Below are 101527 nucleotides of genomic sequence, written 5' to 3'. Positions count from 1 at the left end.
CCGGCGCGCGCCCGCCCCCCCCCCCCCCCCCGCCGCGCCCGGCCCCCCGCCCCCCCGGGTGCTCGGCGGGGCCGAGCGCCGGCCCGCCGGCGCCCCCCGCGCGGGGGCGGCGACGCCCGCGCGACCTGCTGCCGCGCCGTCCCCGGACGCGGCGCCGCCGCCGCACGCCGGCGCTCCCGCCCACACCGCCCCACCTGCCCACACCGCCCCGCCGAGCGCCGGCGCGCCGCATGCCGCCCCGCCGAGCGCCGCGCCCGCCCACACCCCCGAGCCGCACGCCCGTCCCGCGAGTGCCGCGCCCACGGGTTCGTCACACGCCGCGCCGCCGCACGCCGGTTCGCCGAGTGCCGCGTGGCCCGCGTCCGCGCCGCAGCCCCCGGCGGCCGACGCGCCGACGCACCGGGAACCCGCCGCCCCGGCGGCGGCGCCCTCCGGCGGCATCGACGCGGTCGAGGTGCGTCGTCGCTGGTCGGAGCTGTTGAGCGTGGTGCGCGGCGCGAGCCGCAGCACCGAGGCGATGCTGACCAACGCCACCGTCGCCGACGTCGACGGCACGACGGTCACCCTCGCCCACACCTCCGCCCCGCTGGCCCGCAGGCTCGCCGAACCGCGCAACGCCGACGCCATCGCCGCCGCGTTCGCGCAGGTCCTGGGCGGCACGTGGCAGGTCCGGTGCGTGCACGGCGAGGCGAGTGCCGTCGCGCCGGCCCGGCCCGCGCCGCAGAAGCCGCAGCGCCCCGCGCCGACCCGGCCGAGCCAGGCGCAGGCCCGCCGCCCGGAGCCGAACCGCTCCGCGCCGGCCGGCCGCCCGCCGGCGGACGACATCCCGCCGCCCCCCGAGCCCCCGGAGCCCGATGAGCCCCTCCCGCCGGAGCCGGTGGACGAGGAGGAGATGCTGGCCGAGGCGGCCCTGCCGGGCGACGCGGACGACCAGCGGCTCGACCCGGAGGCCGTGGTGCTCAAGCTCCTCGCCGACGAGCTGGGCGCTCGCCCGTTGAAGGGCTGATCGACGCGACTACGCTGGCGAACGGCGGCAGACCCCGAAGAGAGGAACCCGCGGTGCAACCCGGTGGGCCCAACATGCAGCAAATCCTCCAGCAGGCGCAGAAGATGCAGCAGCAGTTGGCCGCTGCGCAGCAGGAGCTGGCCGAGGCCGAGGTCACCGGCACCGCCGGCGGCGGTCTGGTGACCGCCGTCGTGTCCGGCGGCGGTGAGCTGAAGAGCCTGAGCATCGACCCGAAGGTGGTCGACCCGGACGACGTCGAGACGCTGTCCGACCTGGTGGTCGCGGCCGTGCGCGACGCCAACCGCGCCGCGCAGGAGCTGGCGGCCCAGAAGATGGGCCCGCTGGCCAGCGGCATGGGCGGGATGGACGACCTGGGCGGCCTCGGGAAGCTGTTCGGCTGATGTACGAGGGGCCCGTCCAGGACTTGATCGACGAGCTCGGCCGGTTGCCGGGCGTCGGTCCGAAGAGCGCGCAGCGCATCGCCTTCCACCTGCTCGCCGCGGACCCGGCCGACATCGGCCGGCTCCAGGACGCGTTGCAGAAGGTGAAGGACGGCGTGGTGTTCTGCGACGTGTGCGGCAACGTCTCGGCCGAGGCGACCTGCCGCATCTGTCGCGACCCGCGCCGCGACCTGAGCCTGATCTGCGTGGTGGAGGAGCCGAAGGACGTGCTGGCGGTCGAGCGGACCCGCGAGTTCAAGGGCCGCTACCACGTCCTGGGCGGCGCGCTCGACCCGCTCTCGGGCGTCGGTCCGGACCAGCTGCGGATCAGGCAGCTGCTCACCCGGATCGGCACCGAGGTGTCGGAGATCATCATCGCCACGGACCCGAACACCGAGGGCGAGGCGACCGCGACCTACCTGGTGCGGATGCTGCGCGACTTCCCGGGCCTCACCGTCACCCGGCTCGCGTCGGGCCTGCCGATGGGCGGCGACCTGGAGTTCGCCGACGAGCTGACCCTCGGCCGGGCCCTGTCCGGCCGGCGCAGCATGTGAGGATCGTCGCGGTCGACGGGCCGTCCGGCTCGGGCAAGTCGACCTACGCGGCGCGCCTGGCCCTGCGGCCGGGCGCGGTCGTGGTGCCCACGGACCACTTCGCCACCTGGACCGACCCGGTGTCGTGGTGGCCGCGCCTGGTCGCCGACGTCCTCGACCCGCTCCGGCACGGCCGCGAGGCCCGCTACCGGCGCATGGACTGGACGGGCGGCTCGCCGAAGCCCGGCGACCTGGTGCGCGTGCCGGTGCCGGAGGTGCTGGTCATCGAGGGCGTCTCGGCGGCCCGCCGCTCGATCGCGCCGCTGCTGGACGAGGCGATCTGGGTCGAGGTGCCCGACCCGGAGGAACGGCTGCGCCGGGCCGTGGCCCGGGACGGCGAGGCGAGCCGCGAGCACCTGCGGCGCTGGCAGGCGTTCGAACGGGGCTGGTTCGCCGTGGACGGCACGAAGGCCCGCGCCGACCGGATCATCACGCCCGACTGACCACGACCCGACCCCGGGCACCGGCGGTCGAGTCGCCGACGTCCGACCACTCGACGCCGAGCACCCGGCGGTCGAGTCGCCGACGCCCCGGCAGCCGACGCCCGAGCACCGACGCCCGAACGCCCGGGTCCCCGGCGCGGCTGGGCGGAAGCCTGCCTCACCGGTCCAGCGATGCCCGGACGACGTCCGCCTCCGGCGACCCGATCGCGGTGAACCACTCCAGCGCGCCCTGCCAGTGCCGCCGCGCGCCCGCGAGGTCCCCGCGGGCGGCCAGCGCGTCACCGGCCAGGTGCGCGGCCCTGGCCTGCACGAACCGCTGCCCCGTGGTCGCGCTCGCCGCCGCGCACCGCAGCGCCAGGTCGAGCGCCTGCGCCACGTCGCCCTGGTCGAGCCGGATCCGCCCCAGCACGGCCAGCACGTCGACTTCGGCGATCCGCAGCCGGTAGCGGACCGCGCTGTCCAGCGCCTGGCTCGCCGAGTACCGCGCCTCGTCCCACCGGCCCGCCGCCCGGTGGGTCAGCGCGAGGCCACGCCGGGCCGCGCAGATGCCCAGCGGGTAGCCGGTCTCCTCGGCGATCCGCAGCGCCTCGGTCGTGTGCTCCACCGCCTCGTCCAGCCTGCCCAGCCCGCACAACGCCTCGCCGAGGGCGTTCTTCGCGTCGCACAGCCCCTTCAGGTTGCCCAGCTCCTGCGCGATCGCCACCGCCCGCCCGGCCTCGTGCTCCGCCTCGGTCCAGCGTCCCCGCATCACGTAGGTCAACGCCAAGCCCTCGTGCGCGATGTGCGCCAACCGCCGCGCGCCGGCCCGCTCGTACAGCTCCCCGCACCTCTCGTAGAGCTGCGCGGCCCGCTGCGGCTGCCCGAGGAACAGGTGCACCTCGGCCAGCGCCCGGTGGCTGTCGGCCTGCGTCATCCACGCGCCCAGCCGGTTGCCGACGTCCAGCGCGCCCTCGAACGACGACACCGCCCGGTCGAGCTGCCCGAGCTGCATGTAGACGCCGCCGAGGTTGAGCTGGGCGATGCCCTCCTGCTGGAGCGCGCCGATGGTCCGGGTGATCACCAGCGCGCGTTCCAGGTGCCCGGCGGCCTGCTCCAGGTCGCCCACGTCGATGCAGACCGCGCCGAGGTTCGCCAGCACGGCGGCCTCCACGGCGGGCGCGGCGCCGGTGCGCTGCTGGATCGGGATCGCCCGGCGGAAGTAGTCGGCGGCCACGCGGTGCTGCCCGATCGCCCAGTACAGGGTGCCCAGCGACGACAGCATCGCCACCTCGCCGAGCGCGTCCTGCGACTCCTGCGCCACCGCCAGCCCGGCCTTCGCGGTCGCCAGCCACTCCACCGGCAGGCCGATCGTGTAGAAGTAGCGCCGCAACGCGTCGGCGAGCTGCCACACGTCCCGGTCCGGCCGGCGGTCGGCGGCGTGCACCACGAGCCCGACCAGGTTGCCGCGCTCGGCGTCCAGCCAGGCCAGCGCCTCCGCCGAGGTGGAGAACAGGCGCGGCGTGACGCCCGCCACGACGTCGGTCCGCGGCAGCCGCAGCAGCGTGCTCTTGAACGCGTCCGTGGCGTTGTCCACCGACCGGATCGACCAGTCCAGCAGCCGCTTCGAGGCCTGCGCGGTCTCCGCCGGGTCGTCCTCGACCTCGCGCCGCTCGGCCGCGTAGTCCCGCAGCAGGTCGTGGAACTGGTAGCGGCCGGGCGCGTGGTTGTCCACGAGGTTCGCCGTGGCCAGCCGGTCGAGCCGGCGGCGCGCGTCCTGCGTGGTCAGCCCGCCCAGCGCGGCCGCGACGTCCGGGGTGATGTCGCCCGGCGCGAGGCTGAGCAGCCGGAACAGCGAGGCCAGCTCCGGCTTCAACGCCGTGTACGACAGGTCGAACGCGGCGTGCACGGCCGCCCGCTCGTCGCCCTCCACGGCCAGCGCCGCGAGCCGGTTGCCGGCCCGCAGCTCCTCCACGTACGACGCGATGGTGATCTCCGGCCGGGACAGGAGGTTCGCCGCCGCGATCCGCAGCGCCAGCGGCAGGTGCGCGCACAGCTCGGCCAGCTCGTCGGCCGCCTCGGACTGCGACGCCACCACGTCCTCGCCGAGCATCCCGGCCAGCAGCGCCCGCGTCTCGGACCGGTCGAGCACGTCCAGCCGCACGTTGGACGCGGCGTGGCTGACCGCCAGGCCGCGGAGGGTGTCGCGGCTGGTCACGAGCACCGCGCACCCCGGCGAGCCGGGCAGCAGCGGCCGGATCTGCTCGGCGTTGGCGGCGTTGTCGAGGACCAGCAGCACCTGCTGCCCGGTGAGCCGCGACCGGAACATCGCCTCCTGTTCGTCCTGGTCCAGCGGCACGGACTCGGGCGGCACGCCCTGCGCCCGCAGGAACCGCGGCAGCACGTCCACCGCGCTCAGCGGCGGCCCCTGGGCGTACCCGCGCAGGTTCACGTAGAGCTGCCCGTCGGGGAAGAACCGCCGCATCTGGTGCGCCGCGTGCACCGCCAACGCGGTCTTGCCCACGCCGGGCGGCCCGGCCAGCGTCACCACCGGCACGCCCTGCGCCGTGCGCAACAACGCCTCGATGAGCTGCACGGCCTGCTCACGGCCCACGAAGTCGCCGATGTCGGCGGGCAGCTGGGAGGGCACCACCCGGTCCCGCCGGCCCGCCGTCGCCGCGCCCTGCCCCGGGTCGAGCGTGGGCGACCCGCCCAGCACCTGCTGGTGCACCCGCCGCAGCTCGTCGCCCGGGTCGATGCCGAGCTGCTCGGCCAGCAGCCCGCTGACCCGCCGGTACGCGCCCAGCGCGTCGGCCTGCCGCCCGGACCGGTACAGCGCGACCATGAGCTGCGCCCACAGCCGCTCCCGCAGCGGGTGCTCGCTGGTCAGCCGGGACAGCTCGGGGATCAGCTCGGCGTGGCGGCCCAGCTCCAGGTCCACCTCGACCCGGCGCTCCTCCACGTGCAGCCGCCGCTCGCCCAGGCGGGGCACCTCGTCGCGGTGCAGCACCTCCGACGGCACGTCCACCATCGCCGGGCCCCGCCACAGGCCGAGCGCGGCGGTGAAGATCGCCGACGCGGACTCCAGCCGGCCCGCGGCCCGCTCCTGCTCGCCCTCCTCGACGAGCTGCTCGAACCGCGTCACGTCGATGGTGCGCTCGTCGACGTCGATCAGGTAGCCGTCGGGCACGGTCCGGATCGGCACCGCCGGGCCCAGCACCTGCCGCAGCCGCATCACGTAGGTCTGCAACGTGCCGCGGGCCCGCGCCGGGGGCTCCGCGCCCCAGATGTGCTCGGCCAGCTCGTCCACCGAGACCCCGGCGCCGGCGCGCATGAGCAGCGACACCAGCAGCGAGCGCTGCCGTCCCGCCCGCACCGGGACCTGCTCGCCGTCGACCAGCACCTGCAACGGGCCGAGGACGCGGAACTCGACCACAGGGCTCACCGGCGACCTCCCTCCGCACGTGTGCAGGTTTCCGTTGTCCGTTGTACAGCGTCGGAGCGCGTTCGCCCGATCTTCCGTGGTCACGTTGGGTCAGCGGCGGTGCGCCGGACGCAGGCGAATGCCGATCCACGTGGCCGGATCGTGACCTCTGTTACGTCGGAAGGGTCGTGGGGACCGGTTATCGTCCGTGACCACACCGTGAGATCCCGGATTTCCACTAGGGGTGTTTGATGGCTCTTTCCCGAACGGCGCGACGCCGATGGACGGCCGCGATCGGCCTGACCGGCGTCGCCGTGCTCGCACTGTCCGCCTGCGCTGAATCACAGCGGGGTGGGGACGACGCGGCCGGCAAGACCGGGGGCACGCTGATCTTCGGCGCGGCGGGCAAGCCGAAGAACTTCGACCCGATCTTCAACGACGACGGTGAGAGCCTCCGCCCGGCCCGGCAGATCTACGACACGCTCATCACCTACAAGCGCGGCACCGCCGACCTGGCGCCCGGCCTCGCGGAGAAGTGGGAGCTGTCCCCGGACGGCAAGACGGTCACGTTCAGCCTCCGCAAGGGCGTGAAGTTCCACGACGGCACGCCGTTCAACGCCGAAGCCGTCTGCTTCAACTTCGACCGCTGGTTCAACATGAAGGGCGCCGCCGCCCAGAGCCAGATGATCTACTACGCGGACATCTTCAAGGGCTTCGCGAAGAACGAGGGCGACGCGTCCGGCGACCCGCTGTACAAGTCGTGCGAGGCCAAGGACGAGAGCACCGCCGTCCTGAACCTGAACGCCTACAGCAGCGCGCTGCCCGCCGCGTTCGGCCTCACCTCGTTCTCGATCTCCAGCCCCGAGGCGCTGAAGAAGTACGACGCGGACGCGGTCACGCAGTCCGGCGAGTCGTTCAGCTACCCGGCGTACGCGACCGACCACCCGACCGGCACCGGCGCGTTCAAGTTCGAGAGCTACGACAAGGCCAACAACACCATCACCCTGGTCCGCAACGAGGACTACTACGGGGAGAAGGCCAAGCTCGACAAGGTGATCTTCAAGATCATCGAGGACGAGAACGCCCGCAAGCAGGAGCTGAAGGCGGGCACGATCGACGCCTACGACTACCCGAGCCCGGCGGACTTCAAGTCCCTGGAGGGCGACGGCTTCGACGTGCTGATCCGCCCCGCGTTCAACATCATGTACCTGGGCATCAACCAGGCGAACACGCCGGCCCTTAAGGACCTGCGGGTGCGCCAGGCCATCGCCTACGCGGTCAACCGCGAGCAGCTCGTCAAGACCAAGCTGCCCGAGGGCGCCGAGGTCGCCACGCAGTACCAGCCCAAGACGGTCGCGGGCTACGCCGACGACGTGACGAAGTACGCCTACGACCCGGCCAAGGCGAAGGACCTGCTCAAGCAGGCCGGCGCGGAGAACCTGACGCTGAAGTTCTACGTGCCGACCGAGGTCAGCCGGCCGTACATGCCGAACCCGGTGGACTACGCCGCGGCGATGGCCGAGGACCTCAAGGCCGTCGGCATCAACGTCGAGACGGTGCCCCGCCCGTGGAACGGCGGCTACAAGGACGACGTGCAGAAGTTCGGCAAGCACGACCTGCACCTGCTCGGCTGGACCGGTGACTACAACGACGCCGGCAACTTCGCGGGCACGTTCTTCGGCCGGTCGAAGCCCGAGTTCGGCTTCGACGACCCGGCCCTGTTCGGCGAGATCGCCGCGGCCGACGCCGTGGTCGACCCGGACCAGCACGCCGACGCGTGGAAGCAGGTCAACCGCAACCTGCTGAGCAAGTACCTGCCCGCCGTGCCGATCTCGCACTCGCCGCCCGGCATCGTGGTGAACAAGAAGATCAAGGGCCTGATCCCGAGCCCGCTGACCGACGAGCGCTTCGACACGGTGACCAAGGACTGACCCGTCCAAGCCCATGAGTGGTGGCGCTCGAACCCCGGGCGCCACCACTCGTGCTGTTCCGAGGATTCCCCCATGCTGCGATTCACCATTCGCCGCCTGTTGCAAGCGATACCCACGCTTTTCGTCCTGTCGGTGCTGGTGTTCGCCTGGTTGCGGTCACTGCCCGGTGGCCCGGCCACGGCGTTGCTCGGCGACAAGGCCACCCCCGAGAAAGTCGCCGCGCTGGAGCAGGTCATGGGGCTCGACCAGCCCGTGTACCTCCAGTACTTCAAGTTCCTCGGTCGGATGCTGACCGGCGACATGGGCAACTCGATCATCTCGGCCGACCCGGTGCTGGAGGAGATCGGCCGCGCGCTGCCCGCCACCATCGAGCTGTCCGTGGTGGCCCTGCTGTTCGCGATCGCGCTCGGCATCCCCCTCGGCTACCTGGCGGCGAGCCACCGGGGCAAGTTCTTCGACAACCTGACCATCGTCGGCACCCTGACCGGCATCGCCGTCCCGGTGTTCTTCCTGGGCATCGTGCTCAAGTACGTGTTCGCGCAGGAGCTGGGGCTGCTGCCGCCGTCCAGTCGCCAGGACGCGGACATCGACGCCACCCGGGTCACCGGGTTCGCCACCCTCGACGGGATGCTCACCGGCGAGTGGGACGCCACCGCGAACGCGCTGTGGCACCTCGTGCTCCCGGCGATCGCGCTGAGCAGCATCCCGCTGGCGGTGATCGTCCGGATCACCCGCGCGTCCGTGCTGGACGTGCTGAACGAGGACTTCATCCGCACCGCCAACGCCAAGGGCCTGCAGGCGACCGTGGTGCGCACCCGGCACGTGCTGCGCAACGCGCTGCTGCCGGTGTCGACCACGATCGGCCTGCAGACCGGGTTGCTGCTCGGCGGCGCGGTGCTGACCGAGAAGGTGTTCGCGTGGGGCGGGCTCGGCTCGCTGCTCAGCGAGGGCATCCAGCGCCGCGACTACCCCCGGCTGCAGGCGCTGATCCTGCTGGCCGCGGCGGTGTACGTGCTGGTGAACCTCCTGGTCGACATCTCCTACGCCATCATCGACCCGAGGGTGCGGACGTCATGACCTCCTTGCTGGACCGCAAGAAGAAGAAGGTCGACGCCCTGGCCGAGTCGGCGGGCACCAGCCTGGCGGCGGACGCCTTCAAGCGGATGGCGCGCAACCCGGTCGCCATCACCGGCGCGGTCATCGTGCTGGCGTTCGTGCTGCTGTCGATCTTCGCGCCGTTCCTGGCGCCCAAGGACCCGTTCGTCCGGTACCCGGAGCTGCTGGAGAACCTGCGGGCCGACTCGATCCCCGGCCCCCAGCCGGGCTTCCTGCTCGGCAGCGACGAGTTCGGCCGCGACTTCTTCAGCCGGCTGCTGGTCGCCTCGCAGCAGTCGCTCATCGTCGGCGTGGTGGCGACGCTGGTCGGCGCCGCGATCGGCATGCTGATCGGCGGCCTCGCGGGCGCGCTCGGCGGCTGGGTGGACACCCTGCTGATGCGGGTGACCGACATCCTGCTGTCCGTGCCGAGCCTGCTGCTGGCGATCTCCATCGCCGCGCTGGCCAGCCGCGGCAGCCAGACCACGGTGATCATCGCGGTGGCCGTGGTCAGCGTGCCGATCTTCGCCCGCCTGCTGCGCGGGTCGATGCTCAGCCAGCGGCACAGCGACCACGTGCTGGCCGCGACGTCCCTGGGCGTGAAGCGGCGGACCATCGTGTTCCGGCACATGCTGCCGAACTCGCTGGGGCCGGTGATCGTGCAGGCCACGCTGACCCTCGCGACCTCGATCATCGAGGCCGCGTCGCTGTCGTTCCTGGGCCTGGGCGACCCCGACCCGAACCGGGCCGAGTGGGGCCTGATGCTGAGCAAGTCGCAGGCGTACATCGACGTGAAGTTCGAGCTGGCCCTGTACCCGGCGCTGGCCATCATCGTCGTCGCGCTGGGCTTCACGCTGCTCGGCGAGTCGCTGCGCGAGGCCCTCGACCCGAAGAACCGGAGGTAGCGGCGGTGGCGCTACTGGAAGTGCGTGACCTCACCGTGGTGTTCGAGCGCAAGGGGGAGAAGCCCTTCACCGCCGTGGACCACGTGAGCTTCGACGTGGAGCCGGGCCAGACCGTCGGCCTGGTCGGCGAGTCGGGGTGCGGCAAGTCCGTGACGTCGCTCGCGATCATGGGGTTGCTGCCCAAGCGCGGCGCGCGGGTGACCGGTTCGGTGCGGTACGAGGGCGCGGACCTGCTGTCGCTGTCGGACCGGGAGATGCGCGACCGGCGCGGCCGCGACCTGGCCATGGTGTTCCAGGACCCGCTGTCCTCGCTGAACCCGGTGATCCCGATCGGCATCCAGGTGACCGAGGTGCTGGAGCGGCACCGGGACATGCCGCGCAAGAAGGCGATGGTGGAGGCGGCGGAGCTGCTGGACAAGGTCGGCATCCCCGACCCGACCCGGCGGTTGTCGGAGTACCCGCACCAGCTCTCCGGCGGCATGCGGCAGCGCGCGCTGATCGCGATCGCGCTGGCCTGCCGGCCGCGGCTGCTGATCGCGGACGAGCCGACCACGGCGCTGGACGTGACCATCCAGGCGCAGATCCTGGCGCTGCTCAAGGAGCTGGTGCGGGACCTGGGCACCGCGCTGGTGATGATCACGCACGACCTGGGCGTGGTCGCGGGCCTGTGCGACGAGGTGAACGTGCTCTACGCCGGGCGCGTGGTGGAGAAGGCGCACCGGCACGAGCTGTTCGCCGCGCCGCGCCACCCGTACACGCACGGCCTGCTGTCGTCGATCCCGCGGCTGGACGCGCCGCGCGGCGAGAAGCTGAACCCCATCCGGGGCTCGGTGTCGGACAACATCCCGTGGTCGCAGGGGTGCGCGTTCGCGCCCCGGTGCCCCAACAAGCTGGACGTGTGCGTCCAGGTGACGCCGGAGCAGGAGGACATCGGCGGCGGCCGGCTGCTGCGCTGCCACAACCCGGTGCGGCCCCCGGTGGTCGAGGAGGTGTCGGTGTGAGCACTGCCGTGACCCCCCAGCCGGGAACGGCGACGGACACGCTCGTCTCGGTCGAGGGCATCAAGGTGCACTTCCCGATCAAGCGCGGCGTGGTCCTCGACCGCACGGTCGGCCACGTCTACGCGGTGGACGGCGTGGACCTGTCGGTGCGCCGCGGCGAGACCTACGGCCTGGTCGGCGAGTCCGGCTGCGGCAAGTCCACCCTCGGGCGGGCGGTGCTGCGGCTGACCGAGCCGACGGCGGGCCGCGTGGTGTTCGACGGCACGGACCTGTCGACGCTGAAGGGCGAGGGCCTGCGCCGGATGCGGCGCCGGATGCAGATGGTGTTCCAGGACCCCATGTCGTCCCTGGACCCGCGGCAGTCGGTGGAGTCGATCCTGGTCGAGGGCCTGCGGGCGCACGGCCTGGACAAGGGCCGCGAGGCGACCGGCAAGCGGCTGCGCGAGCTGCTGGCCGCGGTCGGGCTGCCGTCCACGTCGCTGCGCAAGTACCCGCACGAGTTCTCCGGCGGCCAGCGGCAGCGCATCGGCATCGCGCGGGCGCTGGCGGTCGAGCCGGACCTGATCATCGCCGACGAGCCGGTGTCCGCGCTGGACGTGTCGGTGCAGGCGCAGGTCGTGAACCTGCTGGAGGAGCTGCAGGACGAGTTCGGGCTGACCTACCTGGTGATCGCGCACGACCTCGCCGTGGTGCGGCACATCTCCGACCGGGTCGGCGTCATGTACCTGGGCGGCCTGGTGGAGGAGGCGACCTCGGACGACCTCTACACCGAGCCGCTGCACCCGTACACCCGGGCGCTGCTGTCGGCGATCCCCGTGCCGGACCCGCTGGTCGAGGACCGGCGGGAGCGGATCCTGCTGACCGGCGACCTGCCGTCGCCCGCGAACCCGCCGAAGGGCTGCCGGTTCCACACCCGCTGCCCGTGGCGGCAGGCGACCCGGTGCGACACCGAGCGGCCCGAGCTGCGCGAGGTGCTGCCGGGGCACAAGGTGGCGTGCCACTGGGCGGAGGACATCCGCTCCGGCGCGCTGCGGCCGCACGAGGTGGAGACCGTGCTGGTGGAGGAGGACGGCATCTCGCCGGACGTCCCGCTGGGCGGCCCGGCCTCGGTGACGGAGGCGCTGAACCCGTGAGCCCGGTGTCCGGGGGCGCGCGCCGGCGCCCCCGGACCCGCGGTCAGACGACCTGCGGGTAGAGCACGCGCGGGTCGGCGGACAGCGCGGCCTTCAGCTCCACGACGCCCTGGTCGGCCAGCACCTCGACCCGATCGGCCTCGATGCCGTCCAGGGCGGCGCGGACGACGTCGGCCGGGTCGTTCTTCGGCACGTCGAGGCCCGCCGTCATGTCCGTGTCGGTCGGCCCGAGGTGCAGGCCGGTGACCAGCGTGCCCTGCGCCGCCAGCTCCACCCGGACGCCGTTGGTGAGGCTCCACTGCGCCGCCTTGGCCGCGCTGTAGGCGGTGGCGCGGTCGTAGGACACCCACGACATCGAGGACAGCACGTTCAGGATCGCGCCGCCGCCGTTGGCCGCGAGGACCGGCGCGAACGCGCGGATCACCTCCAGGGTGCCGTAGAAGTGCGTGTCCATCTCCCGCCTGATCTCGGCCGGGTCGCCGGTGACCAGGTTCGCCCCGGTGATGATGCCCGCGTTGTTGACCAGCAGGGTCACGTCGCGCGCGAGGGCCGCGGCGGCGGCCACGGCCGCCGGGTCGGTGATGTCCAGCGGCAGCGCCTCGACGCCCGGCAGGTCCACCGCGCCGGCGTCGCGCGCGGTCGCGTAGACCTTCGCCGCGCCCCGCTCCACCAGCTGGCGGGCGAAGTGCCGGCCCAGGCCGCGGTTGGACCCGGTGACCAGCGCGACCGAGTTGGCGATCTTCATGGGTCTGTCTCCCAGGTGAGTTGGTATTTCCAACTTAGCCGGGACCGGCTCCGGGCGCGTGACCGGGCCATACTGGGGAACGTGACGGAACCCGACGGGTCGACCTGCTCGCTGGCCAGGGCGGTGGACGTGGTCGGCGAGCGCTGGACCCTCCTCGTGCTGCGCGAGGCGTTCGTGGGTGCGACCCGCTTCTCGGAGTTCCGCGCGCGGCTCGGCATCGCGTCCGACGTGCTCGCGGCCAGGCTCGCGAAGCTGGTCGACGCCGGTCTGCTGGCCCGGCAGGGCTACCGGGAGCCGGGCCAGCGCCCGCGCGACGGCTACCGCCTCACCGAGGCGGGCCGGCGGTTGAACCTGGTGCTGTGCGCCCTCCAGCAGTGGGGCGACGAGCACCTGCCGCGCACCGCGACGGGGGTCGCGTACCGGTCGGTCGACGGACGCCCGGTGCGGGTGCGGTTCGTGGACGACGAAGGCGCGGTCGTGCCGGACGACGACGTGCGGTCCGAGCCGGCCTAGCGGTTCCGCGGCCGGTAGAGGGCGCGCAGCGCGGCGAGGCAGAGCACCTGGCCGCCGAGCGCGATCAGGGCGTGCACGAGCCACGCCCCGGCGAGGGTGGGACCGCCCCACGCGCCGCCGAGGCCGGGGTCGGCGGTGAACGGGTGGCCGAGGGCGCCGGCGGTGTCCGGCCAGAGCGGGTAGAGCCGGCCGCGGGCGGCCAGGTACAGGGCGAGCAGCGCGGGCACGGCCGCGACGACGGCCCGGGCGACACCGGGCCGCGGGTGGATCCCGAGACGGGCGAATGGCGTGCTCACGCACCGAACGCTAGGCGCGATCGGGTCGCGGGTCGTCGGTCCGCGGTGCCGACCCCGACGTCATACCGGGGTGGTACGGGCCGGGGGCGCCTCCCCCTGCGGTCGCGCCCCCGGCCCGGGGTCGTCACGCCGGCCAGCGCGGCGAACGGCCCAGCAGCCCGACCAGGCGGTCGGTGATCGGCGCGTCGTCCGGCACGGGGACCGGCAGCGCGAACGCCGCGCCGGGCCCGCGCACGTCCGGCGTGGTCGGGTAGCGGCGGGCCATCCGGAAGGCGGCGGTGGCCAGCTCCGGGTCGAGCGCGCTGTCCACGCCGATCGCGCGGCGCAGGTCCCAGGAGTGCACCAGGCCGTCCACGAAGTGCGCGGCCACCAGGTCGCGGCCCGGCCGGCGGCCGTAGCCGGGGAACTCGGCGTCGCGCTCCAGCACCCCGTCCGCGCGGAACGCCTCGGTGGCCGCGTCGGCCGCCGCCCGGTAGGCGGTGGGCATGTCGTCGCTCGCCGGCTCGGCCACGGCGGTGCGGGTGATCGCCGCGGCGAACGACAGCGTCGTCTCGACCTGGTGGCGCAGCAGCTCGTACACCGTCCACCCGGCGCACGGCGTGGCCAGGTCCAGGTGCGACTCGTCCAGGCCGGCCATCAGCTCCAGGTTCAGGTCGAGCGACTGCCGGTTCAGGTCCAGGAGATCCACGGTTCCTCCGCCCCTCAGGTTGTACGAACGATCGTACAATTAGTTCGGGTCGGGTCAAGGGGGCTAGCGTGGGGGCCGTGAAGGTCGACGGACGGGTGGAGCGCGGCGAGCAGACGCGGCGGCAGATCCTGCGGCGCGCGGCGGAGATCGCCTCGGTCGAGGGCCTGGAGGGCCTGTCGATCGGGCGGCTGGCCACCGAGCTGCGGGTCAGCAAGAGCGGGGTGTTCGCGCACTTCGGCTCGAAGGAGGAGCTGCAACTCGCGACCGTGCGCGCGGCGGCGGCGATCTTCGCGGCCGAGGTCGTCGAGCCCGCGCTGGTCGCGCCGCCGGGGCTGGACCGGCTGGAGCGGCTGCTGGACGGCTGGCTCGCGTACTCGGAGCGGCGCACGTTCCCGGGCGGGTGCTTCTTCTACGCCGTGCAGGCCGAGTTCGACGCCCGGCCCGGTCGGGTGCGCGACTCGATCGCCCGGTACGGCGCCGAGTGGCACGCCTACGTCCGCGACACGATCGCCGCGACCGGGTCGGTCGCCGACCCCGACCAGCTGGCGTTCGAGCTGATCGCGTTCCTGGAGCTGGCCAACGCCCGGTCGGTCCTGCACGACGACCCGCACGCGTACGAGCGGGCCAGGGCGGCGGTCCGGGCCCGGCTGGACCAGGTGGCCGCGGCGCCCCCCGCCCGGCGCTGAGCCGCCCGCGCGGCCCTCCCGACCGTCTCCGGCCCGTCGGCGCCCTCGGCGTTCCGCCGGTGACCACGCGCCGTCCACCACCCGCCACCCGGCCGGGTGCGAATCCGGTCCCGTTCCGGTGGCGGTGGTGATTCCGCCGAATTCCGTGGTAAGTGTTTTCGTCCTTCACGCTTTTGTGCGACTGGTTCCCGTTCCTCGCCCGGGGGTACGGTCGCGGGGCATTCCACATTTCGTGGGAAATGCTTTTCGCGATCATCGGGAGGGTGATCTCCATGCGTGTTCCCCGATCGGCCGCGCACGCGGCGAAACTGCTCTGCGCGATCGGCCTGTGCGCCGCGTCGGCCTCCACGCCCGCGGCCGCGGCGGCCCCGGCGCCCGCCGCGTGGGACTGCAGCGACCACTACATCTGCTTCTACCGGGACAGCGACGGCCGGGGCGACCGGTGCCAGTACTCGCAGAGCAACGCCCGGGCGAACGAGATCTGCTCGTGGGGCCTGGTGAACCCGAAATCGGTGCGGAACCGGTCCAACGACCGGGTGCACTATTACCGGGAGCACAACTACGAGGGCCGGATCGGCAGCACCGTGGCGGGCGACCAGGGAAACCTGGCCGGGAATTACACGATCAGGTCGCTCTGGTTCGACTGATCGCGCGCCGGCAGCGGTCGGCGTGCTCGCGCAGCGCGTCGACCAGGGCCGGCGGACCGTCGAGGAGGGTGAAGTCCACGTCCACGGAGGTGATCATCCACACGAGGTCGCGGGCGTTCTCCGCGCCGACGTGCAGCAGGCAGCTCCGGTCGTCCACGGCCTCGACCACGCCCGTGCCGGGCCAGACCCGGTCGGCCACGGCGGCGGCCGGCTCGTGCAGCGCGACGGTCGCCCGCACCGGCCAGGCCCGTGACGACAGCCGGTGCTCCAGGTAGGCGGCCACGTCGCCGTCGGGCGGCTCGCGCGGCGCGAAGCGCGGGCCGTTCGGCGTGCGCAGCGCGAGCCGGTCGACGCGGAAGCTGCGCCAGTCGTCGCGGTCGGTGTCCCAGGCGACGAGGTACCAGTGCCGGCCGAGGCTGACCAGGCGGTGCGGCTGGGCGGACCGGGTGGTGCGGACGCCGCCGGCGCCGGTGTAGTCGAACCGCAGCGACTCGCACCGCCGGCACGCGTCGGCGATGGCCACGAGCACGTCCGGGTCCACCCGGGGGCCTCCCGCGCCGACCCGGACGGTCGCCGAGTGCAGCGCGCCGACCCGGTGCCGCAGCCGCGCGGGCAGCACCTGCTCCAGCTTGGCCAGCGCCCGCAGCGACGTCTCCTCGATCCCGGCGACCGAGCCGCCCGCCGCCGTGCGCAGCCCGACCGCCACGGCGACCGCCTCGTCGTCCTCCAGCGGCAGCGGCGGCAGCGCGGCCCCGCCGCCGAGCCGGTACCCGGCCGTGCCGCGGGTGGCGTGCACCGGGTAGCCGAGGTCGCGCAGCCGTTCGACGTCCCGGCGGACGGTGCGCGGGGTGACGCCCAGCCGGTCGGCCAGCTCGGCGCCGGACCGGTCGCACCGGGTCTGCAACAGCGACAGCAGCCGGAGCAGCCGCGAGGACGTGTCCACCATGGCGTCGAGCCTGCCCGATCGTTAGGACCGGCACCGTCCCAACGGGTCCCCAGCGTCGCGGCCATGACAGAGCACGACATCCGCCCGTTCCGCGTCGACGTCCCCGAGGAGCTGCTCGACGACCTGAAGGCGCGCCTGGCGAACACCCGCTGGCCGGACGAGCTGCCCGGCGTGGGCTGGAGCCGGGGCGTGCCGGTGGGCTACCTGAAGGACCTCGCCGAGCACTGGCGCACCCGCTACGACTGGCGCGCGCACGAGGCGGAGATCAACCGGCACCCGCAGTTCCTGGCCGACGTCGCCGGCCAGACCGTGCACTTCCTGCACGTGCGCTCGCCCGAGCCGGACGCCCTGCCGCTGGTCCTGCTGCACGGCTGGCCGGGCGGCGTGACGGACTTCCTCGACGTGATCGGCCCCCTGTCCGACCCGCACGCGCACGGCGGCGACCCGTCCCGCGCGTTCCACCTGGTCGTCCCGTCGCTGCCCGGGTTCGGCTTCTCCACCCCGCTGGCCGGACCCGGCATGGGCGCGGCGCGGATGGCGGGCGTGCTGGTGGAGCTGATGGCGGCGCTCGGGTACGAGCGGTACGGCGTGCAGGGCTACGACACCGGGTCGTGGGTCGCCCCCGAGATGGGCCGGCGCGCGCCGGACCGCGTGGTCGGCATCCACCTCAACGCCCTGCTGGCGTTCCCCGTCGGCGAGGAGGGCGAGCTCGACGGCCTCACGGAGGTCGAGCAGCGGCGCTGGGCGGCCATGCGGGACTTCAACGACGGCTACCTCCGGTGCAACGCCAAGCGCCCGCAGACCGTGGCCTACGCGTTGCACGACTCGCCGGTGGGGCAGCTCGCCTGGATCGTGGAGAAGTTCAAGGAGCTGACCGACCCGGAGGACGGCCTGCCCGAGGACAGCGTGAGCCGCGACCGGGTGCTGACCGACGTGTCGCTGTACTGGCTGACCGGCACGGCCGCGTCCGCGGCGCAGGTCTACTACGAGGAGATCTCCGCCAAGGGCTGGGACGAGCGGCCGCCGGCGACCGTGCCGACCGGGGTGCTGGTCTCGGCGCGCGACGTGACGGTCCGGCGGTGGGCCGAGCGCGACCACCGCGTCGTGCGCTGGACCGAGCTGGACCGGGGCGGCCACTTCCTGGCCCTGGAGCGGCCGGACCTGCTGGTCGCGGACGTGCGCGGGTTCTTCGCCGGGCGGTGACCGGGGCCGCCTCGCCGACCGTCCGGCGGCGAGGCGGCCCGTCGGGCACTAGCGGTTGGCGCGGTTGATCGCGGAGACCAGGGCGCGCAGCGAGGCCACCACGGTCGAGCTGTCGATGCCCACGCCCCACAGCACGCGGTCCGACACGGCGCACTCCAGGTACGCCGCCGCACGGGCGTCGTCGCCCGACGACAGCGCGTGCTCGACGTAGTCCAGCACCCGCACGTCGTAGCCGACGGTGGCCAGCGCGTCGACGAACGCGGCGATCGGGCCGTTGCCGCTGCCGGTGATCTCCTGCGTCTCGCCGTCCACCACGACGACGGCCGTGATCCGCTCGTGGCCGCTGCCGTCGCCGGACACCTCCTGCCGCAGCAGCTTCAGCGGCACCGTCCCGTTCAGGTACTCCTCGGCGAAGGCGTCCCACATGTCCTTGGGGCCGATCTCGCCGCCCCGGGTGTCGGTGACCTCCTGGATGACCTTGGAGAACTCGACCTGGAGCCGGCGCGGCAGGTCCAGGTGGTGCTCGGTCTTCATCAGGTACGCCACGCCGCCCTTGCCGGACTGCGAGTTGACCCGGATCACGGCCTCGTAGTTGCGGCCGACGTCCTTGGGGTCGATCGGCAGGTACGGCACGTCCCACTGGTACTCGTCCACGTGCTGCCCGGCGGCCTTGGCGGCGTCCTCCAGGGCCTCGAAGCCCTTCTTGATCGCGTCCTGGTGCGAGCCGGAGAACGCGGTGAACACCAGGTCGCCGCCGTAGGGGTGCCGCTCGGGCACGGGCAGCTGGTTGCAGTACTCGACCGTGCGCCGGATCTCGTCGATGTCGGAGAAGTCGATCTGCGGGTCGACGCCCTGGCTGAACAGGTTCATGCCCAGCGTCACCAGGCACACGTTGCCGGTGCGCTCGCCGTTGCCGAACAGGCAGCCCTCGATCCGGTCCGCGCCCGCCAGGTAGCCCAGCTCGGCCGCGGCCACGCCGGTGCCGCGGTCGTTGTGCGGGTGCAGCGACAGGATGATCGAGTCGCGGCGCGCCAGGTTGCGCGACATCCACTCGATCGAGTCGGCGTACACGTTCGGGGTGGCCATCTCGACGGTCGCCGGCAGGTTGATGATCAGCGGCTTCTCCGGCGTCGGCCGGATGACCGCCGACACGGCGTCGCAGACCTCCAGCGCGTAGGACAGCTCGGTGCCGGTGTAGGACTCGGGGGAGTACTCGTAGCGGAACTCGGTCTCCGGGTAGAGCTTCTCCTGCTCCAGCGCGAACGCGGCGGCGTCGGTGGCGATCTTCTTGATGCCCTCGCGGTCGGACTTGAACACGACCCGCCGCTGCAGGACGGACGTCGAGTTGTAGAAGTGCACGATCGCCTTGGCCGCGCCGCGCAGCGCCTCGAACGTGCGGGTGATCAGCTCGGGGCGGCACTGGGTCAGCACCTGGATGGTCACGTCGGGCGGGATCGCGCCGTCCTCGATGATCTCGCGGACGAAGTCGAAGTCGGTCTGCGAGGCGGCCGGGAAGCCGACCTCGATCTCCTTGTAGCCCATCCGGACCAGCAGGTCGAACATCTTGCGCTTGCGCGCGGGCGACATGGGGTCGATCAGCGCCTGGTTGCCGTCGCGCAGGTCGACGGCGCACCACAGGGGCGCCTGGGTGATCCGCTTGCCGGGCCAGGTGCGGTCCGGCAGGTCGATGGTCTCCACCTGCTCGTGGAAGGGCCGGTAGCGGTGCACGGGCATGGACGTGCCGCGCTGGGGGTTCCACGCGGGTTGGCCGGGCACGGGGCGGGCCGGGGGCCGGATGCGGCTCGTGCCGGAGGTGTACGCGTCGTGACTGGTGCTCATGATCGGGAGTGCTCCTGCTGCTGCCGGGGATCGGACGACCGGCGGCAACGCTCGATCCCGCGACGGGGGGCCGGTCTGATCAGACCCCGTCACGGCGGCGAAGCAGGAGGGCACGTGCCACGTCGGACAGGTTAACCACATTCCGCGCCGAGGTGGAACCGACCGCCCAGATGGTGGAACTTCACCCGCTCGAGTTTCACTCGATCGTGGGGCGGGCACCTTCTTGACATGTCCAGATGGCGAACCTCAACGCGCAGCGGGAACTACACCGCTGCCCGGGTGATCCGCGGTGTCGGTGCCGCTTTCGCGGCCATCGAGGTGCTGTACATCCTCATGATCCTGATCGGGGTGAACGCCGGCAACGCGTTCTTCCGCTTCATCCAGCAGCTCGCCGAGCCGCTGGCGCTGTTCTTCCCGGGGCTGTTCAAGACGGGCAACTACAACGTCGACGTGCTCCTGAACTACGGCCTCGCGGCGGTGTTCTGGCTCGTCGTCGCCGGTCTGCTGGCCCGTGTCGTGGCCCGCTGACCCCCCTTCGGTTCCCCGTCGCGACCTCCTCCTCCCGCGGCGGGGAACCGGCGCGCTCAGCCCTCGCCGGGGTCGTCCGCGAAGGCGGGCCGCCCCCACCGGCCGGTGAACACCGTCTCGCTCAGCGGTTTGCGCGTCCGCGGCCGCCGTTCCCGAGCCCGCAGCTCCTCGGGCAGGTCCGCGTCGTCGCCGAGCACGCCGACCGCGATCACCACGACCGGCCGCACGTGGTCGGGCAGCCCGAACGCGACGCGCACGGCGTCCGGGTCGAAGCCGCCCATCTGGTGCGTGACCAGCCCCAGGTCCACGGCCTGCAGCACCAGGTTCTGCACCGCGAGGCCCAGCCCGAACTCGGTGTTCGGCACCGGGCCGCGCTCGTCGGCCTCGGCGACCGCGCCCACCAGCAGCACGGACGCCCGCCCGGCCCAGGACCGGTTGCCGGGCCGCAGCGCGGCGAAGATCCGCTCGAACGTGTCGTCGCCGCGGTGGCCGACCAGGAAGCGGGCGGGTTGGGTGTTGCCGTGCGAGGCCGCCCAGCGGGCCGCCTCCAGCAGCACGCGCACGGTGTCCGGGGAGACCTCGGCCGTGCCGTCGAACGCACGGGGGCTCCAGCGTCGCATGATCAGGTCGTGGGGTTCCATCAGATCGCATACTGCCAAGCCGTGATGGCGTACGCCCCGAACCACGCGCTGAACACCGAAACCCCGGCCAGCACCGCCACCGCGGTGCCCGTCCGCCGCCGGGCCAGCGCCAGCGCGACGGGCAGGAGCAGCGTGAACGCGGGCAGCAGCAGCCGCGCCTTGGAGTTCATCAGCCCGTTCGAGCCGAGGTCCATGGCGAGCACGCCCACGCCGTACACGACCAGCGGCCACTCCGGCCCCCGCCGCAGGCTCAGCACCACCAGCGCGAGCGCCACGACCAGCAGCCACACCGTGGCCAGCTCCAGCACCGACCGGGGCTCGCCCAGGATGAGCAGCGCGAACTTCCAGGTCGCGGCACCGCCGTCGAACCGGGAGTCCCACCCGATCCGCTGCACGGCGAACCAGCCGTCCCACCGCCCGGTGCGCAGCGCCACGTACGCCAGGTAGCCGAGCAGCCCGAGCGGCGCGACGAGCCCGCCGACCCACGCCCGCCAGTCGTCCCGCCGCCGCCACACCGCCGCGGCCGCCGCCGCGCACACCGCCAGGACCAGCGCCGCGGCCGTCGGCCGCACGAGGCCCGCCGCCGCGCAGCACACCCCGGCGAGCAGCCACCGCCGCTCCACCACGCCGACCAGCGACCACGCGGCCAGCGCGCAGAATGTCGCCTCGGAGTACGTCATCGACAGCACCACGGCCATCGGCGACGCCGCGAACAGCACGACCAGCGCCAACCCGGCCCGGCGCGACCCGCCGGACACCCGCTCCCCGAGCCGGGCCAGCCCGTAGGCGCACACGACGCCGCTGACCAGGCTCACCGCGAACGCCGCCCCGACCGTCGGCACGCCGGGCAGCCCGTCGACCCACCGCACCAGGGCCGGGTAGCCGGGGAAGAACGCGAGCGGCGTCTCGTCCGTCCGCCGCCCGAACGCGTCCACCAGCCACGTCGGCACGTCGTCGTAGCCGCCCTCGGCGATGCCCAGGAACCACTGCCCGTCCCACGAGGTGAGCGCCCGGGTGACGTCCTTGTCCCACCGCGCCGCCATCAGCCGGAGCGCGATCAGGCCCAGCTCGCGCACGGCCAGGTAGAGCAGGGCGGGCGCGAGCACCGCGGTCGCCCGGTGTCTGGCCGCGCGTGCCAGCCGCCCGCGCGCGCCGGGCGCGTCGTACGGGTCCACGCGAACCGCCTCCAGGGTCGACACGGGTCGAGGGTAGTGGGCGTCACGGCGACCGCTGTCCACTCCTTGGGCCAGGTAGTCTCCCCGGTGAGCTGGGCTTGAAGCACCTGGGAGGAGTGGGTCTGTGGCGCTCGTCGTCCAGAAGTACGGCGGTTCCTCGGTCGGGAGCGCCGAGCGGATCAAACGGGTGGCCGAGCGCATCGTCGCGACCCGCAAAGCGGGCAACGACGTCGTCGTGGCCGTCTCGGCCATGGGCGACACGACCGACGAGCTGCTCGACCTCGCGCGCCAGGTGTCCCCGGTGCCGCCCGCCCGCGAGATGGACATGCTGCTCACCTCCGGCGAGCGGATCTCCATGTCGCTGCTGGCGATGGCGATCAGCTCGCTGGGCGCCGAGGCGCGGTCCTACACCGGCTCGCAGGCCGGGGTGATCACCACGTCCGTGCACGGCAAGGCGCGCATCATCGACGTGACGCCGAGCCGCATCCAGGACGCGCTGGCGGAGGGCGCGATCGCGATCGTCGCGGGCTTCCAGGGCGTGAGCCAGGACAGCAAGGAGATCACCACGCTCGGCCGCGGCGGCACCGACACCACCGCGGTGGCGTTGGCGGCCGCGCTGAAGGCCGACGTCTGCGAGATCTACACCGACGTGGACGGCGTGTTCACCGCCGACCCGCGCATCGTGCCGAACGCCAAGCGGCTGGAGACCATCACCTACGAGGAGATGCTCGAGATGGCGGCGAGCGGGGCCAAGGTGCTCATGCTGCGCTGCGTCGAGTACGCCCGCCGCTACGGCGTCCCCGTGCACGTCCGATCTTCGTTCAGCAACAAGCCCGGGACCATCGTGTCCGGGTCAGTGGAGGACCTTCCCGTGGAACAGGCGATGATCACCGGCGTCGCGCACGACCGGTCCGAGGCCAAGGTGACCGTGACCGCGGTGCCCGACCTGCCCGGCATGGCGGCGCGGATCTTCCGCGTCGTGGCGGAGGCGGAGCTGGACATCGACATGGTCGTGCAGAACGTCTCGCAGGCCGTGTCCGGCCGCACCGACGTGACGTTCACCCTGCCGAAGGACGACGGGCCGCGCGCGGTCGCCGCGTTGGAGAAGGCGCGCGAGGAGATCGGCTTCGACCAGGTGCTCTACGACGAGCACGTGGGCAAGGTGTCGTTGGTCGGCGCGGGCATGCGCTCGCACCCCGGCGTGACCGCCCAGTTCTGCGAGGCGCTGGCCGCGGCCGGCGTCAACATCGAGATCATCTCCACCTCGGAGATCCGGATCTCGGTCATCTGCCGCGACACGCAGCTCGACGACGCCGTGCGGGCCCTGCACGACGCGTTCGAGCTGGGCGGCGACGAGGAGGCAGTGGTGTACGCGGGGAGTGGACGATGAGCGCGACCTCGGGTGCGGGTGTGCCGCGCAAGCCCCGCCTCGCGCTGGTGGGCGCGACCGGCGCCGTCGGCACCGTCATGATCGACATCATCAACGGCCGCGAGTCCGTGCCGTGGGGCGAGATCCGGCTGATCGCGTCGCCGCGCTCGGCGGGCAAGAAGATCACCGTGCGCGGTGAGGAGCTGACCGTCGTCGCGCTGTCGCCCGAGGCGTTCGACGGCGTGGACGTCGCCATGTTCGACGTGCCGGACGAGGTGTCGGCCGAGTGGGCCCCGGTGGCCGCCGCCCGCGGCGCGGTCGCGGTGGACAACTCGGGCGCGTTCCGGATGGACCCCGAGGTGCCGCTGGTGGTGCCCGAGGTGAACGCCGACCGGATCGGCGAGCGCCCGAAGGGGATCATCGCGAACCCGAACTGCACGACGTTGTCGATGATGGCCGCGCTGGGCGCCCTGCACCGGGAGTTCGAGCTGCGCGAGCTGGTCGTCGCGTCCTACCAGGCGGCGTCGGGCGGCGGGCAGGCGGCGATCGACCGCCTGTACGCGGAGACCGAGGCGTTGGCGGGCAAGCCGGTCGGGGTGCGCGCGGGCGACGTGCGCGAGGCGCTGGAGGCCGCCGGGCTGCCGGTGTCGGACTCGCCGTTCCCCGCGCCGCTGGCGTTCAACGTGGTGCCGTGGGCCGGGTCGCTCAAGGACGAGGGGTGGACCAGCGAGGAGCTGAAGGTCCGCAACGAGTCCCGCAAGATCCTCGGCATCCCGGACCTGAAGGTCTCGGCGACGTGCGTGCGCGTGCCCGTGGTGACGACGCACTCGCTGGCGGTGCACGCGACGTTCGCCCGCGAGGTGACCGTCGAGCAGGCGCACAAGATCTTCGGCGCGCAGCCGTCGATCGTGCTGGTGGACGACCCGTCGGCGAAGGAGTTCCCGACGCCCGCGGACGTCGTGGGCGGCGACCCGACCTACGTCGGCCGGGTGCGGCAGGCGCTGGACTTCCCGAACACGCTGGACTTCTTCGTGTGCGGGGACAACCTGCGCAAGGGTGCGGCGCTGAACACCTACGAGATCGCCGAGGAGCTGGCCGGCCGCCTGTAGGTTCACCCCCATGGCGGAGGTAGTGCTCGCGATCGACCTGGGGACGACGTCGACCAAGGTCATCGCGGTGGACCGGGACGCGGGCGTGGTGGCATCGGCGGAGCACGGCTACCCGATGCGCACCACGCCCTCCGGCGAGGCGACCCACGACCCGGTGGAGGTGTGGGAGGCGGCGCTGCGGGCGTTGCGGGAGGTCGCGTCCCGGGGGCTCGCGGTGCGGGCGCTGGCGTTGACCGGCGCGATGCACACGCTGGTGGGCCTGGACGCCTCGGGCACGCCGGTCACGCCGTCGGTGTCGTGGGCGGACAACCGCGCGCAGGAGCAGGCGGCCCGGCTGCGCGGCACGGACGCGGGCATCGCGCTGCACCGGGCGACCGGCACCCCGATCCACACCATGTCGCCGCTGGTGAAGCTGGCGTGGTTCCACGACCGGGGGTTCACCGCGGACCGGTGGTGCGGGCTCAAGGACTACGTGGCGCTGCGGCTGACGGGCGTGCTCGCGACCGAGCACTCGTCGGCGTCGGCGACGGGCCTGATGGACCTGCGGTCGCTGGACTGGCACCCCGGGTCGCTGGAGTTCGCGGGCGTGCGGGCCGAGCAGCTGCCCGCGCTGCACGCCCCGACCGACTCCCTGCCGCTCGCGGTGGACGTGCCGGGCCTGCCCGCCGGGCTGCCGGTCGTGCTGGGCGGCGGCGACGGGCCGATGGCGAACCTCGGCGTGGGCGCGGTCGTGCCGGGGGTGGCGGCGGTGTCGCTGGGGACCAGCGGCGCGCTGCGGGTGGTGCGCGACGAGCCCGCCGTGGACGAGCGGGGGCGGGTGTTCTGCTACGCCGTCGCCGAGGGGCTGTGGGTGCTCGGCGGCGCGGTGAGCAACGGCGGCGTGGCCGCGCAGTGGGCCGCCGAGGCGTTCGGCGTGGACGTCCGGGACCTGCTGGACGAGGCCGCCGCGGTGCCGGTGGGCGCGTCGGGCGTGACCGCGTTGCCGTACCTGCTGGGCGAGCGCGCGCCGTGGTGGGACGCGGACGCGACGTCGGCGGTGGTCGGGCTGCGGCGCGAGCACGGGCGCGCGGTGGTCACCCGTGCCCTGGTGGAGGGCGTGGCGCAGCAACTGGCGCTGGTGCTGGACGCGGTGCGCTCGGTGGCGGACGTGCACGCGGTCCGGGTGACCGGCGGCGCGTTCCGCAGCGACCTGTGGGCGACGGTCCTGTCGTCCGCGCTGGGCCTGGAGCTGGAGCTGGCCGACGACAGCGAGGGCTCGGGCGTGGGCGCGGCCCTGGTGGGGTGGCGGGCGCTGGGGGAGATCGGGTCGCTGACCGTCGCCGCCGACCTGATCACCCCGGTGAAGACGATCGCCCCGGACCCGGAGGCGGTCCGCTTCTACGCGCGGGCCCGGCCGGGCGTCGAACGCCTGTACCGGGCCCTGCGCGAGCTGGGGCGGCCCTAGCGGGCGCGCAGCAGGAAGCCGTGCTCCACCAGGTCGGTCAGGCCGAACTTCCCGACCATCCGGTGCTCCGGCCGGGGCTGCGCGGCCAGGTGCTCGACGTCGAACGCGTGCCCGAAGCGCCCGGCGATCTCCGCCGGCCCGACGGAGAACGGCGGCGTCGGCAGCGTCGGGTGGTACTCCAGGGTGTTGATGAAGTACCGGGTCCCGGGCCGGGCCAGGCGGGTGATCGTGTCGGCGTACCGCTGCCGCATGTCGTCCGGGAACGCGATCAGCGACGCGCGGTCGTAGACCAGGTCGACCGGGCCGATCTCGGCCGGTCCCAGCCGGAACAGGTCCTGGCGGCGGATGACGAGGTTGCCGCAGCGGAACACGTCGGGCTCCTCCTCCACCGGGTCCAGGCCGTTCTCGGCGAAGAACTCCTCGACGGCCCGGGGCACCAGCTCGACCCCGACGACCTCCGCCGCCGTCTCGGCGAAGAACCGCAGGTCGGTGGTCTTGCCGCAGAGCGGCACCAGGACCCGCGCGCCGGCCACCAGGCCGAGCCGGGCCAGCATCCGGGCGTGCTCGTGCACGTCGCGCAGGTGGAAGCTCGTCTTCGTGCCGCCCTGCTCCCACGACTCGTACCAGAACTCGGGTTCCATGCTGGAGAAGAGGTGCGCGGAGCGTGCCGGAGACTGGGCCGAACGGGTGGTTTCCGCCCCGATCAGACCGCCGGGGCCGGCGTCCTGCGGTGACCGGGCACCGCGGTGCCCGCGGCGACCACGAGCGCGCCGACGCCCGCGACGGCGAACCCCCACGCCGGTGAGCCGTGGTCGATCACGAACCCGGCGACCGGCTGGCCCAGCGCCACGCCGAGCGTGAACGCCGAGCTCTGCAGGCCCATCGCCACACCGCGCGCGGACGGGGGCGCGTGCTTCGCGATCTCCTCGCCGGTCGCGGTGATCGTCGGCGCGCACAGCAGGTTCGTCGGCACCAGGGCGAGCGCCAGCCACCACGGCGACCAGCCGAACAACCCGATCGGCACGGCCAGCAGCCCCATGCCGCCCATCAGCGCCCACAGCGGCGGCACGCGGGTCAGCCCGCCGTAGACGAACCCGCCGACCAGCGACGCCACGCACATCACCGCGACCATCGCCCCGGTCCACCCGGTCAGGCCCAGTTCGCGCATCGACGCCACCACGGACACCTCGACGCCCGACAGCACGAACGTCGCGCCGCCTGCGCTGATCAGCACCCCGACCAGCCGCCCGTCGAGCCACTCCCGGCGGGGCACGCGCGGTCCCGGGGGGCCCTCGCGGCCGACCGGGGGGTTGACCGCGTACAGGATCGCGCCCACCACGAGCATGGACGCGCCGATGGCCCACATCGCGGTCCGGCTGGACGCCTGCGTGGTGAGCGCGACGCCGAGCGCCGGGCCGGCCATGAACGCGACCTCGACGGCCATCGAGTCCATCGCCAGCGCGGTGCGCCGGCGGTCGTCCGGCACCAGCGCGGTCAGGATCTGCCTGCCCAGCGACATGACCGGCAGCACCGTGATCCCGGTGAGGAAGCACGTGACCAGCAGCACCTCGTAGGGCAGCAGGGGCGCGACGAACCAGAAGACGCCCTCGGTGGCCACCGACAGGGCCACCATGGCGCGCAGCCCGCGCCGGTCCACCAGGTGGCCCATCAGCGGCGAGCCCAGCGCGATGCCGATCGTGCTGACCGCCCCGACCAGGCCCGCCGCGCCGTAACCTCGTTCGAGGCCGAGCAGGACGTGCATGGTGATCGTCATGCCCGCGGCCGTCGCCGGCACGCGCGCGACCAGCATCAGGAGCATCAGGCCGGGCACGCGCGGCGTTCGGAGGACGGCCAGGTAACGGGAGACGTTCACGTGCCCATCCTCACTCGCGAGGGCAAGAGGTTTAACCGTTCGTTTTCTTGACTCGTTCCAGAAAGCGTGATGAAGTGGTGGAGCCATGACCCCAGGACCACGTGAGCTGCTCAAGGACGCCGGGCTGCGCGTCACCGCGCCCCGGATCGCGGTGCTCGAGTGGCTCGTCGAACACCCCCACGCCACGGCCGACGCGGTCGCCGAGGGCGTGCGGGCCCGGTTGGGGTCCGTGTCGACGCAGGCCGTCTACGACGTGCTGCACGCGTGCGCGCGGACCGGGTTGCTGCGCCGGATCGAACCCGCCGGTCACCCGGCGCGGTACGAGACGCGGACCGGCGACAACCACCACCACCTCGTCTGCCGGACCTGCGGCCGGACCGAGGACGTCGACTGCGTCCACGGCGCCGCGCCCTGCCTCGAACCCTCCGAGACGGCCGGCTTCGCGGTGGACGAGGCGGAAGTCCTGTTCTGGGGTCTGTGCCCGGATTGCCGAGGGACCTGACTGCCGCACCCCACAGAAGGAGCCACAGCGTGACCGAAGCGCGTCACACCACCAACAACGCGGGCATCCCGGTCGCGAGCGACGACCACTCCCTGACCCTGGGCGCGAACGGCCCGATCCTGCTGCAGGACCACTACCTGATCGAGAAGAACGCCCAGTTCAACCGGGAACGGGTGCCGGAGCGGGTCGTGCACGCCAAGGGCGGCGGCGCGTTCGGCCACTTCGAGACGACCGAGGACGTCAGCCGCTTCACCAAGGCCGCCCTGTTCCAGCCCGGCGTCCGGACCGAGGTGCTGCTGCGCTTCTCGACCGTCGCGGGCGAGCTGGGCTCGCCCGACACGTGGCGCGACCCGCGCGGCTTCGCGCTGAAGTTCTACACCACGCAGGGCAACTACGACCTGGTCGGCAACAACACCCCGGTGTTCTTCCTGCGCGACCCGATCAAGTTCCCGGACTTCATCCGCTCGCAGAAGCGCCGCGCCGACACCGGCCGCCGCGACCACGACATGCAGTGGGACTTCTGGACGCTGCAGCCGCAGACCGCGCACCAGGTCACGTGGCTGATGGGCGACCGGGGCATCCCGCGCACCTGGCGGCACCAGAACGGCTACGGCTCGCACACCTACCTGTGGGAGAACGCGGCCGGCGAGAAGTTCTGGGTCAAGTACCACTTCAAGACCGACCAGGGCGTCGAGAACCTGACCTCGGAGGAGGCCGCCCGGATCGCGGGCGAGGACGCCGACGCGCACCGCGCCGACCTGTGGCACGCCATCGAGCGCGGCGAGTTCCCGTCGTGGACGCTGCACGTGCAGGTCATGCCGTACGCCGAGGCCGCGACGTACCGCTTCAACCCGTTCGACCTGACCAAGGTGTGGCCGCACGCGGACTACCCGCTGGTCAAGGTCGGCCGGCTGGTGCTCGACCGCAACCCGTCGGACTACTTCGCCCAGATCGAGCAGGCGGCGTTCGAGCCGACCAACCTGGTGCCCGGCATCGGCGCGTCCCCGGACCGGATGCTGGTGGGCCGCATGTTCGCCTACCCCGACGCCCACCGGTACCGCATCGGCGCGAACTACAACGAGCTGCCGGTGAACCGGCCGAAGTCGCCGGTGAACTCGTACTCGCGGGACGGCGCGATGCGCTTCGCCAACCCGGCCGACCCGGTGTACGCGCCCAACTCCTACGGCGGCCCGCACGCCTCCGCCGAGGCGGCCGGCGAGGTCACCACGACCTACGGCGTCGAGGACGAGGTCGTGCGCTCGGCGTACAAGCTGCACGCCGAGGACGACGACTGGGGCCAGGCGGGCACCCTGATCCGCGAGGTCATGGACGAGGCCCAGCGGGAGCGCCTGGTGAAGACCGTGGTCGCGCACGCGTCCAACGGCGTGTCCGAGCCGGTGCTGGAGCGGGTGTTCGAGTACTGGCGCAACATCGACAAGGAGACCGGCGACAAGATCGCCGCCGCGTTCGGCAAGTGACTCCCTGACCGTGCACCCCTGACAGTGCACACCCGACGGGGTCGCCCGCACCGGGCGGCCCCGTCCGGTCTTCCGCCGGGCCGCGGCCCGGCGTCACGCCGTGTCGGGGACATCCTGCCGGGCGTTGGCCAGCGCCAGCCCGGTGCGCAGCGACCCGACCGCCTCGGCCACCGCCTCCCGGAACACGCCGCCGACGCCGAGGATGTTCGCGAACCCGTGGAACAGCCCTTCGTGCCGCCGCAGCACCACCGGCACGCCCTGCCGCGCCAGCTTCTCCGCGAACGCCTCGCCCTCGTCGCGCAGCGGGTCGAACCCGGCCGTCGCCAGGTACGTCGGCGGCAGCCCGCTCAGGTCCTCCGCCAGCAGCACCGACAGCCTCGGGTCGGTGTGCGTGTCCCGGGACGGCGCGTAGTGGTCCAGGAACCAGTCCATCTTCTCGTCGGTGAGGAAGAACCCGCGGCCGAACAGCTCCCGCGACCGCCGCCGCACCGACGCGTCCACCGCCGGGTAGAACAGCAGCAGGAACACCGGCTTGACGTCCCCCGCGTGCAGCGCGGTCACGGCCGCCAGGTTCCCGCCCGCGCTGTCGCCGCCGAGCGCGATCCGCCGCGGGTCGACCCGCAGCTCCTCGGCGTGCGCCACGGCGTACTCGAACGCGGTCCGCGCGTCGTCCGCCGCGGCCGGGAACGGGTGCTCGGGGGCGAGCCGGTAGTCGGCCGACAGCACCCGCACCCCGCCCTCCACGGCGAGGAACCGGCACAGGTTGTCGTGGCTGTCCAGGTCGCCGCTGACCCACCCGCCGCCGTGGTAGAAGACCAGCAGCGGCGACCCGGCGGCCAGCCCGGTCGGCTCGTAGAACCGCGCGCCGACGCCGTCCAGCGACAGCGACCGCACCGCCACGCCGCCGATGACGGGCCCGCAGACCAGGGCGTTCGTCCGGTTGAGCGCGACGCGGTTGGCGGCGGGCGTGGTCGTCCGCCAGTCCTCGCCGCTGAGCCGCTGCAACCTCAGCAGGAGCTGCGCCTCGGGGTGCAGCCGCTGGCCGTCCACCGTGACGGGCGGGCCGGCGACGAACCGGCGCAGCGGCGCGGGCAGGCCGAACACGAAGCGGAGTGCACCGGCCAGGACACCGGGAGGGATCGACTCGGCGAGCTTCGACATGAGACCTACGTTACTCGCGGGTAGGGGCTTCGGGCGAGCGCTGGACCTCCAGTTAGGTGCAGGTGGCAGGATCGGGCACCATGACGGTCACCGTGGTGGGCATCGGCGGGTCCCTGCGCCCCAACTCGCAGTCCGAGCGCGCGATGCGGATCGCCCTGGAGGGCGCCGTGGACGCGGGCGCGAAGGTGGTCGAGGTCTCCGGCCCCGAGCTGGTGCTGCCGTTCTACGACCCGTCCGTGCCGGACCGCACCGACGCCGCCCGGCGGCTGGTCGAGGCGCTGCGCCTGGCCGACGGGGTGGTGCTCGTCTCGCCCGGCTACCACGGCACGGTGTCCGGCCTGGTCAAGAACGCCCTGGACTACGTCGAGGACCTGCGCGGCGACGAACGCCCCTACCTCGACGGCCGCGCGGTCGGCTGCGTGGCCACGGCGCAGGGCTGGCAGGCGTCGGTGACCACGCTCACCGCGTTGCGCTCGATCGTGCACGCGCTGCGCGGCTGGCCCACGCCGCTGGGGGCGGCGGTCAACTCCGGCGAGGTCGAGTTCGAGGTGGACGGCGGCTGCTCGGTGCCGTCCGTGGCCGACCAGTTGCGCACGATCGGGCGACAGGTGGCGGAGTTCGCCGTGTCGAGGGCGGGTTGAGCGGGTAGCCACGGGAGGGCGTGAGCTGCCACACGACCGGGTGTGGTTCGGCTTCGGCCGGGTGTTGGGCAGGGCGAGGGGCCCGACCACCAGCTCGAAGGAGAGCGTCACATGCAGGTTCTCTACACCGCGGAAGCCATCGCAGTCGGAGAAGGCCGCAACGGCGAGGTCCGCACGTCCGACGGCGTGATCGACGAGCAGCTCTCCATGCCCAAGGAGCTGGGCGGCCCGGGCGGCGACAAGACCAACCCCGAGCAGCTGTTCGCGGCCGGCTACGCGGCGTGCTTCCACAGCGCGCTCAAGGCCGCCGCCCGGCAGGCCAAGGTCAAGCTCGGCGAGACGACCGTGACCGTGAAGGTGGACCTCGGCCGCAACGGCGACGGCGGCTTCCAGCTCGCCGTCGAGCTGGTCGCGCACCTGCCCGGCCTGGAGCGGGCCGAGGCGGAGCGGCTGACCGCGGCGGCGGACCTGCTGTGCCCGTACTCCAACGCAACGCGAGGCAACATCGAGGTGGCTCTCACGACCACCGTGTGAGGAGGCGTCAGACCCATGAGCACTCAGAAGTCCCCGATCACCAGCCCGCTGACCGAGTCGGACAAGGCGTCGGTCGGGGCGGTGCTCCAGGCCACCCTGGTGGACTTGATCGACCTGTCCCTGGTGGCCAAGCAGGCGCACTGGAACGTGGTCGGCAAGAACTTCCGCAGCGTCCACCTCCAGCTCGACGAGCTGGTCTCGACCGCCCGCACCTACACCGACGAGGTCGCCGAACGCGCCGCCGCGCTGGGCATCTCGCCGGACGGCAAGGCGAAGACGGTGGCCGAGGGCTCCGGCGTGCCGGAGTTCCCCGGCGGCTGGCTCAAGGAGGACGAGGTCGTCACGGCGGTCGTCACCGCGCTGGGCGAGCTGATCCAGCGGCTGCGCAAGCGCGTGGACGAGACCGACAAGTCCGACCTCGTCACCCAGGACCTGCTGATCGAGATCACGAAGAACCTCGAGCAGGCCCACTGGATGTGGCAGGCGCAGCAGGCCTGACCGCGCCCCGCGGGGCCACCGGCGCGCCCGGTGGCCCCGGTCGGCGGTGCTAGGGCAGCACGCGCCGCACGAACCCGACCTCGGCGGCCGTCTGCCGGATCGTCTCGGCCACGACCAGCGACCCGTGCCCGGCGTCGTACCGGTACACCTCGTAGGCCGCGCCGCGCGCCGCCAGCCGGTCGAGGTAGTTGTCGATCTGCCGGATCGGGCAGCGCGGGTCGTTCTCGCCCGCCAGCACCAGCACCGGCGCGCGCACGGCGTCCACGTACGTCAACGGCGAGCACTCGCGGTACCGGTCCGGCACCTCCTCCGGCGACCCGCCGAACAACGCCCGGTCGAACGCCCGCAGCGGCTCCATCTCGTCCTCGTAGGCGGCCAGGTAGTCGGCCACCGGCACGCCCGCCACCCCGGCCGCCCACCGCTCCGGCTGCGTGCCGAGCGCCAGCAGCGACAGGTACCCGCCCCACGACGCGCCGTTGACCACGCACCGCGCCGGGTCGGCGAACCCGGAGCCGACGGCCCAGTCGTGCACCGCGGCCACGTCCTCCAGCTCGGTCAGCCCCGGCCGGCCCTCGATCGCGTCCCGCCACGTCGAGCCGTACCCGGTGGAACCCCGGTAGTTCACGTGCACCACGGCGAACCCGGCGTCCAGCCACACCGCCCGGTAGGCGGAGAACCGGTCCTCGTCCGCCGAGTGCGGCCCGCCGTGCAGGTGGAACACCGTCGGCAGGGGACCGTCGGGCGCGCCGGCCGGCCGCGCGACCAGGGCGTGCACCTCGCCCACGAACACGTCGGTCAGGTCCACCGACGGCGGGGCCTTGTGGCCGGGCGGCTCCAGCAGGACGCGCTCGTCGCCGTCCGCGTCCAGCACCCGCACCACGCCCGGCCGCGCGGCCGAGGACCACGAGTACTCCACCGCGCCGTCCGGGCGCACGTTCGCGCTGCCCACCGTGCCGTGCGGGGTGTCCAGGGCGTGCAGGACCCCGGTCTCCAGGTCGTACCGGTGCAGCGTGTTGCGCGCCCGGAACGTGTGCACGACCAGCAGCGACCGCGCGTCCGGGTACCAGTCGGCGCTGATCTCGCCGGGCAGGTCGATCACGATCTCGGTCTCGGTGTCCGCCGCGACGTCCCAGATCAGCAGCTCCTCCCGGCCGCGCCGCTCGTGCCCGACCAGCAGCCGGTTGTCGCCGCGCACCGGGCTGAACGCGATCGCGTCCAGGCCCTTGCCCGGCCCGTCCCACTTCTCCGCGACCTTCTCGCCCGACGGCGTGACGACGCGCAGCGCGGAGTGCCGGTTGTCGCCGTGCTCCGAGTGCGACAGCACCACCAGCGTCTCGTCCTTGGACAGCGCCGACACGCCGCCGTCGTTCTCGTGCGCGTAGATCACCTCGGCCGGCCCGCCGTCCCGCGACACGTACACGGTCGTGCCGTCGTCGGTGGACGTGCCGACCGCGACGACGCGGTGCCCGATCTCCAGGCCCGCCGGGTAGCCGGGCGGCACGCCCTCCACGGCGGGTTTCGGCCCGCCGCCCGGCCGGAACGGCTCGCCCACCCACGTGCCGAACTCGTCGCCGTCGGTGTCGTCGAACCACCAGATCGTCTCGCCGTCCGGGCTGAGCGCGCCGTGCGACGTGCCGTTCGGGCGGTCGGTGACCCTGCGGTGGGTGTCGGTGGCCCGGTCCCAGGCGTAGATCTCCCACACGCCGCTCGAGTTCGACAGGTACAGGCTGCGGTCGGGGGCGTCGTCGGCCCAGCCGGGCAGGCTCACGCGCGGCGCCGTGAAGCGGGCACGCCAGCGGGCTTCGGCCTCGGCGTCGGCGAACAGCGGCTCGGGCACTTCGGCGGTCGGGTGCGTCGTCACACCCCGATCCTGCCGGCTTCCCCGCGGTGACCAGGCGGTAGTCCGGCGCCCGGCTCAGCGGCCCAGCTCCTCGTCCAGGATCCGGTCCAGGTCGGCCGACGCGCGGCGCAGGGCGCGGTGGACCAGCGCGACGAGCGCCACCGCCCCGGCGACGGCGACGCCCGCGGTGGTGCTGGTGGCGAACGCGACGATCCCGGCGAGGCCGAGGGCGACCTGGGTCCAGGCGACGACGGGGACCCAGCCGTGGGCGGTGGTGGTGGTCATGGGCACATCTCCCTGCTGGGCGGTGACGGGCGTCGACTCGTCGTCGGACGAAGACCGCCGGTTGTTACGCACCGTGACGTCAATCGGCAACTTCCACCCGATCGGGTTAACGGAACGTGACGAAAGCTCGCCGGAAGGTCGAAGGTGGCAATTAGGAAACAGCGAGGAGTAGTTCGTAACGCCCGCGTTGGTCCGAACGAATCACGGGATACAGCGTTGGTGCGGCAGGGGAGGTCTGACCGATGATCGAGAACACGGTTCGGCAGGGCGGTCGCGTCGGGTGCGTCGACGCCCTGGGTCGTCGGCGGACGCTGGAGGTGTCGCTCACCGAGGAGGGCAACGTCTGCATCCACACCCCGCCCGGCGAGTCCGCGAAGCTCGACTGGAACGAGGTCGGCGAACTCCTCCGGCGCCTCGCGGAGCTGCGACCGCACGTGAAGTGACGCCCGGCCGGCCGGGCCGGGAGGGGCAGCGGACCCTCCCGGCCCCCCGCGCGTGCCGGAAAACCGGTGGCCGGCCCCGCCGCCCGGCCGCTGCACTGGGCGGATGACCGACCACACGGAACTCAACCGCCGCCACTGGGAGGACAGCGCCGCCGCGGCGCACGGCCCCCTGGCCCGCGCCCACTGGGCGCGCACCGAACCCCGCTGGGGCCTGTGGGCCACCCCCGAGTCCGAGGTCCGCGCCCTGCCGGACGTGACCGGCCTGGACGTGATCGAACTCGGCTGCGGCACCGCCTACGTCTCGGCGTGGCTCGCCCGCCTCGGCGCCCGCCCCGTCGGCATCGACATCTCGACCCGCCAACTCGACACCGCCCGCGCCATGCAGGCCGAGTTCGGCCTGGAGTTCCCCCTGATCGAGGGCGACGCCCAACGCGTCCCGCGCGACGACGCCACCTTCGACCTGGCGATCAGCGAGTACGGCGCGTCCCTGTGGTGCGACCCGTACCGCTGGATCCCCGAAGCCGCCCGCCTGCTGCGCCCCGGCGGCCACCTGGTCTTCCTGAGCCGCTCACCGCTGTTCGCCCTGTGCGCCCGCCCCGGCGGCACGGCGTCCACCACCCTGCGCCGCCCGCAGTTCGGCCTGCGCCGCGTCGACCACGGCACGTCCACCGAGTTCACCCTCCCGCACGGCGAGATGCTGCGGCTGCTGCGCGCCGGCGGGTTCACCGTCGAAGACCTGATCGAACTCCAGGCGCCCACCCCCGCCGAGCGCGAGTACGACGAGGTGTCGTCCGAGTGGGCGAGGCAGTGGCCGAGCGAGGAGATCTGGAAGGCCCGCCGGACGTCGTGACGCGGTCGATCAGGCCGTGCCGTGCCCCTCCCGGTGCGCGAGCACGTCGGCCATGTGCGCCTGCGCCCACTCCCGGAGGCCGCGCGTCACGTGGTGCAGCGACAGGCCCAGGTCGGTCAGCTCGTAGGAGACGGTGACGGGCACGGTCGGCGTCACGGTGCGGGTCAGCAGGCCGTCGTGCTCCAACGACCGCAGCGTCTGGGTCAGCATCTTCTGGCTGACCCCGGCCAGCAGGCGGGAGAGCTCCGAGTAGCGCAGGGCCCTCGGCACGCCCGCCGGCCGTCCACCCGACCCGCCGCCGTGGTCGCCGCCCAGCGCGCACAGGACCAGGACGACCCACTTGTCCGAGATCCGGTCGAGCAACCGCCGGCTCGGGCAGGCCGCCAGGAACGCGTTGTACTCCACCTTCGCCCGAGCCCTCCGCTCGGCCGCCTTCGTGGTCGCCACGGCCCACGCCTCTCCCCGACAGGTGTGTTACGCACTTTCAGGTGCCTACTTCCCAACAGGAAGCTGCTCTCCAATGCTGACGGACGGGGGCGGCACGCGCCACCCCCGCGACGCACGACGAAAGGCAGCAGGATGAGCACCCCGACCCCGTCCCTCCCCGGCGGCGACTGGACCCTGGGCGACCTGACCGTCACCCGGTTCGGCTACGGCGCGATGCGCCTGGCCGGTCCCGGCGTCATGGGCCCGCCCGCCGACCGCGACGGCGCGATCGCCGTGCTGCGGGAAGCGGTCGACCTCGGCATCACCCACATCGACACCAGCGACGCCTACGGACCGCGGGTCACCAACGAACTGATCCGCGAGGCGCTGCACCCCTACCCCGAGTCGCTGCGCATCGCCACCAAGGTGGGCGCCACCCGCGACGACCGGGGCGGCTGGCCCGTCGCCCGACGCCCCGAAGACCTGCGCCGCCAGGTCCACGACAACCTCAGGTCCCTCGGCCTCGACGTGCTGGACGTGGTCAACCTCCGGCTCGGCGACGCCGAAGGCCCCCGCCCCGGCCCGCTCGCCGAGGCGTTCGGAACGCTCGCCGAACTCCGCCAAGAGGGCCTGATCCGCCACCTCGGCGTCAGCAACGCCACCGGGGAGCAGGTCGCCGAGGCCCGGGCCATCGCCCCGATCGCGTGCGTGCAGAACCTGTACAACCTCGCCCACCGCCACGACGACGACCTGATCGACCGACTCGCCACCGACGGCATCGCCTACGTCCCGTTCTTCCCCCTGGGCGGCTTCACACCCCTCCAGTCCGAGACCCTGTCGACGGTCGCCGCCCGCCTGCACGCGACACCGGCGTCCGTCGCACTGGCGTGGCTGCTCCACCGATCGCCGAACATCCTGCTGATCCCGGGCACGTCCTCGACCGCGCACCTGCGCGAGAACCTCTCCGGCGCCGGGCTCGCCCTGACCCCCGAGGACCTGGCCGACCTGGACACCATCGGCCGCTGACCGGGCGGAAAGACGAATCAGGCCCACCGGGAACTCCCGGTGGGCCTGACCTGATCTGTCGGGGTGACAGGATTTGAACCTGCGACCTCTTCGTCCCGAACTAGGTACGGCAACTGCACCGACCTGGGTCCGTAACCAAAGCTGCTGGTAGAGGCGTCGGGCGTCGTTGGTCTGTGCGAGCACCCGGAGTGCTCGATTGCCAGTGCTTCTCCCAGGTTTCTCCCAGCGGTTCACCGACCCGGCGCGCTGCTGTAACCAGCCGAGCGGCAGACCACCCCCCGCTCGCGCAGGGAAGACTGGCTGGATGACGGCGGCGGCACCCGTACCCCAGGACCACCCCCGCTCCCGCGGGTGGAAGACGATCTGTGCCGCGCGGCGGCGAGCTGGAGCGTGCCCGGACCACCCCCGCTGCGCGGGGAAGACACGCCGACGGCCTTCGCCACGGGGCCGACGTACGGACCACCCCCGCTCGCGCGGGGAAGACGTCACCTACCAGGCGCAGGTGCGCCGCGTGCAAGGACCACCCCCGCTCGCGCGGGGAAGACCCGCTGCCGGGAGGCGGCATCGTCGTGAACCTGGGACCACTCACGCTCGCGCGGGGAAGACGCTTTCTGAGCTGGCACTTTAGCGCAGCTCGGTGCGTTTCACATTCAGTTTGTGCAGCCGAACGGCGGGGGCGTCCCACCGTCTGCGGCATCGTGAAATGCGTGATCTCTGCACCCGTCGTCGCAACCAGGGCGCGGGCTACTCGCGGGGGACGAACGTTCGCCAGTTTGTCTGCCCCCGGAGCTTGGCGGCGGTGTCCAGGATGAGGTCATGGCAGCCCTTGCCCGCCTCGTTCAGTACCTGGTCCATGAACGCGTTTGCGCCTGTGATGTCGTCGTCGCGTAGGTAGCTCTCGACCTCGTTGACGCAGCTCGCAAGGTAAGCCCACACCTGGGCCACTTGATCCTCGGTCGGCGTGATCTTGAAACCCATGGTGCCCTCCGGCCCGGTGCAAACGATGCATACGAGTCTAGCGAGGCAGACGCAGGCGTTCAGTGACAAGCGCTTCACCTGGGGTGTTTCGAGGCGATTGGTCCGTCAGAGTGACCCTGTGACACCCCGCCCGAAGCTCCTCTCGACCGGCGTCGCAGCTGCTGAACTCGGCATCGACCGCGTGACGTTGGCGCGCTGGTGGCGTGCCGGACTTGTAGAGCCCGAGTTCGTGACGGCGGGCGGTCACGCCCGGTGGGATGTTGAGAAGTTGCGCCAGACCCTGCGTGAACGAGCACAGCGCAGCGAGACTGACTAGCCAGCCCATCCGTACGGTTGACTCTAGGTTGTATGCCTGCGCAGGCAAGCGGCTCGTAGTGATCGCACAGGCGTCGGGCTTGACCTTCCCGACCAATCGATGCGGTGGCTAGACGGCCTTCTAAACCTTGTGCCCTACTAGCGGGTGCCAGACGACGATCGTCTTGTCATCGTGCACTTTCGCCCGTGGAAGTAGTGTCGCTGCGCGGTCTTCCACCTCTTCCCACCGGTGCAATTCTCTGAGAAGGTCTTCCAGTTCCGACGAAGACATTTGTGCGACTTCGTTCCATGGAATTCCTAGATGGTCTATCGTCCGCTGCGCGCCATCCGTGGCGAGGATGAGCCATTCAACTTCATCGGCGGGAAGATCACGCTCCACAGCTTCGTTTGCGGCCTCTGGGTCCGACTCTGCAATCCAGTATCCACTGGGACGGTTACGCCACTTCAGTTCTTCCTCTTGGAGGGCTCGGAGGATTCGCTTGTGCATTTCGTCGTAGCCGGTTCCAGAGCTAAGACGGGCTCGGTATGCCTTGCGATGATTGCTTGCTATGGCTGACAGTCGGTCATCTGTAACCCGGTGAAGGCTGCCATCCGTTGTGCGGACGAGAGCTGTGCTGTCGCCTAGGGCTAGAACCTTCAGGCGGCCGGATTCGCTGCTTGCTATCAAGACCGTGGATGACGGACCGCCTCGGGCGGGCAACTTAAGTTCATCAGCGGTTCGGCGGATACTGTCGGCGACCACCTGGCGGAGGTTCACACGGTCGTGGGGCAAGCGCTGCACAATGCGCGTCATCAGGTGGTCAACGTACTCACCAGCGTCAACGAGCGCAGGTGTGAAGCTGGAGGCTCCATCCAGTACAACGGCGGCGCGTCCAACTGTCCGCCAACGATCCTGGCCCGGCCCGCTACCGCCCGGCAACATCGCGCCATGAAACATGGCTAGGACCACACCCGCGGAGGCACGAGCACGTTGATTTCCTTTGGTGTCAGCCCGTCGAAGGATGTCGTGATCGCCATGCTGAATTGCTTATCGCCGTACTGCGCATACAGGTCAGGCAGTGATCTCATGAGGTAGTGGACAGCGCCCACCGAACCCAAAGCATGAAGTCCTGCGATATGCACGACAACGTGAGACCCCACCTTGTGTCGCGCAATGTAAGCATGGTCTGCTCTTGCTGGATCTTTTTCGTCCATCGGTGACAGGAAACGGTTGCCTGTCGTTTGGTCAACGATGTACCACTGAACGTTATTCCCTAGGGACATCGTAAGGACCGGGTCGATCGACATCAATACATTCCCGATGTGGGCCGACGCCGGGCCGCAGATAACCACTGCGTCAGCCTTGGGTTCCCACTCTTCGCGAGGGTCGATGACCACCCGATCGGCGACGACGAATGCGAGCTTTTCCAGTTCGGCAATCAGGTACGCGCCTGCCGTGTCGTCCTCCGACGCGATGACCACATCACCGCGTTCCCTTATCAGTCGGCCAGGCAGCGCCACCTCTACGGGTCCGACGCCGAAAAATGCGCGCTCGGGCGCAGGTGCGGTATTGCGAATCTGAGTTACGCGACCTTTTGTAATTCCAAGCGCGTTGGCGATCTCAGTGAAACTCATGTCAGTGGATCGACGCGCTTCCTCGATCGCCTCTTTGCGGAGGCGCGCCAGCTCTACGGCCCGCTGCTGGTACACGGTGATCAACTCGCCTGCCCGCCTGCCGCGTCGGATCGGGTCAGGGTCCACCCGCACGGACTCGAACTCGTCTGGCGATGACGTCGTCATACAGCTGAGTTTAGACCCCCTTGACAGCCATCGCACCGCAGTCCTACGGTGTGTTTACACCCCCTCAACCGACCGGGTTGTGGGCCGAGATCAGGGTTTAGACCCCCTGTACGACGGAGGGCACGTGAACACGATGAGCAACTACCCGGACGGTTTGACGCCGTCGGCGTTGGCGCTGTTGGACGCGCAGGTGTCGGTGGAGATCGCGTTGGGGGAGCCGACGTCGGGGTTGTTGGACGGTTCGGCGCGGGAGCGTCGTAACCGGCGGATCCTGGCTCGTGCGTTGGCGGGGATCACGCCGAAGTACGGCAGTGTGGGTGTGGACCAGGCCGCGGCCGAGTTGGCGGACGCGGAGCGGTCGGGTGGGCCGGCTTCGCCGGTCGGGCTCGCGATGCCGGTTCCGGTGTTCGGCCGGAGCAAGGGCAAGGGTCGTAAGGCGCGGCGTAACGCCGCTCGCAACGCCGCGCGGCGTGCCGCGAGGCAGGCCGCGTCGGGTTCGGGCCGGGTGGCGTGATGGCCCAGGTCGCTGAGCACGTGGTGAGGCGGGTGGAGTCGGCGCACGTTGAGGTGGCCGACCAGATGCGGCGGGCGGATGCCAAGGCGGGGACGTTGTTGCCGCTGTTCGGCGGGTTCCTGGCGGGTGTGGTGGCGTTGACCACGCGCGGCCTGCCGTTCGCCGCGGAGTTGCTGTTGTGGATCGCGACCGCTCCGGCGCTGGTCAGTGTGGTGATCCTGCTGACCGTGGTCCGTCCGTGGTTGAGCCGGGAGGACTCCTCCGGGTTCGGGTTCCTGGCCGGGTTCGCCGGGAAGCCGTCGGACCTGCTGGTCGAGTTGGACCGGCAGGTGAGTGTGAGGGTGCAGGCGGTGGACGTGGTGCGGCTGTCGGTGCGGGTGCAGATGAAGTACCGGCGGGTTCGGGCGGCGGTGGATGCGCTGGTGTGCAGCTCGGTGCTGTTGGCGGCGGCGCTGGCCGTGGTGGCGGTGGCGTGATGGGCGACTTGGCGAGGGTGGCCGCGGTGACGGCGGCGGTGTTGGCCGAGTACGGCGACGCGCTGGACGAGGTGTTCGCGGTGGACTTCCGTCGCGGCGCGCGGTTGGACACGGGTGCGGTGGTGTCGTTGCAGATGCGTGCGCGCCCGTCGTGGGAGCAGGACGTGTTGCAGTTGGCGCGGGTGGCGTTGGCGCTGGGCATGGGCCACGTCGAGTTGCGTCCGATCGGCGGCTACGTGCGGATGGTCGCGGTGGACGAGGTGTCCACGTCGGTGGGTACCGCGCGGGTGGAGGTGTGGGACCACCTCACAGGGGAGGCCGTCGGTCGGGCGGCGGCGGTGTTGGGTGTGGCGCTGTGCCCGGACACCGGTGCGGTGGAGCTGCCCGCCGCCGAGGTGGCGGCACGGGTTGCCGACCTGGTCGTGGGGGCGGTGGCGTGATGGGCGACTACCTGACCGGGGACCGCTACCACGCCCACCGGGACCGTGAGGTTCGGCGGGAGTGGACGGCCGAGGAGCACCGTCTCAGGGCGCGGCAGTTGCTGTGGGAGGCGTATTCCACCACCCATCACGACACGGTGATGCGGGAGTTGGCGGCGGCGCAGGTGCACGCCACGTTGGCCGTGTCGTTGGCCGGCGACAACGTCGGTCCGCACACGCACGGGCCGGTGCGCTGAACACGACCGGCCGGTTCGGCGCGGCGGTTCCCATGACCGTGTGGTTCCCGTTCCCACCTGCCCGCACACGACATCGACTTCGCGGTCGAGAGCACCTCGGCAGGCGCGCCGCCGCGGGCGACAACGGCACCCGCGTTCCTCCCCGTCACCCGGTCGCCACGGCACAGGACGACCGACCCGTCTGCGAAAGGCATGTCATGGCGTGGTCCGCCAGTTCGAAGCTCGCGCGTTCCAGCCGCGGGAACCGCGGCACTTTCACCCGCCAGGTCACGCTCACCGGCCGTTGCCCGTGCGGTCGCACGGTCGAAGGCAAGGCCACCGTGACCACGGTGCTCGGTGAGGTCGGTGAGGCCGTGGTCACGACCACGCACTCGTGCGGCGCGTCCGTCCGACTCACCGGCGACTACTGACGCCGCCTGGACCGGCGGCCCACTCCGGCAAAGAGACCGCCGCCGGTCCGGTCCACCCCCCACTACCACCGCACCTTCGGGTGCGGGTCAGGAGAACACCCGTGTTGCGCAGCCTGATCACCCGGACCACGACCCGATGCCCCGCGCCGACCGGCCGCAAGGGCGGCCACTGCGGCAAACCGCTGCGCCGGGGACGCCTGTCCGACGGCGTGACCTGCGGCGGGGAGATGTGCCAGCTCTGGCACCTCGCCCGCCACCTCTGACCTCATCCGTTCACGAAAGGCGACGTCATGAAGAACACCGACACCGACAGCGACAGCGGCTGCGTCCCGGCCTGGGGCGAACACGCCGACTTCACCGACACCGGGGAGCGCGGTTTCGACAAGAAGATCGGCAAGCCCTTCCAGGTCTGGGTCTGCCAGTGCGGCGCGAAGACCCTCAACGTCTTCCCGCACCTCAAGAAGAAGTAGCCACCGTTCCCTGAGGGAGGACACGCACATGGCCTGGATCACCCGGTACGGCTGGCAGTGCGACTGCGGCCGGACTTCGTTCATCACGGTCCCCGACATCGGCGACGCGCGCGCCAACCTGCGCCACCACCTCAAGGCCAACCCCGGCCACCGCGCCGAACTGGTCGAGGTCCACGACGAGGAACCCGACCACGACGACCACGACGACTACGACGACTACGACGACGGCTTCGACTACTGATCTCGCCCGGACCGGCGGCCCACTCCGGCAAAGAGACCGCCGCCGGTCCGGTCCACCCCAACACCGCACCCTCGGGTGCGGGTCAGGAGAGCGCAAGCATGTCACGCACGACCTTTCCCCGCACCGCGGTGTCGCGGGTCGAGCCCGCGGCCCGTGCCCGCTACGAGGCCGCCCACCCCGGCCGGTCCTGGGACGACGCCCCGGCCTACCTGCGCGACCGTGCCCGGCTGGCCGAGCGGCAGTTGTCGGGGGTGGCCGACGATGAGTGAACCGCTGGTCACCACCGGCTTCTCGCCGGAGAACTTCCCGACGCCGCACCTGGCGTTGCGCGGCACCGCCGACGAAGCGCGGGTGCGCTCGTTCGCCGTCGAGCAGGCCCGCGCCGCCCGCACCGTGCACGACCACGTGGCCCCCGGCCTGACCGGCCCGACCCGTGGCGGGCGGATGGCGGCGCTGAACGCGGCCTACGACGCGGCGGTGCGGTGGCGGCGGTCGCTGGCGGCCGTCGCCGACGACCCCCGCTACCACCCGGGCAACCGTCCGGCGGTCGAGCGGTTCGCGGCCACGCTGGACGAGGCGGGTCCGAACTACGACCGGTTGGGGGTGGTCGGGCGGTTCCGGCGCGGTTCGCGCTGGGACGCCGCCACCCGCACGTTCGTCGGAGGGCAGGACACCCCGGCGAGCCGGGTCGTGGCCGCCTACGGTGACGCCGCGCTGCGCCGCTTCGCCGTCGAGGCACCCCACGCCGACTGGCTGCACAACACGGTCGCGCTGCCGGTCACCGGCGGCACCGTGCGCGGCAACGCGCTCGTGCGCGGTGACGCCGCCCGCGAAGTGGCGGCGCGGTTGGGCGCGCGGGTCACGGCCCGGCGGGGCACCGCCGAGGTGGAGACCGGCGGTGAGCCGCTGTACGCGGTCACCGCCGCCGACGACGTGCGGCCGGTGCTGTTCACGGAGGCCATGACCGTGCTGGCCACCGCCGCCGAGGGCGATTGGACGGCGTGGTGGACCGCCGCCTACCTGCTCTACCAGGCCCCGCGGTTCAAGAAGGGCAGCGACGCGTGCAACCGGGTGTTCCTGGTCGCGGTCGGCGCGGCCCTGCTGGGCGGTCCGCCGATCGTGCCGCACGACCTGGACCTGCGCTGCATGGTCCTGGGCCAGCCCACCGTCACCGCCGTCCCGCTGCTGTGCGGGGGTGCCCGGTGACCGCCGTGCCCACCCCGCTGCTGCTCCTGGCCGCCGCGCTGGCCCTGGTCGCGGTGATCGTGCTGTGGAAGCTGCTCATGGTCGCCGGGCTGATCGGCTTGGCGCAGTGGGCGGTGATCACCCAGGCCGACGACCCGACCGTGGTGCTGGTCGCGGTCGGTGCCCCGGCGCTGCTGTCGGCGGTGCTGCTGCGCCGCGCCGCCCGCCGGCCCGTCCGTACCCAGTTGTCCCGTCCCCCGCTGTACCTGCGGCGACAGGAGGTGACCCGATGAGCACGACCGCCCTTCCGATCCCTGGTCCCGACGAGTCCGACCCGTTCACCGCGACCGTTGCCGAGGTGGAACGCTACGTCGCCGCCGCGGCCCCCGCGGTCGTGCACCGCTCCGGCCCGATCGGCTCCCACGAGCACCGCGACGACGTGGCGGTGGGCGACGTGCGGTCGGCCGGTTCGGACACACGGCGAGTGCGCGGTCTGCGTGCCGAGGTGGCCGAAGCGCACGCCCTGCTGGCGTTGCAGGGTGACGCCGCGCCGCTGCTGGTGGACACCAAGCGGGTGCGTCGCGCGCTCAAGCGCAGCCGTGAGGCCGCGCGTCTGCACGCGCTCGGGCAGAACCCGATGGCGCGGGCGTGGCAGGCGGCGCGGGTGCGCCTGGTTCTCACCGTCGTGGACCTGGTGGCGCTGGTCGGCGCGTTGGCCTGGTCCACCACCGGCGTGCACCACACCCTCACCCTCGGCATGATCGAGCGCGGCGCGGCCTGGTGGGGCGCGTGGGCGGTGGAACCGGTCATCTCCGCCGTGCTGCTGGTGGTCGTCGGGGCGAAGGCGTTCCTCACCACCCGCGGCCACACCCTGCACCACCCCCACCTGACCCGGGTCGAGTTCGGCGCGCTGGGCGTGACGTTGACGCTCAACGTCTGGCCCTACCTGCCGGTGGTCGCCGACACGTTCGCGCCGATGACCTTGCTGGCCCACGCGATCGGCCCCCTGGTCGCGGTCGGCGCGGTGACCGTCATGCCGATCATCTGGGACGGCTTCGCCAACCTCGACCACACCGCCGGCACCCGCCCCGACACCCCGCCGGCCCCAACCGGGGGCGCACCCGACGGGGCACCCGGTGGCCCGACACCGGCAGTGCGCGGCGGCACCGCGACCGGGGTGGTGCCGATGATCGCCGCCGAGGCCACCGACACCCCGATCGTTCAGGCACGACTGTCCGCGCGGGCCGCCGAGTTGCTGCCCCGACTGCAGGCCGCGATCGCGGCCGGTGAGCTGCCGCCGACCGCGTCGGCCAGCGCCATCCGCGCGCACCTGCGCTGCGGCAGCGAGTACGCCCGCGAACTGCGTGACGCCGTGACCGACCCCGCCCGACCGACCCGACCGGAAGCGAGGTGACCCGATGAGCACCACCGCCCACGACCACCGACACGACGACGATGACCGCAACCACGGCAACGTGGTGCCGCTGCGCCGCGCCGACACCACCCGCGCCGACACTCGCGCCGCCGCCGGTGCGGAGGTCGTGCGCGACACCGCGATCCCCGGCGAGGTGCTGACCGATGCGGAGTCGGCGGAGCTGGACCGTCGGCTTGCCGCGCAGCGGGTGCGGGACGCGGCCGGCGCGGTGGTGCGGGTGGTGCGCACCGGTGCCACGCACGACCGGACCCGCAACGCCGCGCGGGCGGTGGTGCGCACCGCCGGCTACGCGGTCGCGGGGTCGCGGATCCGGCGTGCCGAGCGCCGTGCGCGTCGCCACCACCTGGACCTCGAACAGGCCATCACCACCCTGCGCGTGAACGCGAAGTCAGCCGACGACTTCCGGGTGTTGCGGGAGCTGGAGGAGGTGTTGGAGCGGCGCCGGTCCGGTCAGGCCCAGCGCGGCCGTGAGCGGCGGGTGGAGGTGCTGCGCTGGTCGGCCGGTGTCGTGGTGGTGCTGGCGTCGGGGCACGTGCTGCTGCTGGGGTTCGCCGCGGCGCAGGCCGTGATCGGCGCGGGCTCGCTGACCGACCGGTGGAACGACGTCGTGGACTTCTGGACCACGGTGGCGGAGCTGTCCCCGGTCGGCCCGTACTGGTGGGCGTGGATGCTGGCCGGTGCGGGCACCTGGGCCGCGCGGTCCATCCCGGCGGGCCGGTCGCGGGGCACGCTGCCGATGTGGGCGGCCAGCGCCGAGGCGCAGCCCGCCGACGGGCGCAGCATCATCCCCGACGAGTCGGCGGTGTTGACCGCGTTGCGGCACCTGACCGGGCTGCCCGCGTTGCGGCAGGCGTTCAAGCAGGGCTGGGGCAGCAGCGTCACCCCGACGTGGGTGCAGCCGCCGGTCGTGGACGGCAAGGGCTGGCGGATGCAGCTCGTGCTGCCGCTGGGCGTGCCGGTGGAGGAGATCGTCAAACGCAAGTCCGTGCTGGCGCACAACCTGGTGCGCACCCCGGCCGAGGTGTGGCCGTCCGAACCCAAGGGGCAGGCCGGTGTCCTGGACCTGTGGGTGGCCAACCCCGGCGCGCTGTCGGGACCGGTCGACCCGTGGCCGCTGCTGGAGACCACCGGACCCACCGACTACTTCACCGGTGTCCCGATCGGGGTCAACATCCGCGGTGAACAGGTCGTGGGCCAGTACTTCCAGCGCAACTACGTCGCCGGCGGCGTGATGGGCTCGGGCAAGTCCAGCCTCTACATCACCCTGGTCGCCGGCGCGGTGCTGGACCCGCTGGTGGAGGTGGACGTGTTCGTGTTCGCCGAGAACGCCGACTACGACCCGCTGCGCCCGCGGCTGCGCACCTTGCGCACCGGCGGCGACGACCAGACGGTCAAGGCATGCCTGGACACCCTCGAAGCGCTCTACGCCGACCTGGAGACGCGCGGCAAGGCCCTGCGCGAACACCGGGAACGCGCGGTCGGCCGCAAGCTGGCCGAACGCGACCCGAGGTTGCGGCCGCGGATCGTGGTGCTGGACGAGTGCCAGATCCTGTTCATGCACGAGGAGTACGGCGAACGGGCCGCCGACGTCGTCATGAAACTGATCTCCACCGCCCGCAAGTACGCCGTCACCATCCTGTTCGCCACCCCGGAGGCCTCCACCCAGTCCCTGCCCCGCAAGGTCACCGCCGTCACCTCCTGCAAAGCCTGCTTCGCCATCGGCGACCAGCAGTCCAACGACGCCGTGCTCGGCACCGGCAGCTACAAGGCCGGCATCTCCGCCGTGGACCTGGAACCGGCCACCGACGAAGGACCCGGCGACGTCGGCACCGCGATGGTGCGCGGCATCATGGCCAAACCCGGCATCCTGCGCGCCTACTACCTCGACCGCGACGACCTCACCGACATCACCGCCCGCGCCATGGAACTGCGCGCCGGTCACGTCCCCGCCCCGACCGGCCACGACACCGACGACCACACGTCCACACCGGACTTCCTCGCCGACCTCGCCCACGCCCTGGGCGACGACAAGAGGATGCGCACCGCCCTGGTGCTGCGCGCCCTGGCCGACCACAACCCCGCCCACTACGGCGACTGGACCTCCAAGACCTTCGCCGCCGCGCTGCGCGACGCCGACATACCCATCCGCAAGAGCGACGGCGACAGCCTCATCCGCGCCGACGACATCACCCAAGCCATCACCCTGCGTGACATCGAACGGGGTCACGGCATCGCCGACGACGACGCCTGACCCATCCCGAACACCACAACGCGCGGCAGGGAAGCACCAGGGAACCACCACCGGGACAGGGATTTTCCCCTAATCCCTTCCCTGACCCTGCTTCCCTGCCGCCACCAGCACCGACACCACCCAGGGAAGATCCACAACACCGGCCCCGCCATCAGCGCAAACCCCGGAAACCGGCCCGATCCGCCCCTGCCCGAACCTTCCCTGAACCACCCCTGACCCCGGCACGCGTGCGGCACCACCACCGACACGCGCCACCCCCGCACGCCCACGCATCGTCACACACGGTAACCAAGGATCGGTCATGAGCGACCCCGTCATGCACATCGCCGGCGACCTCGCCGTCCTCGCCCACACCGTCGGCCTCACCGCCAACCCCAAAGCCCTCTGCAGAGCCACGCCACAACGCGCAACTACAACCACCCTTCCCTTCCTCCGGAGTTGAGAAGAAACCCGCAAACCCGCAACAGACGTGTCGGCAGGTGCCTGGCCTGCATGGACGCGGTGCGGGTTTGGGTGCGGGTTTTGCGGACGCGGCGGGTTTGAAAGCCGAACCAAACCCGCCGGACCGCACCCCACGACACAGCCCTACTACCCCGCGCGAGGCTAGTAGGGCCTGCCGTCCCTTGCCTCAGGGGTCGTCACAAGGCCCCGTCACCTGGTGTTCGTCCGTGGCTTGTCGTCGCGGTCGATCGGAGAGGACTCGTCGTCATGACCACTACCCGAGCCACCGCTGCCGACGTCGCGCTGTGGGTGGCCGACCGGCACGGCTGGCACGTGCTGCCGTTGCACCCCGGCACCAAACGCCCGTTGGCGGGCTGCCCGGACTGCCGGGGCGGCGGAGGCCACGCGGCGGCGCAGTGCCCGTGCCTGGCCCGCCGTGACGGCGCTCTGTGCCACGGGGTGTGGGCCGCCACCACCGACACCAATGTCATCGGCCGGTGGGCCGGACGCTGGCGCACCTCGGTGTGGGCGGTGCACCTCGGGGTGTCCGGGCTGCTGGCGCTCGACCTGGACGCGCACGGCGGCACCCCGCCCGCCCAACCGCTGCACGGTGTGCCCTGGCCGGACGGGAACGCGCTGCCCGTTGACGGGATCGACACCTACGCCACCCTGGCCGGCCTGCGCGGCCGGGCGTTCGACCTGGACACCCTGGCCACTCAGACCCCGTCCGGCGGGCTGCACCTGATCTACACCGCCGAACCGGGCCGGTGGAAGTCCAGCAGCGGCCGTGTCCGCGACGGCGACAACGAGGTGACCAGCGGACTGGGCTGGCAGATCGACGTCAAGGCTTACGGCGGCTACGTCGTGCTGCCCGGCTCCACCACCCCCGCCGGGGGCTACCGGCGCGCCTCCATCAGTCTGACCCCGGTCGCGCTGCCGGACTGGCTCGCCGACGAACTCGTGCGCACCGGCCACGACCGCCACGCCAACCCCACACCGATCCGACCCGCACCCGCACCGGTCGCGGTCGCCGCCCGGAGCGGGGACCGCCAGGTCCGCTACGCGGCCGCGGCGCTCCGGTCGGCGTGCGAGGAGCTGGCCGCGATGCCGCCCGACTCCGGGCGCAACCGCAAGCTGTTCCGCTCCACCACCCGACTGGCCGGGATGGCCCAGGCCGGATGGATCGACCGCCACCGGGTCGAGACCGCGCTTGCCGACGCCGCCCGCGCCGCCGGGCTGCCTGCCGGGGAGATCCGCTACGTGCTCGCCTCCGGGTTCGCCCGACCCCGCCTGCCCGAGGAACACCCCGCCGCATGACCACCGCTGAACGCGCCCACCGTGCCGCAGAAGGAAGGTGCCCAGCGTGAACGTGTTGTCGCTGTTCGCCGGGATCGGCGGGATGGAACTCGGCTTGGAACGCGCCGGGATGACCGTGGTCGGTCAGGTCGAGATCAACCCGTTCTGCCGTTCGATCCTCGCTCGGCACTGGCCGGAGGTTCCCCGCCATGACGACGTCCGCACCGCCGTGGACTGGTGGCAGTCCCGACCCCGTCCCGTCGTGGACCTGGTCGCCGGAGGCTTTCCCTGCCAACCCGCCAGCGAAGCCGGACGACGACTGGGCACCGACGACTCCCGATGGCTCTGGCCCGCCATGGCCGACGTCATCGCCGCCCTCCGACCCCGTTGGGTTCTGTGGGAGAACGTGCCCGGTCTGCTCCGACGAGGACTCGACGTCGTCCACGCCGACCTCGTCCGGCTCGGCTACCGCCACCGAGTGGGGTGGACCTCCGCTTGTGCGATGGGTGCCCCACACCCACGACGCCGGTTGCTCGGAGTGGCCCACACCGACACACCGCGACGGCAAGCGGGGAGCGGGATGGAACCGGCCCGGACGCCCTCTGTCCGAACGCGTCGGTGGCCCGCTGAACCCGACGTGGGTCGAGTGGCTCATGGGCTTCCCGGACGGGTGGACCGAGTCCAAGCCCTCGGCAACTCCGTCGTCCCCGCCGTCGCCGAACACATCGGCCACCTCATCCACGCCGCCCACCAGCACCCCGCCGCATGACCACCGCCGAACGTGCCCACCACGCCGCGGAAGGGAGGACCGTCGCATGACCACCGCCGCCGAACCCGCCGACCTCACCGACGCCGTCGATCCGGGGACCGCCGACGGGGCCGTTCCCGCCGACCGGCCGCCCATCCGCATCGGCGGGGAAGCCGAGACGATCCGCACCCTGACCACCGCCGTGGCCGGTGGCGCGCTGCCCGACGTGTTCGTCTCCGGCGGGCAGCTCGTGCACCTCTCCCGCGTCTCCGGACCCGCCCTCACCGACCACGTCACGGCGCAACCCGCGGCGCTGCCCGTGCAGGCGGACCCGCTCACCGCCTCCGCCCTGGCGTTCCTGCTGGCCCACCACGCCTACGTCCACCGGCTCAAGAAGGACAAGGAGACGGGCGAGACGGTGGAGGTGGAGGCTAGCCCCACCAAGACCGCGCTGTCGGCGGTGCTGTCCTCCCGCTACTGGCCCGGCGTCCGGCCGCTCAACGGCATCGTCGGTTCCCCCGTGCTGCGCCCGGACGGAACCCTCATCCAAACCGCCGGCTACGACCCAACCACCGGCCTGTACTACGCACCCACCGCGCCGATGCCGCCCGTCCCGACCCACCCCACCGCACAGGAGGTCGCCGACGCCAAGAGCTTCCTGCTGGACCGGCTGCTGTGCGACTTCCCCTTCGTCGCACCCGCCGACCGCGCCAACCACCTGGCCCTGCTGCTGGCACCGATCCTGCGCCCCTACCTCGCCTGCCTGACCCCGTTCGGCCTGATCTCCGCCACCACCCAGTCCAGCGGCAAAACACTGCTCGCCGAAATCCCCGGCTACATCTACGGCTGCAAGAACCTCGTCTGGCGCAAAGGCGACGACAGCGAGTTGGAGAAGTCCGTCACCAGCGCCCTGCACAGCTCCTCACCGATCATGCTGTGGGACAACATCGCCGAAGGAACCATCGTCTCCTCCGCCGTCCTCGCCCAACTGCTCACCTCCCCACAATGGTCCGCCCGCATGCTCGGTTCCTCCGGCGCAGGTTTCACCGCCACCAACAACAGGTTGTGGTTGGCGACCGGGAACAACATCCGGTTGGGCGGCGACATGGCCACCCGCACCGTCCTGGTCCGACTCGACCCCAACGACCCGCACCCCGACCAACGCGACCAGGCCGCTTTCGGTATCCCCCACCTGGACAACTGGCTCAAAAGCCCGACCAACCGCGTCACCGTCCTGCGACACCTGCTCATCCTCGTCATGGACTGGATCAACGCGGGAGCGCCCCGCTCCGGCCACACCATGCGCCAATTCACCACCTGGGCCGGAGCCTCCGGCGGACTCCTCGCCCACCACGGCATCGACGGCTTCCTCGACAACCTCACCGAAATGCGCGAAGCCGACGACGAAGACGCCGAATGGGTCGCCTTCCTTGCCCGCTGGCACGAACTCAACCACGACCGCCCCATGACCAGCCGACAACTACGCCAACAAGCCGAAATCGACATCATCGACAACCAACCCGTAGACCGATGGGAAGGCACCTTCATAACCGACGAACAAGGCCGCATCCCCTCCACCAAATCCATCGGTCGAACCCTCACCGGCCACATCGGACGCTGGCACGGCGACTACGTCATCCGCTCCGCCATGGACACCCACGCCAAAGCCCGCGTCTTCTGGACCGAAACCCGCACCCAGGACCACCACCAGACCACCGACGACCAGGCCGACGGCGACCACGACCCGGCCGACCAACCCGACCTCTGGCAGTAGCAGGACAGCCCTGGACCGGCCTCACCGACCCGCCTGCGGGTTTGGCGGGACGGCCCGCGGCTTTGGCGCGGGTTTGGGGTTGCGGGCAAACCCGCAGCACATCGCCGCAGGTCACGGCCTTGGGCAGGGCTGGTTGGCGGGTTTGCGGGTTTGCCATCCCCGTCCCCCGCCCGCACAGCACGTCGCAACGTACCGACCTGGGGAGGCAACCTCAGTGAGCAAGCAACACGGTAACCGTTTCGCAGGTTCATCACGCGAGCCGGCTTACTACCGCCCCCACGAAGTCGCGAAGATGCTCCGCTGCTCGGAGTGGTGGGTGAAGGAACAGGCACGAAACCGTCGTATCCCGTTCAGTTGGATCGGCGGAAGCTACCTCTTCACATCGGAGCACGTCAAAGAGATTGTGGCCCTTTTCGAGCAACGACCGGTACAGAGCACGCCCTCGGTGACCGGCGTGGCCCGTTCGGCAGCACCACGGCCGAAGCCAATCGTCGGAAAATCAGTCTCCAACCTGACCGCACGCACCCCCCGTCGCGCGCGGGCAGCGGGCGACAAGTCGGCGGCATGACCACCTGGTGCCCGCCATTGTGTAATGCGATGGCGGGCACCTCTGCACAAGGACACCACATGGGGTATGCGGAGAAGCGCGGGACTTACTGGCGCGGTCGCTACAAGATCGCGCCCGGCAAGTATGGAACAGTCACTGATGCCAACGGCTCGACCATCCGTTTCGATAAGAAGCGGGATGCGGAGAACGCCGCGAACGAGGCGGAGGCCGCGATCCGAAACGGTACCTGGCGTGACCCGACGGCAGGAAGCGTCACGTTCGGCGAGTACGTCCGCCGCTGGTACGCGGCACAAGACCTTGCTGCGTCCACGATGCAGAACTATCGGCGACACATCGAAGAGCACCTCTTGCCCGCCTTCGAACACATGTCCCTGCGTGACATCCGCTCACCCGAGGTGAACACATGGGAGAAGCGCGAACGGGAACTCGGATACGCTGAGTCGAGCATCAAAACCTGGCGCGGCACACTACACCTGATCCTTGCCGACGCGGTGGAGGAGGGACGACTTGAGGCCAACCCGGCCGCCCGTCGTCGGGGGAGGGGGAAGAGGTCCGGCCGGTCGAGGAACCGCGGACCCGAGAAGGTGGTGACGACCGCATTGGGGATCCTCCTGGCCGCCGAACGGGCGGCCCTGTTGTCCGGCCGCGACGACGAGTTCGTGGCGGTCGTGACCAAAGGGTTCACGGGCATGCGGTGGGGAGAGCTGGTCGGCCTCGAAGCCCAGTACGTCCGGGAGAACGCCATCCGCGTGGAGTGGCAGCTCTACGAACTGGACACCGGCGAACTGCACCGCTGCCCGCCGAAGGACGACTCGCACCGCACCATCGACATCCCGGAGTGGCACTCGGAGTTGTTGACCGCGCACCTGACGCACAACGCCCCGCCGTCATGTTCCTGCCACGGCAGGAACTACGTGTTCAGTGGGCATAGGGCGGGCAACGACGCCGTACGGAAGGTTGGTGCGAAGCTGGTCGATGTCGCCCGACTCGCTGGGGTCTCGACCGGAACGGTGTCGGCGGTTCTCAACCGGCCGGAGTCGGTGAGGGAGGCGACACGGCGGGACGTCGAAGCAGCCATCTCGGAGCTGGGTTACGTGCGTGGCGGCGCATCGGGCGTGCTCGCGTCTCACTGGCGTCGGAACGGGTTCGCGACCTGGCTGTTCAAGCCGGCGGTGACCGGCTGGTATCCGCGCAAAGCGCCGTCACCGGCGCGTCCGGTGCCGATCGTCGGCAATCCGTGGCCGGGGGTACCGGTTCGGGGGCGCAACGCCGCAGGCAGGGCTGACGCGTGCTGGCTGCCGATCGCCGACGGGCTCACGCCGCACGGCCTGCGGCACACGCACAGGACGCTCTTGGTGGAGCTGGGCGCTCCCGCCGTGCTGATCGACGAACGCATCGGCCACGAGGACGGCTCTGTGCAAGGTCGGTACACCCATGTGACGTCGCTCATGAGGAAGCGGCTCATGGAAGACCTCACGAGCCTTTGGGAGGCAGCTCTGACCGCCCGGCGGGGGATGCACCCGTCATCGCCCGTTCAAGCCCTGGACCGGCTTCTCCGGACGCTGTAGGGGCGCAGGGCCGGAGCGGCGGAACATGGTCCTCTCCCAGATTTCTCCCGAGAGGCCCTTCAACAGCAGTCAGGCCCTGTCCGCATCTCCATGCGGACAGGGCCTGAGCTGCACTTACCGGCGTCGGGGTGACAGGATTTGAACCTGCGACCTCTTCGTCCCGAACGAAGCGCGCTACCAAACTGCGCCACACCCCGGTCCTGCTCTCGAACGAGGAGAACTCTACCTGACGTTCCCACCCACTCCGAACCGGGTATCCCTTTCCGCTCCGGACTGGTCCTGACCTGCGTCGACAGGACGCGGCACCAGGGTGAGCAGGCTCGCCTCCGGCGGGCAGGCGAAGCGCACCGGCGCGTACGGCGACGTGCCCAGGCCCGCCGACACGTTCAGCCACATGTGCGCGCCCCACCGGGACACGCCGCGCGCCCGCGAGCGGTCCAGTTCGCAGTTCGTCACGATCGCGCCGTAGCCCGGGATCCGCAGCTGGCCGCCGTGCGTGTGCCCCGCCAGCACCAGGTCGTAGCCCTCGGCGGCGAACGGGTCCAGCACGCGCGGCTCGGGGGAGTGGGTCACGCCCAGCCGCAGCGGCACCTCCGGCAGCGGGCCGCTGATCTCCTCGAACCGGTCCCGCTTGAGGTGCGGGTCGTCCAGGCCCGCGGCGAACACCTCCAGGCCGTTCACCTGGAACCGGCGGCGCGCGTGGGTCAGGTCCAGCCAGCCGTGCTCGATCATCGCCGCGCGCAGGTCCCGCCACGGCAGCGGGATGCCGTGGATGCGCCGCGTCTTCGCCGACGGCAGCAGGTAGCGGGCCGGGTTCTTCGGGCGCGGCGCGTAGTAGTCGTTGCTGCCGAACACGAACACGCCCGGCCGGTTCAGCAGCGGACCGAGGGCGCGCACGACCGCGGGCACCGCCTGCTTGTGCGCCAGGTTGTCCCCGGTGTTCACCACCAGGTCCGGCTCCAGCTCGTCCAGCGCGGCGACCCACCGCTGCTTCGACTTCTGCCCCGGCAGCATGTGCAGGTCCGAGAGGTGCAGGACGCGCAGCGACGGGGAGCCCGGCGCGAGCACCGGCACCGTCGCCTCGCGCAACGTCCACAACCTGCGTTCGATGCCCGCCGCGTACGCGAGCGTGGCGGTGCCCAGGGCGGTCGTGGCGAGCAGCGTTCGGCCGAGCGTGTTCACACGTCGAGGGTAGGGGGTTGACCGATTCGGGGTGAGCCGGGCCGCCCGGTACCGTTTTCGCCCATGGCGGAGTTGAAGGCGCGGTTGCAGGCGGACCTGACGGCGGCGATCAAGAACCGGGAGACCGTCCGGGCGGGCGCGCTGCGGATGGCGCTGGCCGCCCTGACCACGGAAGAGGTCTCCGGCGCGAGCGCCCGCGAGCTGAGCGACGACGAGGTGCTCAAGGTCATCACCCGCGAGGTGAAGAAGCGCAAGGAGGCCGCGGAGGCGTTCGCCGGCGCCGGGCGCGCCGAGAAGGCCGAGCTGGAGCAGGCCGAGTCGAAGGTGCTGGAGTCCTACCTGCCGGCGCAACTCGACGACGACGCCCTGGGGGCACTGGTCGACGCCGCCGTCGCGCAGGTCGCGGAGCAGCTCGGCGAGAAGCCCGGCCCGCGGCAGATGGGCCAGGTCATGAAGGTCGTGAACGCCCAGGTGGCGGGCCGCGCCGAAGGCGGCCGCGTCGCCGCTGCGGTCAAGGCGAAACTGGTCTAGGGTCCGCCCCGGACGACGTCCCGCCCTCCGGGCCGATGGCGACCAAGCCGTACACGATCGGGTGATCATCTCCCGAAAATGTACGGAAACGCCGTTACCGCACCTCGGTTGAAAACCAGCGGAGCGCCGAAACCACCCCCGACCGCCCACCACCCGACCACGACCCCGACCCGACTCCCTCCGCGACACGCCCCCTCCCGACCCGGCACACGGCCGCGAGACCGGAAGCAGGACACGCGAGCGGGCAGCAAGTGGCCGATGCGAGCGGCAGCAAGACGCGTGGCCACGCGCGAACGAACGACAGGACGCGCGGCCCACGCGACGCACCGGCGCGCGTGCCGGGCTCGGCGGTGCGTGGCCCGGCTCGGCGGTGCGGTGGAGCTGCCGGGCCCGGCCCGGAAGCTGATGTCGCGCGTGGGGCTGGCGTTCCGGCGGGCTCGGCCGGGCGGTGGCTCGGCCAAGCCAGGCAGGCGGGACCGGGGATCAGCCGGGCGGCGCGCCCGTGGCCGCCCTCGCGGGCGGCCGGCCCGAGGGGTCAGCGGCGCGGTGGGTCGGTGGGGATGGTGATCTCCGGCGGGTCGAACGGGCGGCCGGGGTTGCCCGGTTCGCCCGGCGGCACCGGACGCCCCGGGGTGGCGGTGTCGGTGGTCGGGGGCGGGTCGCTCGGCTGCGGCGGGGGGACGTAGCCCGTCGAGACCAGCAGGGTGATCACGGTGCCCTTGAGCGCGCTGCCGCGCGGCGTCTGGCTGACCACCTGGCCCTTCGGCCGGTCCGAGTTGCGGTTCTGCGCGGACACCTTGTAGCCCGCCTGCTCCAGGACCCGGGTGGCGTCGTTGACGTTGCGGCCGACCACGTCGGGCACGCGGATCTCCGCGCCGCCCTTGAGGTAGCGCTCCTCGACCGGCGGCAGGCCGCGCACCGGCAGTCCTTCGTGGACCTTCGTCATCGTGTCGAACCACGTGCGCGCGGGCACGGTGCCGCCGTAGATGTCGCCCCGGCCGCACAGGCGCGGCGGGCCGGCGTTGACGCAGATGCCGCGCGGTTCGACGCCGTCGTTGAACGTCTGCACCGCGCCGGCGAAGTCGGGCGTCGCGCCGATGAACGCGGCCGACTTGTAGTCCTCCGTGGTCCCGGTCTTGCCGAGCATCGGCCTGGTCCACTTGAACTGCCGCGCCGCCGCGGCCGCCGTGCCCTGGCCCTGGTCGTCCTTGGCCAGCCCGGTGGCCAGGCCGTTCGCCAGCGGCTCGGCCACGACCTGCTCGCACGGCGCCTCGTTGACCGGCACGGGTTTGCCGCTGCGGTCCAGGATCTGGCCGATCGGGGACGGCGGGCACCACACGCCGCCGCTGATGATCGTCGCCGCCACGTTCGCCAGTTCCAGCGTGCTCACCGGCGCGGGGCTCAGCGTGAACGAGGCGTTGCCGCCGTTGGACTTGTAGAACTCGGTCTGCGAGATCCGCAGCTCCTTGTTCTTCGCCTTCGGGTCCGGCCGCACGCCCGCGATGTTCGTCGCCATGGTCTCGCGCATCCCCAGCCGCGACGCCATGTCCACGACCGGATCCATGCCGAGCTGTTCCTCCAGGATCACGAATCCCGTGTTGGGCGAGGTCTGCAACGCGGTCTGCAACGACATCTGCGCCGGGTAGTTCGACGACGCGTTGCCCAGGCAGTACCACCGCGTGTTCGGCTCACCGGTCGGCGGGCACTTGTCCCCGCCGCCCTTGAACACCCGCGACACGTGCGAATTGGGCGTGGCGATCGTGTTCTCGATCCCCATCCCCTTCTCCAACGCCGCCGCCGCGGTGAACACCTTGTAGACCGAACCCGCGCCGAACTTGTTCTCCACCCCGGACGGCAGGTCGAACTGCGTTTGGAACTGGTCGGCCTTCAACCCGTAGTCCCGGTTCGCGACCAGCGCCACGACCTCGTGCCGTTCCTTGCCCGGCCGCACGATCGCCATGGTGTTCGCGATCCCGTCGGTCGACTTCGCGACCTGCCCCTCGGCCGCGCGCTTGGCGTGCTCGGTGACAGCGCGGTCCAAAGTGGTCCGGATCGTGTAGCCGCCGGTCTTCAGCTGCTCCAGGCTGAACCCGTTGCGCTGCAGGTAGTTCAGCACGTACGAGCAGAAGAACCCGTGCTCCGGCCCGGCCCCGACGCACCCGCTGGGCGGCGTGCGCACCGGCGTCGCCAACCCGAGCGGTTCGGCTTTGGCGGCCTCCGCGGCGTCACGCGACAGCTTGTCGTTCTCGACCATCTTGTCGATCACCTGGTTGCGCCGCTCCAGCGCTTTCTCCGGGAACACCTCCGGGTTCAGCGCGGACGGGCTGTTGACCATGCCCGCGAGCATCGCCGACTGCGCCACGGTCAGCTTGTCCGCCGTGGTGTTGAAGTACGCCTGGGACGCGGCCGCGATGCCGTAGATCGTCGAACCGAACGGCACCACGTTCAGGTAGCGGGCGAGGATTTCCTCCTTGCCGAGTTTCCGCTCCAGTTGCAGCGAGATCCGCCATTCGCGGGCTTTGCGCGCGACCGTCTGCTCCTGCGCCTTCTGCTGCTCCACCAGGTTGTTGCGCGCCACGACGTGCACCAGGTAGTTCTTCACGTATTGCTGCGTGAGCGTGGACGCGCCCTGGGTGACCGAGCCGCTGAACTGGTTGGTCAACCCGGCCCGGATCGTGCCCCGCCAGTCCACGCCCTGGTGCTCGTAGAACCGGCGGTCCTCGATCGAGACCAGCGCCGCCTTCATCGTGGGCGAGATCTTCTCGGGCGGGACGAGCACCCGGTACTGGTCGTACAGGTAGGCGATGGGCGCGCCGTCCTTGTCCGTGATCGTGGAGATCAGCGGCGGGTCGGTGGTCACGAGGTCGGCCGAGATGCTGTCGACCGTGTCGCTGGCCTCGTTCGACACCACGCCGAGCGAGCCCACGACCGGGAACAGCATGCCCGCCAGCAGCACCCCGGCCAGCACGCACAGGCCGAGCAGTTTCAGCACGCCGTTCCGGGCTCGCATGCAGGTCAGCGTACGCGGCACCAGAAGAGCTGATCGAGATCGCGCACAGTTGATTACTCAGGATGAGTACTCGTACTCAAGACAGGTAACAGGTGGGCAACCCAGGGTTGGAGGTGGAACCGGAAGGCTCTACAGTCCGTCACTGTCCAAGACAGCAGCCCACGGCACGCCCACTCGTTGGTGAGCCTACGGCATCCGCGGCAGGGGTGTGGCGGATTTAGGAAGTCTGGACACTGTGTGAACTGAGGTGGGGGAGATATGCAGCAGGGGGATTGGCGGATCAAGGCCGCGTGCCGTGATGAGGAGCCGGACCAGCTCTTCGTCCGGGGCGCGGAGCAGCGCAAGGCCAAGGTGGTGTGCCTGGGGTGCCCGGTGCGCACCGAGTGCCTTGCCGAGGCCCTGGACAACCGGATCGAGTTCGGTGTGTGGGGCGGCATGACGGAGCGCGAACGGCGGGCGCTGCTGCGGCGCCGCCCGGACGTCGCCTCCTGGCACGAACTGCTCGACACCGCACGTCAGGAGCACCACGAGGAGTCCAAGGTCGGGTAGCGGCCCCTTCCCTACTCGCCCGCCAGACGCCGGCCGATCTCGTGCAGGCCCTCCAGGTCGTGCACGTCGGTGGGCAGGGCGGGTACTCCGACCAGCGGAACACCGGGGTGCGCACGGGTGAACCGCGCGAGCAGTCGCTTCTCCCGATCGGCGACGGCCACGCGATCCGCGTGCACCCGCAACACCGCGGCGGCCAGCGGAGCGTCCCCGGTGCGCTCGAGCCGGTCCGCCGCCGCCAACGCGCCGGGTGCGGGCAAGGGGGCCAGCACCGGGTGCGTCCGGTTCGCCACCAGACCGGTCAACGGCATCCGCTCCGCGCTCAACCGCTCCACGAAGTAGCTGGCCTCGCGCAACGCGTCCGGTTCGGCCGCCGCGACCACCAGAAAACCGGTTCCGGGTGATCGCAGCAGCTCGTAGGTGGCCTGGGCGCGTTGCCGGAAGCCGCCGAACATGCTGTCGAACGCCTGCACGAAGGTCGACGCGTCGTGCAGGAGTTGGCCGCCGACGATCGTGGACACGGCCTTGGTGAACAGGCCGAAGCCCGCGCCCACGATCTTGCGGATGCCGCGCCCGCCCGCCCGGGCGGGCGCCGACAGCATCCGGATCAGCTTGCCGTCCAGCACCGTCGACAACCGCTGCGGCGCGTCCAGGAAGTCCAGCGCCGACCGGCTCGGCGGCGTGTCCACGACGATCAGGTCCCACTCGTCGCGTTCCACCAACTGGCCCAGCTTCTCCATCGCCATGTACTCCTGCGTGCCGGAGAACGACGTGGAGATCGTCTGGTAGAAGGGGTTCGCGAGGATCTGCTCGGCCCGTTCCCGACCGGCGTGCTGCCACACCATGTCGTCGAACGTGCGGCGCATGTCCAGCATCATCGCGTGCAGCTCGCCCTTGTCCAGGCCCTCCGCGTGCACGCGCCGCGGGTGGTTGTCCAGCTCGCCGAGGCCCAGCGACTGCGCGAGCCGCCGCGCCGGGTCGATGGTCAGCACGACGGCCCGCCGGCCGCGCCCGGCGGCCCGCACGGCCAGCGCCGCCGCCGTGGTCGTCTTGCCGACGCCGCCCGACCCGCAGCACACCAGCACCCGCGTCCCCGGGTCGTCCAGCAGCGCGTCCACGTCCAGCCGGTTCACCGCACACCCCGCCCGACCAGCACCTCGGCCAGCTCGTAGAGCCCGGCCGGGTCCACCCCGTCGGTCAGCTCCGGCAGCTCCAGCGTCGGCAGGTCCGCCTCGGCGAGCTTGTCCTTCGCGCGTTCCTCCATCCGGATGCGCACCGCGTGCTCCACGGCCTGCTCGACCAGCCCGTCGAGCAGGTCCTCGTCCACGTCCAGGCCGGCGGCCTCCAGCCCGGCGCGGACCCGGCCGGCGTCGATCCGGCCCTCCGCCGCCGCCGGGACCGACCGCGCGGGCAGCCGCGGCGGGCTGACCCGGTTCACGAACACCGCGCCCGGCCGCAGGTCGGCGGCGTCCAGCTCGGCCACCGCGTCCAACGTCTCGCGCACCGGCATCTCCTCCAGCAGCGCCACCAGGTGCACCACCGTGTCGCCGGAGTGCAGCAGGTTCACCACGCCCTCGCTCTGGCCCCTGATCGGCCCCACCTTGGCGAGGTCCGCCATGGCCCGGGTGACGTCCAGGAACCGGACCACCCGCCCGGTCGGCGGCGCGTCGAGCACCACGGCGTCGTACTCGTGCCGGCCCGTCCTGCCCGCCCGGCGCACGCACTCCTTGACCTTGCCGGTGAGCAGCACGTCCCGCAGGCCCGGCGCGAGGGTCGTGGCGAACTCGATCGCGCCCATCTTCTTCAACGTCCGGCCGGCGAACCCGAGGTTGTAGAACATGTCCAGGTACTCCAGCAGCGCCGCCTCGGGGTCCACCGCCAGCGCGCGCACCTCCCCGCCGCCGGGCGCGGACGCGATCCGCTCCTCCGAGTACGGCAGCGGCGGGCGGTCGAACAGCTGCGCGATGCCCTGCCGGTTCTCGACCTCCACCAGCAGCACGCGCCGACCGCCGGTGGCCAGCGCCAGCGCGAGCGCCGCGGCGACCGTGGTCTTGCCGGTCCCGCCCTTGCCCGTCACCACGTGCAGCCGCGCCCGGGTGAGTACGTCGGTCCAGCCGTTCACCAGATCAGCCTATGCGCGCCGCCCTGAGAACCGCTGGCCACGCCGCCCGTCACGCCCCCCGCGCCCACGGTCAGTCCATCATCGTGACGAACACCACCGCGATGGCGGTCGCCCCGACCACGCCCCACGCCACGACCGACGGCAGCACGTACGCGATGAGCACCGCGACGACCGCCACGATCACCGCCCCGACCAGCAGGGCGCGCCTCACGTCGTCCTTCCGCGCGCCCTTGCGGTCGCGCGCCTGCGCCATCCCGACGAGGATCATCACCAGCCCGCCCAGCAGGAACGCGCTGGTGGCGACGATCCGCCACGTTTCCACGTGATCAACGCTAGCGCCGGGTGATCGCGCAGTCACGTCACGCTTTGACCCGTGACCCCGACCGGCCCGCCGGCCCGCCGCGACACGATCGGGGGTACTCGCCGGGGTCGCCGCGACCGACCTCCCGCTAGGCTGCGCCCCATGCAGAAGTGGGAGTACGCGACCGTCCCGCTCTTGATCCACGCCACCAAGGCGATCCTGGACCAGTGGGGCGCGGACGGCTGGGAGCTGGTCACCGTCCTGCCGAACCCGAGCGGTGAGCAGCACGTCGCCTACCTGAAGCGGCCCAAGGCATGAGCTGGACGGCGCGCCTGGCCGAACTGGGCGTCGAGCTGCCCGAGGTCGCGGCGCCCGTCGCGGCGTACGTGCCCGCGGTCCGCACCGGCAACCTGGTCTTCACGTCCGGCCAGCTGCCGTTCGTCCGCGGCGCGCTCGCGGCCACCGGCAAGGTCGGCGGCGACGTCAGCCCCGAGGAGGCCAAGGGGCACGCCCGCACGTGCGCGCTCAACGCCCTGGCCGCCGTGGACGCGCTCGTCGGCCTCGACTCGGTCGCGCGCGTCGTCAAGGTCGTCGGGTTCGTCGCCTCCGCCGACGGCTTCACCGGCCACCCCGCCGTGGTCAACGGCGCGTCCGAGCTGCTCGGCGAGGTGTTCGGCGAAGCCGGCCGGCACGCGCGGGCCGCGGTGGGCGTCGCCGAGCTGCCGCTGGGCGCGCCGGTCGAGGTGGAGCTGATCGTCGAGATCGGGGAGTGAGATGTCCGACACGTGCCACGAGCTGCTGCTGAGGCTCGCCGGGCGGCTCCCGGACGACCTCCTGTGGCGGTTCCGCGACTGGGCGGGCACGGACGCCGTCGCGGTGCTCGCCCGCGCCCTCCCGCGCACGCTGCTGCACGACCGGATCGGGCTGACCGACCACGAACAGCGACTGCTCGCGGACGCCCTCGTGCCGCACGGGGCCGACCGGGCGACCATCAGTTCTGTCAAAGGGCTGGACGAACTCCCCGAATCCGGCTACACCTTCTCCCCGGAATCACCCGATCGGGTGTCGATGGGTGATTCCGCGACCGTGGTGCTCGGAGCGACCCTGCGGGGCCGCCCCGGGGTCGGCGAAGTCCGGTCCTCGTGGCGGCTGGGCGGGGGCGAACCCAGGAGGCTCATCCTGGTCACCGCCACGACCGGCGCCGCCCGGTTGACCGGTGAACTCCAGCGCGTGCTGCGGGCGCTCGGCGAGCACGACCCCTGCGTGGAGGTCCTGCCCGCCGGACTGGACCTGCCGCCCTACCACAGGGCGGCGTTGGCGGCCTCGGAGCTGGTGTGCGCCGGCGCCGACGCCGACGGGCACCTGGTGCCCGTGTAGAGCTCGCCGCTCCCGCGCGGGCCGGAAGGAGAACAGGCGTGACGAACGACGGTGTGGGACTCCCCGTCCGTTTACACGACCTCCTGTTGGCGCTGGCCGGACGCGTCGACGACGACGCGCTGACCCAGGCTCGGGAGCTGCTCGCGGTGGCCGAGCTGGACAGAGCCGTGGAACTGGTCGTCGGCTGCCTGCTCGCCGGCCGCATCCCGGTGTCCTCCGACGAGCGCCACGAGATCGGCTGGCTGCTCGGCGAGGTCCGCTCCGACCGCACCCTCGCCGACCGCCTGTTCGCGGTCGAGCGGGTGCCGTCCGCGCGGCACCGGTTCAGCGTCGACAACGACCCGGCCGACGGCCTCGGCGAAGTGCTCGGCAAGACCCTGTCGGTGCTGCCCGACGTGCGCGGCGTGCGCGCCACCTGGCGGTCCAGCCCGGCGGGCGCCACCCCCGGGCCCCTGCCGCAGCGCGTCGTCCTGGTGGACATCGGCCCGGCCGGCTTCGCGCCCGCCACCGCCTACCGGGTCGACACCGTGCTGCGCAAAGCCGGCATCCGGGCGTCGGTCGAGGTGCTGACCGTCGGCACCCAGCTCGGCGAGTACCACGCGGCCGCCGTGACCACGGCGCGCGAGGTGTTCTTCACCGCCGGCACCACCGACCGCCCGCAGATACCGGACCCGGCCACGTGGTTCGACGGTGAGTCGCGGGGCCAGGCACCGGTGGTCGAGCCGGAACCGGTGCCTGTCGAACCCCAGAACGGCTCCAAGTCACGTCGGTCCCGCGTCGAGTCCTACGAAGGCGCCCAGCCGTTCCCGCCGAAGCCGGTCAAGCGGCTCCCCGTGCTCGAACCGGTGGCGGACGTCGTCGAGGACGAGCCGCGACCGGCCGACGAGGCGCGCGTGGCGGACGACGTGCACGTGACCGAGGACGTGCGGGCGGAGGCGCCCGCCGAGGACACGCGCGCCGACGACGCCCACCAGGAGCCGGTCGCCGAGCCCCCGGCGGCCGACCGGCCGCCGGCCCCGGTGTTCGCGTTCCCGGACGACCACCCGCTGTCGCGGGCCGAGGTCACCACCGAACTCGGCCCCGACGACCTCGCCGCGCTCCAGGCCGCGCTGGCCGACGGGCAGCCGCCCGCGGCCGTCCACCTCCCGCCCACCGTGGACGCGAAGCTCAGCGACCGCGAACGGGCACTGCTGCAACAGCTGCACGAAGAACTGGCGCAGCGCGAGCAGCAGTCCTGGCCCGGCGGCCCGGAATACGTCAACGGGATGCCCAAGCCGAGCAACGGCAAGTACCCCGGCTGAACCGGCAGGCCCGGCCCCACACGAGGGGCCGGGCCACACCGCGCGACCTAAGCCTCCGCCTTCCGCCGCGCCAGGTCGATGACCCGCTGCAGGTGCAGACCACGCCGCACGTCCAGCGGGTGCTCCGTCGTGCCGCTGTCCACCATGGCCACGAAGTCGTCCAACAGGTTCGTGAAGCACTGCCGCGCCGTCGTGCCCCGATCGGCCAACACCCGGTGACCGTGCTCCCCGTACACCACCACCTCGGCGATGCCCGGGTTCAACGGCAACGACATGGTCATCGTCGCCACGCTCGTCGCACCCCCCTCGTGCCGGAACACGACCTGCCACACACCGTGCTCCGACCGGTTCGCGGCGATCACGTCGGTGATCGTGCCCAGCGTCGCGTCCAGCAGGTCGAACGCGTGCGGACCCACGTCGTCCAACGGACCCCGCTCGTGCCGCCACGGCGACCGCGAGTACGGACCACCCAGCAACGCGCCGTTCAACCACCGCGCGCTCCCGCCCACCCAGCCGCCCGCCTCCCGCAACTGCGCCAACTGCTCCTGCGTCTCCGGGGCGAACCTCTTGGTCAGCACCACCAGCGAAGCGACCCCGCCGTCCGCCACCGCACGGGCCAGCCGCTCGGCGTCCGCCAGGCTCCCCGCGATCGGCTTCTCCAGGATCACGTGCTTGCCCGACCGGGCCGCCTCGACCGCGATCCCCGCCTGCACCTCGGGCGGCACGGCGAACGCGACCGCGTCCACCTGCGCCAACAACTCCTCCGGCGTCCGGGCGACGGCCGCGCCGTGAGCCGCGGCCACCTCCGCCGCGGCGTCCTCCCGACGGGCCCACACCGCCGCCAAACGCGTGCCCGGGTGGTCGGCGATACCCGGCGCGTGCACCGAGGTCGCCCACGGGCCGGCACCGACGAGTCCTACGCGCAGCTGTTCGTCCACCCGGCCCATCCTGCCTTTCATCGGCCGCCTACGTAAGTCGAGCGCGGCACGAAGATCCGGCCGCCGTGGTCGAACCGCAGCTCCACGCCGTCCGGACCCCGCACCACCTCCGGCGTGTCGTCCCACCCGTCCGGGATCGGCACGACGTGCCCGTGATCCGGCGACGCGCCCAGCCACACCTCGTGGTCCGTCCCACCGACCAGGCGCGACCGCTCCTTCACGTAGACGTTCGGCGAACCCTCGTCCGTGCTCGTCACGGTGCTGCCGGGGAGGAAGAGGAGGACGGCGGCCGTCGCCGTCAGGCCCGTGCCCACGATCGCGCCCACGACGAACAGCGCGACGTTGACCAGGCAGCCCTTGCGCGTGGTGTCCACAGACGGATGATCCTCGTACGCTCGGGTCGTGCGCGAACTCCCCCACGACCTGGTGCTGCCGGCCGACATGGCGCCCGAGGACTTCACCGGACCGCCGGTCCGACCCCGTGACGCGGCCACCGTCGTCCTGGTCCGCGACGGCGCGGCCGGGATCGAGGCGTTCCTGCTGCGCCGGGTCGCCGGCATGGCCTTCGCGGGCGGGATGACCGTGTTCCCCGGCGGCGGCGTCGACCCGCGTGACGCGGACACGTCCGTCGCGTGGAGCGGGCCGCCGCCCTCCTGGTGGGCCACCCGGTTCGGATGCTCCGTCGAACTGGCCACGGCGTTGGTGTGCGCGGCGGTGCGGGAGACGTTCGAGGAGTCCGGCGTGCTGCTGGCCGGGCCGTCCCCGACGTCCGTCGTGGCCGACACGGCGGCGTTCGCCTCGGCGCGCGCGGCGCTGGTGGCGCGGGAGCTGTCGCTGGCCCAGTTCCTGGCCGCCGAAGGGCTCGTGCTGCGGGCCGACCTGCTGCGCCCGTGGGCGAACTGGCTGACGCCCGAGGAGGAGCCCCGGCGGTACGACACGTACTTCTTCGTGGCCGTGCTGCCGTCCGGGCAGGTCGCCGACGGGGTGACCACGGAAGCCTCGGACGCGGCCTGGCAACGGCCGGGCGATGCGCTGCGCGACTGGAAGGACGGGCGGCGGTCGCTGATGCCGCCCACCTGGGTGACGTTGGCGGAGATGGACGACCTCGGGTCGGTGTCGGCGGTGCTGGCGGCGACCCGGGACGTGTCGAAGGTGATCCCCAAGTTGGTGCGGGAGGGTGACGTGGTGCGGGTGGTCCTGCCGTGAGCGCGGTGGCCTACGGGGTGTTGCGGCCGGTGACGCCCACGGCGTCGGTGCTGCTGGCCGAGAACCCCGGCTTGATGACGTTGGAGGGGACGAACACCTGGGTGCTGCGCGCGCCCGGGTCCGCCTCCTGCGTGGTGGTCGATCCTGGGCCGGCCGACCCGGCGCACCTCGGGCGGATCGCGGAGCAGGCCCCGGTGGAGGTCGTGCTCCTCACCCACGGTCACGCCGACCATTCGGAAGGGGCACGTTCGTTCGGGCGACAGGTGGACGCGCCGGTGCGCTCGGTCGACCCGGCGTTCCGGCTCGGCGGGCAGGGGCTGGCGGAAGGCGACGTGATCGAGGCGGCCGGCCTGTCGATCCGGGTGCTGCCGACGCCCGGGCACACGGCCGACTCGGTGTGCTTCCAGTTGGACGACGCGGTGCTGACCGGGGACACGGTGCTGGGTCGGGGGACGACCGTGGTGGCACATCCGGACGGGCGACTCGGTGACTACCTGCAGTCGTTGCGGCTGCTGACGACGCTGCCGACGGGCACGATCGGGCTGCCCGGCCACGGTCCGGAGCTACCGAACGTCGTGGCGGCTGCCGGCGGGTACCTGGTGCACCGGGAGCAGCGGTTGGCGCAGGTCAGGGCGGCCGTGGCGGACCTGGGCGGCGACCCGACCGCGCGTCAGGTGGTCGAACTGGTGTACGCCGACGTGGACCGTGCGCTGTGGCCGGCCGCGGAGTGGTCCGTGCGGGCGCAGCTGGAGTACCTGCGCGAAACCCCAACCGGGTGACACCCACACGCCCTGCCGTGTGACACCCAACGGCGGGCCGCCCACCGCTCACCGTCCCCCACCCTGTCACGCCCCGCCCACGACCCCGCCCACCACCCGCCCGTCACCCACCGCCTGCCCGTCGCCCACCGCCGCCCCTCGCCCCACCGCTACCGCCCAACCCCACCCGGGTTGTCGATCGCATACCGCCAACCACCGTCCGCACCCCGCCGCGCGACATCGGTCGCCGTGCCGGCCTCGTCCCCGATCCGCCAGTCGACGATCAACAACGCCAAGTCACCCCGCGTGATCACCTTCCGGACCTCGACCGTCATCGGCCGGCCGAGCGCGAGGTGCCCGGCGAGTTCGGCGGGCTGGGCACCGGGCTCGTACAGGGCACTGGGGTCACCCGCGGTGAAGGCTGCGGCGAACAGCGGGGGCAGCTCCTCGGGGGTACGCGCGATCATGTGAGGGACGTTAGGAGGGCGGCGCGTGACCAACCAAACGGTGAGTGCCTGGGCCGGCGACCCACACGGCGAGGTCGACCACCCGGTGCCCGACTGCCCGGTCGAGGTCACGTTGCACGCGCTGCGCGGGCGGTGGACGACGCTGATCGTCCGCGAGCTGCTCGCGGGCGAGCGGAGTTTCGGCGACCTGGCGGCCGCCCTGCCCGCGCTGTCCGACAAGGTGCTGGCCGACCGGCTCACGCAGCTCGCGGCGAGCGGCGTGGTGGTGCGGGCGCGGGAGCCAGGGTGGCCCAGCCGGGTGCGCTACTCCCTGACCCCGCGCGGCGAGGCGCTGCGCGGGGTGCTGGAAGCGATGTGGGTCTGGGGCGGCGGCGACGACGCGGGGTAGACCGGGGCCGGCCGGTCCGTCTGTCGATCCGGTCCGTCCGTCGATCCGGCTTCCGCGGACCGCGCGACCCGCCAAGCCCCGCTCGCCAACCAACCACCCGCCCACTCCGGCTCGTTCCGACTCGGCCCGATCGCCCCGTCCCTGCCGGTTCGACCCGGCCCGAATCCCCTCCCTCCCGTTCCGCCGATCCGTCCCGACCCGGCCGCATCCGCTTCGGCTCGATTCGCGCTCGCCCGGCCGGCTCCCGTTCCGGCCGGGCTCGCCACGTGGCTTGCTCGGACGCCGGGCCGCGTCCTGCTCGGGCCGGCGCAGGGGTCGTGGTTGTCGGGCGCTCGGTCCTCGTTTTAACCGAGGTGCGGTAACGGTGTTTCCGTACACTTTCCGGCCAGGTTCACCCCATCGTGTCCGGCCCGGGAGGCCGAGAGACGCGTGCCCCGGGCCGTCAGGAGACGGTGCGCAGCGGCACGACCAGGTACGTCAGCTCCACGCCGTCGTCCCCGGCCTGCGACGTCAGCACCGTCGAACGCAGACCGTCCTGGATCCGCAGCTCCACCCGCCGCCCGCTGAACGCGCGCAGCGCATCGGCCAGGTACCGGGCCTGGAAGGTCTTCGTCACGCGGTTGCCGTCGATCGTGGCCTTGACCGACTCCTCCGACTCGCCGCTCTGCGGATCACTGCCCCGCACCCGCAGCTCGCCGTCGTCCACCTGCAACGTCACCGAACCGTGCGGCCCGGAGTAGGGGACCGCCCGCCGCACCGCGCCGGCCAGCACATCGGCCTCCACCAACACCGTGCTGTCGATGACCGCCTCCAACAACTTCCGCACTCGATCATCCGGGAACGGGGCGGCCAGCAGCGCGGTGCTCACGCTGCCACCCGCCCACGACAGGGCGATGCGGTCGGCGTCGGCGTGCACCGTCACGTCCGCGTCGCGGTCCGGCTGCCTCGACGCCTCGGCCAGCACCGCCGCCGGCGCGAGCACGTCCAGCCCGCCTGTCGGCCCCCACGGTATCGAAGCGAACGCCATCCGGTACCGGTCCGTGGCGATCAGCTCCAGCCGCCCGCCCGCGCCGTGCATCCGCACCCCGGTGAACATCGGCAGCGCGTCGTCCTTCGACGCGGCGCTCGACACCGGCACCAGCGCCGCCGCCAGCGCCCGCGCGGCGATCACGCCCACGGCGGGCGGCAGCGGGGGGATGCCCGGGTGGGACGCGAGGTCCAGCAGCGGCAGGGCGAAGCGGGCCCTCGACGTGCGCACGGCCAGCCGGGAGCCCTCCACGACGAGGCGCACCTGGTGGTCCTCCAGGCCGCGCAGGGTGTCGGCGAGCGGTTTCGCGGGCACGACGACGGCGCCGTCCGCGTGCACGGTCGCCGCACGGGTCAGCCGCACCGCGTGCTCGCGGTCGCTGCCCGCCAGCTCGACGCCGCCGGCGTCGGCGCGCAGCACCAGGCCCGCCAGCACGGGGTCGTACACGCGGGTGGGCAGGAGGCGGGCGACGTCGGCCGCGGCGGCGGCGAGGTCGGCGGTGGTGGCGGTCAGGTCCATGGCGCGGACGCTAGACCCGACCACCGACAATTCAGCGCGCCGCGGCCAGGGCCGGCGAGGCGGGCACGCCGGCGGCCACGGTGCCGCGGAACGCCCACACCAGCACCGCGATCAGGAAGCCCGACGCCGCCGCCGCGACGAACGCCGCGCCCGTGCCGTGGGACTCGACCAGCTGACCGCTCACCGACTGGCCGATCGCCAACCCGACCGTCACCGCCGTGACCACCCAGCCGAACGCCTCGGTGGCCGTCCCTGCGGGCGCGACCTGCTCGATCGCGGCCGAGTGGGTGGTGGCCTGCGGCGTGATCAGGGTGCCGACCACGAACAGCGCCGCGCCCAGGCCGATCAACCCGGTCGGCACGGCGAGCAGCAGGGACAGCACCGCGAACCCGCCCAGCAGCACGGGCAGCCGCAGGTGCATCGCGCGCGGGAACGGCTTCATCGCGTACAGGACGCCGAACAGCACCGAGCTGACCGACCACAGGCTCAGCAGCAGGCCGCCCACGCCGACGTGGCCGGCGCGCTCCGCCGCGGCGGGCACCGCCACCTCGATGAACCCGATCGTCACGCCGAAGCCCAGCGCCGCCAACGCGACCGTGCGCATGCCGGGCGACGCCAACGCGCCGAGCAGGTTGCGGCCCGTCGCCGCGGGCCGGACGCCGCGCACCGTCGGGTTCACCGCGAACCACACCGCGCCGAGCACCATCGACACCGCGCCGAGCACCACGCCGGTGCCCGCCCACGGCGCCGTGACGAGCAGCCCGGCGAGGCCGGGGCCGAGGATGAAGAAGACCTCCATGCTGATGGCCTCGTACGCGTACCCGGCCAGCCGCGCGGACCCCGGGGGCAGCACGTGCGACCACAGCGCGCGGGACGCGGAGCCCACCATCGGCTCGGTGAGCCCGACCAGGAACGCGAGCGGCGCGAGCACGGCCGGCGCCGCGCCCGCCTCGACCGCGCCGATCGCCAGCGCCACGAAGCCCGCGAACAACGCCACCGCGCCGAGCAGCGGGCGGGTCGGCCCGAGCCGGTCCATCAGCCTGCCCTGCACGATCGACCCGACCGCGACGCCCACCAGCGACGCCGCCGACACCAGGCCCGCCGCGGCGAACGACCCGGTCTCCCGCTGCACGTACAGCAGCAGCGACAGGCCGATCATGGCGATCGGCAGGCGGGCGAGCAGGGACGCGACGACGGGGCCGCGCATGCCGGGGGTGGTCAGGGCGGTGCGGTAGTCGGAGAGGCGGGCAGACTGGGACATGCGTACCAGTATGACCACACTGGTACGCCCGTACCAGTCATTTGCCGGTGCGATCCGTCACCGCCTCCCCGGCCGTGGGCGGTCCATTGGCCGGGAATGGGTTGCAGTTCGATTACAACAATGGGATGACCGGGTGAAACCACCTGGGGAAACCGCTGAACAGAGGGTCCTTGAGGGTGAACGGGCTTGAGTTGCGGGGTGGGGGCCGTGCGATCGTGGAAGCAGCCACCACCACCCGTTTCGACTCACGTCGCCGCGGGTAACCAAGCCTCCTTCCGGCGCTACGAGGGTCGGGGCCTGCGAGCGCCGGAGGTGTGGGAAGAGCGCGGTCTGTCGGGGGATGGGCCGTGCGCCAACAAGACCGGTGCGCCGCGTCGGGGGCGGCGCCCGGTCTTGTTGTCCGTCGACACCGCGCGGCCACGTCGTCCGACGACGACGCCGCGCGTCGACCTCCTCGTCACCGGGCGCGGCGGGCCAGGCGCTCCGGGTCGAGGATCAGCACGCTCTTGCCCTCCAGCCGCAGCCAGCCGCGGTGGGCGAAGTCGGCCAGGGCCTTGTTCACCGTCTCGCGCGAGGCGCCCACGAACTGGGCGATCTCCTCCTGCGTCAGGTCGTGCGTGACCCGCAGCAGACCGGCCTCCTGGCTGCCGAAGCGCTGCGCGAGCTGCAGCAGCGCCTTGGCCACGCGGCCGGGCACGTCGGTGAAGATCAGGTCGGCCAGCATCGAGTTCGTCCGGCGCAGCCTGCGGGCCAGCGCCCGCAGCAGCTGCTCGGCGATCTCCGGCCGGTTGGTGATCCACTGCCGCAGCGCGGGGCGGTCCATGCTGACCGCGCGCACTTCGGTCACCGTGGTGGCGGTGGACGTGCGCGGACCGGGGTCGAAGATCGACAGCTCGCCGAACATGTCCGACGGACCGAAGATCCCCAACAGGTTCTCCCGGCCGTCCGGCGACTTGCGGCCGATCTTCACCTTGCCGGACTGGATGATGTAGAGCCGGTCGCCCGGCTCGCCCTCCGCGAAGATCACGTGGCCACGCGGGAACTCGACTGACTCGAGCGTCTGCGCCAGCGCCTCCGCCGCGGCCTGTTCAACCCCCTGGAAGATGCCCGCGCGGGCCAGGGTCTCGTCCACCTCGTCCCTCCTGTCGAGACGCGGCGGCATGGTTGAGCGCGTTCCGCCTTCTGGCGGATCAGCGCCTGCCGCCGATCACTGAGTGCAGTCTAAGGGCTGTGGTGGGGATCGCCTTTCGGCGCGCCGCTCCACCAGCCCGGACAGCCCGATAAGGCCCGCGGGGGTTGACCCCGTGGGCCTCGCCGGTCCTTTCCCCGCTTAGCGGCGGGTACGCCGCTGGCGCAGGTTCCTGGCACGACCGCCCAGCCGGCGCAGCCGGAACAGTTCCAGCGCGCGGCCGATGCCGTGCCCGTAGAGCGCCCTGACCTCGTCGGGGCGGGCCGACTCCAGGAACTCCTCGACCTCGTCCTCCTGCACGGCGACGTGCCGCAGACGAGCTTCCACGCGCTCCATGAAGAGCGCGAAGAACATGATCACGATCGGAACGGCGATGACGAACCAGGCAGTCATGATGGCTCCGATCCTTGCGCATCCGGTTCGGCGCGCGGTCAAGGGGGGTCACTCCGGCGTGTCGGTTCGAGGTCCGTCGAGAAGACGTGTGCGGTCGGCCCGTGGTTGCTTGCCCCCGATCGTCGCCCTTCAAACCGGTCGCCGCCCGGGAAGCCCGTCACCCGCGGGGTGGGACTTCCGGGTGACGGGGCTCGGCCGACCGAGCCGCCGCCGGCGTGGCGGCGGCCAGTAACCTCGTCGCATGGCGAAGAGCGCGGTGAAGCAGCCGGAGACGCGGTTGGGGCTGGTCCGCCGGGCACGACGCATGGTGCGGATCCTGGGCGAGGGTTACCCGGACGCGCACTGCGAGCTGGACTTCACCACCCCGCTGGAACTCCTCGTCGCCGTGGTGCTCTCCGCGCAGACGACGGACGTGCGGGTGAACCTGGTCACGCCCGCGCTGTTCCGGCGCTACCGCACGGCCGCCGACTACGCCTCCGCCGACCGGGCCGAGCTGGAGGAGCTGATCAAGTCGACCGGCTTCTACCGCAACAAGGCCACGTCGCTGATGGGCCTGGGCGCGGCGCTGGTCGAGCGGTTCGGCGGCGAGGTGCCCGGCCGGCTGGAGGACCTGGTGACGCTGCCCGGCGTCGGCCGCAAGACCGCGAACGTCGTGCTGGGCGACGCGTTCGGTGTGCCGGGGATCACGGTGGACACGCACTTCGGCCGGCTCGTCCGCCGCTGGGGCTGGACGTCCGAAGAGGACCCGGTGAAGGTCGAGCACGCCGTCGGCGCGCTGGTGGAGCGCAAGGAGTGGACCCTGCTCTCGCACCGCACGATCTTCCACGGCCGCCGCGTGTGCCACGCCCGCACGCCCGCCTGCGGCGCCTGCCTGCTCGCGCCGCAGTGCCCGTCCTACGGCATCGGCCAGGTCGACCCGGAGAAGGCGCGGAAGCTCGTGAAGGGCGAGGAGGCGCCGCGGTTGATCGAGCTGGCGGAGCGGGTCCGGGCGGGGGAGAGGCCGGCGTGAGCACCGCCGCGCGCTGGTCCGTCGTCGTCCTGGTGCTGGCGGTGGCGGGCGTGGTCGCGCTGTGGCCCCGCTCGCCCGGGCCGGCCGAGCAGGCCGCGATCCCGACCCGCACGCGGCCGACCGCGGACCTCGACGACGTGCGCGCCCGGGCGGCGCTCCCGCCGTGCCCGCAGGGGTCGCCGGACGCGCCGGGGCCGGAACCGCTGCGCGGCGTCGTGGTCACGTGCCTGGGCGACGGCCGGCCGGTCGACGTGGCGGCCACCGTGCCGGGCCGGGCCGTGGTGAACTTCTGGGCCACCTGGTGCCTGCCGTGCCAGGAGGAGCTGAAGGTGCTGGACGCCTACGCGCGGGAGCCCGGCGCGGTCCCGGTGGTCGCGGTGCTCGTGGAGAGCAAGGAGGCCGACGGGTTGGAGCTGCTGGCGAAGCTCGGCGTGCGGCTGCCGGCGGTGGCGGACCCGCCCGACGCGGTGCGCCAGGCGCTGCGCGTGCCGCGCAGGCTGCCGGTGACCTACGTGGCCGGCGCGGACGGCTCGCTGGACCTGGTGGACGAGCCCGTGGTGTTCACGTCGGTGGAGCAGGTGCGCGAGGTGGTCGGATGACCGCCCTGGTGGACCCGGACGACGTCCCGGAGTGGATGCGCGGCCTGGTGAAGGCCACCGCCGACATCGACGCCCGCGCCTTCACCCGCCTCACGCCCCCGCCGGACGGCTCCGGGCGGCCCGCCGCCGTGCTGATGCTGTTCGGGGAGGGCCCGAACGGCCCGGACGTGCTGCTGCTGCGCCGCGCCGACACGCTCGGCTCGCACCCCGGCCAGGTCGCCTTCCCCGGCGGCGCGGCCGACCCCACCGACGACGGCCCGGTGGACACCGCGCTGCGCGAGGCGTTCGAGGAGACCGGCGTGCTGCGCGAGGGCGTGCGGCCGGTGGCGACGCTGCCCCGGCTGTACGTGCCGGTGTCGCGGTTCGTCGTGACCCCGGTCCTCGCGCACTGGGACGCGCCGTCGCCGGTCGCGCCGGTCGACCCGGCCGAGACCGCCGCCGTGGCCCGGGTGCCGATCGCGCACCTCGCGGACCCGGCGAACCGGTTCCGGGTGAGCCACCCGTCCGGTTTCGTGGGACCCGCGTTCTCCGCACCGGGCATGCTGGTGTGGGGTTTCACCGCCGGCCTGCTCGACGGGCTGCTCGCGTTGGGCGGGTGGGAGCGGCCGTGGGACACCGCGGACGTGCGCGATCTCGACGTGGCCCGGGCGGCGGTGGAGGTGTGAGTGAACTGGGTTGACCTGCTCGTGCTGGCGCTGGCCGCCTTCGCCGCGGTCTCCGGCGCGCGGCAGGGCATGGTCGTGGCGCTGCCCGCGTTCCTCGGCGTGCTGGTCGGCCTGGTGCTCGGCACGCAGCTCGCGCCGCTGGTCGTCGCCCGGTTCGACAACGTGGTGACCAAGGTCGTGTTCGCGGTCGGCATCGTGGTGCTGCTGGTCGCGCTGGGCGAGACGCTCGGCGTGTACGTGGGCCGCGCGATCAAGCCCCGGGTCAACTCCAGCCCGCTGCGCGGCGTGGACAACGCGCTGGGCGCGATCGTGCAGGGCGCGGTGGTGTTCGTGGTGGCGTGGATGATCGCGCTGCCGCTGACCATGGTCGCGGGCCTGCCGTCGCTCGCGAAGACGCTCAACCAGTCGGTGATCCTGTCCACGGTGGACGACGTCATGCCGCCCGCCGCCCGCACCCTCGCCGACGACCTGCGGAAGCTGTTCGACGTGTCGGGCTTCCCGGCCGCGATGGACCCGTTCGACCGGACGCCGATGCGGGAGGTGGGCCCGCCGGACCCGGCGTTGAGCGCCGACCCGATCGTGCGGCGGTTGGAGCCCAGCGTGCTCAAGGTGCGCGGACGCGCGCCGTCGTGCTCGCGGGCGTTGGAGGGCACGGGTTTCGTCATCGCGCCGGAGCGGGTCATGACGAACGCGCACGTGGTCGCGGGCACCACCGACGTGAGCGTCGAGGTGGGCATCGGCGAGTTCGACGCCACGGTGGTGCACTACGACGCGCAGACCGACGTCGCGATCCTGGCCGTGCCGGACCTGGAGGCGACGCCGCTCGAGTTCCGCACCGACGACATCCAGCCCGGCGAGGACGGGATCGTGCTCGGCTACCCGCTGGACGGCCCGTACACCGCGTCCGAGGCGCGGGTGCGGGAGCGGATCAGGATGCTGCGCGGGCCGGACATCTACGACGCGCAGACCGTGACGCGGGACGTGTACACGGTGCGGGCGAAGGTGCGCAGCGGCAACTCCGGCGGCCCGCTGGTCGACCCGCAGGGCCGGGTGATGGGCGTGGTGTTCGGCGCGGCCGTGGACGACCAGGAGACCGGTTTCGTGCTGACCGCCGAGGAGGTCGCGGAGGAAGTGGCGAAGGCGCCCACGATGGTCCGCCGGGTCTCGACCCAGACCTGCGCCTCCTGAAACCCCGTCGCCGGTCAGACCGTCGCGAGGAAGTCGGTGACCATCCGGCTCGTGGTGTTCGGCGCTTCCTGGTGCGGGAAGTGGCCGACCTCGGGCAGCACCCGGTACGACGACCGCGCGCCCGTCCACGGGACCGAGTCGGCCGCGGTGGACGGCAGCATCACCGGGTCGAGCGCGCCGTGCAGCTGGAGCACCGGCACGTCCAGCCGGCGGTCCACCGCCTCGGCGAACCGGCGGCCGTCGCCGCGCAGCTGCGACCGCACGGCCCACCGGTGGTACTCCATGGAGCTGTGCGCGACGCCGGGCACCAGGAACGCCTCCCGGTTGCGGCGCGCCACCTCGTCGAACTCGGGCGACACCCTCCACTTCGGACCGCCCCACGCGTGCAGCATCCCGGCCACCGCCGCGCCCCGGTCCCGGGTCAGCCACCGCTCCGGGTACAGCGGGAGCTGCGAGCGGAACAGGTGCGCGCTCGCCCGGCCCTGGCCGCGCGGGCGCCGGCGGATCGCGCGGCGCAACGCCAAGGGGTGCGGCGCGGCCACGGCCGTGACCGAGTAGACCAGCCGCGAGTGCATGGCGGCGACCGTCCACGCCAGCATGCCGCCCCACGCGTGCCCGACGAGGTGCGCGCGGGGTTCGCCGAGCGCCTTCACCAGGCCGGCGACGTCGCCGGCGAGCGTGAACCCGTCGTAGCCGCGCGGCGGTTTGTCGGAGTCGCCGTAGCCGCGCAGGTCCACGGCCACCGCGCGGTAGCCCGCCTCGGCGAACGCGACGACCTGGTGCCGCCACGTCCACCAGAACTCCGGGAACCCGTGCAGCAGCAGCACGAGCGGGCCCTCGCCCAGCTCGGCGACGTGCAGCCGGATGCCGTTCGCGGACACGTCCCGGTGCGCCCACGGGCCGGGCACCCGGGCGGTCGACGGGTCCGGTGGCAGCCGCACGGCGCGGTTCAGCGGTCTTCGCCGCGGTGCCGCAGGGCCGCGACGGTGCCCTTGGCCGAGTCGATCGTGCGCTGCGGCGCGCGCAGCCTCTTCACCTTGCGGTAGCCCAGCAACGCGAAGAGCACCGCGGTGACCAGCATCAACCCGAACACGATCAGGAACGCCGACCAGCGGGGCAGCCACACGTCCAGCAGCTCCGCGCCGAAGAAGAAAAAGAAGAAGGAGCTGAACAGCAGCACCGTCAGCGCGACGATGAAGTAGACGCTGCCCTTCACGCCCTTCTTGATCTCGCCCGCCACCTCGGACTTGGCGAGCTCGACCTCCGCCCTGACCAACGTGGACAGGTGGGCCGTGGCGTCGCGCACCAGGCCGCCGATGGACGTCTCTGCCGCGATCTTCGCCGCGCTCTCCGCGGTCAACGGGATCGACGGTACGGGTGGCAGTCCGCTGCCGTTGGTGTTCTCCCGAGCGCTGGTCACCGGTTCATCGTGCCATGCACGCCCGGCGGCGGCCGCCCGACCGGCTGATCTCCGCACGATCAGGAGTCGTCGTCGGCCCGCCGGTGCGCCCGGCCGCGCCGCACGAGCAGGACCGCGGCGAGCGACGACGCCGTCAACGACGCCAGCAGCACGGCGGCTTTCGCCTGCTCGGCCGCCTGCCCGTCCAGGGAGAGGTCCGCGATGAGCAGGCTGACGGTGAACCCGACCCCGCCGAGCACCGCCACCGCGACGATGTCGCGCGGCCCCGCGCCGCTCGGCCACCGCGCCGCCTTCACCAGCACCGCGACCGCCGACGCGCCCACGATGCCGACCACCTTGCCCACCACCAGGCCGAGCATCACGCCCAGCGCCAGCCGGTCGGTGAACAACGCGCCCAGCGCCTCGCCGTTCACCGGGACGCCGGCCGCGAACAGCGCGAACACCGGCACGGCCACACCCGCCGACCACGGCTGCAACCGGTGCTCCAGGCGCAGCGCCGGCGCCTCGTGCTCGTAGCGGTCCTTGCGGACCCGGGTCAGCAGGGCCAGCGCGACGCCCGCGATGGTGGCGTGCACGCCGGCCGCGTGCACCGCGACCCACGTGCCGACCGCGATCGGCACGTACAGCCACGGCGTGGTCACCCGCTTGTGCTGGAGGAACGCGTACAGCGCCAGCAGCGCGACCGCCGCGGCCGCCGCCACGAGGTCGAACGACGCGGTGAACAGCACGGCGATGAGCACGATCGCGCCCAGGTCGTCCACCACGGCCAGGCTGAGCAGGAACAGCCGCAGGCTGTTCGGCAGGCCCGACGCGGTGATCGCGAGCACGCCGAGCGCGAACGCGATGTCCGTGGCCACGGGGATCGCCCACGCCCGCTCGACGCCCGGCTCGCCCCAGCCGACGCCCAGCGCGATCAGCGCGGGCACGACCATGCCGCCGACCGCGGCCACCACCGGGAGGATCGCGGTCTTGACGTCGTTCAGCTCGCCGATGACCAGCTCGCGCTTCAGCTCCAGCCCGGCGACGAAGAAGAAGACGGCGAGCAGGCCGTCCTTGGCCCAGTCGCCGACGCTGAGGCTCAGGTGCAGCGACTCCGGGCCGACGTGGAAGTCGCGCACCGCCGTGTAGGCGCCGGACAGCGGCGAGTTCGCCCAGACCAGCGCGACGACGGTGGCGACCAGGAGGACCGTGCCGCCGACGGTCTCGGTGCGCAGGTAGCGGGCGAACTCGGCGGCGGCGGGGCGGATGCGGTTCACGTCAACTCCGGGTGGTCGGGCACGGTCCATCGTCGTGCCGACCAGGCTTCCCGGCTCACCGGGGACCACCCTAACCCCCGGAGGGGTCCGCCGACGAACCGGCGGACCCCTCCGGACGTGCTCAGTCCTCGGAGGCGCCCGACTTCAGGCCGTTCGAGATGAGGTCCATCACGGACGAGTCCGCGAGCGTGGTCACGTCGCCGACCTGCCGGTTCTCCGCCACGTCGCGCAGCAGCCGGCGCATGATCTTGCCCGAGCGGGTCTTCGGCAGCTCCGGCACCACCATGATCTGCCGCGGCTTCGCGATCGGGCCGATCTCCTTGGCCACGTGGTCGCGCAGCGCCTTGATCGCCTCCGCGCCGTCGGAGCCCTCGGCCACCCCGCCGCGCAGGATCACGAACGCCACGATGCCCTGGCCCGTGGTCGGGTCGGACGCGCCGACGACCGCGGCCTCGGCCACCGTCGGGTGCGAGACCAGCGCGGACTCGACCTCGGTGGTGGAGATGCGGTGCCCGGACACGTTCATCACGTCGTCCACCCGGCCCAGCAGCCAGATGTCGCCGTCGGCGTCGTACTTCGCGCCGTCGCCCGCGAAGTAGTAGCCCTGCTCGGCGAACCGGGACCAGTACGTGTCGCGGTAGCGCTCGTCGTCGCCCCAGATGCCGCGCAGCATCCCCGGCCACGGCTGGTCGAGCACCAGGTAACCGCCGCCGCCGTGCGGCACCTCGTTGCCCTGGTCGTCCACGACCTTCGCGCCGATGCCGGGCAGCGGGCGCTGCGCCGAACCCGGCTTGGCGGCCGTCACGCCGGGCAGCGGCGAGATCATGATCCCGCCGGTCTCGGTCTGCCACCAGGTGTCCACGACCGGCGTCCGGCCCGCGCCGATGGTCTCCCGGTACCAGATCCACGCCTCGGGGTTGATCGGCTCGCCGACGCTGCCCAGCACGCGCAGGCTGGAGAGGTCGTACTTGGCCGGGATGTCCGCGCCCCACTTCATGAACGTGCGGATCAGCGTCGGCGCGGTGTAGTAGATCGACACGCCGTACTTCTGCACGATCTCCCAGTGCCTGCCCTCGTGCGGGGTGTTGGGCGTGCCCTCGTAGACGACCTGCGTGACCCGGTTGGCCAGCGGCCCGTACACGATGTAGCTGTGCCCGGTGACCCAGCCGATGTCGGCGGTGCACCAGTAGACGTCGGTGTCGGGCTTGAGGTCGAACACGTTGTGGTGCGTGTACGACACCTGGGTCAGGTAACCGCCGGAGGTGTGCAGGATGCCCTTGGGGCGGCCCGTGGTGCCCGACGTGTAGAGGATGAACAGCGGGTGCTCGGAGTCGAACGCCTCCGGCGTGTGCCGGTCGGACTGGCGGTCCACCAGGTCGTGCCACCACACGTCGCGGCCCTCGGTCCACTCGACGTCGGTGTCGGTGCGCTTGACCACGAGCACGTGCTCGACGCTGTCGGCGTTGGCCACGGCCTCGTCCACGGCGGTCTTGAGGGGCGCCGGGTTGCCGCGCCGGTACTGGCCGTCGGTGGTGATCACGAGCTTGGCCCGGGAGTCCTCGATGCGGGTGCGCAGCGCCTCGGCGGAGAAGCCGCCGAACACCACGCTGTGCATCGCGCCGAGGCGGGCGCAGGCGAGCATGGCGAAGATGGCCTCGGGGACCATCGGCATGTAGATGGCGACCCGGTCCTGCGCGCCGACGCCCAGCTCGATGAGCGCGTTCGCGGCCTTGGAGACCTCGCGCTGCAGGTCGGCGTAGGTGATGGCGCGGCTGTCGCCGGGCTCGCCCTCCCAGTGGATGGCGACCTGGTCGCCGTGGCCGGACTCGACGTGCCGGTCGACGCAGTTGTAGGCGACGTTGAGCTTGCCGCCGACGAACCACCGGGCGAACGGGGCGTTCGACCAGTCGAGGACCCGGTCCCACTTCGTGTCCCAGGACAGCCGCTCGGCCTGCTTCGCCCAGAACGCCTCGCGGTCGGCGTCCGCCTCCTCGTACAGCGCGGCGGTGGCGTTGGCCTGCGCGGCGAAGTCCTCGCTGGGCGGGAACGCCCTGTTCTCCGTCAACAGGTTGTCCAGGGCGGCTTGCGGCTCTGTCATGGCGGGCGGACCTCCTGAATCCGTGGGGGTGCGCACTGACCGTAGTGCGATTCAGCTCACTGCGCACCCAAAAGGTTCAGACCAATTTCGGCCGAGTTCGAAACGCGTGGGTAACTGTGTAACCCGGTGCGGGCCCGCTGACCACCGCGATTCCGCCGAACGACACGTAGGTTGCGACCAGCGGCACGCGGCGTGACTCCCGTCACGTTCGCAGACCGGCCTTCAGGGCGGGCCACTCCTCGGCGGTCATCGAGTACACGACGGTGTCGCGCAGGGTGCCGTCGGGTCTGACGCGGTGCACCCGGAGCACGCCCTCGCGGGTCGCGCCGAGGCGTTCGATGGCGCGTTGGGAGCGCTCGTTGCGCAGGTCGGTGTGCCAGCCGACGCGGAGCGCGTCGAGGTCCTCGAACGCGCGCCGGAGGAGCAGGAACTTGGCGTTGGTGTTGAGCGCGGTGCGCTGCCAGCGCGTGCCGATCCACGTGTGGCCGATGTAGAGGCCGCGGTTGCGCGGGTCGATCTCGTAGTACGACGTCGTGCCCGCGACCTCGCCCGTGCGCGGGTCGATCTGGGCCCACGCGACGCGGTCCGGGTCGGCGAGGCTGCGCTCGATGTACTCGCGGGTCTCGTCGACGGCAGCCGGCTGGCGGGTGCTGAGCCACGTCCAGATCTCGGGGTCCTTGCCTGCCTCGTGCAGGCCCTCGGCGTGCTCCGGGCCGAGCGGTTCCAGGCGCACGTGGTCGCCGATGAGCACAGGGCGGTCGTACCAGTTCACACCTCGACGATAAATCCGTCAGTGGCCGCTTTGCACGGCCATTTTCGATCAGTTTCAGATGGCCACTTACCGGCGGGTAGTGTGCTGCGGCGTGACCGATCCGCTTGCCCCGCTGCTGGACCTGCCCGGTGTGGCCGACGCCGTCGCCGCGGCGCGTGACGCCGTGTTCCAGGTGCACCGGCACCGGGTGAACCTGCGCGGCTGGGCGACCACCGCGGCCGAGGCGTCCGTGCGCGCCGCCCGCGCGTCGGCGGCGCTGGACGGCGGCTCGACCGCCATCCCGCCGGACGGCGCCGTGTCGGACCCCGTGCTGGCGGGGGCATTGCGGGTGGCGGAGTCGCTGGGGGTGGTGTTCCCGACGTGGCAGCGCGCGCCGTTGCAGGCGTTGGCGCGGCTGCACGTGCTGGCGGGCGCGGACCTGGGCGGCGAACTGGGCCGTCCCCGTTCCGCGCCGGGCGTGTCCGAGCGCCTGGACCTGCTGGCCCGACTGGTCGCCGGCGGCACGTCGGTCCCCGGCCCGCTGCTGGTCGCGGTGGTGCACGGCGAGCTGATGTCCCTGGCCCCGTTCGACACGGCCAACGGCGTGGTGGCGCGGGCGGCGTCCCGGCTGGCGTCCATCGCGACGGGCCTGGACCCGAAGTCGCTGGGCGTGCCGGAGGTCCTGTGCCTGCGCCGGCAGGACGACTACGCCGCCGCCCTGCACGGCTTCTCGACCGGCGACCCGGACGGCGTCGCCCGCTGGATCCTGTTCTGGTGCGAAGCGCTCCAGTCCGGCGCCCGCGAAGCCCGCTCCATCGCCGACGCCGCCGCCACGTAGGAGGTCGCGGACGCGGGCAAAGGAAAACCCGGCCCACGAGGGACCGGGCGGGTATGGGACCAGGCTAGCCGGTGGTCGTCGGCTTATCAAACGGGCCGGCGCGACGTCACCAGCCCGGTGGTCGGGTGTAGCGGCCGGCCGGGTCGGGGAGCTGGTGGCCGGTGTAGTCGTCCGGGCCCAGCGTGCGCCACCAGTGGTTGCCGGTGCCCAGACCGCTGCCCGCGTTCGTGGACAGGGCCCCTGCCGTGTAGCCCCCGCCGGGGTTGACCACGCCCACGGGCACCCGGTTCCACGCCTCGTGGACGGGCAGCCGGAGGTCGCTGTCGTTGCTGATCACGATGACCGCGTCCACCGCGGCCGTGAGGACGTCGACCAGGAGGTGCGCGGCCACGTTGACGTCCGAGCCCTTCTCCTCGAACGTCGCCACCGAGGCCATGAACAAGGCGTCGCCGACCGGCGCGCCACCGCTCTGGACCATGATCGGCCACGCCGGGGCGACCGGCACCGGGTGATGCCTGCCCTTCCCGCTGCCGCCCTTCTCCACGGCCAGCGGCCGCTTGACGACCTTGCTGATGTAGTTGCCGTACTCGATGTGGTCCACGCTGCCCGACGCGAGCAGCGCCTTGAGGTAGACGTCCTGGTCCTGCGAGCCGGACGCGTTGTGGGCGGCGCTGATCCGCGCGGTGCAGTACACGATCCGGGCGGGTCGGGCCGAGGGCCAGTCGGCCGCCTTCTCGGCCAACAGCGTCCCGACGAGCCCTCGGATGTCCAACCACCGCCACCCGGCCGTGCCGCGGCCGCAGTGCTTGCGCCCTCCGTAGTACAGGTTGTAACCGTCCACGTACACACCGACACGCATCCGACAATGTTAGGGATCCTCGGTTTCCGTGCCGACGACCCCCGGACCGGCCGACCGTCACGGGGTCAGAGGAGTTCCTTCAGGGTGGTGGCGGCGCGGTCGGCGTCGTCGAAGGTGTTGTAGAGCGGGGCGAAGCCGAAGCGCAGGACGTCCGGCGGGCGGTGGTCGCCGATCACCCGGCGCTCGATCAGCCCCGCCATGAGCCGGGCGGCGTCGGGGTGGCGCAGGGAGACCTGGTGGCCGCGCCACTCGTCGGCCGGGGTGATCACCTCGATGCCCGGCAGGCCCTCCACGAGCGACCGGAAGTGGGCGGTCAGGGCCAGGCCCTTCGCGCGCACGTCCCTGAGGTCCACGTGGTCCCACACGTCGAGGGCGGCGTCCAGCGCGAGCATCGAGATGATGTCCGGCGTGCCCACCCGCGCACGGGAGACGCCCGGGTCCGGCGTGTACTCCGACGCCATCGCGAACGGCGCCTCGTGGCCCGTCCACCCGGTCAGCGGCTGCTCGAACCCCGCCTGCGCGGCCTTCGGCACGTAGAGGAACGCGGGCGACCCCGGCCCGCCGTTGAGGAACTTGTACGTGCACCCCACGGCGAGGTCGACGCCCAGCGCGTCCAGCTCGATCGGCAGCACGCCCGCGCTGTGGCACAGGTCCCACACCACCTTCGCGCCCACCGCGTGCGCCTGCCGGGTCAGCTCCGCCATGTCCAGCATCCGGCCCGTGCGGTAGTCGACGTGGTTCAGCAGCACGACCGCCGTCGTGTCCCGCAGGTCCAGCTCCTCGGGCGGGGCCGGGCGCAGCGCCAACCCGGTCAGCTCGGCCACCGACCGCGCGATGTACCCGTCGGTCGGGAACGTCCCCGCGTCCACGACGATCTCCGACCGGTCGGTGTTGCGCACCGCCGCCATCAACGCCTTGAACAGGTTCACGCTGGTCGAGTCCGCGACGACGACCTGCCCCGGACCGGCCCCGATGAGCCGGCCGATGCGGTCGCCGATCCGTTCGGGAGCCTCCCACCAGCCCTCCGACCAGCTGCGGATGAGCCGCCGGCCCCACTGCTCGCGCACCACGTGCCCGACCCGTTCGGCGACGCCCTTCGGCGGCGCGCCCAGCGAGTTGCCGTCGAGGTACACGACGTCGTCGTCGAGGTCGAACAGGTCACGGGTGTGTGCCAACGGGTCGTTCACACGTGGCTCCTGGCGGTCCACAGCTCGGGGAAGACGGAGCGCCGCGTGCGCTTCTCCAGCCACGCGACGCCCGCCGAACCGCCGGTGCCGGCCTTCGCGCCCATCGACCGGCGCGTGGCGAGCAGGTGGTCGTAGCGCCAGCGGGCGAACTCCTCGGCGATGTCGGTCAGCGCTTCGCCCAGTTCGAGCAGGTCACGCGACCCGTCGCGGTAGATGCCCGCCCACACGGCCTCCACCTCGGCGTTCGGCTCGTAGGGTTCGCTGACGTCGCGGCGGAGCACGTCCTCGGGGATCGGCAGGCCCTGCCGGTGCAGGGCGGCGAGCACGTCGTCGTACAGGCTCGGCTCGTGCAGCAGCGCTTCGAGCGCCTCGTGCTGCCGCGGCACGGCGCGGTGCGGCACGAGCATCGACCGGGACTTCTCGCCGAGCAGGAACTCCACCTCGCGGTAGCGGCCCGACTGGAAGCCGGAGCCCTCGCCCAGGGCGTCGCGGAACGAGTTGAACTCGGCGGGCGTCATCCGGGCGATCGGCCGCCACGCCGCGTTGAGCGCCTGCATGTGCAGGTCGCTGCGGCGCAGCGTGCGGACCGCCGCCCGCAGGTCGTCGGCGCGCAGCTCGGACTGGGCCTGCCGCCACTCGAAGCACAGCAGGCCGAAGTACAGCTCCATGACCTGCGTGATCACCAGGAACGACATCTCACGCGGGTCCTTGGACCACTGCTGTTGCAGCGAGTGCAGCACGGAGGCGTGCACGTAGTCCTCGTAGGGCGTCGTGCCGCCGAAGTCGAGTTTGGGTGAGACGGGGCAAGTCATGTCTTCCATGATGACCGCGCATCCGGGTTGGTTGAATGGGCAACGGATGGGGATCGAGGGAAAAGTCTTATGACCGGAAAGCGTCGAGGCGAGTAGCTTTGCGGTCGTGAGCACCGATCTCGACGGCGTGGACTGGGCCCTGCTGGAGGCCCTGCAGGAGGACGCGCGGCTGTCGTACAACGAGCTGGCCCGGCGCGTGCACGTCTCCCCGCCGACGGTCGCGCAACGCGTGCGGCGGCTGGAAAACGCGGGCGTCATCACGGGCTACCGCGCCACCGTGGACCCGACGGCGGTGGGACGGCCGGTGATCGCGCTGGTGCGGATGAAGTGCTACGGGCCGCGGTGCATCACGGTGCACCCCGAGCTGCTCGACGACTGCCCCGAGGTGGTGGAGGTGGTGCGGCTGACCGGCGACATCTGCTCGGTGGTCAAGGTCGTGACCACGTCGATCAGCGAGCTGGAGCGGCTGCTGGTGCGGCTGGGCGGCTACGGCGAGACGTCCAGCGCGATGGTGCTGTCGACGCCTATCCCGTGGCGCCCGGTGCGAGCTGGCTGAGCGCCAGCCGGACGTGCCCCTGCGTGCGTTCCAACGCCTCGGCGGCGCGTGCCGCGGGCACGCCGGCCAGCAGGTGCACCAAAGCCACCTTGAGGTCGCCGCCCGAGTCGGCCAGCGCGGACGTGCACTCCTTCTCGCCCAGGCCCGTCGCCTCGCGCAGGATGCGCACCGTGCGGCCGCGCAGCTTGGCGTTGGTGGCGCGCATCGACACCATCAGGTTCGAGTAGGTGCGGCCGAGCCGGACCATCACGGCGGTCGAGAACGACGTCAGCACCAGCTTCTGCGAGGTGCCCGCCTTCATCCGGGTGGACCCCGCGATCGCCTCCGGGCCCGTGTCGACCGCGATCAGCACGTCCACCTCGACCGGCGCGGGCGCGGTCGGGTTGTTGGACACCAGCACGGTGTGCGCGCCCAGGGCGCGCGCTTCCTCCAGCGCGGCCACCACGAACGGCGTGCGGCCGGACGCCGTGACACCGACCACCAGGTCTCCCGCGGCCGCGTGCCTGCGGATCTCGGCGGCGCCGTCGGACGCCTGGTCCTCGACGTCCTCGACCGCGTTCACCAGGGCGTCCCGGCCGCCCGCGTGGTGGGCCAGGAACCAGTCCGGCGGGGCGTTGAACGTCGGCACCAGCTCGGCCGCGTCGAGCGTGGCCAACCGGCCCGACGTGCCCGCGCCGACGTAGTGCACGCGACCGCCGGCGTTCAGCGCGCCGACGGCCAGGTCCGCGGCCCGCGCCAGCTCGGGCAGCACGGCGGCCACCGCGTCGGGGACCAGGCGGTCCTCGGAGTTGATCAGGCGGAGGACGTCCAGCGTGGGGAGCCGGTCGATGTCCGCCGTCCGCGGATTGCGCGCCTCGGTGGGCGAGTCCACGCGGACCGCGACGTCGTGCCGCGGCGGCGTCATTTACCGGACTCCCGGCGTCGCCTGCCGTCCGGCCGGGCGCCGAGGCGGTGCCCCGACACCGCGTCGTACGTCGCCTCCAGGGCCGTCTTGGCGCTGTCCACGTGCCGCTGGGCGACCCCGATGAACAGGCAGTCGATCACGGTGAGCTGCGCGATCCGGCTGGCCATCGCGCCGGAGCGGAACGTCGTCTCGCGCGCCGCCGTGGTCAGCACGTGGTCGGCCACCTCGCTGATCGGCGACCGGGGGAAGTTCGTGAGCGCCACCGTGGTCGCGCCGTGGTCCTTGGCGACCCGCAGCGCCTCGACGGTCTCTGCGGTGGACCCGGTGTGCGAGATGCCGACCGCGACGTCCGCGCCGGTCAGCACGGCGGCCGAGGTGAGCGCGATGTGCGTGTCGTTCCAGGCGAAGCAGGTGCGCCCGATCCGGTGCAGCTTCTGCTGGAGGTCGAACGCGACGAACGCGCTCGCCCCGAACCCGTAGACGTCCACCCGGCCCGCGCCCGCGACCGCCTCGACCACCGCTTCCAGTGTCTCCACGTTCAGCTGCTCGGCGGTCTCCTCGACCGCCCGCGCGTCCGCGAACGCCACCTTGCCCACGACCTGCCGCAGGTCGTCGCCGGGGCCGATGTCGCCGCCCAGGTCGCGGTCGGTGCGCATGGACGTGCGGGCCGTGTCGGCGGCCAGCGCTATGCGCAGCTCCGGGTAGCCCCCGACGCCGATCGCCTTGCAGAACCGGGTCACCGTGGTCTCGCTGGTGCCCGCGGCCTCGGCGACCTCGGTGATGCTGCGGTGCGCGACGGTCGCCGGGTTGTCCAGCACGACCTTGGCGACCCGCTGCTCGGCCCGGGCCAGGCCCGGCAGCAGCGAACGGATCTTCACCAGGGGGCTGGAATCGGCGGTGCTCTCGGTGGACACGTGGGAAACTTACTAACCGCCAAAACCAAGGTCAACGCAGGGTGGGTGTAACTCACCCCAACCGTGACCCAATGTCCCCGCTTGGCGGGGTCCGGCGGCCACCGTTGTCACTAACGGTCCGCGGTCCGCCACCCTTCGGGTCGCAAGCCCTCCGGTTCGCGCTCGGCGTCGAGCGCGACGCCCCGGTGGTCGCTCACCCGCACGGCGTCCACGTACACGCCGCGACCGCCGTAGCCCGTGCCCCGGACGAAGCGCCAGCGGAACCGCGCCGCCGACTCCGTCTCGATGTCCACGTTCCGCCAACGCCGGTCCCCGTACCCGGTCAGCGCCCCGACCTCGCGCCAGGCGGACCCGTCGGCGGTGGCCTCGACCACCACCCGGTCGCCGGGGTCGAGGTCGACGAACGCCCGGAACGACAACTTCTGCCGCTCGCCGCGGCGCGGGAGGTCGCGCGTGGTCAACGTGCCGCCGTTGACCTCGGGCGTCCACGCGTCGCCGTGCCGGGGCCGGACCGCAAGCGCTTGCGCGAGGCCGTTGGCGGCCACGCGGCGGGCCGGGTTGATCGAGCCCCAGTTGCGGCTCGGGTGCACCCGGTTGGTCAGCAGGATCGCGATCGACCGCGAGAGGGGGTCCAGCACCAGCGTGGTGCCCGTGTAGCCGGTGTGCCCGGCGGCCCTCGGCGACGTCAGCGCGCCCATGTACCAGCGCTGGTCCAGCTCGAAGCCCAGGCCGTGGGAGTTGCCGGGGAAGCCCTGGTTGAAGTCGGTGAGCATCAGCTCCACCGTCTCCTCGCGCAGGATCCGGGCGCCCGCGTGCGCGCCGCCGTTGAGGATGGCCTGGCCCAGCACGGCGAGGTCGCGCGCGGTGGAGAACACGCCCGCGTGGCCCGCGACGCCGCCCAGCGACCAGGCGTTCTCGTCGTGCACGCTGCCGCGGATGATGCCCCGGCCCGCCTGGTACTCGGTCGCCGCGATCCGGTCCAGCTTGGCGGCCGGCGGGTTGTAGCCGGTGTCCACCAGGCCCAGCGGGCGCGTGATGTCGTCGCGGACCAGCTCGTCCAGCGGCTTGCCCGACCACTTCTCGGCCAGCAGCCCGAGGGTGATCAGGTTGAGGTCCGAGTACAGGTACGTGGCGCCGGGCGGACTGCTCGGCCTGGTGTCCATCACGGCCTTGAGCCGGGACGGGACGTCCGGGTACTGCGACCACAGCGGCAGCCACGCGACCAGGCCGGACGTGTGGGTGAGCAGCTGCCGGACGGTGATCGACTCCTTGCCGTTGACGCCGAACTCCGGCAGGTGCCGGGCGACCGGGTCGTCCAGCCCGAACCGGCCCAGCTCGTGCTGGCGCATCACCACGATCGAGGTGAACAGCTTGGAGATCGACGCCAGGTCGAAGATCGTGTCGCGGGTCATCGGCACCCGCTGGTCCTCGGGCAGCTCTGTGCCGGCGGCGTCGCCGTAGCGGACCGCCCAGCCCGTCGGCTCGTGCGTGACCACGACGCCGTCGTGGGCGAACAGCGTGACGGCGCCCGCGAACAGCGGGTGGCCCGTCGCGTCGGGCGCGGTGTAGCGCTCGATCTGCGCCAGCGCGGCGTCCAGCGGAGCCGGGTCGAGTCCCACGCGCTGCGGGGTACCCGTTCGCAGCACGCTGCTCGACCAGCCCTCGTGCGGCTGGTCGAAGCGGGCCTCGCGGCCCTCGGCGTGCGCCGGCAGGGCGGCGGCGGTGAGCACGGCGGTCGCGATCAGCAGGGCGGGGGTGCGCATCGCTGTCTCCCTCTACCGGTAGCGCAGGTACGGCCGGCGGGTGCGGTCGAACGCGGCCAGCTCGTCGGACCAGGCGCCGACCACCTCGTCGGTGCCCGCGCCCGCGTCGACCATGCGGCGCAGGCGGTCGGAGCCGCTGAGCTTGTCGATGTAGTGGTCCGGCCGCCACGCGAAGACCTCGGGGTAGCGGGCCTTCGCGGTGACGATCATCGCGACCGCCGTGCGGGGCGCGTCGAAGCGGTGCGGGTCGGTGAGGTGCAGGGCCACCCCGCCGCACAGCTTGTTGGCGAACTTGTTGAACGTGGGCGTGAAGTAGGTCTCGCGGAACAGCACGCCGGGCAGCCCCAGCGCGTTGAGGTCCTCGGCCCACCGCCAGTCCAGGCCCGGCGCGCCGATCGTCTCGAACGGGCGGGTGGTGCCGCGGCCCTCGGAGAACACGAGCCCCTCGAACAGGCACGTGCCGGGGTAGACCAGCGCGGTGTCGTGCGTGGGCACGTTCGGGCTGGGCGGGATCCACGGCAGGCCGGAGTGCAGGTCGTCCCGCTTCCAGCCCTGCACGTCGACCACGTCGAGGCTTGCGAGCCGGCCGCCGTCGGTCGGCAGGAACTCGCCGTCGAACAGGCGCGCCAGCTCGCCGATCGTCATGCCGTGCTGCTGCGCGATCGGCTTGCGGCCGACGAACGTCGCGTACGCGGGGTCGAGCTGCGGGCCGCGGGCCGTGCCGCCGACCGGGTTGGGCCGGTCGAGCACGACGAACCGCGTGCCCGTCTTCGCGGCGGCCTGCATGACCGCGTACATGGTCCAGATGTAGGTGTAGAAGCGCGCGCCGATGTCGGCGATGTCGAACACGAGCGTGTCGACGCCCGACTTGGCGATCATCCCGGCGATCTTCTCGGCGCTCGCGCCGTAGGTGTCGTAGACCGGGATGCCGGTGCGCGGGTCGAGGTAGTCGCCCTCCGAGCCGCCCGCCTGCGCCGTGCCGCGGAAGCCGTGCTCGGGGCCGAACGCGGCCAGGGGCCGCAGCCCGGCGGCCACCATCGAGTCGACGATGTGGGTCTGGTCGCGCAGCGCGCCGGTCGGGTTGGTGACCACGCCGACCCGGTCGCCCGCGAAGCGCCGCCAGCCGTCCCGGGCGAGCTGCTCCGCGCCGGTCCGCACGGGCCGGGGGCGGTCCGGGACCTCGGCCGCGCCGGGCGGGTCGAGCGCGGTGAGCGCGGGCACGGCGAGCGCGCCGGCGGCGAGGAAGTGCCTGCGGTCCATGTCGTCACCAGCCGATGCCGTGGCCGAAGGGGTAGGGGGTCGGGCCGGGCACCTCGACCGGCAGCCGGCCGGTCGGCGCGACCTCGCCGGTGATCACCCGGGCCAGCGCCGCCATCGACACCGCGCTGTAGGAGTAGGTGGCCAGCCAGGTCGGCGCGGTCGTGTGGGCCACGTCGTACGGGTTCTGCACGGCGACCGCGACGACCGGTTTGCCGGTGGCCAGCAGGCTCGTCAGCAGGGTCTGCTGCGCGGGTTGCCGGGACAGCGCGTTGGTCAGCACGACGACCACGTCCGCGGCGCCCGCGGCCTGGACGGCGGCCGTGACCTGGGCCTGGGTCGGGGTGGCGCCGGTGGGCAGCGCGGTGCCGCCGAGGTGGCCCGCGAGGGTGCGGGTCGTCGTCTCGCCCCAGCCCGTGACCAGCGCGGCGGTCGGCTTGGCGGGCAGCGGCAGGACGCCCGCGTCGTTGCGGACGGCGGTGACGGTGCGCTCGGTGATCCGCCGGGCGGCGTCGAGGTGCTCGGCCGGCCCGACCGCCGAGTCGACCTTGTCCACGTCCACGAGCGGGCCGGTGAGCATGCCGCGCAGGAACTTCATCCGCAGCACCCGCAGCACGCTGCGGTCGATGCGCTCCTCGCTCAGCTCGCCGCTGCGCACGGCCGCCAGGACGCTGTCCACGGCCAGGCCCAGGTCCACCGGCATCAGCAGCTGGTCGACGCCCGCCTTGAGGGCCAGCACGGGGATCTCGGCGTCGCTGTGCAGCAGCCGCACACCGGCCATGGCCAGCGAGTCGGTGATCACCACGCCGTCGTAGCCGAGGGTGCGGCGGAGCAGGTCGAGGGCGGGCTTGGACAGCGTGGCCGGTTCACCCGACGGGTCGATCCTCGGCATCTGGATGTGCGCGGTCATGATCGAGTCGACGCCCGCGGCGATGGCCGCGCGGAACGGCGGCGCGTCCACCGCGTTCCACTCCGCCTCGGTGCGGTCGACCTTGGGCAGCGTGGTGTGGCTGTCCTGGTCGGTGTCGCCGTGGCCGGGGAAGTGCTTGGCGGTCGCGCTCACGGTGTGCTTGGCCAGTGCCCGCCCCTGGTAGCCGCGCACCTGCGCGGCGGTCAGCTCGGCCGCCAGGGCCGGGTCGCCGGAGTAGGAGCGCACCCCGATGACCGGGTTGGCCGGGTTGGAGTTCACGTCCGCGTCCGGCGCGAAGTTCTGGGTGATGCCCATGGCGCGCAGCTCGCGGGCGGTGATGCGGGCGGCCTGCTCGGCGTCGGCGGCGCTGCGGCCCGCGCCCAGGGCCATGTTGCCGGGGAACTGGGTGGCGGGCGGGCCGATGCGGGTGACGATGCCCATCTCCTGGTCGGTGGCGATGGCCAGCGGGATGCGGCTCGCCCGTTGCAGGCCGTTGGAGAGGGTGGCGATCTGGCGCGGCGTGTCGATGTTGTCGTAGCTCGAGTTGTTGAAGTAGATGACGCCGCCGGGCTGGAACTTCGCCACCACCTCGGCCGGGGTGGCCACGCCGAAGTCGCGCAGGTTGCCGGGGTGCGCCTCGTCCGGCGACTGGCCGTGGACGTAGGTGACGAAGAGCTGCCCGACCTTCTGCTCCAGCGACATGCCCCGCACCAGCGCGGTGAGGTGCCGCGCCTGGTCGGGGGCGGCGGGCGCCGGTGGTGTCACTGCGGAAGCCGCGGCCACGGCGACGGCGACGAGCGGACGGAGCACTGCGGCCTCCCCACTGGGAATCTCCCACCACTGCGTGGTGCGTTTGGCAAGTTACCCACGTCACAGAGGTGGGTCAACGGGTTGCGCTGCGTGGCCATTGTGGGGAGGGGCACCGACAAAACCCGAGGTTTGGCGAGTCACCCGTTCGGGCACATGTTCGGCGAGTCGCGCTTTCGGGCAGGAGGCAGGCACACAAAGACGGTGGGACCCCTCGTGGAGGGGTCCCACCGTCGTCAGCGCGGGCTTTCGAGTTACCAAGCGTGCAACTCGTGTCGTACCGACCTGGCCTCGGCGTCCGGCGTCCCGGTACGCAGGCCCTAGACGACAAGCCTCCCGCGGCGTGCTGCGCGTGGGTGTCTCGAAGTCCGCGCGCGGAGCTCTGTCGGGGTGGACGAGGCTTCTCCTCCGCTTCGCCCCTGGCCGACCCGAAGTCCGCACTTCCTTTGTAGTAGGTGTCCGCCGTCACAGCAAGGGCTCGATGGGGTGCACCGGTCAAGCGACGTTCAGTAGCGGAAAGGCTTTCGTGGCAGCGGTTTCCGGCCGTTCGCGACCCCGGTACCGCCGACCGGGCGCAGGCTCCGGGTGAATCAGCTCCGGCGGCGCCTGCGCAGGCCGTACCAGGCCACGCCGGCCGCCGTCGCCGCGCCCAGCCCGATCGCGGTGACGGCGACCGCCGCGCCCGACGGGCGGGGGATGCGGGCGCGCAGCGACACCGGGTCGGAGAACGTGAGCACCGGCCAGCCGCGTTGGGCGGCGACCCGGCGCAGCGCGCGGTCCGGGTTGACCGCGGTGGGGTGGCCGACGGCCTCCAGCAGCGGCAGGTCGGTGATGGAGTCGGAGTAGGCGAAGCACCGGCTCAGGTCGTAGTCGTGCTGCTCGGCGAGCTGCTTGACGGCGATGGCCTTGTTCTCGCCCGCGCAGTAGAAGTCGACCTCGCCGGAGTAGCGCCCCTCGGCGACGACCATCCGGGTGCCCACGCTGTGCGTCGCGCCGACCATGGTCGAAATGGGCGCGACCAGCTCCTCGCCCGAAGCGGACACCACGACCACGTCGTGGCCCTCGCCCTTGTGGTCGCTGATGAGCTGCGTGGCCTCCTTGTAGACGAGGGGGTCGACGATGTCGTGGAGCGTCTCCTCCACGATCGAGCGCACCTGCTCGACGTCCCACCCCTCGCAGAGCGCGGTGATGTGCGAGCGCATCCGGTCCATCTGGTCGGCGTCCGCGCCGGCCAGCATGAAGACGAACTGCGCGTAGGCGCTCTTGAGCACCGCACGCCGGTTGATCAGGCCCTCTTGGAAGAACGGCCGGCTGAACGCCAGCGTGCTCGACTTGGCGATGACGGTCTTGTCCAGGTCGAAGAACGCGGCGACTCGACTGCCGGCGGTGGCGTGCTCGGTCACCGGTCAAGCTTAGGCGGGGCGGGTGCGCCGGGCCGCCGGCAGAGGTTCGGCGGTTTACGAATCAGGTGTGCGGTCCGTCGAATTTTCGCGTCCCTCTAACGGAAGACACGCATGACCCTGTCCCGTGGGGATACAGTAGACGGGTCCGGCTCGACCGGACGGGTTCAGTCCGACCCCCCGGGACTGAACCAATGACGACCCCCGTCCCTCCCCCCTGGCGGGGGTCGTCCCATGTCCGGGGTCGGTTCCGCGGGTGTCCCGCGCTGGACCTCCGCCGGCTCGCGGCTCCCCTTGCATCACCGCCCGATCTTCCGTCGCGCCACCCGTGGCGGCGGTCGGGCGCGCCGCCGTGACGCCTCGGGTTGTCCACAGGCCGTCCGGTTGTCCACATGTTGATCATGCGCCGTTGTGTCCTTCCTCACCGCCGGCCACCGTGGAACCCGCACACCCACAGCGAAAAGGGGAGGTCGGGATGAGGCGGCCGGTGGCCTTGGTGGCCGACGGGGGACTGGTGGACGAGGTGCTGCACGCTGCGGCGGTCGCGGGCTGCGAGCTGGAGCGCGTGGTCGACGTGACGGCGTTGCGCGGTCGGTGGCACAGCGCGTCGGCGGTGCTGCTGGACGAGGGCGCGGTGCTCGCCTGCGAGGCGGCCGGGTTCCCGCGCAGACCGGGTGTCCACGTCGTCGGCGCCGGGCCGCCGGGCGCGGAGGTGTGGCGGCGCGCGTTGGCGCTGGGCGCGGAGCAGGTGCTGGAGCTGCCCGCCGACCACGACCGGTTGCGGGCGGTGCTCGCCGACGCCGCCGAGGGCGTGCCCGAGGGCGCGGGGAAGGTGCTGGCGGTCCTGGGCGCGCGGGGCGGCGCGGGCGCGTCGGTGCTAGCGGTGGCGGTGGGGCAGGCCGTGCTGGCCGCCGGCGGGCACGGGTTGCTGGTGGACTGCGACCCGTTGGGCGGCGGCCTCGACCTGACGTTGGGCGCGGAGCGGCAGGAAGGGCTGCGGTGGCCCACGCTGCGGCTGACCGGGGGCCGGGTGCCGGCCTCGGCCCTGCGTTCGGCGCTGCCGGGTCGTTCCGGTCGGCGGGGCGCGCTGACCGTGCTGTCCTGCGGCCGGACGGGACCGGGTCCCGAGCCGGAGGCCGTGGTGGCGGTGGTCGAGGCGGGCAGGCGGGCCGGGGACACGGTCGTGTGCGACGTGCCGCGGCAGCTGACCGCCGCGGGCTGTGCCGCCCTCGACCGGAGCGACCTGGCGGTGCTCGTGGTGCCGGCGGACGTGAAGGCGTGCATGGCGGCGAAGCCGTTGGTCGAGCGGACGGCCGAGCGCGGGGTGCGGCTGAAGGCGGTGGTGCGCGGCCCGGCTCCCGGCGGGCTGACCACGGCCCAGGTGGTGGAGGCGATCGGCGTGCCGCTGCTGACCACCATGCGCCCCGAACCGAGGCTGGCGCGGGCGCTGGACAACGGCCGGTTCCCGCGCGCCACGCGGGGTCCGCTGGCGAAGGCGGCGCGGGAAGTCCTGGCGGCACTCCATGCGCACTGAACTCCTTGCGGCACACCGTGAACCGTCCTCTCCGTTTGCGATGTCCGTGCGCACGGTGGCCGGTGAAGCCGTGCCCTGTGGCGGCTCGTGGGTGTCGGTCGTTCCTCGTCGGACACTCCGGTCGCCGAGTGGCGTCGGCGTGTTCGCCCGGCGCTGCCGCCTCACGCGCTCGTGCCTCAGGAAGGTGCTTGCTCGGCGGGGCCTTGCGCGGCCGGCACGTCACCGGGTCGCGGCGGTGTTCGGAGCCGCGCTGCGGTGCCGGTGGTGCTGCCGTTCCCGACGCCTGCCGCGGTCGCCCGTGCCAACCGGCGGGTGGGGCGGCTTGCGGTCCGGCGCGGAGTCCGGCGTGTTGGGGCGGCAATCCGGCGCTTCCCGTTGTCCGGTGGTTCCCCGCCTGTGCGCGGTGGCGGCTGTCGGTTCGTCGGCACCACCGCCGGTTCTTCCTTCCTGCCTGTTCCACCTCCTCCCGACCGATCGGAGGGCGGCGTGATGAATTGCGAGCGCGGGCCTGGCCTGGCGCGTCATCCCGGGTACCGGCCGCGGCCGGTGTTCCGGACCTGTCGTCCCGTGGCGCTCTCCGAGGTCGTGCTCGGCGAGCTGGCGGCGGCGCTGTCGCACGGCAGCCGTGCCGTCGCGTCGGGGCCGGCCGCGCGCGGTCGGGGGTTGTGGGAGGGGGCCGGTCGTGAACGATCTCGTTGAGCGGGTGCGGCAGCGGTTGGCCGGTGGGCACGGCGAGTTGACGCCCGCGGCCGTCGCGGCGGCCGTGCGCGGCGAGGCCGGCGGGGTGCTGGGCGACGAGGACGTCCGGCGGGCGCTCGCGGTGCTGCGGCAGGAGTTCGTCGGAGCCGGGCCGCTCGAACCGCTGCTGCGGGATCCCGGCACGACCGACGTGCTGGTCACCCGGCCGGACGAGGTGTGGGTCGACGGGGTGGGCGGGTTGCGGCGCACGGAGGTCGCCTTCCCCGACGAAGCGGCGGTGCGCCGGCTCGCGCAGCGGCTCGCGGTCGCGGCGGGGCGGCGGTTGGACGACGCCGCGCCCTACGTCGACGGGTGGCTGCCCCACTCGGTGCGGCTGCACGCGGTGTTGCCGCCGATCTCGCCGTTCACCTGCCTGTCGTTGCGCGTCCTGCGCCCGGCGGTGCACGACCTGGCGACGTTGCGGGCCTGCGGCACGTTCGACGACCTGGCGGCCGACCTCCTCCGCGCGATCGTGGCGGCCCGCCAGGCGTTCCTGGTCGTCGGCGGCACGGGCTCGGGCAAGACGACGCTCCTGGCGGCCCTGTTGGGGTGCGTGCCGCACCACGAGCGGGTGGTGTGCGTGGAGGACGCGGGCGAGTTGCAGCCCGACCACCCGCAGGTCGTGCGGCTGCTGGCCCGCGGCCCGAACGTCGAGGGCGCGGGCGAGGTGACCCTGCGCGACCTCGTCCGGCAGGCGTTGCGGATGCGGCCGGACCGCATCGTGGTCGGGGAGGTCCGGGGCGCGGAGGTGTGCGAGTTGCTGTCGTCGCTCAACACCGGGCACGACGGCGGGGCGGGGACGCTGCACGCCAACTCGCCCGCCGAGGTCCCGGCCCGGTTGGAGGCGCTGGCCGCGCTCGGCGGCCTCGACCGGCACGCCCTGCACAGCCAACTCGCGGCGGCGGTGAAGGTCGTGGTGCACGTGCGCCGCGCCGCCGACGGGAGCCGGCACCTCGCCGAGATCGGCGTGCTGCACCGGCGGTCCGGCGACCTGGCCGTGCGGCCCGCCTGGCGACGTGACGGCGGTTGGCAGGAGGCCGGCCCGGCGCTCAAGTCGCTGGTGGGGTGGTCATGAGCCTCCTGTTGCTGGCCGCCGCACTGCTGGTGCTGCCCTCCGGGCGGGCGCGGCGACGCATCGCCGGGCCCCGTGGGCACCGGTGGCGACGGTTGGCGCCGAACCGGGCCCTCGTCGTCCTGGCGGGCGCGGTCCTCGGGCTGCCGGTGGGAGTCGGTGGGGTGGTGGCGGGTGCCCTGCTGGCGGCGACGGTGTGGCGGACGTGGCGGGAGACGGCGCGTCAACGGGACCACCTCGCGGCGTCCGTCGCGCTCGCCGACGGGGTGAAGGCGTTCGTCGCGGAGTTGCGCGCGGGCGCGCACCCGGCCAAGGCCGCGCTCGGCGCGGCGCAGGACGCGCGGCCGCCGGCGAGCGACGTGCTGCACGTGATCGCGGCGACGTCGGCCCGCGGCGGCGACGTGGAAGCGGCGCTGGCCGACGTGCCGGACGCCCACCACCTCGCGCGGGCGTGGCGGCTCTCGGCGGTGCACGGCGTGCCGTTGGCCGACGTGCTGGACGCGGTCCGCCGCGACCTCGACCGGCGCGGCGCGTTCGCGCGGCAGGTCCACGCCCGCATGGCCGGTCCGCGGGCGGGCGCCGCGGTGCTGGCCGGGTTGCCGCTGTTCGGCGTGGTGCTCGGGGAACTGGGCGGCGCGGGCCCGCTGGCGGTCCTGGTCGGGACCGCCCCGGGCCAGGTGCTGCTGGTCGTCGGGGTGGTCCTGATCTGCGCCGGGCTGCGCTGGAGCGGTCGGCTGACCAGGCAGGTGATCGCATGAGCCTGGTGCTGCTCGCCCTGGCGATCGTCACGTTCCCGACGCCGTCGAGGGCCGCGTCGCGCCTGAGACCCGTGCGGGTGTGCAAACCACAGCCGAAGGCCAGACCACCGGACCCGTTCGCCGCGGCCGCCGCGTGGGACCTGCTGGCCGCCGCGCTGCGGGCGGGCCTGCCGGTGGCCTCGGCGGTGCGCGCGGTCCTGCCCGGCGTCCCGCCAGGACCGGCCGAACGCCTCCGCGAGGTGGTCGAGCTGCTCACCCTCGGGGCGGATCCGGTGCACGCCTGGGCGGGGGCCCTCGCCCACCCGGACACCGCGCCGCTGGCCAGGGCGGCCCGCCGGACGGCCCGGTCGGGCGCGGCCCTGGCCGGGGCGGCGGCGGACCTGGCGGCGGAGGCGCGGGCGGCGGTGTCCGACCAGGCCGAGGCCCGCGCGCAACGGGCCGCGGTGCTCGTGGCGGGACCGCTGGCGCTGTGCTTCCTGCCCGCGTTCCTGTGCCTGGGCGTCGTGCCGGTGGTGATCGGGATCGTCGGCAGCGTGACCCACAACCTGTGAATGTCCACAATGGAGGAATAGGGAATGTTCGCTGTCAAGCGGGAAGTGTTGGACGACCGTGGCATGTCCACTGTGGAGTACGCGATCGGCACCGTCGCGGCGGCCGCTTTCGCGCTGCTCCTGTACTCGCTGCTGAGGGGCGACTGGGTCCTGGAACTGCTGCAGGACCTGCTCCGGCGGGCGTTCGTGGTGGACACGTGATGCGTGACGACCGGGGCGGGGTGACGGTCGAGGCGGCGGTGGCGGTGTGCGGGCTGGTGGCGGTCCTGGCGCTCGGGCTCGCCGCGGTGATGGCCGTCGTGGGGCAGCTCCGATGCACGGACGCGGCCCGCGAGGCGGCGCGCCTGGTGGCGCGGGGCGACGACGCGCGAGTCGAGGGGGTGGTCGAGGCGATCGCGCCGGGCGGGGCACGGTGGTCGATCCGGAGGGAGGGCGACACGGCTTCGGTGGAGGTGAGCGTCTCGCGGCTGGGCGTCGAGCTGCGGGCCCACGCCTACGCCGTGCTGGAACCGGGGGTGGCCGGCGGCTGACCGGGCACGCCTCACCCCCACTCCTCCGCCCCCGTTCCTCCTCCGCCTCTCCGTCCAAGCCGCTTCACCTGCGCCGCTCCGCACCGGCGGCGAGGCCGATGACGGAGGCGGGCGAGCACCGGCCGGATCACGTCCGGGTGATCCGGGGTGGTGTCGATCGGAAGGAGGCGGCGGACGGCCGGCTGCGGGCGGGCGACCGGTGGCGGGAGGGAGGTGGCGGGCGGGCGCGGAAAGGCCGGCTGACGGGGATTGGTGGCAGGCGGAAGGCGGCGGGCAGGTGGCTGGCTGGGGAAGGGGCGGCCGGCGCGTGACAGGTGGTGGAAGGAGGTGGCCGGCGGATGACCGGTGGCGGGAGCGGGGTGGGCGGTCGATGACCGGGATCGGTGATGCTCGGGGCGAGGGTGGTCCGGTGGGTGAACGGTGGTGGGCGTCCGGGCGGCGGTGGTTCGCGGCGGGTCGTGGGCCGGCGTGGTCGAGGGGGCGGTGGTGGCGGCTCCGGGCGTGGCTCCGGCGGCTGTGGTGGTGGCCAGGGCGGTGGCGGGGGAAGCGGTGGTGGGTGGTCGGTGACCAGGGGTCGGCGTCGGTTGTGGCGGTGGTGGTGGCGGCGATCTGGTTCGGGGTCGTCGTGGTCGGTGTGCGGGTCGGTGAGGTGGTCGTGACCAGGCACCGGCTGGGTGCGGCGGCCGACCTGGGCGCGCTCGCGGCGGCCGGGTGGCTGTCCGCCGGGGTCGCCCCGGCGTGCGGGCGGGCCGAGTGGGTCGTCGAACGGATGGGCGGTCGCCTGACCGGCTGCCGGGTGGAGGGCGGGGAGGTGGACGTGACCGTGTCGGGTGAGCCCGCGGTGTTCGGCGCGCCCAGCGCACGCGCCCGGGCAGGTCCGGCCGAACCGCGACCGCCGCCCGCCGCGACGAACGGTCGTCCGCCGGCGGTGAGCGGACTCACAGAACCGCACATCCGCGGCTTCGAGGCGCAGCGGTGGCTGCCGCGTGGTTCTGCCGCACGCCCCCGCCCGCTTCGCTCGCCGTGCCACAACGACCAGTTGTCGAAAGGCGGTTACCAAAACCGCCGGTCATGGCGTTAGTTCAAGTGGTGGCACCGACACGGTGTCGAACAACACGCGACACGGTGTCGTGGAGCGCGACGCAGGAGGCGAACGGAAGATGGAGTGGTCGGATAGCTGGCGCGGGGCCTTCCGCATCGAGCTGCGCGCAGAGGCGGTCAACCTCGCGTGGCACGGGTGGCCTGTGCTGCCGGGCACCTATCCGGCGGGCGAGCGGTGGGCCGGCCGCGACGGCGTCGAGGACACCGGGCCGGTCCCGGTGCACGACGACTGGCAGGAGCGCATCGGCACGAAGGCGGAGCGGGTCGCCACCTGGTGGGCGGGCCACTCCTACAGCATCCTGCTGGCCACCGGGCACGGCGTGGACGCCGTCGAGGTGGACGCCGACCTCGGCCGCCGCGCCGCGGTGGCGCTGCGCGCCACCAACGTGCCCGTCCCGATCGTGGCGACGCCGCAGGGCCGCTGGCTGTTCCTGGTCGCCTCCGGCGGCGCGCCGGTGACCGACCCGGGCGTCCGGCACTACGGCCGGGGCGAGTACGTCCCGCTCCCGCCGAGCCCCGAGCAGGTCGGCGTCGTGCACTGGCGGGTCAAGCCGCAGATCTGCGCGTGGCAGCTGCCGCACGTGGACGTGGTGCGCGATGCGCTGCTCCAGGCCGCCGACGTCACCGCCGAACCCGCCCCCGACTACGGCCTGGTCGCCGCCGACCGGTCGTGACCGACCCGGCCGTGCCGGACGTCGTGGTGTCTCTCCCCGACCACCCCGAGCACGACGTCCAGCACGGCCACCCCGCCCGCCTTGTCCAGCGGATCGTTGCCGTTCCCGCACTTGGGCGACTGCACGCAGGACGGGCACCCGGCCGGACACGCGCAAGCCGCGATGGCCTCCCTAGTAGCGACCAACCACGGGACTACCGCGTCGAACCCGCGGTCGGCGAACCCGGCTCCACCGGGATGACCGTCGTGCACGAACACCGTCGCCTCCCCGGTGTCCTGGTGCAGCGCGGTCGAGACTCCGCCGATGTCCCACCGGTCACAGGTCGCGAAGAGCGGTAGCAGGCCGATCGCCGCGTGTTCGGCGGCGTGCAGTGCGCCGGGGACGCGCGCCGGGACCAGCCCC

109 protein-coding genes and 1 tRNA gene are annotated in these 101527 nt (G+C 72.6%); 65 read left to right on the top strand and 45 right to left on the bottom strand.

Going from position 1 to position 101527, the window contains the following annotated elements:
• The first annotated feature begins 454 nt into the window (after window positions 1-454).
• From ACFXGA_RS00705 to ACFXGA_RS00690, 4 genes are all read left to right on the top strand, one after another.
• Window positions 455-1006, top strand: coding sequence for a hypothetical protein (locus ACFXGA_RS00705; protein WP_378082959.1), 552 nt, complete (start codon window positions 455-457; stop codon window positions 1004-1006).
• 74 nt (window positions 1007-1080) lie between these two features.
• Window positions 1081-1407 (top strand): YbaB/EbfC family nucleoid-associated protein, encoded by a 327-nt coding sequence (locus ACFXGA_RS00700; protein ID WP_378082958.1) that lies wholly within the window; start codon window positions 1081-1083, stop codon window positions 1405-1407.
• Complete coding sequence (gene recR, locus ACFXGA_RS00695; RefSeq protein WP_378082957.1) at window positions 1407-2000, top strand: recombination mediator RecR; 594 nt, start codon at window positions 1407-1409, stop codon at window positions 1998-2000. Before ACFXGA_RS00700 ends, recR begins: the two co-directional genes overlap by 1 nt.
• Window positions 1997-2482 (top strand): uridine kinase, encoded by a 486-nt coding sequence (locus ACFXGA_RS00690; RefSeq protein WP_378082956.1) that lies wholly within the window; start codon window positions 1997-1999, stop codon window positions 2480-2482. The genes recR and ACFXGA_RS00690 overlap by 4 nt, the downstream gene beginning before the upstream one ends.
• 157 nt (window positions 2483-2639) lie before the next feature.
• On the opposite strand, the gene ACFXGA_RS00685 is transcribed toward ACFXGA_RS00690, so the two are convergent.
• The gene (locus tag ACFXGA_RS00685) at window positions 2640-5903 is read right to left on the bottom strand and encodes a BTAD domain-containing putative transcriptional regulator (protein ID WP_378082952.1); all 3264 of its coding nucleotides are present in this window, start codon (window positions 5901-5903) and stop codon (window positions 2640-2642) included.
• A gap of 230 nt (window positions 5904-6133) precedes the next feature.
• Here ACFXGA_RS00685 and ACFXGA_RS00680 point away from each other — a divergent pair, with 230 nt between their 5' ends.
• From ACFXGA_RS00680 to ACFXGA_RS00660, 5 genes are all read left to right on the top strand, one after another.
• A complete protein-coding gene (locus tag ACFXGA_RS00680; protein WP_378082950.1) occupies window positions 6134-7813 on the top strand; it encodes an ABC transporter substrate-binding protein in 1680 nt (559 codons plus the stop codon).
• Between the two features lie 72 nt (window positions 7814-7885).
• A complete protein-coding gene (locus ACFXGA_RS00675) occupies window positions 7886-8890 on the top strand; it encodes an ABC transporter permease (RefSeq protein ID WP_378082949.1) in 1005 nt (334 codons plus the stop codon).
• A complete protein-coding gene (locus ACFXGA_RS00670; protein WP_378082948.1) occupies window positions 8887-9813 on the top strand; it encodes an ABC transporter permease in 927 nt (308 codons plus the stop codon). The genes ACFXGA_RS00675 and ACFXGA_RS00670 overlap by 4 nt, the downstream gene beginning before the upstream one ends.
• 5 nt (window positions 9814-9818) lie before the next feature.
• On the top strand, window positions 9819-10814 hold the full coding sequence (locus ACFXGA_RS00665; protein WP_378082947.1) for an ABC transporter ATP-binding protein: 996 nt from the start codon (window positions 9819-9821) through the stop codon (window positions 10812-10814).
• On the top strand, window positions 10811-11947 hold the full coding sequence (locus tag ACFXGA_RS00660; protein ID WP_378082945.1) for an ABC transporter ATP-binding protein: 1137 nt from the start codon (window positions 10811-10813) through the stop codon (window positions 11945-11947). The genes ACFXGA_RS00665 and ACFXGA_RS00660 overlap by 4 nt, the downstream gene beginning before the upstream one ends.
• A 43-nt stretch (window positions 11948-11990) precedes the next feature.
• Here ACFXGA_RS00660 and ACFXGA_RS00655 read toward each other — a convergent pair whose 3' ends face one another.
• Complete coding sequence (locus ACFXGA_RS00655) at window positions 11991-12692, bottom strand: SDR family oxidoreductase (RefSeq protein ID WP_378082944.1); 702 nt, start codon at window positions 12690-12692, stop codon at window positions 11991-11993.
• An 81-nt stretch (window positions 12693-12773) separates the two neighbouring features.
• Here ACFXGA_RS00655 and ACFXGA_RS00650 point away from each other — a divergent pair, with 81 nt between their 5' ends.
• Window positions 12774-13205, top strand: a complete 432-nt coding sequence (locus ACFXGA_RS00650; protein WP_378082942.1) for a winged helix-turn-helix transcriptional regulator — start codon at window positions 12774-12776, stop codon at window positions 13203-13205.
• Here the strand turns inward: ACFXGA_RS00650 and ACFXGA_RS00645 are convergent.
• Both ACFXGA_RS00645 and ACFXGA_RS00640 read right to left on the bottom strand, forming a co-directional pair.
• On the bottom strand, window positions 13202-13501 hold the full coding sequence (locus ACFXGA_RS00645) for a hypothetical protein (RefSeq protein ID WP_378082941.1): 300 nt from the start codon (window positions 13499-13501) through the stop codon (window positions 13202-13204). The two genes, ACFXGA_RS00650 and ACFXGA_RS00645, sit on opposite strands and share 4 nt — an antisense overlap.
• A 124-nt stretch (window positions 13502-13625) precedes the next feature.
• Window positions 13626-14189, bottom strand: a complete 564-nt coding sequence (locus ACFXGA_RS00640; RefSeq protein ID WP_378082939.1) for a TIGR03086 family metal-binding protein — start codon at window positions 14187-14189, stop codon at window positions 13626-13628.
• A gap of 68 nt (window positions 14190-14257) precedes the next feature.
• Here ACFXGA_RS00640 and ACFXGA_RS00635 point away from each other — a divergent pair, with 68 nt between their 5' ends.
• Together ACFXGA_RS00635 and ACFXGA_RS00630 are read left to right on the top strand one after the other, a co-directional pair.
• Window positions 14258-14875, top strand: a complete 618-nt coding sequence (locus ACFXGA_RS00635) for a TetR/AcrR family transcriptional regulator (RefSeq protein WP_378082937.1) — start codon at window positions 14258-14260, stop codon at window positions 14873-14875.
• Window positions 14876-15147: 272 nt separating this feature from the next.
• A complete protein-coding gene (locus ACFXGA_RS00630; protein WP_378082935.1) occupies window positions 15148-15522 on the top strand; it encodes a peptidase inhibitor family I36 protein in 375 nt (124 codons plus the stop codon).
• Here ACFXGA_RS00630 and ACFXGA_RS00625 read toward each other — a convergent pair.
• Window positions 15500-16468 carry a helix-turn-helix transcriptional regulator gene (locus tag ACFXGA_RS00625; RefSeq protein WP_378082933.1) on the bottom strand — a complete coding sequence of 323 codons (969 nt, stop codon included), beginning with the start codon at window positions 16466-16468 and terminating at the stop codon, window positions 15500-15502. The genes ACFXGA_RS00630 and ACFXGA_RS00625 overlap by 23 nt on opposite strands.
• A gap of 63 nt (window positions 16469-16531) precedes the next feature.
• Here ACFXGA_RS00625 and ACFXGA_RS00620 point away from each other — a divergent pair, with 63 nt between their 5' ends.
• The gene (locus ACFXGA_RS00620) at window positions 16532-17671 is read left to right on the top strand and encodes an epoxide hydrolase family protein (protein WP_378082932.1); all 1140 of its coding nucleotides are present in this window, start codon (window positions 16532-16534) and stop codon (window positions 17669-17671) included.
• Window positions 17672-17719: 48 nt separating this feature from the next.
• Here ACFXGA_RS00620 and leuA read toward each other — a convergent pair whose 3' ends face one another.
• Complete coding sequence (gene leuA, locus ACFXGA_RS00615; RefSeq protein ID WP_378082931.1) at window positions 17720-19510, bottom strand: 2-isopropylmalate synthase; 1791 nt, start codon at window positions 19508-19510, stop codon at window positions 17720-17722.
• 228 nt (window positions 19511-19738) lie between these two features.
• Here leuA and ACFXGA_RS00610 point away from each other — a divergent pair, with 228 nt between their 5' ends.
• Window positions 19739-20038, top strand: coding sequence for a hypothetical protein (locus ACFXGA_RS00610; RefSeq protein WP_378082929.1), 300 nt, complete (start codon window positions 19739-19741; stop codon window positions 20036-20038).
• 56 nt (window positions 20039-20094) lie between these two features.
• Here the strand turns inward: ACFXGA_RS00610 and ACFXGA_RS00605 are convergent, their stop codons facing one another.
• Together ACFXGA_RS00605 and ACFXGA_RS00600 are read right to left on the bottom strand one after the other, a co-directional pair.
• On the bottom strand, window positions 20095-20679 hold the full coding sequence (locus ACFXGA_RS00605) for a nitroreductase family protein (protein ID WP_378082926.1): 585 nt from the start codon (window positions 20677-20679) through the stop codon (window positions 20095-20097).
• Window positions 20679-21878, bottom strand: coding sequence for a hypothetical protein (locus tag ACFXGA_RS00600; protein WP_378082924.1), 1200 nt, complete (start codon window positions 21876-21878; stop codon window positions 20679-20681). The genes ACFXGA_RS00605 and ACFXGA_RS00600 overlap by 1 nt, the downstream gene beginning before the upstream one ends.
• A gap of 100 nt (window positions 21879-21978) precedes the next feature.
• Here ACFXGA_RS00600 and ACFXGA_RS00595 point away from each other — a divergent pair, with 100 nt between their 5' ends.
• Genes ACFXGA_RS00595 through ACFXGA_RS00585 form a run of 3 tightly spaced genes read left to right on the top strand, consistent with a single transcriptional unit; the run spans window position 21979 to window position 25776 of the window.
• Window positions 21979-23244: an aspartate kinase gene (locus ACFXGA_RS00595; RefSeq protein WP_378082923.1), complete on the top strand. Its 1266-nt coding sequence runs from the start codon at window positions 21979-21981 to the stop codon at window positions 23242-23244.
• Window positions 23241-24332 carry an aspartate-semialdehyde dehydrogenase gene (locus ACFXGA_RS00590; protein WP_378082921.1) on the top strand — a complete coding sequence of 364 codons (1092 nt, stop codon included), beginning with the start codon at window positions 23241-23243 and terminating at the stop codon, window positions 24330-24332. Before ACFXGA_RS00595 ends, ACFXGA_RS00590 begins: the two co-directional genes overlap by 4 nt.
• A 10-nt stretch (window positions 24333-24342) precedes the next feature.
• Entirely contained in the window at window positions 24343-25776 is a 1434-nt protein-coding gene (locus tag ACFXGA_RS00585; protein WP_378082920.1) for a gluconokinase, read from the top strand.
• Here the strand turns inward: ACFXGA_RS00585 and ACFXGA_RS00580 are convergent.
• Together ACFXGA_RS00580 and ACFXGA_RS00575 are read right to left on the bottom strand one after the other, a co-directional pair.
• Window positions 25773-26417, bottom strand: a complete 645-nt coding sequence (locus ACFXGA_RS00580) for a thiopurine S-methyltransferase (protein WP_378082919.1) — start codon at window positions 26415-26417, stop codon at window positions 25773-25775. The genes ACFXGA_RS00585 and ACFXGA_RS00580 overlap by 4 nt on opposite strands.
• A 62-nt stretch (window positions 26418-26479) precedes the next feature.
• Window positions 26480-27649 (bottom strand): MFS transporter, encoded by a 1170-nt coding sequence (locus ACFXGA_RS00575; protein ID WP_378082916.1) that lies wholly within the window; start codon window positions 27647-27649, stop codon window positions 26480-26482.
• Window positions 27650-27734: 85 nt separating this feature from the next.
• On the opposite strand from ACFXGA_RS00575, the gene ACFXGA_RS00570 reads away from it, so the two are divergent.
• Window positions 27735-28151: a Fur family transcriptional regulator gene (locus ACFXGA_RS00570; protein WP_378082915.1), complete on the top strand. Its 417-nt coding sequence runs from the start codon at window positions 27735-27737 to the stop codon at window positions 28149-28151.
• A 29-nt stretch (window positions 28152-28180) separates the two neighbouring features.
• Window positions 28181-29629 (top strand): catalase, encoded by a 1449-nt coding sequence (locus tag ACFXGA_RS00565; RefSeq protein WP_378082914.1) that lies wholly within the window; start codon window positions 28181-28183, stop codon window positions 29627-29629.
• 93 nt (window positions 29630-29722) lie between these two features.
• On the opposite strand, the gene ACFXGA_RS00560 is transcribed toward ACFXGA_RS00565, so the two are convergent.
• Complete coding sequence (locus ACFXGA_RS00560) at window positions 29723-30790, bottom strand: alpha/beta hydrolase (protein ID WP_378082913.1); 1068 nt, start codon at window positions 30788-30790, stop codon at window positions 29723-29725.
• 80 nt (window positions 30791-30870) lie between these two features.
• On the opposite strand from ACFXGA_RS00560, the gene ACFXGA_RS00555 reads away from it, so the two are divergent.
• From ACFXGA_RS00555 to ACFXGA_RS00545, 3 genes are all read left to right on the top strand, one after another.
• Window positions 30871-31431, top strand: a complete 561-nt coding sequence (locus tag ACFXGA_RS00555; RefSeq protein ID WP_378082912.1) for an NADPH-dependent FMN reductase — start codon at window positions 30871-30873, stop codon at window positions 31429-31431.
• 111 nt (window positions 31432-31542) lie between these two features.
• Window positions 31543-31965 (top strand): organic hydroperoxide resistance protein, encoded by a 423-nt coding sequence (locus ACFXGA_RS00550; RefSeq protein ID WP_378082910.1) that lies wholly within the window; start codon window positions 31543-31545, stop codon window positions 31963-31965.
• A 15-nt stretch (window positions 31966-31980) separates the two neighbouring features.
• Window positions 31981-32463: a Dps family protein gene (locus tag ACFXGA_RS00545; protein WP_378082907.1), complete on the top strand. Its 483-nt coding sequence runs from the start codon at window positions 31981-31983 to the stop codon at window positions 32461-32463.
• Window positions 32464-32512: 49 nt separating this feature from the next.
• Here ACFXGA_RS00545 and ACFXGA_RS00540 read toward each other — a convergent pair whose 3' ends face one another.
• Together ACFXGA_RS00540 and ACFXGA_RS00535 are read right to left on the bottom strand one after the other, a co-directional pair.
• Window positions 32513-34324: a prolyl oligopeptidase family serine peptidase gene (locus ACFXGA_RS00540; protein WP_378082905.1), complete on the bottom strand. Its 1812-nt coding sequence runs from the start codon at window positions 34322-34324 to the stop codon at window positions 32513-32515.
• Between the two features lie 54 nt (window positions 34325-34378).
• Complete coding sequence (locus tag ACFXGA_RS00535; RefSeq protein ID WP_378082903.1) at window positions 34379-34588, bottom strand: hypothetical protein; 210 nt, start codon at window positions 34586-34588, stop codon at window positions 34379-34381.
• Between the two features lie 242 nt (window positions 34589-34830).
• Here ACFXGA_RS00535 and ACFXGA_RS00530 point away from each other — a divergent pair, with 242 nt between their 5' ends.
• Together ACFXGA_RS00530 and ACFXGA_RS00525 are read left to right on the top strand one after the other, a co-directional pair.
• A complete protein-coding gene (locus ACFXGA_RS00530) occupies window positions 34831-35031 on the top strand; it encodes a hypothetical protein (RefSeq protein ID WP_073897285.1) in 201 nt (66 codons plus the stop codon).
• 103 nt (window positions 35032-35134) lie between these two features.
• Window positions 35135-35881 (top strand): class I SAM-dependent methyltransferase, encoded by a 747-nt coding sequence (locus ACFXGA_RS00525; RefSeq protein ID WP_378082902.1) that lies wholly within the window; start codon window positions 35135-35137, stop codon window positions 35879-35881.
• Window positions 35882-35890: 9 nt separating this feature from the next.
• Here ACFXGA_RS00525 and ACFXGA_RS00520 read toward each other — a convergent pair whose 3' ends face one another.
• Window positions 35891-36328 (bottom strand): winged helix-turn-helix transcriptional regulator, encoded by a 438-nt coding sequence (locus ACFXGA_RS00520; RefSeq protein ID WP_378082901.1) that lies wholly within the window; start codon window positions 36326-36328, stop codon window positions 35891-35893.
• Window positions 36329-36460: 132 nt separating this feature from the next.
• Between ACFXGA_RS00520 and ACFXGA_RS00515 the strand changes: the two genes are divergently transcribed.
• Window positions 36461-37333, top strand: coding sequence for an aldo/keto reductase family oxidoreductase (locus ACFXGA_RS00515; protein ID WP_378082900.1), 873 nt, complete (start codon window positions 36461-36463; stop codon window positions 37331-37333).
• A 744-nt stretch (window positions 37334-38077) separates the two neighbouring features.
• Here the strand turns inward: ACFXGA_RS00515 and ACFXGA_RS00510 are convergent.
• From ACFXGA_RS00510 to ACFXGA_RS00500, 3 genes are all read right to left on the bottom strand, one after another.
• Window positions 38078-38311, bottom strand: coding sequence for a hypothetical protein (locus tag ACFXGA_RS00510; RefSeq protein ID WP_378082899.1), 234 nt, complete (start codon window positions 38309-38311; stop codon window positions 38078-38080).
• A 436-nt stretch (window positions 38312-38747) separates the two neighbouring features.
• Complete coding sequence (locus ACFXGA_RS00505) at window positions 38748-39548, bottom strand: protein phosphatase 2C domain-containing protein (protein WP_378082896.1); 801 nt, start codon at window positions 39546-39548, stop codon at window positions 38748-38750.
• A gap of 17 nt (window positions 39549-39565) precedes the next feature.
• Window positions 39566-40405, bottom strand: coding sequence for a hypothetical protein (locus tag ACFXGA_RS00500; RefSeq protein WP_378082894.1), 840 nt, complete (start codon window positions 40403-40405; stop codon window positions 39566-39568).
• 124 nt (window positions 40406-40529) lie between these two features.
• Between ACFXGA_RS00500 and ACFXGA_RS00495 the strand changes: the two genes are divergently transcribed.
• The 17 genes from ACFXGA_RS00495 to ACFXGA_RS00415 all read left to right on the top strand — a co-directional run bounded on the left by ACFXGA_RS00495 (window position 40530) and on the right by ACFXGA_RS00415 (window position 54458).
• Entirely contained in the window at window positions 40530-40919 is a 390-nt protein-coding gene (locus ACFXGA_RS00495; RefSeq protein ID WP_378082892.1) for a hypothetical protein, read from the top strand.
• On the top strand, window positions 40919-41395 hold the full coding sequence (locus ACFXGA_RS00490; protein WP_378082890.1) for a Pycsar system effector family protein: 477 nt from the start codon (window positions 40919-40921) through the stop codon (window positions 41393-41395). Before ACFXGA_RS00495 ends, ACFXGA_RS00490 begins: the two co-directional genes overlap by 1 nt.
• Window positions 41395-41835 (top strand): hypothetical protein, encoded by a 441-nt coding sequence (locus ACFXGA_RS00485; protein ID WP_378082889.1) that lies wholly within the window; start codon window positions 41395-41397, stop codon window positions 41833-41835. The genes ACFXGA_RS00490 and ACFXGA_RS00485 overlap by 1 nt, the downstream gene beginning before the upstream one ends.
• The gene (locus tag ACFXGA_RS00480) at window positions 41835-42071 is read left to right on the top strand and encodes a hypothetical protein (RefSeq protein WP_378082886.1); all 237 of its coding nucleotides are present in this window, start codon (window positions 41835-41837) and stop codon (window positions 42069-42071) included. The genes ACFXGA_RS00485 and ACFXGA_RS00480 overlap by 1 nt, the downstream gene beginning before the upstream one ends.
• A gap of 511 nt (window positions 42072-42582) precedes the next feature.
• Entirely contained in the window at window positions 42583-42744 is a 162-nt protein-coding gene (locus ACFXGA_RS00475; RefSeq protein ID WP_378082884.1) for a hypothetical protein, read from the top strand.
• Between the two features lie 27 nt (window positions 42745-42771).
• Window positions 42772-42951 carry a hypothetical protein gene (locus tag ACFXGA_RS00470; protein ID WP_378082881.1) on the top strand — a complete coding sequence of 60 codons (180 nt, stop codon included), beginning with the start codon at window positions 42772-42774 and terminating at the stop codon, window positions 42949-42951.
• A 28-nt stretch (window positions 42952-42979) separates the two neighbouring features.
• The gene (locus ACFXGA_RS00465) at window positions 42980-43192 is read left to right on the top strand and encodes a hypothetical protein (RefSeq protein ID WP_378082879.1); all 213 of its coding nucleotides are present in this window, start codon (window positions 42980-42982) and stop codon (window positions 43190-43192) included.
• Between the two features lie 98 nt (window positions 43193-43290).
• Window positions 43291-43461 carry a hypothetical protein gene (locus tag ACFXGA_RS00460; protein WP_378082877.1) on the top strand — a complete coding sequence of 57 codons (171 nt, stop codon included), beginning with the start codon at window positions 43291-43293 and terminating at the stop codon, window positions 43459-43461.
• Window positions 43454-44398 carry a hypothetical protein gene (locus tag ACFXGA_RS00455; protein ID WP_378082875.1) on the top strand — a complete coding sequence of 315 codons (945 nt, stop codon included), beginning with the start codon at window positions 43454-43456 and terminating at the stop codon, window positions 44396-44398. Before ACFXGA_RS00460 ends, ACFXGA_RS00455 begins: the two co-directional genes overlap by 8 nt.
• A complete protein-coding gene (locus ACFXGA_RS00450; RefSeq protein WP_378082873.1) occupies window positions 44395-44670 on the top strand; it encodes a hypothetical protein in 276 nt (91 codons plus the stop codon). Before ACFXGA_RS00455 ends, ACFXGA_RS00450 begins: the two co-directional genes overlap by 4 nt.
• The gene (locus ACFXGA_RS00445; RefSeq protein WP_378082871.1) at window positions 44667-45791 is read left to right on the top strand and encodes a hypothetical protein; all 1125 of its coding nucleotides are present in this window, start codon (window positions 44667-44669) and stop codon (window positions 45789-45791) included. The genes ACFXGA_RS00450 and ACFXGA_RS00445 overlap by 4 nt, the downstream gene beginning before the upstream one ends.
• 4 nt (window positions 45792-45795) lie before the next feature.
• Window positions 45796-48063: a hypothetical protein gene (locus ACFXGA_RS00440; RefSeq protein ID WP_378082870.1), complete on the top strand. Its 2268-nt coding sequence runs from the start codon at window positions 45796-45798 to the stop codon at window positions 48061-48063.
• Between the two features lie 708 nt (window positions 48064-48771).
• Complete coding sequence (locus ACFXGA_RS00435; protein ID WP_378082868.1) at window positions 48772-49821, top strand: bifunctional DNA primase/polymerase; 1050 nt, start codon at window positions 48772-48774, stop codon at window positions 49819-49821.
• A gap of 46 nt (window positions 49822-49867) precedes the next feature.
• Complete coding sequence (locus ACFXGA_RS00430) at window positions 49868-50569, top strand: DNA cytosine methyltransferase (protein ID WP_378082865.1); 702 nt, start codon at window positions 49868-49870, stop codon at window positions 50567-50569.
• A gap of 46 nt (window positions 50570-50615) precedes the next feature.
• Complete coding sequence (locus ACFXGA_RS00425; protein ID WP_378082864.1) at window positions 50616-52322, top strand: hypothetical protein; 1707 nt, start codon at window positions 50616-50618, stop codon at window positions 52320-52322.
• Window positions 52323-52536: 214 nt separating this feature from the next.
• The gene (locus tag ACFXGA_RS00420; protein ID WP_378082863.1) at window positions 52537-52890 is read left to right on the top strand and encodes a helix-turn-helix domain-containing protein; all 354 of its coding nucleotides are present in this window, start codon (window positions 52537-52539) and stop codon (window positions 52888-52890) included.
• Window positions 52891-52949: 59 nt separating this feature from the next.
• The gene (locus ACFXGA_RS00415; protein WP_378082861.1) at window positions 52950-54458 is read left to right on the top strand and encodes a LacI family DNA-binding transcriptional regulator; all 1509 of its coding nucleotides are present in this window, start codon (window positions 52950-52952) and stop codon (window positions 54456-54458) included.
• 123 nt (window positions 54459-54581) lie between these two features.
• Here ACFXGA_RS00415 and ACFXGA_RS00410 read toward each other — a convergent pair.
• Window positions 54582-54655, bottom strand: a tRNA-Pro gene (locus ACFXGA_RS00410).
• 25 nt (window positions 54656-54680) lie between these two features.
• Window positions 54681-55640, bottom strand: a complete 960-nt coding sequence (locus ACFXGA_RS00405; protein WP_378082859.1) for a metallophosphoesterase — start codon at window positions 55638-55640, stop codon at window positions 54681-54683.
• A 63-nt stretch (window positions 55641-55703) separates the two neighbouring features.
• Here ACFXGA_RS00405 and ACFXGA_RS00400 point away from each other — a divergent pair, with 63 nt between their 5' ends.
• A complete protein-coding gene (locus ACFXGA_RS00400) occupies window positions 55704-56171 on the top strand; it encodes a GatB/YqeY domain-containing protein (protein WP_378082858.1) in 468 nt (155 codons plus the stop codon).
• Between the two features lie 535 nt (window positions 56172-56706).
• Here ACFXGA_RS00400 and ACFXGA_RS00395 read toward each other — a convergent pair.
• A complete protein-coding gene (locus ACFXGA_RS00395; protein WP_378082855.1) occupies window positions 56707-59181 on the bottom strand; it encodes a penicillin-binding protein in 2475 nt (824 codons plus the stop codon).
• A gap of 258 nt (window positions 59182-59439) precedes the next feature.
• On the opposite strand from ACFXGA_RS00395, the gene ACFXGA_RS00390 reads away from it, so the two are divergent.
• The gene (locus tag ACFXGA_RS00390) at window positions 59440-59730 is read left to right on the top strand and encodes a WhiB family transcriptional regulator (protein ID WP_378082854.1); all 291 of its coding nucleotides are present in this window, start codon (window positions 59440-59442) and stop codon (window positions 59728-59730) included.
• Window positions 59731-59741: 11 nt separating this feature from the next.
• On the opposite strand, the gene ACFXGA_RS00385 is transcribed toward ACFXGA_RS00390, so the two are convergent.
• From ACFXGA_RS00385 to ACFXGA_RS00375, 3 genes are all read right to left on the bottom strand, one after another.
• Window positions 59742-60860, bottom strand: a complete 1119-nt coding sequence (locus ACFXGA_RS00385) for an ArsA family ATPase (RefSeq protein WP_378082852.1) — start codon at window positions 60858-60860, stop codon at window positions 59742-59744.
• Window positions 60857-61849 carry an ArsA-related P-loop ATPase gene (locus ACFXGA_RS00380; protein WP_378082851.1) on the bottom strand — a complete coding sequence of 331 codons (993 nt, stop codon included), beginning with the start codon at window positions 61847-61849 and terminating at the stop codon, window positions 60857-60859. The genes ACFXGA_RS00385 and ACFXGA_RS00380 overlap by 4 nt, the downstream gene beginning before the upstream one ends.
• A gap of 70 nt (window positions 61850-61919) precedes the next feature.
• Complete coding sequence (locus tag ACFXGA_RS00375; RefSeq protein ID WP_378082848.1) at window positions 61920-62171, bottom strand: hypothetical protein; 252 nt, start codon at window positions 62169-62171, stop codon at window positions 61920-61922.
• Window positions 62172-62312: 141 nt separating this feature from the next.
• Between ACFXGA_RS00375 and ACFXGA_RS00370 the strand changes: the two genes are divergently transcribed.
• The 4 genes from ACFXGA_RS00370 (at window position 62313) to ACFXGA_RS00355 (ending at window position 64828) form a co-directional block, all read left to right on the top strand.
• A complete protein-coding gene (locus tag ACFXGA_RS00370) occupies window positions 62313-62468 on the top strand; it encodes a DUF4177 domain-containing protein (protein ID WP_141979599.1) in 156 nt (51 codons plus the stop codon).
• Entirely contained in the window at window positions 62465-62923 is a 459-nt protein-coding gene (locus tag ACFXGA_RS00365; RefSeq protein WP_378082845.1) for a RidA family protein, read from the top strand. Before ACFXGA_RS00370 ends, ACFXGA_RS00365 begins: the two co-directional genes overlap by 4 nt.
• 1 nt (window position 62924) lies before the next feature.
• Window positions 62925-63527, top strand: coding sequence for a hypothetical protein (locus ACFXGA_RS00360; protein WP_378082843.1), 603 nt, complete (start codon window positions 62925-62927; stop codon window positions 63525-63527).
• A gap of 86 nt (window positions 63528-63613) precedes the next feature.
• Window positions 63614-64828, top strand: a complete 1215-nt coding sequence (locus ACFXGA_RS00355; protein ID WP_378082842.1) for a hypothetical protein — start codon at window positions 63614-63616, stop codon at window positions 64826-64828.
• A gap of 47 nt (window positions 64829-64875) precedes the next feature.
• Here the strand turns inward: ACFXGA_RS00355 and ACFXGA_RS00350 are convergent, their stop codons facing one another.
• Together ACFXGA_RS00350 and ACFXGA_RS00345 are read right to left on the bottom strand one after the other, a co-directional pair.
• A complete protein-coding gene (locus ACFXGA_RS00350; protein ID WP_378082973.1) occupies window positions 64876-65775 on the bottom strand; it encodes a Gfo/Idh/MocA family protein in 900 nt (299 codons plus the stop codon).
• Window positions 65776-65783: 8 nt separating this feature from the next.
• A complete protein-coding gene (locus ACFXGA_RS00345) occupies window positions 65784-66140 on the bottom strand; it encodes a hypothetical protein (protein ID WP_378082841.1) in 357 nt (118 codons plus the stop codon).
• Window positions 66141-66207: 67 nt separating this feature from the next.
• Between ACFXGA_RS00345 and ACFXGA_RS00340 the strand changes: the two genes are divergently transcribed.
• Both ACFXGA_RS00340 and ACFXGA_RS00335 read left to right on the top strand, forming a co-directional pair.
• Window positions 66208-66972, top strand: a complete 765-nt coding sequence (locus tag ACFXGA_RS00340) for an NUDIX hydrolase (RefSeq protein WP_378082971.1) — start codon at window positions 66208-66210, stop codon at window positions 66970-66972.
• On the top strand, window positions 66969-67751 hold the full coding sequence (locus tag ACFXGA_RS00335; protein ID WP_378082839.1) for an MBL fold metallo-hydrolase: 783 nt from the start codon (window positions 66969-66971) through the stop codon (window positions 67749-67751). The genes ACFXGA_RS00340 and ACFXGA_RS00335 overlap by 4 nt, the downstream gene beginning before the upstream one ends.
• A 149-nt stretch (window positions 67752-67900) precedes the next feature.
• Here ACFXGA_RS00335 and ACFXGA_RS00330 read toward each other — a convergent pair whose 3' ends face one another.
• Window positions 67901-68197: a hypothetical protein gene (locus ACFXGA_RS00330; protein WP_378082836.1), complete on the bottom strand. Its 297-nt coding sequence runs from the start codon at window positions 68195-68197 to the stop codon at window positions 67901-67903.
• Between the two features lie 25 nt (window positions 68198-68222).
• Here ACFXGA_RS00330 and ACFXGA_RS00325 point away from each other — a divergent pair, with 25 nt between their 5' ends.
• The gene (locus ACFXGA_RS00325) at window positions 68223-68585 is read left to right on the top strand and encodes a winged helix-turn-helix transcriptional regulator (protein ID WP_378082834.1); all 363 of its coding nucleotides are present in this window, start codon (window positions 68223-68225) and stop codon (window positions 68583-68585) included.
• Window positions 68586-69027: 442 nt separating this feature from the next.
• On the opposite strand, the gene dnaN is transcribed toward ACFXGA_RS00325, so the two are convergent.
• The 4 genes from dnaN to ACFXGA_RS00305 form a co-directional block, all read right to left on the bottom strand.
• Window positions 69028-70131: a DNA polymerase III subunit beta gene (gene dnaN / locus ACFXGA_RS00320; protein WP_378082832.1), complete on the bottom strand. Its 1104-nt coding sequence runs from the start codon at window positions 70129-70131 to the stop codon at window positions 69028-69030.
• A gap of 31 nt (window positions 70132-70162) precedes the next feature.
• A complete protein-coding gene (locus ACFXGA_RS00315; RefSeq protein WP_378082831.1) occupies window positions 70163-71392 on the bottom strand; it encodes an MFS transporter in 1230 nt (409 codons plus the stop codon).
• Between the two features lie 457 nt (window positions 71393-71849).
• Window positions 71850-72524 carry a Crp/Fnr family transcriptional regulator gene (locus ACFXGA_RS00310; protein WP_033441932.1) on the bottom strand — a complete coding sequence of 225 codons (675 nt, stop codon included), beginning with the start codon at window positions 72522-72524 and terminating at the stop codon, window positions 71850-71852.
• Window positions 72525-72722: 198 nt separating this feature from the next.
• A complete protein-coding gene (locus tag ACFXGA_RS00305) occupies window positions 72723-72974 on the bottom strand; it encodes a hypothetical protein (protein ID WP_015097743.1) in 252 nt (83 codons plus the stop codon).
• Window positions 72975-73215: 241 nt separating this feature from the next.
• Between ACFXGA_RS00305 and nth the strand changes: the two genes are divergently transcribed.
• Genes nth through ACFXGA_RS00285 form a run of 4 tightly spaced genes read left to right on the top strand, consistent with a single transcriptional unit; the run spans window position 73216 to window position 76435 of the window.
• A complete protein-coding gene (gene nth, locus ACFXGA_RS00300) occupies window positions 73216-73983 on the top strand; it encodes an endonuclease III (protein ID WP_378082828.1) in 768 nt (255 codons plus the stop codon).
• On the top strand, window positions 73980-74582 hold the full coding sequence (locus tag ACFXGA_RS00295; RefSeq protein WP_378082827.1) for a TlpA family protein disulfide reductase: 603 nt from the start codon (window positions 73980-73982) through the stop codon (window positions 74580-74582). Before nth ends, ACFXGA_RS00295 begins: the two co-directional genes overlap by 4 nt.
• Window positions 74579-75247 carry an NUDIX hydrolase gene (locus ACFXGA_RS00290; RefSeq protein WP_378082825.1) on the top strand — a complete coding sequence of 223 codons (669 nt, stop codon included), beginning with the start codon at window positions 74579-74581 and terminating at the stop codon, window positions 75245-75247. Before ACFXGA_RS00295 ends, ACFXGA_RS00290 begins: the two co-directional genes overlap by 4 nt.
• Window positions 75248-76435 carry a MarP family serine protease gene (locus ACFXGA_RS00285; RefSeq protein ID WP_378082822.1) on the top strand — a complete coding sequence of 396 codons (1188 nt, stop codon included), beginning with the start codon at window positions 75248-75250 and terminating at the stop codon, window positions 76433-76435. It begins immediately after the preceding gene.
• 14 nt (window positions 76436-76449) lie between these two features.
• Here the strand turns inward: ACFXGA_RS00285 and ACFXGA_RS00280 are convergent, their stop codons facing one another.
• From ACFXGA_RS00280 to ACFXGA_RS00260, 5 genes are all read right to left on the bottom strand, one after another.
• Window positions 76450-77376: an alpha/beta fold hydrolase gene (locus ACFXGA_RS00280; protein ID WP_378082820.1), complete on the bottom strand. Its 927-nt coding sequence runs from the start codon at window positions 77374-77376 to the stop codon at window positions 76450-76452.
• 8 nt (window positions 77377-77384) lie between these two features.
• Window positions 77385-77855, bottom strand: a complete 471-nt coding sequence (locus ACFXGA_RS00275; protein WP_378082819.1) for a phage holin family protein — start codon at window positions 77853-77855, stop codon at window positions 77385-77387.
• A 59-nt stretch (window positions 77856-77914) separates the two neighbouring features.
• A complete protein-coding gene (gene nhaA, locus ACFXGA_RS00270) occupies window positions 77915-79141 on the bottom strand; it encodes a Na+/H+ antiporter NhaA (RefSeq protein WP_378082966.1) in 1227 nt (408 codons plus the stop codon).
• A gap of 91 nt (window positions 79142-79232) precedes the next feature.
• The gene (gene acs, locus ACFXGA_RS00265; protein ID WP_378082817.1) at window positions 79233-81209 is read right to left on the bottom strand and encodes an acetate--CoA ligase; all 1977 of its coding nucleotides are present in this window, start codon (window positions 81207-81209) and stop codon (window positions 79233-79235) included.
• 202 nt (window positions 81210-81411) lie between these two features.
• On the bottom strand, window positions 81412-81981 hold the full coding sequence (locus ACFXGA_RS00260) for a GNAT family N-acetyltransferase (protein ID WP_378082815.1): 570 nt from the start codon (window positions 81979-81981) through the stop codon (window positions 81412-81414).
• A 91-nt stretch (window positions 81982-82072) separates the two neighbouring features.
• On the opposite strand from ACFXGA_RS00260, the gene ACFXGA_RS00255 reads away from it, so the two are divergent.
• Window positions 82073-82798: an oxidoreductase gene (locus ACFXGA_RS00255; protein WP_378082812.1), complete on the top strand. Its 726-nt coding sequence runs from the start codon at window positions 82073-82075 to the stop codon at window positions 82796-82798.
• Window positions 82799-82904: 106 nt separating this feature from the next.
• On the opposite strand, the gene ACFXGA_RS00250 is transcribed toward ACFXGA_RS00255, so the two are convergent.
• The 3 genes from ACFXGA_RS00250 to ACFXGA_RS00240 all read right to left on the bottom strand — a co-directional run bounded on the left by ACFXGA_RS00250 (window position 82905) and on the right by ACFXGA_RS00240 (window position 85656).
• Window positions 82905-83657: an NYN domain-containing protein gene (locus tag ACFXGA_RS00250; RefSeq protein ID WP_378082811.1), complete on the bottom strand. Its 753-nt coding sequence runs from the start codon at window positions 83655-83657 to the stop codon at window positions 82905-82907.
• A gap of 65 nt (window positions 83658-83722) precedes the next feature.
• Window positions 83723-84844, bottom strand: a complete 1122-nt coding sequence (gene kynU, locus ACFXGA_RS00245; protein WP_378082810.1) for a kynureninase — start codon at window positions 84842-84844, stop codon at window positions 83723-83725.
• A complete protein-coding gene (locus tag ACFXGA_RS00240; RefSeq protein ID WP_378082808.1) occupies window positions 84841-85656 on the bottom strand; it encodes a tryptophan 2,3-dioxygenase in 816 nt (271 codons plus the stop codon). Before ACFXGA_RS00240 ends, kynU begins: the two co-directional genes overlap by 4 nt.
• A gap of 106 nt (window positions 85657-85762) precedes the next feature.
• On the opposite strand from ACFXGA_RS00240, the gene ACFXGA_RS00235 reads away from it, so the two are divergent.
• Window positions 85763-86212 (top strand): Lrp/AsnC family transcriptional regulator, encoded by a 450-nt coding sequence (locus tag ACFXGA_RS00235; RefSeq protein WP_378082806.1) that lies wholly within the window; start codon window positions 85763-85765, stop codon window positions 86210-86212.
• On the opposite strand, the gene murQ is transcribed toward ACFXGA_RS00235, so the two are convergent.
• The 6 genes from murQ to ACFXGA_RS00205 form a co-directional block, all read right to left on the bottom strand.
• Entirely contained in the window at window positions 86181-87116 is a 936-nt protein-coding gene (gene murQ, locus ACFXGA_RS00230) for an N-acetylmuramic acid 6-phosphate etherase (protein ID WP_378082805.1), read from the bottom strand. The two genes, ACFXGA_RS00235 and murQ, sit on opposite strands and share 32 nt — an antisense overlap.
• Complete coding sequence (locus tag ACFXGA_RS00225; protein WP_378082802.1) at window positions 87113-88030, bottom strand: MurR/RpiR family transcriptional regulator; 918 nt, start codon at window positions 88028-88030, stop codon at window positions 87113-87115. Before ACFXGA_RS00225 ends, murQ begins: the two co-directional genes overlap by 4 nt.
• Window positions 88031-88140: 110 nt before the next feature.
• Window positions 88141-89793, bottom strand: coding sequence for a serine hydrolase domain-containing protein (locus ACFXGA_RS00220; protein ID WP_378082800.1), 1653 nt, complete (start codon window positions 89791-89793; stop codon window positions 88141-88143).
• A 12-nt stretch (window positions 89794-89805) separates the two neighbouring features.
• Window positions 89806-91053, bottom strand: a complete 1248-nt coding sequence (locus ACFXGA_RS00215; protein ID WP_378082799.1) for an exo-beta-N-acetylmuramidase NamZ domain-containing protein — start codon at window positions 91051-91053, stop codon at window positions 89806-89808.
• Between the two features lie 4 nt (window positions 91054-91057).
• Window positions 91058-92770, bottom strand: coding sequence for a glycoside hydrolase family 3 N-terminal domain-containing protein (locus ACFXGA_RS00210; protein ID WP_378082797.1), 1713 nt, complete (start codon window positions 92768-92770; stop codon window positions 91058-91060).
• 587 nt (window positions 92771-93357) lie between these two features.
• The gene (locus ACFXGA_RS00205; RefSeq protein WP_378082795.1) at window positions 93358-94170 is read right to left on the bottom strand and encodes an HAD-IB family hydrolase; all 813 of its coding nucleotides are present in this window, start codon (window positions 94168-94170) and stop codon (window positions 93358-93360) included.
• A gap of 472 nt (window positions 94171-94642) precedes the next feature.
• Between ACFXGA_RS00205 and ssd the strand changes: the two genes are divergently transcribed.
• From ssd to ACFXGA_RS00165, 8 genes are all read left to right on the top strand, one after another.
• Window positions 94643-95701 (top strand): septum site-determining protein Ssd, encoded by a 1059-nt coding sequence (gene ssd / locus ACFXGA_RS00200; RefSeq protein WP_378082793.1) that lies wholly within the window; start codon window positions 94643-94645, stop codon window positions 95699-95701.
• A gap of 682 nt (window positions 95702-96383) precedes the next feature.
• Window positions 96384-97514: a TadA family conjugal transfer-associated ATPase gene (locus ACFXGA_RS00195; RefSeq protein ID WP_378082791.1), complete on the top strand. Its 1131-nt coding sequence runs from the start codon at window positions 96384-96386 to the stop codon at window positions 97512-97514.
• Entirely contained in the window at window positions 97511-98269 is a 759-nt protein-coding gene (locus ACFXGA_RS00190) for a type II secretion system F family protein (protein ID WP_378082789.1), read from the top strand. The genes ACFXGA_RS00195 and ACFXGA_RS00190 overlap by 4 nt, the downstream gene beginning before the upstream one ends.
• On the top strand, window positions 98266-98820 hold the full coding sequence (locus ACFXGA_RS00185) for a type II secretion system F family protein (protein WP_378082787.1): 555 nt from the start codon (window positions 98266-98268) through the stop codon (window positions 98818-98820). Before ACFXGA_RS00190 ends, ACFXGA_RS00185 begins: the two co-directional genes overlap by 4 nt.
• 63 nt (window positions 98821-98883) lie before the next feature.
• Entirely contained in the window at window positions 98884-99021 is a 138-nt protein-coding gene (locus ACFXGA_RS00180) for a DUF4244 domain-containing protein (protein WP_378082786.1), read from the top strand.
• Entirely contained in the window at window positions 99021-99350 is a 330-nt protein-coding gene (locus ACFXGA_RS00175; RefSeq protein WP_378082784.1) for a TadE family type IV pilus minor pilin, read from the top strand. Before ACFXGA_RS00180 ends, ACFXGA_RS00175 begins: the two co-directional genes overlap by 1 nt.
• A gap of 556 nt (window positions 99351-99906) precedes the next feature.
• On the top strand, window positions 99907-100431 hold the full coding sequence (locus ACFXGA_RS00170; RefSeq protein ID WP_378082783.1) for an Rv3654c family TadE-like protein: 525 nt from the start codon (window positions 99907-99909) through the stop codon (window positions 100429-100431).
• A 79-nt stretch (window positions 100432-100510) separates the two neighbouring features.
• The gene (locus ACFXGA_RS00165) at window positions 100511-101125 is read left to right on the top strand and encodes a bifunctional DNA primase/polymerase (RefSeq protein WP_378082781.1); all 615 of its coding nucleotides are present in this window, start codon (window positions 100511-100513) and stop codon (window positions 101123-101125) included.
• On the opposite strand, the gene ACFXGA_RS00160 is transcribed toward ACFXGA_RS00165, so the two are convergent.
• A partial coding sequence (locus tag ACFXGA_RS00160; RefSeq protein ID WP_378082779.1) for a Zn-binding domain-containing protein occupies window positions 101095-101527 on the bottom strand: 433 nt, incomplete at its 5' end. The genes ACFXGA_RS00165 and ACFXGA_RS00160 overlap by 31 nt on opposite strands.

The sequence above is a fragment of the Actinosynnema sp. NPDC059335 genome (assembly GCF_042752395.1).
In the GTDB taxonomy this organism is placed as follows: domain Bacteria; phylum Actinomycetota; class Actinomycetes; order Mycobacteriales; family Pseudonocardiaceae; genus Actinosynnema.
Note: the sequence above shows the minus strand (reverse complement) of the source record. Positions and strands in the feature narration are given on the sequence as shown.

Bases quoted from the DNA above. Each gene is read 5' to 3' on its own strand.
- ACFXGA_RS00700 (WP_378082958.1), top strand. From the start codon at position 1,081: ATGCAGCAAATCCTCCAGCAGGCGCAGAAGATGCAGCAGCAGTTGGCC.
- recR (WP_378082957.1), top strand. From the start codon at position 1,407: ATGTACGAGGGGCCCGTCCAGGACTTGATCGACGAGCTCGGCCGGTTG.
- ACFXGA_RS00680 (WP_378082950.1), top strand. From the start codon at position 6,134: ATGGCTCTTTCCCGAACGGCGCGACGCCGATGGACGGCCGCGATCGGC.
- ACFXGA_RS00675 (WP_378082949.1), top strand. From the start codon at position 7,886: ATGCTGCGATTCACCATTCGCCGCCTGTTGCAAGCGATACCCACGCTT.
- ACFXGA_RS00670 (WP_378082948.1), top strand. From the start codon at position 8,887: ATGACCTCCTTGCTGGACCGCAAGAAGAAGAAGGTCGACGCCCTGGCC.
- ACFXGA_RS00655 (WP_378082944.1), bottom strand. From the start codon at position 12,692: ATGAAGATCGCCAACTCGGTCGCGCTGGTCACCGGGTCCAACCGCGGC.
- ACFXGA_RS00630 (WP_378082935.1), top strand. From the start codon at position 15,148: ATGCGTGTTCCCCGATCGGCCGCGCACGCGGCGAAACTGCTCTGCGCG.
- ACFXGA_RS00625 (WP_378082933.1), bottom strand. From the start codon at position 16,468: ATGGTGGACACGTCCTCGCGGCTGCTCCGGCTGCTGTCGCTGTTGCAG.
- ACFXGA_RS00620 (WP_378082932.1), top strand. From the start codon at position 16,532: ATGACAGAGCACGACATCCGCCCGTTCCGCGTCGACGTCCCCGAGGAG.
- leuA (WP_378082931.1), bottom strand. From the start codon at position 19,510: ATGAGCACCAGTCACGACGCGTACACCTCCGGCACGAGCCGCATCCGG.
- ACFXGA_RS00610 (WP_378082929.1), top strand. From the start codon at position 19,739: ATGTCCAGATGGCGAACCTCAACGCGCAGCGGGAACTACACCGCTGCC.
- ACFXGA_RS00605 (WP_378082926.1), bottom strand. From the start codon at position 20,679: ATGGAACCCCACGACCTGATCATGCGACGCTGGAGCCCCCGTGCGTTC.
- ACFXGA_RS00590 (WP_378082921.1), top strand. From the start codon at position 23,241: ATGAGCGCGACCTCGGGTGCGGGTGTGCCGCGCAAGCCCCGCCTCGCG.
- ACFXGA_RS00585 (WP_378082920.1), top strand. From the start codon at position 24,343: ATGGCGGAGGTAGTGCTCGCGATCGACCTGGGGACGACGTCGACCAAG.
- ACFXGA_RS00580 (WP_378082919.1), bottom strand. From the start codon at position 26,417: ATGGAACCCGAGTTCTGGTACGAGTCGTGGGAGCAGGGCGGCACGAAG.
- ACFXGA_RS00570 (WP_378082915.1), top strand. From the start codon at position 27,735: ATGACCCCAGGACCACGTGAGCTGCTCAAGGACGCCGGGCTGCGCGTC.
- ACFXGA_RS00560 (WP_378082913.1), bottom strand. From the start codon at position 30,790: ATGTCGAAGCTCGCCGAGTCGATCCCTCCCGGTGTCCTGGCCGGTGCA.
- ACFXGA_RS00555 (WP_378082912.1), top strand. From the start codon at position 30,871: ATGACGGTCACCGTGGTGGGCATCGGCGGGTCCCTGCGCCCCAACTCG.
- ACFXGA_RS00550 (WP_378082910.1), top strand. From the start codon at position 31,543: ATGCAGGTTCTCTACACCGCGGAAGCCATCGCAGTCGGAGAAGGCCGC.
- ACFXGA_RS00545 (WP_378082907.1), top strand. From the start codon at position 31,981: ATGAGCACTCAGAAGTCCCCGATCACCAGCCCGCTGACCGAGTCGGAC.
- ACFXGA_RS00535 (WP_378082903.1), bottom strand. From the start codon at position 34,588: ATGACCACCACCACCGCCCACGGCTGGGTCCCCGTCGTCGCCTGGACC.
- ACFXGA_RS00530 (WP_073897285.1), top strand. From the start codon at position 34,831: ATGATCGAGAACACGGTTCGGCAGGGCGGTCGCGTCGGGTGCGTCGAC.
- ACFXGA_RS00525 (WP_378082902.1), top strand. From the start codon at position 35,135: ATGACCGACCACACGGAACTCAACCGCCGCCACTGGGAGGACAGCGCC.
- ACFXGA_RS00515 (WP_378082900.1), top strand. From the start codon at position 36,461: ATGAGCACCCCGACCCCGTCCCTCCCCGGCGGCGACTGGACCCTGGGC.
- ACFXGA_RS00510 (WP_378082899.1), bottom strand. From the start codon at position 38,311: ATGGGTTTCAAGATCACGCCGACCGAGGATCAAGTGGCCCAGGTGTGG.
- ACFXGA_RS00505 (WP_378082896.1), bottom strand. From the start codon at position 39,548: ATGTTGCCGGGCGGTAGCGGGCCGGGCCAGGATCGTTGGCGGACAGTT.
- ACFXGA_RS00500 (WP_378082894.1), bottom strand. From the start codon at position 40,405: ATGACGACGTCATCGCCAGACGAGTTCGAGTCCGTGCGGGTGGACCCT.
- ACFXGA_RS00490 (WP_378082890.1), top strand. From the start codon at position 40,919: ATGGCCCAGGTCGCTGAGCACGTGGTGAGGCGGGTGGAGTCGGCGCAC.
- ACFXGA_RS00485 (WP_378082889.1), top strand. From the start codon at position 41,395: ATGGGCGACTTGGCGAGGGTGGCCGCGGTGACGGCGGCGGTGTTGGCC.
- ACFXGA_RS00480 (WP_378082886.1), top strand. From the start codon at position 41,835: ATGGGCGACTACCTGACCGGGGACCGCTACCACGCCCACCGGGACCGT.
- ACFXGA_RS00470 (WP_378082881.1), top strand. From the start codon at position 42,772: ATGAAGAACACCGACACCGACAGCGACAGCGGCTGCGTCCCGGCCTGG.
- ACFXGA_RS00465 (WP_378082879.1), top strand. From the start codon at position 42,980: ATGGCCTGGATCACCCGGTACGGCTGGCAGTGCGACTGCGGCCGGACT.
- ACFXGA_RS00460 (WP_378082877.1), top strand. From the start codon at position 43,291: ATGTCACGCACGACCTTTCCCCGCACCGCGGTGTCGCGGGTCGAGCCC.
- ACFXGA_RS00455 (WP_378082875.1), top strand. From the start codon at position 43,454: ATGAGTGAACCGCTGGTCACCACCGGCTTCTCGCCGGAGAACTTCCCG.
- ACFXGA_RS00445 (WP_378082871.1), top strand. From the start codon at position 44,667: ATGAGCACGACCGCCCTTCCGATCCCTGGTCCCGACGAGTCCGACCCG.
- ACFXGA_RS00440 (WP_378082870.1), top strand. From the start codon at position 45,796: ATGAGCACCACCGCCCACGACCACCGACACGACGACGATGACCGCAAC.
- ACFXGA_RS00435 (WP_378082868.1), top strand. From the start codon at position 48,772: ATGACCACTACCCGAGCCACCGCTGCCGACGTCGCGCTGTGGGTGGCC.
- ACFXGA_RS00425 (WP_378082864.1), top strand. From the start codon at position 50,616: ATGACCACCGCCGCCGAACCCGCCGACCTCACCGACGCCGTCGATCCG.
- ACFXGA_RS00415 (WP_378082861.1), top strand. From the start codon at position 52,950: ATGGGGTATGCGGAGAAGCGCGGGACTTACTGGCGCGGTCGCTACAAG.
- ACFXGA_RS00400 (WP_378082858.1), top strand. From the start codon at position 55,704: ATGGCGGAGTTGAAGGCGCGGTTGCAGGCGGACCTGACGGCGGCGATC.
- ACFXGA_RS00395 (WP_378082855.1), bottom strand. From the start codon at position 59,181: ATGCGAGCCCGGAACGGCGTGCTGAAACTGCTCGGCCTGTGCGTGCTG.
- ACFXGA_RS00390 (WP_378082854.1), top strand. From the start codon at position 59,440: ATGCAGCAGGGGGATTGGCGGATCAAGGCCGCGTGCCGTGATGAGGAG.
- ACFXGA_RS00370 (WP_141979599.1), top strand. From the start codon at position 62,313: ATGCAGAAGTGGGAGTACGCGACCGTCCCGCTCTTGATCCACGCCACC.
- ACFXGA_RS00365 (WP_378082845.1), top strand. From the start codon at position 62,465: ATGAGCTGGACGGCGCGCCTGGCCGAACTGGGCGTCGAGCTGCCCGAG.
- ACFXGA_RS00360 (WP_378082843.1), top strand. From the start codon at position 62,925: ATGTCCGACACGTGCCACGAGCTGCTGCTGAGGCTCGCCGGGCGGCTC.
- ACFXGA_RS00350 (WP_378082973.1), bottom strand. From the start codon at position 65,775: ATGGGCCGGGTGGACGAACAGCTGCGCGTAGGACTCGTCGGTGCCGGC.
- ACFXGA_RS00340 (WP_378082971.1), top strand. From the start codon at position 66,208: ATGGCGCCCGAGGACTTCACCGGACCGCCGGTCCGACCCCGTGACGCG.
- ACFXGA_RS00330 (WP_378082836.1), bottom strand. From the start codon at position 68,197: ATGATCGCGCGTACCCCCGAGGAGCTGCCCCCGCTGTTCGCCGCAGCC.
- dnaN (WP_378082832.1), bottom strand. From the start codon at position 70,131: ATGGACCTGACCGCCACCACCGCCGACCTCGCCGCCGCCGCGGCCGAC.
- ACFXGA_RS00315 (WP_378082831.1), bottom strand. From the start codon at position 71,392: ATGTCCCAGTCTGCCCGCCTCTCCGACTACCGCACCGCCCTGACCACC.
- ACFXGA_RS00305 (WP_015097743.1), bottom strand. From the start codon at position 72,974: ATGACTGCCTGGTTCGTCATCGCCGTTCCGATCGTGATCATGTTCTTC.
- nth (WP_378082828.1), top strand. From the start codon at position 73,216: ATGGCGAAGAGCGCGGTGAAGCAGCCGGAGACGCGGTTGGGGCTGGTC.
- ACFXGA_RS00290 (WP_378082825.1), top strand. From the start codon at position 74,579: ATGACCGCCCTGGTGGACCCGGACGACGTCCCGGAGTGGATGCGCGGC.
- nhaA (WP_378082966.1), bottom strand. From the start codon at position 79,141: ATGGACCGTGCCCGACCACCCGGAGTTGACGTGAACCGCATCCGCCCC.
- acs (WP_378082817.1), bottom strand. From the start codon at position 81,209: ATGACAGAGCCGCAAGCCGCCCTGGACAACCTGTTGACGGAGAACAGG.
- ACFXGA_RS00250 (WP_378082811.1), bottom strand. From the start codon at position 83,657: ATGCGTGTCGGTGTGTACGTGGACGGTTACAACCTGTACTACGGAGGG.
- ACFXGA_RS00240 (WP_378082808.1), bottom strand. From the start codon at position 85,656: ATGACTTGCCCCGTCTCACCCAAACTCGACTTCGGCGGCACGACGCCC.
- murQ (WP_378082805.1), bottom strand. From the start codon at position 87,116: ATGACGCCGCCGCGGCACGACGTCGCGGTCCGCGTGGACTCGCCCACC.
- ACFXGA_RS00220 (WP_378082800.1), bottom strand. From the start codon at position 89,793: ATGCGCACCCCCGCCCTGCTGATCGCGACCGCCGTGCTCACCGCCGCC.
- ACFXGA_RS00215 (WP_378082799.1), bottom strand. From the start codon at position 91,053: ATGGACCGCAGGCACTTCCTCGCCGCCGGCGCGCTCGCCGTGCCCGCG.
- ssd (WP_378082793.1), top strand. From the start codon at position 94,643: ATGAGGCGGCCGGTGGCCTTGGTGGCCGACGGGGGACTGGTGGACGAG.
- ACFXGA_RS00190 (WP_378082789.1), top strand. From the start codon at position 97,511: ATGAGCCTCCTGTTGCTGGCCGCCGCACTGCTGGTGCTGCCCTCCGGG.
- ACFXGA_RS00185 (WP_378082787.1), top strand. From the start codon at position 98,266: ATGAGCCTGGTGCTGCTCGCCCTGGCGATCGTCACGTTCCCGACGCCG.
- ACFXGA_RS00180 (WP_378082786.1), top strand. From the start codon at position 98,884: ATGTCCACTGTGGAGTACGCGATCGGCACCGTCGCGGCGGCCGCTTTC.
- ACFXGA_RS00175 (WP_378082784.1), top strand. From the start codon at position 99,021: ATGCGTGACGACCGGGGCGGGGTGACGGTCGAGGCGGCGGTGGCGGTG.
- ACFXGA_RS00165 (WP_378082781.1), top strand. From the start codon at position 100,511: ATGGAGTGGTCGGATAGCTGGCGCGGGGCCTTCCGCATCGAGCTGCGC.